Raw genomic sequence first — 112,039 nt, 5'->3', positions numbered from 1 at the left:
CCTGTCGGGGCCGATCAACGCCACCGCCCCGCACCCCGTGCGCAACGGCGAGTACACCCGCGCATTGGCGCGCGCACTGGACCGCCCAGCTCCCATTCCGGTACCCGCACTGGGGCCACGCCTGCTGTTCGGGAAGCGAGGCTCCCGTGAACTGGCGCGCACCGACCAACGCGTCCGGCCCGATCGTCTCCAGCGATCCGACCACCGCTTTCGCCATCCCGACCTGGAAGCAGCGCTGCGCCACGTTCTCGGCAAACCGCTCCGCGGCGAAGGCGGAGCTTGACTTCCTCCCCACGCCTGGCGGCGAGGCTCCAGCCCTCGCGGATTTCGCCATCCGCTGGATCGGTGGGTGCTCGCACGGGAGGTTTCCCGTCGTCTGAGGAGAGGACTGCTCCGCGGACCGTCACCGTCGGCCCGGCTTCGCGTACCGCTCGCCTCGAAGCACACGGGTTCGCATCACGAGCCGGATCGATCACCGGCGGCCTGCCGCCCGGCCGCACTGGTGATGTTGCGAGCCATCCCGCCGAACAGGAGTTGGTGAAACGGGAAAACGACCGCCCAGTACAGCTGCCCCGTCAATCCGCAGGGCTCGAACACCACCCGCTGCCGGTACACCGCCCCACCATCGGGCCCGGGTTCGGCACCGAGTTCCAGCCAGGCGCGACCGGGCAGCTGCATCTCCGCCCGCAACCGCAACAACCGGGGACGATCGAGGTGCTCGACCCGCCACCAGTCCAACGCTTCACCAACATGCAGGCGACGCGGATCACGACGACCTCGCCGCAACCCAGCTCCGCCGACCAGCTGATCGGCCCAGCCGCGCACCGACCACGCCAGTGGGAACGAGTACCAGCCGTGCTCACCGCCGATGGACTCGATCACGTCCCACAACATCTCCGGTGATGCGGTCGTGGACTGCTCCCGCACGTCCTGGTACACGCTGGCACCGGTCCACTCCGGGTCGCTGGGCAGCGGACCCGAAGGCGCGGCCGGCGCCGTGGCGTCCGACCAACGGGTGGGCATCTCGGCGCGGCGCAGACGTCCCAACGCCTGTTCCACCGCATGTTCGTAGTGGGTCCGCCCGCCATCGGGGTCGGGAATGTGGTCGGCCACCGCGTGATCGCGGCAGACCACCTCGTGGACCAGCGACTCGACCAGCGGAACGGCAATCGCCTTGGGCACCGGCGTGACCAGGTTGACCCACTGCGCCGACAGCCAGGGGGTCAGCACCGGAACCGGGACCAGCACCCGTCGCGGCAGACCCGCTACCACCGCGTACCTGCGCATCATGTCCAGGTAGGTCAGCACGTCCGGACCACCGATGTCGAACTCACCGCTGATCTCGGACGGCAGTTCGGCCGCGCGCACGAGGTAGTGCAGCACGTCGCGAACCGCGATCGGTTGAATGCGATTGTGCACCCAGCGGGGCATGACCATCGCCGGCAACCGCTCCGACAAGTGACGCAGCATCTCGAAGCTCGCCGATCCCGACCCGATGATTGCGGCCGCCCGAAGCACGATCGTAGGCACACCCGCGCCCGCGAGCACCTGTCCAACCTCGGTTCGCGACGCCAGATGCGGCGACAACTCCTTCTCCTCGGGGACGATGCCACCCAAGTAGACGATCCGCTGAACATCGGACGCCCGCACCGCATCCGCGACGTTGCGCGCCGCAGCACGGTCCACAACGACGAAATCCGACCTGGTCAGCGAATGGATCAGGTAGTAGACCACCTGCTGGTCCGACAGGGCGTGCGCGACGCTCACCGGATCGGTTACATCCCCCTCGACCACGTCGATCTGATCACGCCACGGCACCTCGTCGAGCTTCTCCGGGGACCGGGCCAGCACACGCACCTGGTGTCCAGCGTCCAGCAGTTCCGGCACCAACCGCCCGCCGATGTAGCCGGTCGCACCCAAGACCACACATCGCATGCCGGGATGATTCCCCGAAGCGAGGCGGCTCGCAGCGCCGAGACCCCGCCCCGTCGCGCGGCGGAGCGGACTCACGCGCCGATTCTTATCGGATCCACCCCTCGCGGGAACCTGGCGAACAACCAGGTGAACTGGCAGTGGAACACGCGGAACCGGTACCGGCACCCGTCCCTCAACCCGATCCGCCGAGCCCAACGCCACGACCCTCGCGGGGAGTGCGTGCGACGGTACGTGCCGGAGTTGCGCGACATACCGGGAGCAGCGGTGCGCGAACCAGGGAAGCTCCCCGATTCCGAGCGCCGCGCACTGCGCTATCCGGACCCGGTCGTGGACCTGATCGTCGGTCGCAACCGCCGCTTCCTGAACTCCCGGCCGGGTAGTCGGTAGCTCCCGAGGGCTTCTGAACCCGCCACGACGCCGGCTCAGCCCGACCGGACCGGGATTGCCGCATTGCTGGTGGTCTTCGCGATGCCCCACGCCGCTCGCACACCTACCGCAGTAGGACCAATTCCCCTGTCGCCGTCCGCTCCCCGACGCTCTCTTACCGACGCAGCGAGGGCGCCCGGGCCGAAACCCGCCTCGCGGCCATCGCCGACCGGTTGGCGACCGAGCAGACCGCTGCGCCGCGAGCGGCCGCGCAGCGGCCCGGTTCAGCGCTCCGCTCCCGGTGCGCCGCAGCAACCCCCGTCCTGCTCGGCCGCGGGCTCGTCGAACAACCCCGCGCCACCGCACACCCCGGTCTCCGGCAGGTGCAGCTCGACCCGCTCGGCCGCCTCGGCATCACCCGCGATCGCGGCGGTCACGCTGCGGACCTGCTCGTAACCGGTCATCGCGAGGAACGTCGGCGCCCGCCCGTAGCTCTTCATGCCCACCAGGAACACGCCGTCCTCCGGGTGAGCGAGCTCTGCGGCCCCGTGCGGGTAGACCGTGCCGCAGGAGTGCACGTTCGGGTCGATCAGCGGCGCCAGCCGCACCGGCGCCTGCAGCACCGGGTCGAGCTCCAACCGGATCTCCGACAACCAGGACAGCTCCGGGCGGAACCCGGTCAGCGCCACCACCTCGTCGACCGGAACGGACTTGGTGCCCTCGAAGGACTCCAGCACCAGCCGGTCGTCGGCATCGGCCTGCGCGGTCGCCGTGCGGAACCCGGCCAGGGTGCGGACGTGGCCGGCCTCGACGGCCCGCTCGGCCCGCAGGCCCAGCGCACCGCGCGCGGGGAGCTGGTCGGCCTCGCCGCCTCCGAAGACGTGGTCGCCGACTTCCCGGCGCAGCACCCACACCACCTCGGTGCCGGGCTCCTGCTCGGCGAGCTCGGCGAAGCCCACCAACGCCGTCAGCGCCGAGTGCCCGCTGCCCACGACCGCGATGCGCTTGCCCGCGTACCGCGACCGAGCTCGCGGATCGGAGAGGTCCGGAGCCTGGTAGCTGATGCGATCGCGCGCGGCGCGCTCGCCGTCGGCCGGCAGGCCGTCGCCGCCCAGCGGGTTCGGACTCGCCCAGGTGCCCGAGGCGTCGATGACGGCCCGCGCGGTGATGCGCTCCTGCCCGGTGGCGGTCTCGACGTGCGCGGTCAGCGGTTCTGCTTCCCGCCCCGCGTCGATGACCCGGTCCCTGCCACGCCGAGCGACGCCCACCACGCGGGCACCGAACCGGACGCGTTCGCCCAGTGCCGCGGCCAGCGGGCTCAGGTACTGCTCGGCCCAGTCAGCACCGGTGGGATAGGCATCCGGTTCCGGTTCTCGCCATCCTCGCTCGGCCAGCAACCGGGCCGCCGCGGGGTCGATCAGTTCGGCCCAGCGCGAGAACAGCCGAACGTGTCCCCATTCCCGCACCGAAGCGCCGGCCTCCGAACCGGCCTCGATCACCAGCGGGTCCAGACCCCGCTCGAGAGCATGAGCTGCGGCGGCGAGCCCCACCGGACCCGCGCCGACCACCACTACCGGATACCCGTCCACGGCCTTCCCCTTTGCATCGATGTCTGTCGATGCAAAGGACTTTATCGACGTCCGTCGATAAATACAACCATCGATGTGCGTCAATCGTTTCATCGGCGTTAATCGATTGACTTCGCAATCGCCGCGCCCCGATACTCGGGTCATGACGACGCAGGCCTCCCGGCCCGGGCTCTTGCCGGCCGAAGACGCGGCGACCTACGCCGAGTGGTTCGCGTGCCTGGCCGAACCCACGCGCGTACGGCTGCTGCACGCGGTGGCCGCCACCGGGACGATCAGCGTCGGCGAGCTGACCGAGCAGCTGAGCATCAGCCAGTCCACCTGCTCGCACCACGTGCGCAAGCTCGCCGAGGCGGGGTTCGTGCTGCTGCACAAGGAAGGCACCATCACCCGCGTCTCGGTCAACACCGCCTGCTGCACCGGCCTGCCGCACGCCGCGGACGCGGTCATGGGCGTCATCTCGCGCCCGTGCTGCCCGGACGACCTGCCCGGCGACGTCACCGTCCGCGACCTGCGCGACGCCGACTGGAGCGCCGTGCGCCGCATCTACGCCGAGGGGATCGCCACCGGCAACGCGACCTTCGAGACCGAGGTGCCCGCCCGCAAGACCCTGGAGGCCAAGTGGCTCACCGGGCACCGCTGGGTCGCCGAGATCGACGGCGACGTCGCGGGCTGGGCAGCGGCGACCCCGACGTCGAACCGCGAGTGCTACTCCGGCGTCGCCGAGACCTCGGTCTACGTCGACGAGCGCTTCCGCGGCCGAGGCGTGGGAAAATCCCTGCTGCACAAGCAGGTCACCACCGCGGACGCCGACGGCCTCTGGACGCTGCAGACCTCGATCTTCCCGGAGAACCGGGCCAGCATCGCGCTGCACGCCGCGGCGGGCTTCCGCACGGTCGGCATCCGCGAGCGCATCGCCCGGCACCACGGCGTCTGGCGCGACACGGTGTTCCTGGAACGCCGCCGCAGCTGCGAGGATTCGAGCTGACCAGCCCTCAGAACGCGCAGGGCAGTTGCTCGACCCCGTGCACGAAGCTGGAGCGTTGGCGGACGGGTTCGGCCGTGGCGTGGATGTCGGGCAGTCGGGTGAACAGTTCCCGCAGCAGGAGCGAGATCTCGCGACGGGCCAGGTGCGCGCCGAGGCAGAAGTGCGGTCCGCGCGAGCCGAAACCGAGGTGCGGGTTCGGATCACGCGTGATGTCGAAGCGGTACGGGTCGGCGAACACGCTCTCGTCCCGGTTGGCCGAGACGTAGTACATGATGAGGCGGTCGCCCGGCCGATAGGTGGTGCCGTGCAGCTCGACCTCCTGGGCGACGGTGCGCCGCATCCAGTTCACCGGAGTGGCGTAGCGCAGCACCTCCTCCACCGCCGTCGGCATCCTTCCGTCCACATCGGATAGCAGCAGCTCGCGCTGCTCAGGATGTTCGGTGAACAGGGCCAGCGCGTGCGACAAGGCGTTGCGGGTGGTCTCGTTGCCCGCGACGACCAGCAGCACGAAGAACTTGCCCAGATCGCTGTCGCTGAGCGCCTCGCCGTCGACATCGCCGTTGACCAGCTGGGTCACGATGTCGTCGGCCGGACGCTTGCGCCGCTGCTCGGCCAGCTCGCCCAGCAGCCGGTGCATGTGCGTGGCGCTCTCGACGAGCGTGCTCGTGCGGTCCTTGCCGTCGGGGGCCACGTAGTCCGGGTCCCCGACGGCCGACATGAGCGCGTTGGTCGCCTCCACGACACCGGGGCGCGCGGATTCCGGAACACCCATCATCGAGCACACGATCTCCAGCGGCATCGGCATCGCCACCTCGGTGACGAAGTCGCACGGCCCCTTCTCGATCAGCGAATCCACGATCTCGGTGGACAGCCGGGCGACGTCCTCGGCAATCCTGTCGATCATGCGGGGCGTGAAGCCCCTCGCGACGATGCGGCGCATCCGCGCGTGCCGCGGATCGTCCATGTTGATCATGGAGCCCAGCAGGTCGTCCACCTCGGGCGGCGGGTCGTCCAGGCCGACCGCTGCCGGTTCCGAGCTGAACACCCGCGGGTTGCGGCTGACCTCGGCGATCTCGTCGTAGCCGGTGAGCGCGTAGAAGCCGGGGCCGTCCTCGCGGGGGCAGAACAGCGGCTCGCCGGAGGCGCGGAGCTGCGCGAAGGCCTTGTCCAGCTCGGCGCGGGGTTGTGCCCAGAAATCGAGGTCCGTCAGATCCGGTGTCGTCATTGCGTTCCCCCAATCCGGAGGCCGGAGCGTACTGGCGCGGACTTGCACTGCGCTTTCTCCGCACCCTCCGGCATTCCGGCCGATCGCGGGAGCTGACAGTTTTGCCTATAACTGTCAGCTGCTGACACCCGAAATGTCCGCACAGTTATAGGCAAAACTGTCAGCGTGCCTCGCGGGTGACTATTGGCGGTTGAGGGCTATGAACATGGTGTTGTGCAGGGTTGCTACGTGCTTGTGAGCTGCTTCGGTGGCGCGCAGGGGATCTCGGGCGGCTAGGGCTTCGACCAGGGTGCGGTGGTCGGCGTTGGATTCCTGCAGGTGGTCGAGCGGATAGGGCAGGTAGAAGCGGTAGAGGTCGTGCAGTGCGCGCCGGTAGGGCTCGACGTCGACTCCGGCGAGGCGCGCCACCGCGAGGTGGAAGGCCTCGTCGTGGCCGTGGAACTCCGCCCAGCTCTCCGCCCGATCCATCTCGTCGACGAGCCGCCGCAGTTCATCCATCGTGGATTCGTCGGAGCGCTGCGCTGCCAGGTGGGCGAGTCCGCACTCCAGCACGAGCCGGTGGTCGATGAGCGCGCGGACCTCGTCGGCCGACGACTCGTAGGTCGCGGTCGCGCTCACGGCCGCGCGCACCGGGTCCTCGGCGACCCGCGTCCCGCCACCCCGGCCGCGAATCCGCTCCAGCACCCCGTCCTCGCACAGCGAGACGAGGGCGCGCCGCGCGGTGATCTCGCCGACGTCGAGCGCGGCAGCGATCTTGTCGCTGGCCGGCAACCACTCCCCCGGCGCCAGCAGACCCAGCTCCACGGCGAGCGCGATGCGCGCTCGCACCGTCTCCAGCGCCGTCAGCCGCCGGATCCCCGACAGCTGCGGCGCCGTCAGCGCCTTCTCCCGACCACCGGACATACCGCCCACCCTATTGGACCTGCCCGAGCGAACGGCTCATGTTGAGCACTCTTGTTTAATAGCTCATATTGAGCTATTTTTCTCCGCATGTCGCGTCCTCTGTCGTACGCGCTGGTCCAGGCGCCGCGGGTGCCGGTCGGCGAGCCGCTCACCACGTTCGCCGCTGACGTCGAACGCGTCGCAGCGGGACTGCCGCGCGGTGCGCTGCTGGCCTATCCCGAACTGCACCTGTGCGGGGCGACCGGAGCGGACGCGCACGAGCGCCTGCGCGCCGCCGCGGAACCGCTGACCGGGGCGCGCACCCGCGCGCTCGCGGAACTCGCGGGCGATCTCGGCGTGTGGCTGCTGCCCGGCACGGTCTGCGAGGCGGGTCCGGGCGGCGAGCTGTTCAACACCGCGCTCGCCTTCTCGCCGAACGGCGAGCTCGCCGCGAGCTACCGCAAGATCTTCCCGTGGCGGCCGTACGAACCGTACGACCGCGGCGGCGATTTCGTCGTGTTCGACGCTCCCGGCCTCGGCCGCATCGGCTTCGCCATCTGCTTCGACGCGTGGTTCCCGGAGACCGCGCGCCACCTCGCCTGGCTGGGTGCCGAGGTGATCGTCAACCCGACGCAGACGACCACGCCGGACCGTCCGCAGGAGGTCGTGCTCAACCGGGCCAATGCGATCGCCAACCAGGTGTTCGTGCTCAGCGTCAACGAAGCGGGCCCCGAAGGCCGCGGCCACAGCCTCGCCGTCGACCCCGAGGGGAACCTGCTCGCCGAAGCGCCCGGAGCGGAAACCGCGGTGCTCACCGGCGAGCTCGATCTCGGCAGCGTCGCGCGCGTGCGCGCCGCGGGCACCGCCGGGGTCGCGCGGGTGTGGGATCACTTCTCCGAGACCGACGCACCGCTGCAACTGCCGCTGTACCAGGGGCGGATCGATCCGCACCGCTGGAATCCGGCGTCCTGATCGCCCATTTCCGAAGGGAAGACGTCATGCCTGCTGACGGTTTGCGGCGCAGCCTGCGGCTGCGTTCCGTCGTGCTGTTCGGCCTCGCCTACATGGCACCGATGATCGTGCTGGGCACCTTCGGCGTCGTCTCCGACACCACCAGCGGGACGACGCCCTCGGCGTATCTGCTCGCGCTGGTCGCGATGCTGTTCACCGCCTGCAGCTACGGCATGATGGCGCGCGCCCACCCGGTCGCGGGCTCGGCCTACAACTACGTCCGCCGCACCATCGACTCGCGCGCGGGGTTCCTCGTCGGCTGGGTCGTGCTGCTGGACTACTTCTTCCTGCCGATGGTGATCTGGCTGATCGGGGCGACCTACCTGCAGGCGCGGTTCCCGGCGGTGCCGCTGTGGGTGTGGATCGTCGGGTTCATCGTCGTGACCTCGGCGCTCAACGTGCTGGGCATCAAGGTCGCGGACAAGACCAACTACCTGCTGATGGCCTTCCAGCTGCTGGTCGTGGGGCTGTTCGTGGCGTTCTCGCTGGCGCACCTGTTCGCGCAGGGCGGCACCGGCTCCTGGTTCTCGCTCGACCCGTTCGCGCACGAATCCACCACGTGGGGCGGGATTTCGGCCGGTGCCGCGCTCGCGGCGTACTCGTTCCTCGGCTTCGACGCGGTCACGACTTTGACCGAGGAGACCGTCGAACCGCGCAAGACCATGCCGCGCGCCATCCTGCTGATCGCGCTCATCGGCGGCGGGATCTTCGTGGCCGTCGCCTACACGACGCAGCTGGTGCACCCCGGTGCCTTCGCCGATCCGGATTCCGCGGCGTTCTCGGTGGCCGGGACCATCGCGGGCGACGCCTTCGCGTCGGTCTTCCTGGCCGGGCTCGTGGTCGCGCAGTTCGCCTCCGGGCTCGCCGCGCAAGCCAGCGTCTCCCGGCTGCTGTTCGCGATGGGACGCGACTCGGTGCTGCCGAAGCGGATTTTCGGCTTCGTGCACCGGCGTTTCGGCACCCCGGTGCCGGGAATCGTGCTCTGCGGCGCGGTCGGCCTGCTCGCGCTAGCGATGGACGTCTCCGCGTCCACCTCGTTCATCAACTTCGGCGCGTTCGTCGCCTTCACCGCGGTGAACATCAGCGTCATCGCGCGATACGCGCGCGAGCGCGCCGCGGGCCGCTCGCCCGCGGCGCTGCCGCACGTGCTCGTGCCGGCCATCGGCGCCGTGATCGACCTGTGGCTGCTGATCAACCTCGACAGCTCGGCCCTGGTGCTCGGCGTGATCTGGCTCAGCTGCGGGATCGCCTACCTCGCCTACCTGACCCGCCTGTTCCGCGTTCCCCCGCCGGAGATGGACATGACCGAGCGCGAGGATGCGCTCTCCGCGGCCTGACCCGGCTCGCTCAGACCGACCCCGGCGGGTAGCCGAAGCGCATCAGCACCTGCGGGATCAGCGGAGTCCCGAGCCGCTTGGCCAGCGCGACCCGCACGACCCCCAGATGCAGCGGCTGGGTCGTCACCGAGGCGGCCAGGCCGGCGCTGGTGGCCGCCAGCCAGGCGCGCTCGACGGCCTGGCCCGCGCGCACGTGGTCGTCCGGACGATCACCACGCGTTCCGATCAGCAGCACCGCTTCCTCGCGGATGCGTTCGGCCACCGCATCGTCGTCGGGCAAATCGGAGTCGGCCGCGGCCAGCCCGACGGCGGACAAGCCGTGCAGACCACCGGACACCCGCCGCAGCTCCTCGCCCACCGGGCTCCGCCACCCGGCGAGTTCCCTGCTGTAGTCGGCGTTGGCGCGGAAGACCCGCGCGGCGTAGCCCAGCATCCGGGCCGTGGACAGCGCCTCCGCGTCGGAGCCGATCCAGCGCGCACCAGTCCGCGCTCCTCGCGTCGCGTCCCGCACCACGCGGCGGAGTCGCTCCGGCAACGGCGTCGGGTCGAACCGCTGCCGGTAGCTGTGCCGCTGCGGCATCGCCCGCGCCCACCGCAGTTCCCGCGAGCTGGGTTCTGCTCGGGCGCCCGCGGTGACCGAGCCGCTCACCTCGCCACTGCCCGCGTGCAGGTCGACCTGAGCTCGCCAGCCGAGGCCGCGCACCGCCAGCTCCAGGTTCGTCAAGGCCGTTCCGCAGGAGATTCGCTGGTCCCGCCCTCCCGGGTCGTGCCGGAGCAGCTCCACCCGGTTCTCCCGCAACACGGCGGCACGTCCGTGCAGCGTCAGTTCCCACGGGCGGCTGTTGTGCACCGAGGGTGCTCTCGAGACGGCCTCCACCAGGTCCGCCATGTCGTCGGGTGACCACGCCATTTGCGTCGGGATGTCCGGCAAGGACACGTTCGCAACACCCAATCCGGTCGTCTCCGGCCCCAGTCGTCGGCGGTCCCGCGTGGGACGGCCGGGCGCACCGGGTGCGAACCGCACTCGCTCGCCTCCTCCGAGGATCCGAACGACGACGAACCCTCGCCTGGGTCCAAGGTCCCGAAGTGGCACCGTCCGTGCCCGCGGCGCCACGCAGCGCGTTCTCCGGCTCGCGACGAACGGTGCCTGCGCTGCGCTCGCTCCTCGGCCGGATGCGGAACCGATCCCGGCGCCGTGGGTGTTCGCGCTGGTCTATCCCGCGATGCTGGTGTGGGGCATCGCGCTGGCCGGGCAGACCTGGTGCTACCGCTCCGCCACCGCGCGAGCCGCGGAAACCCGCACCCAGAAGTAGATCCCACCGGCCCCACCTCGAGAGCACTGGACAGCCACACCGCACCTCCGCAGCAGTGACAGTTTTGCCTAAAACTGTGAGCTACCGGCGCCCGAAATGTCCGGACAGTTTTAGGCAAAACTGTCACTGCGCGCCCGGCGGACGCGCTCGGCCGCCCGAGCGGCTGAACACGTCAACGAGCGCCGGGTCATCTCGCAGCTGGCCGAAACTTTCGGGGTGTCGCTGGTCGAATCGGGTGCTGTGGGATTGACATTCGAGGTCGATCGGACAAACTTGCGGGGCAATCGGAGGCAATTTTCCGAAACTTTCTGACGCGTTGATCCGGAGACTTCGACGATGAAGAACTCAGGCCTGCCCAGACGTTCGTTCCTCACCTCCTCGGCCGCAGTGGCCGCGAGTGCCGCAGCCGCTTCGACCTGGGGCGCACCCGCTTTCGGCGCCCCGGGCTCCGGTGGCCGTTCCCGCGGCTACATCGACGACCGGCCGGGGCCGGGCCGGTTCGAACTGGTCAGCGGTGGAGAAGCGGCTCCGGTCGTGGTCAGCGGGCAGGACTTCCCGGGAGTTCAGCGGGTCGCCGGAGATCTCGGCGCCGACATCGAGCGGGTCACCGGCGTCGCCCCCGAGGTCATCACCGGCGAGGTGCCCGCCGGATCGACGCCGGTCATCGTGGGCACGATCGGCCGCAGCCCGCTGATCCGGGCCCTCGTGGATGCCGGCAAGCTCGACGTATCCGGGATCGAGGGAAAGTGGGAGACCTCGCTGGAGCAGGTCGTCGCCGAACCGCTGCCCGGCGTGCGCCGGGCGTTCGTGATCGCGGGCAGCGATCAGCGGGGCACGATCTTCGGCGCCTACGACGTCTCCCGGGAGATCGGCGTCTCGCCCTGGTACTGGTGGGCCGACGCAGCACCGCAGCGGCGCGACGAGCTGCACGTGCTGCCCGGCAGGCACAGCCAGGGCACACCCGCGGTGCGCTACCGCGGGTTCTTCATCAACGACGAGAACCCGGCACTCGGCAACTGGGCGCCCGAGCACTTCGGCCCCGGCAAGGATCCGGACCACCCCAACGGTTTCAACAGCGCCTTCTACGCGAAGGTCTTCGAGGTCATGCTGCGGCTCAAGGCGAACTACCTGTGGCCAGCGGTGTGGGGCAGGGCCTTCGCCGAGGACGATCCGGAGAACCACCGCGTGGCAACCGAATACGGCGTGATCATGGGTACCTCGCACGAAGCGCCGATGATGCGCGGGATCGAGGAGTGGAACCGGCACGCCACACCCGCCGAACGCGACGACGACGGCGAGATCGTCACTCCGGGCAGCGATCCCTACGGCGGAACGGGCGAATGGAGCTATCGCTACAACGCCCAGGCGGTCGAGGCGTACTGGGCCGACGGGATCCGGCGCATGGTCGAGCAGGGTTTCGAAGGCGTGGTGACGCTGGGCATGCGCGGCCCCGGTGACGTGGGACTGCCCGACGGCGACGGCATCGAGCTCATGCAGCGGATCCTCGACGCCCAGCGGCGAATCCTGCGCGAGGTCGCGGGTGGGGACATCACGCGGGTCCCGCAGGTGCAGACGCTGTACAAGGAGGTGCAGCGGTACTGGGACAAGGGATTGCGGCCCCCGGATGACGTCACGGTCGTGCTCTGCGACGACAACTGGGCGAACATGCGCAAGCTGCCGGACCTCGACCTGCCCGAGCGCAGCGGTGGCTACGGCGTCTACTACCACTTCGACTACGTCGGGGCCGGCCGCAACTACAAGTGGGTCGATACCGCGCTGCCGCCCAACGTCTGGGACCAGCTCAACCAGTGCTACAGCTACGGAGCCCGCGAGCTGTGGGTGGTCAACGCCGGTGACATGAAGGGAAACGAGCTGCCGCTGCAGTTCTTCCTGGACTACGCGTGGGACCCGGAAGGGCTTCCCGTCGAGCGCATCGGCGAATGGGAGCGCGACTTCGCCCGGCAGAACTTCGCCCCCGAGCAGGCGTCCGCGATCGGCGCGGTGCTGCACGAGTACGGCAACCTCCAATCGCGCCGCAAGCCGGAGCTGCTCAACCGGCGCATCACGCTCTCGCCCTCCGGGGAGGTCATCAACGACGACGAGATGACGCCGTTCTCGCTGGTCGACTACCGCGAGATCGATCGCGTCACCGAGGAGTGGACCGCGCTGGCCGCCGAGACCGATCGGATCGCGGCACTGCTTCCGGCCGAGCAGCAGGACGGCTACTACCAGCTCGTGAGCTACCGCGTGCAGGCCACGGCCAATCTCTACCAGCTGCGGCGCGCGGAGTTCCGCAACCTGCACTACGCGGCGCAGGGACGGGCGGCCACCAACGCGCTCGCCGATGACACCGATGGGTTCTTCGCCGCCGACCAGGCGATGTCGGCGCGATACGACGAACTCGGCGGCGGGAAGTGGAAGGGCTTCCAATCTCAGGCCAAGATCGGCTACGGCGATGTCGAGCGCTACGGCCCCGACGCCTCCTGGCAGCAGCCGGAGATCGACGGAGTCGCCCTGCCGGACGAGGTCTTTCCCGAGGTGCGGCGGATCGAAGTGCCCGCCGGGGCGGAGATGGGCGTGGCCATCGACGGTTCCGAGCAGTGGTGGTCCGCCGCGGACGGGGACGCCGTCCTCCCGGTGTTCAGCCCGTACCAGAGCCAGCCCGCGCAGTACATCGAGGTGTTCAATCGCGGCTCAGCGCCCTTCGGGTACCGAATCGAACCCGCAGAGCCGTGGGTGCTGGTGGACAACGCTGGGGGCACCGTCGAGCAGCAGATCCGCGCCGAGCTGCGGGTGGATTTCGACCGCGCACCGCACGGACGCACGACCGTGCCGGTCACCGTGTCGGGACCGGACGGGGCCTCGGTGCGGGTACTGGCCGTCGTGGACAAGCCGAAGGTGCGCAGCCGTGACCTGTCCGGGTTCGTCGAGGCCAACGGGTACATCTCGATGAACGCCGAGCACTACGACCGCAGGCGCGGCGGTGCGGGAGCTCGGTGGAAACGCATCCCCGGCCTGGGTCGCGACAGCGATGGCGTGGAGCCGTTCCCGGTCACCGCGCCGAGCGCGCGGCCCGGCAGGGGGCCGCTGCTGGAGTACCGGATGACCACCTTCACCGCGGGTGAGGTCACGGTCTGGGCCTACCTCTCCCCGCGCAACCCCGCGCTCGCCGCCGATGGCCTGCGCTACGCCGTGTCGATCGACGACGGCGAGCCGCAGATCGTGGACATCATCGCCGCCACCGGCTCCGACGACGCCGAGATGAACGACAACTGGGCCCGCAACACCTCCGACAACGTCAACCGCACGGCCACCACCCACACCCTCGACCGCCCAGGCGTCCACGTGCTCAAGATCCGGATGATCGACCCGACGGTGGTCGTGCAGAAGATCGTCATCGACACGGGCGGCCTACGCCCCAGCTACCTCGGCCCGCCCGAAAGCCACCGCACCTAGGAGCTGACAGTTTTGCCTAAAACTGTCGCGGCTACGCGCCCGAGATGTTCGCACAGTTTTAGGCAAAACTGTCGCGGGTGGCACAACGAACCCGGGCGCCGTGGTGACCGGGTTGACATTGCCAGGCATCGCGCGCCGTGCCAGCTTGGAATCGAGGCTGCCGACCCAGCCTCCCGGACGAGGGGTGCCGTACCCGGAGTGCGACAAGACGGCCCGTGGAGGCTGTGATGTCGTGGATCGTTCTGGTGCTGTCCGGTGCGCTCGAAGCCGTGTGGGCCACGGCGCTGGACAAGTCCGAGGGGCTGAGCCGACTGTGGCCGTCGGCGGTGTTCTTCGCCGCGCTGGCCGTCAGCATGGCCGGGCTGTCCTACGCCTTGCGCGACCTGCCCGTGGGCACCGCCTACGCGGTGTGGGTGGGAATCGGCGCGATCCTCACCGTGGTGTACGCGATGACCACGGGCGCGGAGGCGCTCTCGGTGCTCAAGGTGGTGTTCCTGGCGATGATCGTCGGTGGCGTCGTCGGCCTCAAGCTCGTCCACTGAACCGGTCAGCCGAAGTCGTAGGACAGCACCAGCTCGTAACCGTTGTCGCTGTGCCCCGCGACGAGCACGTCCGCCGCACCGCGCAGCTCGGCCAGCCCGCCGGTACCCATGCCGGGGACGACTTCGAGACGCTCGGAGACCGACCCCTGGTCCTGCTGACCGATGCGCTGGAACACGCAGGTCCCTTCCTGGCCACCGATCGAACCTTCGAAGCGCTCGAGACCGAGCACGGGGGCGGCGTCGCTCTTGTAGGCGATCAGGTACGTCAGCGCACCCGCGCCTTCGATCTCTCCGGTGTAGGTGTAGCCGACTTCGGCGCGGGTCAGGCCGCGATCCGGGTAGTAGGCCTGGCCCGCGGTCGTCCCCTGCCCGTCGATGTCGCTGACCAGGTGTTCGGACCAGGAGGAAACGGTGAATCGGCAAGTCGCCTTGTGCGTGTAGGTCATGCGCTCGACGCTAAGCCCCTCGCGAGCGCCCGTATTGAACAAACGCGACGACTCGGCCGCGCGATCGCGGGTGGGCGTGCCCCTGGCGCGGCGGGCAGAAGCGCGGGAATCTGGACCCATGCCCGCACGGCGAGGACGACCGGAGGCGATCGTGCGCCCCAAAGCGGGCGCGGGCGCGTTCGAGGTCGACCGCGTCGCGCCGGATCCGGCACTGGCCGAGTTCGTCGACTACTACTGGCTGGTGCGCTGGCGGGTCACCGAGCACCGGCAGCAGGTGGTCCCCCAGCCGCGGGTCCACCTCGCCGGGGAGCGCGGGCGGCTGCTCGTCCACGGGGTCACCAGGGAGCCGTTCTTCCGCACGCTGACCGGCACCGGACACGTGCTGGGAGCGGCTTTCCACCCCGGCGGCTTCCGGGCGGTGCTGCGCGGCAGCGTCGCGGCGATTTCCGGAACGGTCCGGCCGGGCCTGGATCTGCTCGGCCGGGACGATCGCCCTGCCGCCGGGACCGTCGCCGCGACGGACTCGACCTCCGAGATGGTCCGCGCCGTGGAGGATTACCTGCTCGGATGCTCGCCCGAACCGGATCCGGCCGGCCGCGAGGTCACGGAACTGGTCGCCGAGACCCAGCGTTGCACCGAGATCGTGCGGGCCGAGCAGTTGGCCCGGCGTGCCGGGCTGACCCTGCGCAGTCTCCAGCGCCTGTTCTCCGAGTACGTCGGCATCGGGCCGAAGTGGGTCGTCCAGCGCTCCCGCATCCTCGACGCCACGGCCGCCGCGCACTCCGGCGAACCGGTGGACTGGGCGGCGCTGGCCGAACGCCTCGGCTTCAGCGACCAGGCCCACCTCACGCGCGTGTTCGCCCAGGTCGTCGGCACTCCGCCGGCGGCCTACCAGCGCGACCCGGGCACGAGCTGAGGCACCGGTCGGCGCCGCGTTACAGGCGGGACCGGATTACACGCCTTCGGGTAATCACTCGCCGAACAAGGATCCGCACGGAAAGTGATCGCGTCTCCTCTCCCGCGCAGCTCGCGCAGCACGAGAGGAGATTCGCCATTCCGGAGAACCGCGTGATCCCGCTGGCCCGCCGCAGGCCGCGCACGAACGTCGAGGACCTGCTGGTGGAGACCGCGGTCAACACCGCGCTCGACAGCGGCGACCCGGCCGAGGCCGAAGCGATCCTGGAGCTGGCCGAGGGCCTGCTCACCGCCTGCACCGCATCGGAGGCCACCCGAGAAGCGCAGCCCAACCGGGCCACCGCCTGATCGTCGGCGCGTCCGCACGACGTGATCCATTCGTCAGCTCTGTTGCACATTCTTTGCTATAGCCTGATCGTGGCTGATGTCGTGTCGTGCTGGCGTGGAGGTGCTCGGTGTCCGGGGAGCGGTTTGGCGAGGTGGAGGGCTACGAACTGCGGCTCGCGCAGCCCGCGGACGTCGAAGGTGCCCGCAAGCTCATGTTCGACACGTTCTACCTGGTCATGGGGTACGGCTACGTACCGCAGTGGCACGCCGACGTGATCGGCATCCGGGAGACCTACCTGCAGCGGCCCGGCCACGCGCTGTTCGTGGCCGTGGACGGGCAGCGGGTCGTGGGCACGGCAGGCGTGCGGGCAGGCGGGCCGAAGAGCCCGCCGTGCGCGACGTGGCTGGCCGAGCGCTACGCCGACGCGGCGCAGCTGGCCCGCGTCTACGTCGACCCGGCGCACCGCCGCCGCGGGCTGGCGCGGGCACTGGTGGAGCGCGCCTGCGCGCACATCGCCGACAGCCGGGCCTACGACTCGATCTACCTGCACACCGACCCCGCGATCGAGGGCGCCGAACCGTTCTGGCGCGAGCTCGCCAAGGAGGTGCACGACGAGCGGGGCGAGCCCGGCGGCAACGGGATCATCCACTTCGAGATCCCGATGCCCGCCGTGTGATCGCCCCGTCGAAGGAGTCGCCGTGACCGCCAACGGCACCCGCGCGAAGCCGTTCGCGCGCCGCTGGTCGCTACTGATCCGCTTCCGCGGGTTACCGGGGCTCGCCCGGTTGCTGCTGCTCACCCAGCTCGCCTTCAACATCGGTTTCTACCTGGTCGTCCCGTTCCTGGCCACGCACCTGGCCGAGGACCTCGCGATGGCGGGGTGGGCGATCGGGATCGTGCTGGGCGTGCGCACCTTCAGCCAGCAGGGCATGTTCGCGCTCGGTGGCGCGCTCGCCGACCGCTTCGGAATCCGGCCGACGGTGCTGGCCGGATGCGCGCTGCGCGTGCTGGGCTTCGCGGTGCTGGCATCGGCCGGGGACTTCCCGACCGTGCTGGGCGGGACCGTCCTCATCGGATTCGCCGCCGCCCTGTTCTCCCCCGCCGTCGAGTCCGCGCTGGCCGCGCAGGGAACCGAGCTGGAACGCCGCGGCATCATCACGCGCACCGAGCTGTTCGGACTTTTCGCGGTGTGCGGGGAAATCGGTGCGGTGACGGGGCCGCTGCTCGGGGCCGCGCTGCTGGGTGTCGACTTCGGACTGACGTGTTCGGTCGCGGCCGCGGTGTTCGTGCTCATCCTGCTGGCCCACGCCCGGATGCTGCCGCACGGCACCCGCGAAGAGCGGCGGCCGCTGCTCGCAGGTTGGGCGCGCATCGCGCGCAATCGCACGTTCCTGGTCTTCGCCGCCGCCTACAGCGCCTACCTGCTCAGCTACAACCAGCTCTACCTGGCGCTACCGGTCGAACTGGGCCGCGTGGACGCCGCGCACGCGCTGGGCTGGATGTTCGCCCTGGCCTCGGTGCTGGTGGTGTTCGGCCAGCTGCCGCTGGCCGCGTGGGCGCGTTCGCGGCTGGGCGCCGCGCGGGCGCTACCGCTCGGATTCGGCCTGCTGAGCCTGGCGTTCGCCGCGGTGGCGTGCTGGGCGCCGTGGCCACCGCTACCGGGACTCTTCGCGCTGCTGCCCGCTGCGCTGTTCGTGTCGCTGCTCAGCCTCGGGCAGATGCTGGCCGTCCCGGTCGCCCAGGACCTGGTGCCGCGGTTGGCCGACGGGCAGGATCTGGGCTCGCACTTCGGGTTCCTGTCCTCTGCGGGCGGTGTCGCCGTGCTGATCGGAAGCGGTGCAGCGGGCGGTCTGCTCGACCTCGCCGCACACCCCGGCCCGCTCGCCGCGCTGCCGTGGCTGGCGCTGGCCGCGCTGCCCGCGCTGAGCGGACTCACCCTGCTGGCCCTCGCCCGCCGGTTGCCCGCACGTCCCCGCTAGCCCGACCGAAACTCCGTTCGGCCACGAGCGGAAACGACCCGAGTTCCACGACGACGTTCAGGAGGTCTGCCCCGCATGCGCTCGAAGATCGCGCGATTATCCGCGGTGCTGTCCGGTTTGCTGCTGCTGTCCGGCTGCTTCGCCGGCACGACGGGCACCGGCGCGCCCGACCGGATCGGTGTGGCGCTGTCCTTCCCGCCCACCGCCGCGATGTCGGTCTACAGCGACGACGCACTGCTGCTGAGCAAGCTCGGGGCCACCGAGACGCTGACCGTGCTGGGCCAGGACGGAACGGCCGAACCGGGCCTGGCCGAGAGCTGGACGCGACCGCACCCGGACACGCTGCGGATGACGTTGCGTCCCGGGATGACCTTCCACGACGGGACCCCGCTGACCGCCGAGCACGCCGCGAACGCGTTGCGGCACGCCGCGCAGGCCACGACCCCGCCGCGCTCCCTGGACGACGTGCAGCTGCGCGCGGTGGCCACCGGCGAGCGGACGCTCGAGGTCTCCACCGGTGTGCCGGATCCCGTCCTGGCGCAGCGGCTGACCTCGCCGAACATGGCGATCCTCTCCCCCGCCGCTTACCGGGAGAACCCGAAGGCCCCGGACCCGATCCGCACCGGTACCGGGCCGTACGTGCTGGAAGACGTGCAGGGCACGGCCGGCGCCACGCTGCGGGCCAACGACCGGTACTGGGGCGGAGCACCGAAGGCCGCGGGCGTCGACGCCCGCTTCATCTCCGACGGGACGGCACGGGCCAACGCACTGCGCGCCGGTGAACTGGACGTCATCGACACCGTCCCGGTGTCGCAGCTGCCCACCATCTCCGAGCAGGAGGTCGTGGAACTGCCGCTGCCGCGCGTGGTCAGCGCTCACCTCAACACCAGCAGCGGCACGTTCGCCGACCCGGCGATGCGCGCGGCAGCGCGGGAGGCGATCGATCCCGCGCAACTCGCCTCGGGCGTCTACTCCGGACACGCCGACGCGGCCCGCGGACTGTTCGGCCCGGCCAGCCCGTGGGCGAACGCCGCTCGCGCACCTCGGCACGAGACGCCACCGGCGGCACCGAACGGCCGCCCGGTGCGCATCGCCACCTACGACGAACGCCCCGAACTGCCCGAAATCGCCTCGGTGCTCGCCGAGAACCTGCGCAGCGCCGGGTTCGACGTGCGCGAAGTGCGGGTGCAGGAGTACTCCACGCTCGAATCCGAGCTGCTGCGCGGCGCTTTCGACCTGGTCGTCGGCGCGCGCTCGTACGCGCAGGACACCGGCGACCCGGTCAGCTACCTCCGGGCCGACTGGACCTGCGCGGGCTCCTACAACCTCTCGCAGCTGTGCGATCCGGCCATCGACGCCGCCGTCGAGCGAGCCCGGCGGGCCGAGGTGCGGCAGCGCCAGCAGGCCGCGGTGCGGATCTCCGGGCGGTTGCTGGAAACCGACGCGGTGGTGCCGCTGGTACACGAGCGCGCGCGCATCGGGCTCGCCCCCGGCGTGACCGGTATCGCCGAGGACAGCTACGAGCGCGAGCTGATCACCGCGACGACCACGCCGGGCACATGACGGCTCCGCTGCCGAACGCGCTCGCGGCGACCCGCGGGCTCGTGATCGCGCTCGGTTCGGTGACCGGACTGGCGCTGCTCGTCGGGTCGCTGCCGTGGCTCGGCGGGGACGATCCCGCGCAGACCGTGCTGCGCGCCCGCTCCGCCGAGCGCGAGCTCGACCCGGCGGTGCTGGCCGCGGTCCGGCGCGACGCGGGCATCCCGGACGACCCGGTCAGCGGTGCGCTCGGGTGGCTGGCGGATGCCGCGCACGGTGACCTCGGGCGATCGTGGGTCACCGGGTCTCCGGTCGCCCAGTCGATCGCGCAACCGCTGGGCATCTCGGTGACCCTGGCGGTGTCCGCTGCCGCCGTGTGCCTGATCTGCGCCCTGCTGCTGCTCGCGCCGAGCTTGCGCCGGGCCGCCGATTCCGGTGCCGGGGTCGGCGGCGGCGCGCTCGCCGCGGGTGCGCTGCTGGCGGCGCTGCCCGAGTTCCTCGTGGCGACGGCGCTGCTGACCGTCGTGGCCGTGCACCTGGGAATCGCGCCGACGTCCGGCTGGTCCGGTCCGGCGAACGTGCCGCTGCCCGCGCTCGCCTTGGGGCTGCCCGCCGCCGGGGTGCTCAGCCGCGTGCTCTCCGGTGCCATCGACGCGACGCTGACCGAACCGTGGGTGCGGACCTGGCGAGCGGCCGGGTTCCGCCGCTCGGCCACGGCGGCGGCGGTGCTGCGGCGCGCGGTGGCGGTGGCCCTGCCGCAGCTGGTGCTGTTGTTCGTGGGGCTGCTCGGCTCCGGCATCGTGGTGGAGGCGCTGTTCGCCATCCCCGGCCTCGGCGGCACCGCGCTGCAAGCGGTGCTGGCCCAGGACTTACCGGTGGTGCAGGCCTGCGTGGCCCTGCTCGCGCTGATCGGGCTGGGCCTGGGCGCGGCCGGGATGCTCGCGCACCGCAGATTGCTGGGACCGGCGATGCGCGACGGTGCCCTGACCCCGAGCGCTACCGGCGGCAGCGATCACCCGCGCTGGGCGCTGGCCGTGGCAGCGCTGCTGACCGCGCTGGTCGTGGCGGGCCTGCTGCGGGATCCGAGCGCGATCGCGCTGGGCGAGCGCCTGCAACCGCCGTCGAGCGCCTCCCCGCTCGGCACCGACGCGCTGGGCCGCGATCTGCTGGCCAGGTTCGGGCACGGCGCGCTGCTCAGCGTCGGGGCGTCGCTGGCCATCAGCGCGATCGCCCTCGCGCTGGGACTGCTCGTGGGCGCGTCCCGCACGCGCGGGCTGGCGGGAGCGGCCGAAGTGCTCAACGCGGTGCCACCCGTGCTGGCGGGCATCATCGCCGCCGCCGTTGCCGGGCCCGGCCTGCTGGGCGCGGCCACGGCGGTGTGCGCGGTGGCCTGGATCCCGCTGGCCGTGCACGCCCGCACGCTCGCGGCCGAGGTCCGCGCCGCCGGGTTCGTGCGCGCGGCGCGGGCGCTCGGGGCCGGGCGCGGACGGATCCTGCTGCGCCACGTGCTGCCCGCGATCCTGCCGCCGCTGCTGCGGCACGCGCTGGTCCGCGTACCGCACAACGCGCTCGCGCTGGCCGGGCTGGGCTTCCTCGGCCTGGCCGCACCGCACGACTCCGCGGAGTGGGGTGCGATGCTCGCCGGCGCGCTGCCCTACGCCGAGTCCGCGCCCTGGGCGGTCGCGGTGCCCGCACTGGGGCTGTCGCTGCTGGGCCTGGTGTCGGGGCTGAGCCGCGCGACTCGCTGATTCCCGCCGATCGGGGCGGGAATCAGCCGCCCTCGGTCTTCCGGTTCTCGTTGGCGGCGGCTTCGTCCTCCTTGAGGCCGCGGGCCTCGGCCTTGAGGACGCGGGCGGACTGCCCGAGGGAGCGGGCCATCTGCGGCAACTTGGCCGAGCCGAACAACAGCAAGACCGCCACGAGGACGATCAGCCAGTGCCACGCGCTGAGTGCTCCCATGGGTGCTTCCTCCCCGGTTTATGCTTCGGCGCCCTGCCGTTAGCCGCCACAACGAGTTTACCCGTGCCTCCGGCGGCTGCGGGCTGGCCTCGCTCTCGGCATCCCCGCGCGGGCGACGCCTCATCCTCGCCGGGGTGGGGACTCGATGAACGCCCGGAGATCGGCGTCGGGCAACGGCCGGGAGAACAGGAACCCCTGGTAGGCGTCCACCTCGAGCTCCTGGAGCATGCGGAACTGCACCTCGGTCTCCACGCCTTCGACCACGCAGCGGCGGCTGGTGGCGTGCGCCATGTCGACCGTGGAGCGAATGATCGCGCGGTCGACCTCGTGGTCCTCGATGCCCGCCACGAACTGGCGGTCGAGTTTGATCGTCGCCGCCGGGAGGTCCTTCAGGCGCGCCAACGACGAGTAACCGGCGCCGAAGTCGTCGATGGCGATGGTGATCCCGAGGTCGATCAGGTGCCGCATCGCGCGCAGCGTCGCGGCGGACAGCTCGACCAAAGAGATCTCGGTGACCTCGAGTATCAGGCGCGGGGCCGGGAACTCCAGCTCGGCGACGACCTCGGCGACCGAGTTGAGGAACTCCGGGTCGCCCGCCGCCCAAGGACTGAGGTTGATCGACACCCGGATCGGTCCTGCGGCGGTCGCGGGCCAGCGGGCCGCCTGCCGCAGACCGGTGTAGAGCACCCAGCGATCGAGCTCCTCCACCAGCCCCAGCTGCTCGACGAGCGGCATGATCACCGCCGGGGACAGCAGTCCCTGCCCCGGATGCGGCCAGCGAACCAGGGCCTCGGCCGTGACCGTGGTACCCGAAGCGTCGACGATCGGCTGGTAGTAGAGCTCCAGCCCGTCGGTGCGCAGCGCCACGGCGAGGTCGCCCTCCAGCCGCAGCCTGGCGTTGATCTCCCCCGCGGAGGCGTCGGTCGCCAGCACCACCTGCTGGCGGCCGTGCTCCTTGGCCCGGTACATCGCCGCCTCCGCGTAGCGCAGCAGATCATCACCGATGATGCCCTCGGCGGGCGGCATCGCCGCGCCGATCGAGGCGGTGATCTGAACCGGTATTCCGCGCACCGTGGCGATCAGGTGCAGCACCCGCGAGGCCTCGTCGGCGAGCTTGGCCAGTCCACCAGCTTCGGCTGCCTTCGGGCACACGATCAGGAACTCGTCCCCGGGCAGGCGCGCGACCGTGCACCCAGGCAGGTCCGCCTCGGCGAGGTTGCGCGCGACCTGCGCCATCACCTCGTCTCCCCCGCCGCGGCCGAACGCGTCGTTGATCCGCTTGAAGTCGTCCAGGTCGCACAGCAGCACCGCGGTCTCGGCGGTCGCCTCCAGCAGCAGCGGCTCGATGCCCCGCAGGTTCAGCAGCCCGCTCTGCGGATCGTGCGTGGCCTGGTACTGCAGCATCTCGGTCTCGCGGACCCGCGAGGTGACGTCCTGGAAGACCAGCAACCGGAACCGCCGACCGTCGTCCTGCACCGAGGTGACCTCGGAGACCTCGCAGTGCACAGCGCTGCCATCGCGACGCATCAGGGTGTGCGGGGTGGCGCGTCCGCTGTTGCGAGCGGCGAAGTCGCCGTGATCGTCGTCCGGGTGCAGCAGGTCCACGACGGGGGTGCCGAGCAGATCGGCGCGGGTCGTGCCGATCAGCTCGCCGAGGGCCTTGTTGACCTCGTGGATCCTGCCGCCCTCGTCGATCAGGCCGACGCCGACCGGGGCGAGATCGAGCAGATCGGAGAACCGCTTGGCCGAGCGCTCCTGGCGCAGGTGCACCGCGGTGTCGTCGCGCACGACCTTGATGAAGCCGATGACCTCGCCGCGCTCATCGCGCTGGGCGGCGATGACGATGTAGGCCCAGAAGCGGCTCCCGTCGCGGTGGACCCGCCAGCCCTCTTCGACGTGCACGCCCGCTTCGGCTGCGCTGGCCAGCTCCATATCGGGGTACTCGGGCGCGTAGTCCGGCGGGTAGAACATCGAGAAGTGCCTGCCCAGCACCTCGTCGGCCGAATAGCCCTTGAGCTGCTCCGCGTCCGGGTTCCAGCTGTTCACCCGCCCCTCGCGGTCGAGGGTGAACACGGCCACGTCCGCGGCGCCCGAGCGCTGCGCCAGCGCCCGCTGCAACCGGGAACCAGCGGCAGCCCCGATCGAGTCATCGGAATAACCCATGAGGTCCCACCCGCTCCGCCGGTGCTCTGACCAATCCAGAGTGCGACCAACCCGCCGGTCCGGCAACACACTACGGGCACGCCCGGGTGAACACCGGCGGCGGACGCGCCCGGGTGAGGCGCGCTCAGCGGCACCGCCGAAGTCGATCGACCAAAACCGGCCGCCGAACGCACCGCACCCGAGGTAGCGCCCTCGTGCGTGGTGGGTTCGGCGGCCGGAAGTGGAACTCGCCGCCGCGCGGGGTGGAAGTCGGGGGCGGCTCCACCACCGCGCAGCGGCGAGAGAATGCGGGCTTCAACCAGCGATCAGTGGGAGTAGCCCTTCGGCTGGATCAGGCTCGCGGCCTGGTCCAGGCTCAGCCAGTAGGTCTGCTGGCCGCCGAAGCCCGCCGGGTCGGCGACCTGGACCGTCTTGTTCTGAGCGTCGTAACCCACGATCGACACGTAGTGGTAGATCGTCTGGGTCGACGGGTAGTTCGGCGGCTGGTTGCCGGGCGCGGCCACGATGTTGGCGACCAGGGCCTTGCCCTTGTCGACGTCCTTGACCGTGTCCTGCCACAACTGCTGCTTCATGCCGTCGGTGAGCGGCTTGCCTCCCCAGTCGACCGTCTTGTACTCAGCGCCCTTGTCGGCCAGGGCGTGGTTCATGAAGTCGGTGATCTGGCGGATGTGGTCGGTGCCGTTGGTGGTGGTGCCCAGCGCACTGGCCAGGTCGGCCTGGCCGGGCAGGGCGTCGGTCACGCTGGACAGCGCGATGCGCGCGGCGGCCGGGCCGCACCAGTAGCTGGTGACCTGCTCCTGGAAGTCGACCGGCAGGGTCTTGACCGTCTGCTGCGGCTCGAACTTCTTCGGCTCGGGCTTCTTGACGACCGGGACCTCGTCGACCTGCGCGGGGGCGATGGCCGGGGCGGTCTGCGGAGCCTGTTGCTGAACCGGGGCCGGCGCAGGAGCGGGGGCGAGGGCCTTCGGGGCGGCCGGGGCGGGGTCCGGGGCCGATGCCGGGGCGGAGGCCGCGACCGGCTGAGGCGAGGCTGCGCTGGCGCCGTCTTCGGGGGACTCGGCGTTCGCCAGCGCGACAACGCTCAGAGTTGCGGCTGCCAGGCCAAGCGGGAGAACCGCAGGCTTGAGGCGTCGCATAAAGATGACCTCCAATTCGAGATCAATTCGGGGGATCTCGAGATCAGATCGGGGGGATCACAACTCGGTCTCAATTTCGCAATCGACAATCCAGGCGGCGCCGGGAAAAGAAAAGCGATTGAGACCCGCGACACTATTCTCACTAAACGAGCAGAGATCGACACGCACCGTTGTCGACGACGTGGCGTAACTGGTCGAACACGCGGCGACGTGGGCGTGAACCTGCACGTCACAGCGTCGACACGCTCGCTAACGCGGTGTCACGAACCAGTGGAAAAACCCGAATTGGTTCGCTCTTCCCGCTATATTACAACCACCGGCGGCACATCCGCTTTTCGGAGTAATTGAACCAACCCGAGCGAGGATTCGCGCAATTCTTCGCAGCATTCTGGATCAAGACTGCGCGCAGCGACCCGCCGCATCATCGGGAGTCATCCCTGGTCGACGCCGTCCACTGTGCCGAGTCCCGGTCAGGCGATCACTGGATCGATACACAAAACGCGAATGTGGATTGGTTCAACTGAAGCGAAAAACCGTGACGCTTCAAGCAACGAGCCGGGCCGTGTAGATGGTGTTCGCCGACTCCGGACCGCCGTAGGGGTTGGCGAAGAACACCGAGTGGTCCCGCACGTCACCGAAGACCTCGCCGAGGGCCGTCTTGAACTCCTCGTCCGGCGGGTCGTCGGACCACAGGGCGAACACACCACCGGGCTTGAGGTGAGCGGCCAGGCGGCGCAGCCCGTCGGGCGTGTAGAACTCGGCGTGCCCGGAGTCGAGCGTGTGCCTCGGCGAGTGGTCGATGTCGACCAGGATCGCGTCGACGCGCCGCCCGGGCTTCTCCGCGTCGAAGCCGCGCTCCCCCAGCGCCATGGCGAAGAAGTCACCGTGCACGAAGCTGTTGCGCGGATCCGCGGTGAGCTCCTCGCCGAGCGGTAGCAGCCCTCGGCGATGCCACTCGATGACCTCGCCGAGGCCCTCGACCACGGTCAGCGACCGCACCCTGGACTCCGCGAGCACGGCCTGCGCCGTGTAACCCAGGCCGAGACCGCCGACCACGACGTCGAGATCGGCATCGGGCACCTGCGCGAGACCCAAGCGGGCGAGTTCGATCTCGGCGACCGTGAACAGGCTCGACATCAGGTACTCGTCGTCGAGCTTGACCTCGTGCACCTGCACGCCGAGCGTCGGATCGAGCCGCCGCCGCAGGCTGATCACCCCGATCGGGGTCTCGCGCCAGTCGAGTTCCTCGAAACGTGCAGGCAATTCCGGTGTCCGATCGCAGGCCTGGTCAACTTCGGTCCACGATCCCACGCACCGGGTCGAACTACCGGCGGCGGGGGCTGCGGCGCCCGCCCGGGCGCGGCCCGCCGCGCCCGCCACCCGGTGCCTTGCCGCCCGGCTTCTTCGCACCCTGGGTCTTGCCGCCCTGAGACCTGCCGCCCTGGGGATTCGCCTGCTTGCGCTGCTTCTTGGCGGGCTGCTCCCGCTGCTTGCCGCGGGTGCTGTTGGGGGTGCGGCCGCGGACGACGCCGATGAACTGCTCCATCAGCTCGGGCGTCTCGTCCCGGACGAGCCAGGCCAGCGCCACCTCCGACTCGGGCAGCTCCTCGATCGGCCGATGGATGAGGTCCTTGCGGTGATGCAGCCGGGCCACCGACTGCGGCACGATCAGCACGCCCACGCCCGCGGCCACCAGCTGGATCGCGTCCCCGGTGGTGGCCGGGCGCTCGATGGCGGGCAGCCCAGGCGGGCCCTCCCGGTCCACCGCGCCCCAGTCGAGCGGGTCGTCGAGGGGGTGCTGGACGATCTCCTCGTCCAGGTCGGCGGGCGTGAGCTCGTCGGCCGCGGCGATCAGGTGCTCCTTGGGCGCCACGACGACGGTCTTCTCGGTGTAGAGCGGGATGGCGTGCACACCGGTCCGGTCGATCGGCAGTCGCAGCAGCGCAGCGTCGGCCGTGCCGTCGCGGACCAGTCCCTCGGCCTCGTCGTTGGCGCTGTTGACCAGGTCGAGCGGCACGTGCGGCTCGCGTTCGTTCCACCTGCGGACCCATTTGTCCGGGGTCACGCCAGGGACGTAGGCGAGAGCGAAGGTGCGGGCGGCTTCCGACTCGGTCACCTGCCCAGACTACCGGGCGGAGTCGGCCGTTACGCTGGGACGCATGACGTCGCGAAAGTCCATCCAGACGATGAAGCCCGCCACTGCGGCCAAGAAGCTGGGTGTCTACCTCGAAGCCACACCCGCCGAGTTCCAGGAGGGTGTCGTCTCGCGCGACGAGCTCAACGCGTTGCAGACCGATCCGCCGGAGTGGCTGCGCGAGCTGCGGCGCAACGGCCCGCACCCGCGTCCGGTGGTCGCTCAGAAGCTCGGGATCTCCACCAGCGGCCTGGCTCGCAACGACCTCACCGAGCCGCTGACCACCGAGCAGATCAACGCGATCAAGGACGAGAACCCGGAGTGGCTCCAGCACGAGCGCGCCACCCGGGTCAACGCCCTGCGCGAGGAGCAGCGCGTCAAGGAGCGCAAGGCGGCCAAGGAAGCCGAGAAGCAGCACTGACGCCCGAAGGCCCCGCGCACCGGGGCCGCTCGGGTCGTCCGCGTAACAGTTTTGCCTAAAACTGTCGCATGATCATGTCCGTTGCGCCCGGGCAGTTTTAGGCAAAACTGTCACGCGGCCTGGGTCAGGAGCCTTCGGCCACCGGTAACGGGGCTTCCGGGTCGATCTCCAGGCCGTGACTGCGGAGGGTCTGGTCCAGGAGGGTCCAGGTCCAGTCCGTGAGCCATTCGGACAGCTGCTCGGCGGTGACCTCGCCCGGGGCGTCGAGCCAGTTGTTGGTGCTGGACTCGACCATGCCGACGATCCCGTGGGCGAGCGGGTTCAGCACGGGCACGGGTTCCGCGCCGAAGGTGCGCAGGTAGAACTCGAAGACCTCCACCAGCTGACGGGCGATGACCGTCTTCACGTCGCTGATCGCGTGCTGCCCGCTGGAGAGCGCGTGCATCGTCAGGTAGCGGTAGAGATCGCCGTGCTCGGTAAGCCAGCTGATGTGCGCGCCGATGGCGCTGCGGGTCAGCTCGAGCGGAGTGGCCTTGACGCTGAACACGGCGGCCATCTCCGTAGTGATCATCTCCGCCGCGCGGTCGGCGATCGCACCTCCGAGGTCCGCGGCGTCGTTGAAGTACTTGTACAGCCGGGTGCGCGCGACCCCGGCTTCCTCGCCCATCTGCTCGACCGAGACCTCGGGCCCGTGCTTGGCGATCGCCCGCACGGCCGCGTCGATCAGCTCACCTCTGCGGCGTTCGCGGTGCCCCGCCCAACGCGCGCTCCTGCCATCTACCTGAGGTGTCGCCGATGCAGTCACCCACTGATTCTATCGGCCGCGAAAAACACCCTGCCGAACCCGCTCGACTATGGGGTACAGTCTGTTACCGTTACTCCGAGTACGACGAAGTGCGGAGGTGCGCAATGACTGCCGTCAGTGCAGAGCAGGACCTCGGGCCGGATTTCTCCCGCCGCCTGCTGGAATCGTCCGAGACGCTGTCCTACGACCCCATGAAGGAGATCGACTGGGACGCGCCGTTGCCTGCTGACCACTACGGGCTCAACCCGGAGTGGAGCACGCTGTACGGCACGCCGCTGTGGGATGAACTCACCGAACAGCAGCGGATCACGTTGACCAGGCACGAAGTCTGCTCGATCATGAGCACCGGCATCTGGTTCGAGATGATCCTGCAGCAGATGATCCTGCGGGATCAGTACGTGAAGGACCCGGCTCAGTCGGAGTTCCAGTTCGCGCTCACCGAGATCGCCGACGAGTGCAGGCACTCGATCATGTTCGCGCGCATCTGCCAGCGGCTGGAGGTGCCCGCCTACTTCCCGCCGAGGACCGTCGTGGAGCTGGCTCGGGCGTTCAAGAGCACCGCGACCGGGGAGGTCGCCTACGGTGCCGGCCTGGTGGCCGAGGAAGTCCTCGACGTCATGCAGCGCGACTGGATGCGCGGGGAGAACGTCCTCGACATCGTGCGCACCAGCTCCAAGATCCACGTGGTCGAGGAGTCGCGGCACATGAAGTTCGCGCGCGAGGAAGTCCGCGAGCACATGCAGTCGGTCGGCAAGATCAAGCGCCAGACCAGTGCCTTCCTGATCGCGGCCGTCGCCTACGTCATCGTCTCCAGCCTGGTCAGCCCGAAGGTCTACAAGTCGGTCGGCCTGGACCCGAAGTGCGCCGTCGCCGCGGTGGCCGCCAGCGAGCACCGCAAGTCGATGATGCGCAACGCATCGGCCGGCCTGATGGAGTTCCTGTCCGAAGCGGGTCTGCTCACCCGTCCCGCCATCGCGCTGTACCGGCGCGTGCACATGATCTGAAGCGGGCGAAATGACGTACGCGATCACGCAATCCTGTTGCGCGGACGCCACATGCGTGTCGGTGTGTCCGGTCAACTGCATCCACCCCACCCCGGATGAACCGGATTTCGGCACCACCGACCGGCTCTACATCGACCCGCGCGCCTGCATCGGCTGCGGGGCGTGCGCGGACGCGTGCCCGGTGGAAGCGATCTTCCCGATCGATCACCTCACCGGCTCGCAGGCCGTGCACATCGAGTTGAACGCGCAGCACTTCTCCGAGGTGGACCAGGACCACTCCTGGGGACATCCGCGCTTCCCGCGGTCGCTGCCGGCTCAGGCCGCGGCGCCGCGGGTCGCGGTGGTCGGCACCGGCCCGGCGGCGGGGTACGCGATCCAGTCGCTGCTGCGCTCCACCGATGCCGAGATCACCGTGCTCGACCGGATGACCGAACCGGGCGGGCTGGTGAAGTTCGGCGTCGCACCGGATCACCCGAGCACGAAGCGGATCGGCAACACCTTCGCCACCAACTACGAGCACCCGCGGGTGCGGCTGCGGCTCGGCGTCGAGGTGGGGCGCGAGGTCAGCCACGCCGATTTGAAGGAGCACTTCAACGCGGTGGTCTACGCGGTCGGCGCACCCGGTCACCGCAAGCCGGGGATCCCGGGTGAGGATCTGCCCGGCACGCTGGCGGCCCGGGAGTTCGTCAGCTGGTGCAACGGCCACCCGGACATCCCCGCCGATGCGATCGACCTCTCCGCCGAGCGCGTGGTCATCGTCGGCAACGGCAACGTGGCGCTGGACGCCGCGCGCCTGCTGCTGACCGACCCGAAAGAGCTGACCGGTACCGAGATCTCCGAGCACGCGCTCGCGGCGCTGCGCGAGAGCAAGGTCCGCGAGGTCGTGCTGCTCGCCCGCCGCGGGCCGGACCGGGCGGCCTACACCCGCTCGGAGCTGCTGGGACTGCGGCAGACGCTGGGCGATCGGATGGTCGTCGACGCCCACGGCGACGCGGCGACGACGATCGCCGCCGCCGAGGACGGCTCGACCGCCGCGCTGCTGCGCGACCTGCCGATCTCCGAGATCTCCTGGGACGCGGTGCCCGAGGAACGCCGCCTGGTGCTGCGGTTCGCGTCGCCCCCGGCCGAGGTATCCGGCGACGCGCAGGTCCGCGGGATCCGCATCGCCGACGGCGACGATCACGTCGAGGTGGAGTCAGGACTGGTCATGTGGTCGGTGGGCAGCCGAGGGGTAGCGATCCCGCAGCTTCCCTTCGACGAGACCACCGGCACCATCACCAACACCGGCGGTCGCGTGGAACCCGGCACGTACGTGGTGGGCTGGGCCAAGCGCGGCGCGTCCGGCGGTATCGGCGCGAACCGGACTTGCGCGAGCGAGACGGTCGACGCCTTGATGGACGATGCCGCGGCCGGCGCGCTGCACTCCCCCGCCAAGGACGCCAAGTCCTTCACCAAGCTCCTGCGCTCGCGCAAATAGGGGGAGCGGAGAACGCCTCCACCGGAAATCACTCCGGTGGAGGCGTTCTCGTCTTTCACGCGAGCGCCGCCCGCCGGGGGTCGGCACTCGCCCGCTTCTTCGAACCGGGCTGCGCGGTTACCGTGGGGTCTTGGCATCCGGCGCGAAGGGAGCGAAGGTCATGAGCGATCCGCTCGTGTTCCGCGACGGCCGCACCGTCCGCTTCCTCGCCGAGGGGACCGACGAGCGCGGCCCGTACCTGCGCATCGAGCACCACCTCCCGGTCGCCGCGCGGCAGGCCGGTCCGCATTGGCACCCGGTGATCACCGAACGCTGGACGGTCCGGCGGGGCCGGCTGCGCTTCCGCATCGACGGCCGGGAGATCGCCGCGGGCCCCGGCGAATCCGCGTTCGCCGGGGCCCGGCAAGTCCACGAGTTCGGCTCCGAGACTCCGGACGTCGTCATCGACCACGAGATCCGGCCACCGCTGAATCACCGCAGAATGTTCGAACTCTGGCACGCGCTGGACGTCTCGGGCCGCACCACGACCGCCGGAATCCCGCGCAACCCGCTGGTACTGGGCTTGCTCTGGCGCAGCCAGGACGGCTATCTCGCGGGAATCCCCACCTGGTTGCAGCACGCGGTGTTCGGCGGCCTCGCGCGGCTCGCCGATCTCCTCGGCTACGAACGGCGGTTGCCGACGAGCCGATAGCTCGGCTCCTGCGTTCGCCGAAGCTCAGTGCTCGAAGCGGCCGTTCTTGATCGCACCGACGAACGCGCCCCACTGCTCGCCGTCGACAGCGATGAACCCGGCGGCACGGTCCTTGGTGTCGCGCACGGCCGCGCCTTCGGCGCTCCGGCCGACCTCCACGCAGTTCTCCGCCCCCTGGCTGAAGCTCGACTTGCGCCAACCCGAGACGGGCGAGGTCGGGGCCATGATCACCACTCCACTAGGCCAGCTCCTTGATCCTGCGGTCGAGCATCTGCACGGTCACCCGGTCGGATGCTGCGACCATGCGCAGCCTATCGAAAGCGGTGAGGTATCGGTCGGTGTGGGCGGGCTTGTCCAGGTAGTCCCCGCTCGTCAGACCTTCCAGGTAGACGTAGGTCGCTTCGGGTTCCGCGAGCCGCAGCAGCCGGAACGAAGAGCCGAGCGCGACGTGCTCGCCCACCTCGAACGGCAGGATCTGCAAGGTGACGTTCGGCCGCGCCGCCGCCTTGCGCAAGTGCTGCAGCTGATCGCGCAACACGGATGCACCACCGACGCGGCGATGGAGCACCGCCTCGCCGACCACGCACCACACCTCGGGGCCGCCTTCGGCGAGCACGCGCTCGGCACGCGCCATGCGCTCCCCCACCGCGGGCTCGACGTCTTGGGTGTCGTCGAGCGGGTTGGACAGTATTGCCCGCGCGTAATACTCAGTCTGCAAGATCGTCGGGACGACCTCGGGGTCATAATGCTTGACCTCCGCAGCCGCGCCTTCCAGTGCTACGTAGGTCGCTGCCCAGTCGGGCACCCGCGCGGGCTGGTCGCGCCTGCGGGCCTCCTTGGCGAGCGAGCGGAGCCGTTCGGCTTCGGCCGCGTCATCGACCTCGAAGAGCCGCACCAGCTCGTTGACCTCGGCGGCCGAAACCGTGAGGTCGCCGCGCTCGACCTTCTGGAGCTTGCCGACGTACCAGTCCAGGCGGTCGTTGATCTCCTTCTGCTTCACACCGGAGCGCTCGCGCAACGCGCGCAGGATCAAGCCGACCTGGACTCGTCGCACAGCAGGCCACGTGTTGGACATGGCTCGAGATCATGCCGTGGACGAGGTCACCCGATCAAGCAAGTGACCCATTTGGGTAATGGCTAGGTGCAATTGCAGTTCGCTACCTTGCATCACAACAGCGGGCCCAGCAGGGAAGGGAACTCTCGAGATGACGATCGCACGCGCGGCGCGCCACTTCTGGCTTCCGGTGACCAACGAGAACGAGCGCGGCGGCGTGCGGCACGCCTTCCGCGGACCCCGCTGGGACGGGCGGCCGGCCGATTCAGCGGTGTGCGGCGAGCAGGTCGCGCTCGCCCGGCCGAGCGAACTCGACTGGATCCACTTTCCCAGCTGCGGCGACTGCTACGAGATCCTCAAGAGCGAGCAATGACCCGCCGGTGCTCGGCGCGGATACGACGACGCCCCCGCCGAGCCCGGCGGGGGCGTCGTTCTCGTCACGCGATCAGTGGACGGCCGGGGCCTCGGCCGTCGCACCGCTGGACTTGCGGACGAACAGCGAGGTCGCGAAGGCGGCCAGACCGATGAAGCCCGCGACGATGAAGGACGTCTGCAGACCCGACGAGTCCGGCACGCCGGGCGGGCCGTTGCTGAACAGCGCGGCGACGGTGACGAACACCGCCGTGCCGAAGGCGCCCGCGACCTGCTGCAGCGTCGCCAGGATGGCGCTGCCGTGCGAGTACAGGTGATCCGGCAGGATGCTCAGCGACTCGGTCATCAGCGGCGTCATCATCAGGCCCAGCCCGACCATCAGCAGCATGTGGAAGCCGACCACGGTGTAGACCGAGGAGTCCGGGCCCAGCGTGGTGAACAGCCACAGCGAAACGGCCATCGCCGCCGATCCCGGGATCACCAGCGGCCGCGCGCCGAACTTGTCGAACAGGCGCCCGACCGGGCGACCCATCAGACCCATCAGCAGACCACCCGGAAGCACCGCCAGGCCGCTGACGAAGGTGCTGACCTTGATCACCGTCTGCAGGTACAGCGGCAGCAGGACCGCCGCGGCGCCCAGCAGGCACATGAACAGCAGCACCGCCAGCACCAGCGCGATCACGAACGGCCGGTGGGTGAACGGACGCAGGTCCAGCAGCGCCCGGTCGTCCCGCTGCAGGCGCAGCTGCCTGGTCACGAACACGACCAGCGAGATCGCACCGACCACGATCGGCGCCCACGGCGGAACCAGCCCGCCGCCACCGGACTCACCGATGGACGACAAGCCGTAGAGCAGACCGCCGAAGCCGATCGCCGACAGCAGCACGGACAGCAGATCCAGCGGGACCGAACGGGTTTCGCTGTCCAGCTTCATGTAGGCGAACCCGATGCCCCAGGCGATGACCGCCAGCGGCAGCACGATGAAGAACATCCAGCGCCAGCTGAGCCAGTTGAGCACCGCCCCGCCGATCGTCGGGCCGAGCGCGGGGGCGACCGCGATGACGATGGTGATGGTGCCCATCGTCGCCCCGCGGCGCTCCGGCGGGATCAAGCGCATGACCGAGGTCATCAGCAGCGGGATCATCACCGCCGTGCCGCCCGCCTGCACCACGCGCCCGACCAGCAGCATCGCGAAGCCCGGCGCCAACCCGCTGATCAGGGTGCCGATGGTGAACAGGCTCATCGCGGTGAGGAACACCTGGCGCGGGGTGAAGCGCTCGAGCAGGAAGCCGGTCATCGGGATGACCACGGCCATGGTCAGCAGGAAGCCGCTGGTCAGCCACTGCACCGTCGTGGTGCTGACGTTCAGATCGACCGAGAGGTGGCGCAGCGCCACGCTCAGGATCGTCTCGTTGAGGATCATCACGAACGCCGACGTGACCAGGACACCGAGCAGCAGGTTCGCCTTCGGTGGTGTGGTCGCGCGGTCGGGTTCGGCGATCGCGGCCGTATCGGACATGAGTGCCTCTCGCATCGTGGCCGTGGTGGCCGGTTTCTGGTGCTCGAGCGCCGTTCGAGCACCGTTGATCGGCGCCGAACGGCGAAGTTCTGGATTTCGGGGCCGATCGCCCCGTCACATGGTTTGACTGCCGAGAACGCCGTGCGTGGCCGCGCGGATCGCCTCGAAGAGCCTGCTCGGGCCGTCGTCGATCGCGCCGCCCTCGGTGCAGTCGGTGACCGCGAGATCTTCGAGAGTGATCCGCAGGGCGGTGTTGAGCGTGGCCGCCTGCACCCGGACCGCGAGGTCCTCGACGCTGCGGTCGAGGCGCTGCGCGATGAGCTCGGCCAGGATTCCCTCCGCGCGTTCGTGCGTGACCAGCCAGATCGCCCGCAGTGCGGGCTCGTCGCGAGACATCCGCACCACCGCCAGCGCCGCCTCGGCGTCGGCGGTCACGTGTTCCGGCGGTTCGCCCGCGACCAGGTACTCCTCCAGCGACTGCCCCTCGGGCCAATCCTTCAGCGTGTCGACCAACCGGTCGACCGCCTGGCTCAGCAGCGGTTCAACGCAGCTCTCCTTGTTGCGGAAGTAGCGCCACAGAGTGCGCACCGACAGGCCCACCGCGGCGGCGATCTGCTCGCCACTAGTCTCGGCGACGCCCTGCTCCCGGAACAGCCGCACCGCCGCTCGGGAGATCTCCAGCCGCTGCAGGGCGCGGCGCTTCTCGCTCATCGTGCGCCTGCCCTGCCGGTCGGGGGATTGCGCACGCGTCGACTCGTGCGTGCTCGTCACGGCGATCCCCCCTCGACAGATGCGCGACCTTCCGGTTCGGCCGTACCACTATAACGTCTCACCGCGACTAAATGTCGCGGCGCGACAAGTGGAACGTGCCCGTACGGAACCTGGCGCGCGACCACCGACCGGACAACGTCTTCGCAGCTCATGGCATTCCCGGCGGAATCGGAACGGGAGGTTCCGGCTGTGCGCCGAAGGAGGCTCGGATGACGAACGTCACTGATCGGAGCGGCCCGCTCGGCCCGGCTCGCCCGGCGGGCTCCCTCGGGTGATCATCCGCCGGTTCTCGCAGGTAACAGCGGTCACAACGATCGGCACCGGACATGTCCCGCCCACGGCCACAGGTACGGTCGGAGCGCCAGCTGTGTTCTTGCGATAACGAGGTGCGTGACGAGTGTCGAGTTGCTGCTCCCCGTCGCGGTCCGGCGCTCCCGCCAAGGCCGTCGACCAGCAAATCCCCCCGGGTACCGGCGAGTTGGACGGCATGCTCGTGCTGCCGGGCGGGAAGTTCCGGATGGGCACCGAGGATGCCGACGGGTTCCCGGGTGACGCCGAGGGGCCGATCCGCGAGGTCGAGGTCGCCCCGTTCGCCATCGACCCGTACGCCGTGACCAACGCGCGGTTCGCGGAGTTCGTCGACGCGACCGGCTACCGCACCGACGCCGAGCAGTACGGCTGGAGCTACGTGTTCGCCAAGTTCCTGCCCGGCAACCTGCGCAAGGAATCCCCGCGCCCGGAATCCACCCCGTGGTGGTGCGGTGTCAGCGGCGCCTACTGGCGCTACCCGGAAGGCCCCGGCAGCGACATCGAGGGCCGGTGGGAGCACCCGGCTGTGCACATATCGTACAACGACGCGCTCGCCTACTGCACGTGGGCCGGCAAGCGGCTGCCCACCGAGACCGAGTGGGAGTACGCCGCTCGCGGCGGGCTCGACCAAGCCCGCTACCCCTGGGGCGACGAGCTCGAGCCCGGCGGCGAGCACCGGTGCAACGTCTGGCAGGGCCAGTTCCCGGTCCGCAACACCGAAGCCGACGGCTACGCGGGCACCGCACCGGTGGACGCCTTCCAGCCCAACGGTTTCGGGCTCTACAACGTCTCCGGCAACGTCTGGGAGTGGTGCGCCGACCGGTTCGCCGAGGACGTGGAAGCCCGCGCCATGCGCGGCGGCTCGTACCTGTGCCACGACTCCTACTGCAACCGCTACCGGGTCGCCGCCCGCAGCGCCAACACTCCGGACAGCTCCAGCGGCAACCTCGGATTCCGCTGCGCCGCCGACGTTCGAGACGAGGCCGCGAACTGATGCCCGCCGTGCCGTGTAACGCACTGCTCTTCGACAACGACGGCGTGCTGGTCGATTCCGACGCCGGGGCGCTGGACGCCTGGGCGCGGTGGGCGCGCGGACGCGGGCTCGACCCGGACGACGTGCTGCCGATCGTGCACGGGCGGCGCGCCGCCGACACCGTGGCGCGGCTGGTCCCGGCCGACGAGCGCGCGGCGGCGCTGGCCGAGATCGACCGCTTGGAGCTGGTCACCGCGCACACCACCGTCGCCATGCCCGGTGCGCGCGAGCTGCTGACCTCGCTGCCCGCAGGCCGGTGGGCGGTGGTCACCTCCGGCAACGAGGCGCTGGCCACGGCCAGGCTGGAGGCGGCCGGACTGCCGCTGCCTGATCTGCTGGTCACCGCCGACGACGTGACCGAGGGCAAGCCCGCGCCGGACGGCTACCTGCTCGCGGCCGGGCGACTCGGCTTCGATCCGGGCGAGGTCGTCGTGTTCGAGGACAGCTCGGCGGGCGTGCGCGCGGGACTGGCCGCGGGCGCGGAGGTCGTCGGCGTGGGCGAGCACGCCAGGACGACCGAGGCCGGCGCGGTCGTCCGGAACCTGAGCGGCATCACCTGGGCCGACGGCACCCTCGCACTCCCGTAGCCCCAGAACCCCCGCCTCGCACGGCACCCACCGGCCCCGACACACCCAAACCCCTCACCCATTCGGTCAGACCCGAGGAAAACCCTCGAGAACCCGACCCCGAATTCCAGGGAATTCCGCACCCCGAATTCCCTGGAAATCGGGGGTTCGTGCGGGGTGAGTCAGCCGCCGAGGGTTTCTGCGTTGGTGACGACCTCCGAGGGGACCGGGGTGTCGTTCTGGAGGGCCTCGAAGAGGGTCCCGGCCTTGTCCGAGTCCCACTTGACCACCGAGGCGCCGCCGCTGGTCTCGCCGAAGCCCGAGAACGGCACCGTCGTGGTGAGACCGTCACCTGCCGCGATCCCCTTCATCGCCCAGGCCAGCCCGGCGAGGTGCCAGACGTGGTCGTCCTCGTCGACGAGGAACGCGCCCGAGGTGTTGAGGATCAGCGGGAACAGGCGGAACGGGTTGAGGAAGACCTCCGGCGATGCCGCCTTCTCGGTCAGCGCGCCGAGGAACTCGCGCTGCCGCTGCACGCGATCCAGGTCACCCATCGCCGTTGCGCGGGTGCGCACGTAACCCAGCGCCTGCGGACCGTCCAGGGTCTGGCAGCCCGGCTGCAGGTCGAGACCGGCCTTGGGGTCCTGCATCCGCTCCTTGACGCACATGTCCACGCCGCCCATCGCATCGGTCATGTCGGCGAACCCGCCGAGGCCGATCTCCGCGTAGTGGTCGATCCGGACGCCGGTCGCGCCCTCAACGGTCTGCAGCAGCAGCTGCGGTCCGCCGTAGGAGAAGGCGGCGTTGAGCTTGTCCTTGCCCTGCCCGGGAATCGTCACGTAGGAATCCCGCGGCAGGCTGACCATGGTCGGCTTACCGCCACCGGCGGGGACGTGCACCAGCATCACCGTGTCGGTGCGCCGGCCATTGGCATCGCCGGCCCCCAGTTCGGACTGCTGCTCCGAGTCGAGCTCGGCCCGGCTGTCCGAGCCGACCAGCAGCCAGTTGGATCCGGGGCCGTCTGCCGGACGATCCCCACCGGTGGGCATCGCCTGCTCGCGCTTGAGCGAGTAGTCCACGTAGAACAGGAATCCGGCCAGCGCCAGCACCAGGACCACGAGCACTGCCAGGAACTTGCGGCCGGTCCTGCGTTTGCGCACCGGCCGTTGTGGCCGCCCGTACATCCCTCGTTGCTGTGGGTGATTCATCAATCCATCCGAAAACTCGTTGTCCGGCAACGTCGTTCGCGCTCCCCGACTTGCCGCGCGACGCGCGAGCATGCCAGACCACCCATACGGGTGAAAGCATTGAGAGCGCGTTCATCAGCAACGATGCGGAAACGAGCTCGAATTCGTGCAAAACGACGGGAATTTTCGTGCGAATCGACCGATTTCGAACGCGGATCTACTGCGCGGGAGCCGCCCGGCCGAACGCCGAATCCGACGAGACGGAGAGCCGTTCGGCCGTGTCCCCGAGCCCCAGGAGCAACGAGTTCCCCAGCGGCACGAACACCCGGGCGAGCGGGTCCTCGCAGTGCGCGGGTCCGAAGTGACCGGCCAGCTCCAGGGTCACGAAGCCGTGCAGCATGCTCCACAGCTGAGCGGCCACGTTCGCCGGCTCGGCCGGATTCAGCCGACCGGTGCGAATCGCCCGCTCGGCGACGGCGACCAAGCAGCCGTAAGCGGCGGCCTGCCAGCTCTCCGGATCATCGGACACGGCGCCCTGCGGCTCCGGCCGGTGCCCGCCGGGCTGGGCGAGCCCGAACATGAGGTCGTAGAGGTTCGGGTTGTCGTGCGCGAACTCCCGGTAGGCCAGCGCCGTGACCATCAGGTCGGCGACCGGGTCCTCGGTCGCGGCCACTTCCTCGACGCGCCGCGTCAACCGCCGGAACCCGTCATCGGAGACCGCGCGCAGCAGCTGCGGCATCCCGCCGAAGTAGTGGTACACGGCCATGGTGGAGGTCCCGATCTCCCGGGCGAGCCGTCGCGCCTGCAGCGCCGACGGCCCCTCATCGGCGAGCAGCCGCACCGCGGCCTCGACCAACCGCCCCCTGACCTGCTCGCCCTTGCCGCTCATAACCAAGTTCTAACACGCGGGTGCGCGCGCGGCCGTGACAGTTTTGCCTAAAACTGTGAGCCTCGGACGCCCGAGATGTCCGTACGGTTTTAGGCAAAACTGTCACGGGCCCCGGAGCCGACGGGTGGCTCCGGGGCCCGTGCGTGCCGCGGCCGCGCTCAGGTGGTGCGGTAGGCGAAGCGGGTCTTGCCCACCCAGATCTCGTCGTTCTCCGAGAGTTCGGTGGAGTCCACCGGCACGCGGTTGAGGTAGGTGCCGTTGAGCGAACCACCGTCGGCCAGGACGTGCCGGTCGCCCCGGAGCCGGATCTCGGCGTGCCTGCTGGAGACCGTGGCGTCCTCCAGCACGATGTCATTGGTGGACGCACGACCGATGGTGACGACGTCCTTGTCCAGGACGTAGCCGTTGCCCACCTCCGGCCCCCTGATCAGCACCAGGCGCGGGTGGCCCCGGTGGACGTCCCGCACCTCGGGCTCCCGGGGTTCCGGCACCGGCTGCGCGCTGGGCGCGGGAACGGGCATGGACCGGGTGGACTCCCGCGCACCCTCGACCGGTTGCTGGGCCACGCCGAACCTGGTCTGTTCCATGATCGTCTCCTACCTGACAGGCAATCAACTCCGTTGTACATCGCGCCGGGTAACCGGTTCGCTACACCCAGCATGCCTAACGGGCAGGCTCGCCCGCCAGGCCCTATGTCCCGCAACCACCGATTTCAGGCGTGACGTGGCCAACAAACCGGTTACGCCTCGTGCGGGTGTACGCAGTCAACGCATCCGGTAGCGCAGCGAGCCGACACCGAGTCCCCTGCCCGGCGGGTGCTCGACCGGCCGGGCAGCCACCGGGACGGCCGCACGACGACCGGTGCCGCCGGAACCCGTGGGCTCCGGCGGCACCGGTCGTCGTTGGTGAGAACCGCCTACTTCACCGCGCCCATCGACAGACCGCGCACCAGGTGGTTCTGCGCGACCCAGCCGATGATCATCACCGGCAGCGAGGCCAGCAGCGCCGCCGCGGACAGCTGCGCCCAGTACAGGCCCTCGCTGGTGATGAAGCCGACGAGGAACACCGGCACGGTGCCCGCCTGCGCAGCGGTCAGGTTCACCGCGTAGAAGAACTCCGTCCAGGAGAAGATCACGCAGATCAGCGCGGTCGCCGCGATCCCGGGGGCCACCACCGGCAGCACCACCCGGTAGAGCAGCGTCGGCAGCGGCGCACCGTCGATGCGGCCCGCCTCGATCATCTCGCGCGGCACCTCGAGGAAGAACGAGCGCAGCATCCACACCGCCAGCGGCAGGTTCATCCCGGTGTAGAGGACGATCAGCGCCCAGACGTTGTCCAGCAGCCCGATGTTCTGCGAGATCACGTACAGCGGAATGATCGCCGCCACGATCGGCAGCATCTTGGTGGACAGGAAGAACCCGAGCACGTCGCGCGTCGCGGGGACCGCGGCGATGGACAGCGCGTAAGCCGCGGGCACGGCGAGAACCAGCACCAGCAGCGTGGAAACGACCGTGACGAACGCCGAATTGCCGAGGTACGGCAGGAAACCGCGTTCCAGGATTCCCGCGAACTGCTCCAGCGTCGGGGTGAACAGCAATCGCGGCGGGTCGGTGTAGGCGTCCGACTCCTGCTTGAAGGCCGTCAGCACCATCCACAGCAGCGGGAACACGAACAGGATGGCGATCAGCCAGGTGAACGCGGTCAGCGCCCACCTGCCCAGCGGATTGGCGGTACGCATCACTTCACCTCGCTGAGGCCGAAGGTCCGGAACATCAGGCGCAGCGCGAAGGTCGCGACCAGCAGGGTCAGGACCACCACGATCACACCCATCGCCGAGGACTGTCCGATGTCGAATCCTTCGAACGCGCGCTGGTAGATGTAGTACGGCAGGTTGGTGCTCGCGGTTCCCGGACCGCCCTGGGTCATCAGGAAGATCGCGTCGAAGCTGTTGACGATGTAGATCGCCCCCAGCAGCACCGCGAGCTGCAGGTAGCGGGTCAGCTGCGGCAGCGTGATCGACCAGAAGGTGCGGAACCGACCGGCGCCGTCGACCGACGCGGCCTCCAGCACCTCCCTGGACTGGCCCTGCAACCCGGCGAGGATCAGCAGCATCATGAACGGCGTCCACTGCCACACGATCTGCGTCATCACCGCGCCCAGCGGGTACTGCGCCAGCCAGTCGGTGTTGGTGCCGAGCGCGAAGTTCAGCAGCCCGTAGGTCGGGTCGAACATCGTGGTCTTCCACAGCAGCGCACCGGCCGCGGGCAGGATCAGGAACGGCGTGATCAGCAACGTGCGCACCACACCGCGCCCGATGAACTTGCGGTCCAGCAGCAGCGCCAGGAACAGACCCAGCACCATGGACACCAGCACGCAGACCACGGTCAGCACCACGGTGTTGAGCATCGCGCCGCGGAACTGGCTGTCGGCGAAGACGTCCACGTAGTTGCGCAGCCCCACGAAGTGCCGCGAGCCGGGCCGCACCAGGTTCCAGGACTGGAACGAGTAGATGACCGTCACCAGGAACGGGATCTGGGTGACCAGGATCGTGAACAGCAGCGCGGGCAGCAGCGGCGCGCGGCGCAGCCACGCCTTGCTCCTGGCGCTCTGCTGCTTGGGCGCCGGTGCCACGGCCGGAGTTTCGGCGTCGAGTACGGATTGGCTCATCGCGTCTCCTTGTACGCCTCGCCGACGGATTCGGCGTACTCCTGGGACTGCTCCAGCGCCTCGTCGACGGAAATCTGCCCGGCGATGGCCGCCGAGAGCTGCTGGCTGACCCGGGTGCCCAGGTCCTGGAACTCCGGAATGCCGACGAACTGGATCCCCGGATACGGCACCGGTTTGGCCATCACGTTCTCCTGCTTGGCCGAATCGATGGCCTTCTGGGTCTGCTCGGCGTAGGCCTCGGCAGCAGCTCGGTACTCCGGGATCTCATAGGTCGACTTGCGCACGCCCGGGGGCACCGCGTTCCAGCCGAACTTCGCGCCCACGTTCTGCACGAACTTCTTGTTGGTCATCCAGCGCATGAACTTCCAGGCGTCGTCCTTGTGCTCGGTGACCTTCGGCATCGCCAGCGACCAGGTGTAGAGCCAACCGCTCTGCTCGGTCTTGTTGACCGGCGCCGCGGTGTAGGCGGACTTGCCGACTACCTTGCTCTCCTCCGGGTTCTCGTTGGTCCCGGCCATGACCGTGGCGTCGTACCACATGGCCGCCTGGCCCTGGCCGTACTTGGTGCCGCACTCGGAGAATCCGGAACTGGAGGCACCGACCTGGCCGTGCTCGCGCACCAGGTTGACGTAGAACTTCGTCGCGGCGCGGAACTCCGGAGAGGTCAGCTGGGCGTTCCAGTTCTCGTCGAACCAGCGCCCGCCGAAGGTGTTGACCACGGTGTTGAACGGCGCCAGGCTCTCGCCCCAGCCCGGCTTGCCGCGCAGGCAGATCCCCGCCATGCCGCTCTTCTCGTCGTCGAGCTTGGCGGCGAAGTCGGCGATCTGCTGCCAGGTCGGGTGCTCGGGCATCTTCAACCCGGCCTGGGCGAACAGGTCCTTGCGGTAGGCCAGGAACGAGGACTCGCCGTAGAACGGCACCGCGTACATCGAGTCCTGATAGGACAACGAGTCGCGGATGCTGGGGATGAAGTCGGCCTGGTCGTAGCCCTTCGACTCGTCGATGTAGGGCTGCAGGTTCTCCAGCCAGCCGTTCTTGGCCCACTGCGCGGTCTCGTAGTTGCTGATCATCACGACGTCGAACTCGCCGCCCTCGGTGGCCACCGACGAGGTGATCTTCGCGCGCGCCTGGTTCTCCGGCAGCTGCACGAACTTCAGCTTGATACCGGGGTTCTGCTTCTCGAACTCGTGGGACAGCGCTACCGCGTCCTCCATCTGCGGGTTGGACACGATGGCGACGACCAGCGTGCGGTCGCTGGTGCCGATCGTGCCCGCCCCGGCGCAGCTGGTCAGCAGCAAGCAGACCAGCCCGAGCAGGGCCAGCCGCATCCGGTTACGCATGACCACCTCCCGGCAGCACCTGGACCTTGAGCCCCGCGCCGCTGCGCATCAGCTCGAGCGCCTTGCCGAACTCGTCCAGCGGCAGCGTGTCGGTGAGCAGCTCATCGCTGTTGATCGCGCCGGAGGCCATCAGGTCGAGCGCGGGGCCGAAGCTGTGCAGCACCGCCATCGAGCCGACGATCTTGATCTCGTCGTTGTAGATCCGGAAGGGCGACAACGAGATCCGGGCTTCGGCCGGAGCCACCCCGAACACCAGCAGCCGCCCGCCCCGGCGCAGCTTGTCGAAGGCGATCTCGATCGCCGGAGCGGCACCGGTGCAGTCCACCGCCGCGTCGAAGCCCTCCTCGAGCCCGCCGGCGTCCTCGGTCACGTGCACGGCGCCGAGCCGGCTGGCGCGCGGCAACCGGTCGGGATTGCGGTCGGCGACGGTGACCTGCGCACCGGCCTGCTGGAGCAGCTGCTGCATCAGCAGGCCCATCGTTCCGGCGCCGATGACCAGGAACCTCTCCCCCGCCTCGACACCGATCTGGCGCACACCGTGCACCGCGCACGAGACCGGCTCCACCAGGGCGCCCTGCTCCCAGGTCATCCCCTCGGGCATCCGGTAGCAGTTGGCCGCCGGGACCGCGACGTACTCGGCGAACGCGCCGTCGACGGTGTCCCCGGTGGCTCCCCAGTTCGCGCACAGGTTGCCGTGCCCGTTGCGGCACGGGGTGCAGTAGCCGCAGAACAGCGAGGGGTCGACCGCGACCCGGTCGCCGGTCTTCCAACCGCCCGGCACGTCCGAGCCGACCGCGACGACTTCACCGGCGAACTCGTGGCCGGGAACGATCGGATAGGGAGTGGGCGGGAAGTGCCCGTCGGCGATGTGCACATCGGTGCCGCAAATACCGGTGGCGCCGACTTCGACCACCAGTTGCCGCTCGCCGGGTACCGGATCCGGTACCTCGCCAACCCGGATCGAGCCGGGCTGGTCAATGATCGCGGCGCGCATGAATCCTCCGTCTATGCAGAGCGCTCAATTGAGCGTACTGCGTTGTACTCTTCCCTGAACGTCGTGAGCATTGAAGAGGTTTCCTGGTGATGGCGTCAACCTTTCAACTGAATTTCGCGTTATAGTGCTCATATGAGCACACCTGGCAAGGGCAGCGGCCTGATCGATTCCATGACAACCGCGGCCATCGCGCACCGCTTCTTCGTCGCGGGCGCCTCCAAGCTGGAGATCGCCGAGGAGTTCGGGATCTCGCGCTTCAAGGTCGCCCGGCTCATCAGCGCAGCGCAGGAGTCCGGCCTGGTGCGCATCGAGTTCGATATGCCGTTCCCGGTCGACGTGGAGCTGTCCGAACGGGTGCGCGCGGCCTACGGCACTCGGCGGGTGCTGGTGCTCAACAGAGCGCAATCCGAGGGCGAACGACCGGAGCTGCGGCGGCGAGTCGGAACGCTCGCCGCGGACCTGCTCGGCGAGATCGCCGTTCCCGGCGACGTCATCGGGTTGTCCTGGGCGAGGTCGGTCAACGCCATGGCCGAGGCGGTCACCACCCTGCCCCGCTGTCCGATCGTGCAGCTGTGCGGCGTGCAGGCGGGCATGGACATGCGGGACCGCTCGGTGGAGACGGTCGGGCGGGTGGCCGCGGTCGGCGGCGGCGACGCCTATCCGATCTACGGCCCGCTGGTGCTGCCGGACCGGCGCACCACCGAGATCCTGCGCAACCAGCCGGGCATCGCCGAGACGTTCGAGCAGTTCGGGCAGCTGACCAAGGCGGTGGTCAGCATCGGAGCCTGGCAGGAGAACGAGTCGACGGTCTACGACGCGCTGCCCCCGGCCGAGCGCGAGTCGATCCGCGAGCGCGGCGCGACCGCCGAGATCGCCGCGCGGCTGTTCGACGCCGACGGCAACTCGCTGTCCACCGGCCTCGCCCACCACGTGCTGGCCATCCCGCACGAGCAGCTGCGCGCGGTCCCGGAGGTGATCGCCGTCGGCTACACGACTCCCAAGGCGCACGCGATCGACGCGGTGCTGCGCTCCGGGCTCGTCAGCACGCTGATCACCGACGCCGAGGTCGCCGACATCCTGCTCGACCTGGTCGACGAACGCCCCGCCCGCTGATCACGCCGGTGGACCCGAGCCTCGCGGTCGGGACCCTCGAACGCAGGATCAAGGGGTCCTTGCAGTACGCGGCGGAACTGCATGTGGTGTGGGACTCAGCCGGCACTGCCGCGGGTTCTCAGACGTCGCCGGTCGCGGACAGCCGCAGTGCCGCGCAGGTGACTACTCGAGTCGCGGATCCCGGCGGCGTCCGAGGTTCCGCTACCTGCACCGCCACGCAAACCCCGAATTGGAAATCCCCTGAGCCCTGGTCGGAGCGGCTATTCTCGGGGTGAGGCCGGGAGCCCCGCGCTGGCACGTGGGGCCTTCTAAGGCCCGGCCGACGGGGCCTCCGGCCCGCGCGGCCGGGGGCTCTCCCGCGAACGCAGCCGGGCGGGGCCGATGTGCTCGGCCCCGCCCGGCTTTCACGCGTCAGCCGCCGAGCAGGTCGCCGATCTCCTGGTGGACGGTCAGCACCGCCAGGATGCCGAAGAGCAGGATCGACCAGACCAGGGCGCCGAGCCGGATGCCGCGGATGCGGATCTGCGCGGGCAGCATCTTGCGGTTGATGGCGATCAGCAGGCCGGAGTAGATGAACATCATCGTGCCGCCGGTGCAGGCCGCGATGGTGGCGAGCACGAGCGGCTCGTCCATGCCCACGAGGATGACCAGCGCACCGATGAGCACCAGGCCCCAGACCAGGGCCGCGTAGACCTTGCTCTCCGAGCGGTCCGGCAGGTACGTCGTCTTGATGACGTCGGCCGCGAGCCTGCTGGTGTAGTCGACGATGCCCAGGGCGGCGGCGAACATGGAGAACGCGCCGACGATCCAGAAGAAGTAGCCGAACCAGCCACCAGTCGCGGCGCTCATCACCTCGCCCTCGATGCGCAGGAACGACACGTCGTTCTGCGCTCCGGGGTGGCCGAACACGGTGCCGTAGGCCAGCAGCGACATGAACATGATGGACAGGAACGTGATGGCCACGAAGGTCACCAGCTGTTCCTTGTTGGCGAAGCGCCACCAGCCGCGCCACCTGTCCAGGTTCTCGTCGGTGGCCGGGAAGATGAAGCCGGCCTGGCCGCGCGACTGGGTCTCACCGGTCAGCGGGGAGACGATCTTGGGCACGTAGCTGCCCATCCCGAAACCCTTGTCCCGGATCCAGTTGCTCTGCACCAGGTTCTGGCCGCCGCCCGCGCCCGCGAAGGCGAGCGCGCCCATCAGCACCGCGAAGCCGAGCTCGGCGACCGGGAACTTCGGTTCGGTCACCACGGTCGGCAGCGCCTTCCAGGTGTCGATGCTGATCACGAACAGCGCGCCGATCGCGATCAGCAGGACCACCGCCGCGACCTTGAGCATCTCGGCGCGTTCCAGCGCGGTGTAGACCGCGGGCGCCAGGGTCAGGATCGCGCCGATGACCAGCAGGATCGCCACCGACACGAGCGCCTTGTCCCCGCCGAAGGCGTAGGTGAACAGCGTCGCCGAACTCGTCGCCCACGCGGGCCACAGGTTGGCGAAGTAGGCCATGATCGCGAACACCAGCCCCCAGTGCTTCCACAGCCGGGAGAAGCCGGTGACCGCGGTTTCGCCCGTGGCCAGGGTGTAGCGCTCGATCTCCATGTTCAGGAAGAACTGCGTGAGCAGCCCCAGCAGCGCGGCCCACACGAAGGTGAGCCCGACCTGGGAAGTGATGTAGGGGAAGAGGATGAACTCCCCGCTGGCCAGGCCCACGCCCGCCGCGACGATGCCCGGCCCTATCAGCCGCCATTGCCGGGTGGGGGCTTCCGGCAAGTCGCGGACTTGCGGCAGCGGAATGTACTTGTCGGGAAACGCCGCTGCCGGGTTCGACAGATTCGCTTCTTTGCGGTCGACCATCTGGCACCCTTGCTCTGGTTTTTCCGGGCGGTGCAAAACTGCTCCGCCGATCACGCCCGAGCGCCCGGCGATGGCGGCGATGCCGCCGAATTCGACCTTCTCGAACTGCTCGCAGCAGGCTTCGACACAGGTCAGAACGGCCTCGGCGCCCGGCTCGATGACCGGCTCCGCCAACGTAGGTCACCGAACGAGAAGCGCCGAAGAACGTAATCATTTCGTCGCATTCCCAGCGGCCATATCCGCTCGAATGGCGCTTTTCAACCCCGCCCGAAAATCGGGGCCGAAGCCTTACATCGCCGAATAACCACCGTCAACCGGAAGCACCGCTCCGGTAATGAATCCGGCCTCGGGAGAGGCGAGAAGAAGTGCCCCGCCGGCCACTTCGCCCGAATTCCCCCACCGACCCAGCGGCGTGCGCGCGAGAATGCGGGCGTCGGCTCGCGGATCCGCTCGCAGCGGGCCGGTCATCGAGGTGGCGATCCATCCGGGCGCGATGGCGTTGACCCGGATTCCCTCGTCGGCGTAGGCCACGGCCAGGGATTTGGTCAGCTGCACCACCCCGCCCTTGCTGGCCGCGTAGCCGGGTGCCTTCGGGCCGCCGAAGTAGCTCAGCATGGAGGCGGTGTTGATGATGCAGCCGCCGGATTCGGCGAGCCGCCCGCGCGCGGCGGTGCAAGCGCGCATGGTGCCGGAGAGGTTCACCGACACGACCCGCTCGAACTCCTCCGGGCGGAACTCCTCGTCGCGGCTGATGATCCCGGCGCAGTTGACCAGGACGTCCAGCCGCTCGAATCGGTCCACGACGGACTCCAGCGCTCCCGGCTCGGTCACATCGCAGCGGTGCACCTCGATTCCCGCCGCCAGCTCGTCGCTCGCGTTCCGCCCGCAGGCCGCGACGTGAGCGCCGTGCTCGTGGAACGCGTTGGCCACCGCCGCACCGATGCCTCTGGTGCCACCGGTGACGAACACGGTGCGATCGGCGAAGGCGTCCTCGCGCAGGCTCGACATGATCAGCTCCCGGGTGCTCGTCGACAGCGGGTCGGGCGTTGCGGCCCTGAAGCTAGGTGCCCGGACACGCGATCGGAACCCGTTCGGGCGCGCCGCCGTTGCGCATCGCCGAGGTGCGGCCCCGGGACCGCCTCACTCCGGAGGACGCTCGCGGTCCAGCTCGCGGGCGGCGGTGTCGCGGGCGCGCACGGCTCGCTGGTGCTTGTGCCGGGCCGCGCGGAGGTTTTCACCGGCGGTGCGGAGACGTTCCTGCGCGTCGGCGAGCTCCTCGCGCAGTCGCTGGGCGCATTGCTCCGCCTCGTGCTGCTCCTCCTCAGCCCCGCGGACTTCCCGTTCCGCCTCGGAAACGTGGTCTTCCTTCTCCCGCAACCGATTCCGCAACCGGACGAGCTCGCCGCCGGGCTCGTCGCCGCTGCCCTTCGTCGGTCTGGCGGAGCGCCCCTCCTTCGGTCCCGCCGACCGTCGGCGGATGGAGGCCGCCGCGAGTTCGTCCAGGCCGAAGCCGCTGTACTCGAGCGGAGCCGCCAAGGTCGCCGCGCGGACGGCCGCTGCGGCGTCCGGATCGGACAGGGCGGCCGTGAAGGTCTGCTCGATCTGGTTCCGGGCCGCTTCGCCGAGGACGTGACCGCCCTCGGCGGCGAGCTCGACTGCCCGGTCGGTGACCGCGCGCAGCAGCCGGGCGCGTTCGGCCGCGAGATCGCGGAGCTCGTCCCCGCGGAGCTCGCGCTGCGCGGCGCGGAGGCGTTCGCCGAGGTCGAGCAGCTCGTCGAACCGGGCCGGCTCGCTCGCGACCAGCCGGTTGACCGCCCAGGCCGCCAGCGTGGGCTTGCGCAGCTTCTTGATCCGCCGCGCCAGGTCGTCATCCGCCTCGCGGGCGGCCCGGTCGCGAGCGGCGACGAATCCCGCCGGGTCGGCGGTGTAGAGCTCACGAGCGATCTCGGCCAGGTCCACCCGACCAAACTGCCAGTTCGCGCGCCCGTGCGCAGCGATGTGGCGTGATCAACGAATAGCGGGCAGGCTGGGGTCATGAGCACACTGCAACGCCCCCGCAGCGGAAAGATGATCGCCGGCGTCTGCGCCGGCCTCGCTCACCGGTTCGGTCTGCCGGTGTTCCTGGTGCGCCTGCTCTTCGTGCTCTCGTGCCTGCTGCCCGGCCCGCAGGTGGTCCTCTACATCGTGCTGTGGATCCTGCTGCCCAAGGCCGGTTAGAGCTCACACCGCGCGACCGGAATGCCGCGCAGCAGGTGACGTTGCACCCGATGTGAGCCCACGCCTTTCCGTGCTGGACCGCTCGCACGTCTGGGCGGGCGGCCACCCCCGCGAGTCCCTGCGCGAGACGGTCCGATTCGCCCAGCAGATCGAGGAGCTCGGCTACCACCGGTTCTGGGTGGCCGAGCACCACGGCGTTCCCGGCGTGGCCGGGGCGGCACCGACCGTGCTGGCCTCGGCCGTGGCGAGCGCGACCGAGCGGATCCGGGTGGGCACGGGTGGCGTGATGCTGCCCAACCACCGACCGCTTGTGGTCGCCGAGCAGTTCGGAGTCCTGGGCGCGCTGTTCGGCGACCGCATCGACGTGGGGCTGGGCCGCTCGCTGGGCTTCACCGGCGCCGTCCGCCGGGCGCTGGGCGCCGAGGACGCGGACCGGTTCTGGGCGCAGGTCAGCGAGCTGCTGGACTACCTCGACGGCACGGCCGACGTCCCCGCCGTCCCGGCCGATGGGCTCGACCTCCCGGTCTTCGTGCTGGCCACCCGCACCGCGAGCACCGCAGCCGAGCTCGGACTCCCGCTGGTGATCGCCGCCCCGCTCGGCGAGGAGCGGATGCGGCGCGCCATCGAGGAGTACCGCGCGGGGTTCCGCCCGTCGTCGCGCGCGCAACACCCGCACGTGGTGATCGCGCGTTCGATCGCGGTCGCCGAGACGACGGAGCGAGCTCGCAGGCTGCTGGTGCCGGAGGCTTGGGCCAACGCCTGGTCGCGCACCCGCGGCGAGTTCCCCGCGCTGCAGCCCCCGGAGAAGATCCTGGCCCGGGAGATGACCGACCGCGAGCGGACGCACTTCACCCGGGCCATGTCCGGGCACATCCACGGCACGCCCGACGAGGTCGCCGCGGCCATCGCGGATCTCGAGGCTCGGACCGGCGCGGACGAGCTCCTGGTCACCACCAACGCCTACGACCCGGCCGACCGCCTCGAGTCCTACCGCCTGCTGGCCGAGACAGTCGTTCCCGCCTGAACGGTTCCCGCGAGACGCCGAAGGCTACTTGCGTTCCAGCACCGCCTTGAGGAAGCGCCGGGTGCGTTCGTGCTCGGGGTTCTGGAAGATCTGGCCGGGTGGCCCGGACTCGACGACGGAGCCCGAGTCGAACATCAGGACCCGGTCGGAGATCTCCTCCGCGAAGCGCATCTCGTGGGTGACCAGCAGCATCGTCATCGCGGTGGTGCGCGCGAGGTCGCGGATGACCGACAGGACCTCACCGATGAGCTCCGGGTCCAGGGCGGAGGTCACCTCGTCGAAGAGCATCACCTTCGGGCGCATGGCCAGGGCGCGGGCGATGGCGACGCGCTGCTGCTGCCCTCCGGAGAGCTGTCCCGGCTTGTGCCGGAGGTGCTTTTCCAGGCCCACCAGCTGCAGCAGCTCCACCGCGCGCTGCTCGGCCTCCTCGCGGCCCATGCCCAGCACTCGCACCGGCGACAGGGTCACGTTGTCCAGCACGGTCATGTGCGGGAACAGGTTGAAGTGCTGGAAGACCATGCCGATCTTGCGCCGCACCTCGCTCTGCCTCTTCGCGTCGACCCCGGAGCCGTCGGCGCGGCGGTCCCACAACGGGGAGCCGTCGACCCGCACCATCCCGCTGTCCGGGCTCTCCAGCGTCATCAGCAGCCGCAAGATCGTGGTCTTGCCGGAACCGCTGGGGCCGATGATGGAGACCTTCTCCCCCTCGTCCACGCTCAGGTCCAGCTCGCGCAGCACGTGGTTGTCGCCGAAGGACTTCCCCACACCGGCGAACGAGATCATCGGTTCATCTGGGGTGGGCAAGGCGAAGCTCCAATCGTTTGATCAGCCGCGCGGCGGGCAGGCTCACGGCCAGGAAGAGGACGCCCGCGATGGTCAGCGGCTCCAGGTAGCGATAGCTCTCGGAGCCGACCGTGGTCGCGTGGTTGAGCAGTTCGAAGACCGTGATCGCCGAGAGGATCGCGGAATCCTTGAACATCTGCACCCAGTAGTTGCCCAGCACCGGCACCACGTCGCGGATGGCCTGCGGCAGCACCACGAACCGCCAGCGATGCCAGGTCGACAGGCTCAGCGCGGTGCCGGCCTCCCACTGCCCCTTCGGCACGCCCTGGATCCCGGCTCGGTAGACCTCGGCGGTGTAGGCGCTGTAGTTGATGCCGATAACCACGATGCCGGTGACCAGCGCGCTGAACTTGATCCCGAAACCGGGCAGCACGTAGAAGGCGAAGTACGCCTGCACCAGCAGCGGCGTGCCGCGGATGAACAGCACGTAGAAGTCGAACACCCTGCTCAGCACCGGGATCGCCGAATAGCGCAGCACGGCGACGAAGAGCCCGAGCACCAGCGCGATGGCCATGCCGATCATGGTGATCTCGACGGTCACCCACAGGCCCCGCAGCAGGAACGGGACGATCGACCACGCGAAGGCCCAATCCCAGATCACGAGCTCACCCGCCCATCACCGTGCGAGACCCGCTTGGACGGCCGGGCCGGGTCCATCCACCGCTCCAGCCGGTTGGTGCCGAACGAGAACGCGTAGGCCACCACGAAGTACAGCACCAGGATGGTGCCGAACACCGCCGCGGTGGCGCCGGTGGTGTTGCGCACCATCTGCGCGGTGAACGCCAGGTCGGCCACGGTCACCAGCGACACCAGCGAGGTGTTCTTGAGCAGGTCGACCAGCACGTTGCCGAACGAGGGGATCATCGACGGGATGGCCTGCGGCAGGATCACGTGGCGCATCCGCTGGTACGGGCTCAAGCTCAGCGCGATCGCGCCTTCCCGCTGGCCGCGCGGCAGCGCCTTGATCGAGCCGCGCACGATCTCGGCGCCGTAGGCTCCCTCGTTGAGCCCCAGCGCCAGGATCGCCGCGGCGAACGGGACCAGCTTGACGCCGAAGAACGGCAGCGCGAAGAACAGCCAGAACAGCTGCACCAGCATCGACGTTCCCCGGAACGTCTCCACGAAAACCGCTGCGGGCCAGCGCAGCCAGCGCCGGTCGGACAGCCGTGCCAGACCGGCGGCGAAGGCGACCGCGATGGCCAGCACCATTCCCGCGATGGTCAGCAGGACGGTGACCAACAGTCCCTTGAGCAGCAGCGGAGCGAAGGGCAGGAGTTGCGACATCCCCGGCCGCGTCAGCCTTCCACGCTGCAGAGCTCTTCGCGGGTCACACCGCGCGCGGCGTCTCCGGAAAAGCCCCACTCGTCCAGGATCCGGTCGAACTCGGGGGTGCCCTTGAGCGCCTCGAGCTCCGCGTCGTAGGCGGTCACCAGGTCCCGGTCCTGCTGCCGGAAGCCGGCTCCGGACCCGGTCTGCTGCACGTCCTGGATCGGCGGGGTGATGTCGATGCCCTCGGCCTCGAGCGAGTTCAGCGACAGGGTCGGCAGAAAGAAGGCGTCCGCGCGTCCGGCCTTGACCGCCTCGATGCCGCTGCGCCCGTCGGGCACGTTGACCGTCTGAGCCGGTGGCACGCCGGCGTTCTTGAGCGCACCGTCCTCGAAACCGCCCGGGAGCACGGCCACGCGCACCGCGGGATCGCTCTTGACCGAGGCGATGTCGGTGAGGCTCTTGGGGTTGCCCGCCGGTACCGCGAAGGATTCGGTCGAGACCAGCTGCGGCTGCGAATAGGCCACCTGCGAGCAGCGGGACTGCTTCATGAACAGCCCGGCGGCGATGATGTCCCACCGGTTGGCGTTGAGCCCCGGGATCATCGATTCGTACGGCGTGACGACGCCTTCGATCTCCGGCACGCCCATTCGCTCCAGCACGGCGGCGACCACGTCGGGTTCGGCACCGGTGACCGTGCCGTCCGGCTTGATCTGCGTGTAGGGCGGTTCGTTGGCGATGGCGATGCGCGCGTAGCCCTGCTGCTTCAGCCGGTCCAACGTGGCCCCGGTCGGTTTCCCCGTTCCGGGATCGGTGAAGCTGCATCCCGTCAGGAATCCTGCGGCGGGAATCGCCAACGCGGCCACGCCGGAAGTGCGGAACAGTTGTCTTCGAGACACTCCGGTTCTGCGCATTCGCCCGACCCTCCCCTCAAATGCATCGCCCATTAGGGTGATGCGGTTGAGCAGTGACGGTAGGACGACCGATTTGCCCTGTCAATCCGGAAAATTCCGGACGGCAGCCTCGTCGCCCAGGGCACGCGACCTCGACGCGCCTCCCCGAGACCGAACCCGCAGTTCAGCAGCACTTCGGAAAATTCGCCCGGACAGGCTCGCCCATTTCCCGCCACCCCTCGCCAAAACCGCCATCCGGGTGAAGAAGAACGCGCCGCAATTCCCGCAACGCACCACGAACCGAAACATTTCTTCAGCAGTGCGAAACACGCGGCACGAGCCGGAAGCAGTTCGCGGTTCGCCGGGCGACGCCCGGCCCGCGCACGAGAAAGCCCCGGACCCGACGGGTCCGGGGCCGCGTCGTCGATGCGCCCTACAACCGCTCGACGGTCTGATTCGCCGCCGAGCGCTGCGCCGCAGCGATGATCTCGAGGCCGTTGACGGCATCGGCCGGGTCGACCGGAGGTGCGGCCCCCTTGGTCACGGACTTGACGACGCCGTCGTAGAAGGCGAGGTAGTTGCCCGGTTCGGTGGGAACCGTCTCGACGTCATCGGCCGTGGACAGGTCGCCCCACTCCAGTTCGATCTCGCGGCCCCAGGTGTCGTCGACCGGGCGCTTGCCGGCGCGCAGGTCGTCCTCCTGGGGGTCGATCCCGTACTTGGTGAACACCGCCTTGTTCCCGAGCACGCGGAAGCGGGGCCCGGGACGGGCGGCCAGCTTGCTCATCCAGAGGTGGGAGCGGACGCCGCTGGTGTGGGTCAGCGAGACGAAGGTGTCGTCATCGGCCCGCACCCCCTCGCGGAGCGCGTCGACCTCCGCGTAGACCGAGGCGACCGGGCCGAAGAGCACCAGGGCCTGGTCGATCAGGTGGCTTCCGAGGTCGTAGAGCAGACCGGCGGCGTCCTCGGCACCGCCCGAGTCGCGCCAGGTCGGCTTCGCCTCCGGCGACCAGCGCTCCATCCGCGATTCGAAGCGGTGCACCTCGCCCAGGTCGCCGGTTTCCAGGACCGCCCGCACGGTGCGCATGTCGCTGTCCCAGCGGCGGTTGTGGAACACCGTCAGCAGCAGGCCCTTGTTCGCGGCGTGGTCGATGAGCGCGCGGCCCTGCTCCGCGGTCGGCGTGAAGGGCTTGTCCACCACCACGTGACACCCCGCGTCGAGCGCGGCCGCGGCCACCTCGGCGTGCGCGCGGTTGGGCGTGGCCACCACGACCAGGTCCGGCTTGCGGGCCAGCAGCGCATCCAGGTCATCGACCGTCGCGGTATCCGGGTGATCGGCTTGCACCTGCTGACGGCGCTCCGGGTTGGCGGTCACCACCGCGTCCAGCCGCATCCCGCGATGCGTCGCGATCAGCGGGGCGTGGAAGACCGATCCACCCAGTCCGTACCCAACAATTCCGACACGAAGCTCGTCGCCCATGTCCCCATTAGACAACCCGGGAGCAAGCACCCCCACCCGGGCCCGGGTCGTGTCGCGGCCGGAGCGGTCCCCGGTCAGGCCGATACCGGTCGGTGCGGCAGCGCGTTGTCCTGTCCCGGGGAGACCAGGCCGGTTTCGTAGGCGAGGATGACCAGCTGGGTCCGCGAGGAGATCTGCAGCTTCTGCATCACGTGGTAGAGGTGGGACTTGACCGTGAGCTCGGCCAGGCCGAGGTTCCGGGCGATATCGGCGTTGGAACCGCCCCTGGCGACCTCCAGCAGCACGTCGAGCTCGCGCTCGGTGAGCGCGCCGAGCTCGCTGCGCGCATCGCGCACGCCCAGGGCTGCGAAGCGGTGCAGCAGCCGCTTGGTCACCCTCGGCGCCAGCAGGGCCTCCCCCGCCGCGACCGTGTGGACGGCCTTGACCAGTTCTTCCGGGCTGGCGTCCTTGAGCAGGAAGCCGCTGGCTCCCGCGCGCAGCGCGCCGTAGACGTACTCGTCCAGGTCGTGCACGGTCAGCATGATCACCGAGGTGCGTCCCTCGGTCTCGGCGATGATCTCCTGCGCGGCCGCGATGCCGTCCTTGCCCGGCATCCGCACGTCCAGCAGCACCACGTCCGGACGGCGCCGCCGCACCGAGGCCACCGCCGAGTCACCGTCGGCAGACTCGGCGAGGACCCGCAGCCCCGGCTCGTTGGACAGCAGTGCGACCAAGCCCGCGCGGATCATCGCTTGGTCATCGGCAACCAGGACAGTCGTCTCCGCAGTCTCCACCGACGCCTCCTAGGTCCCGGCCACCGGCATACCGGATCAGTCCAGGTCCGAATTTTCCGGGCACGGTAACACGGCTTCAAAGCGAAATCCGTTCATGACCGGATGCGCGGTCAAGGTTCCGCCCAGCAGCGCAACGCGTTCCCGCAGTCCGATCAACCCGTGTCCCGACTGCTGGGGTGCGGGTGGCTGCACCACGTCATCGAGCGCACCGAGCTCGTTGGTCACCTCGATGCGCAGCTGGTCGGCTCCGTAGTCCAGCAGCACTCGCGCGCGTCCGCCCCCGGCGTGCTTGAGCACGTTGGTCATCGCCTCCTGCACGATCCGGTAGGCCGTCATCTCCACGGTCGCGCCGAGGTCGCGAACCTGCCCGCGACGGGCCAGCTTCCACGTGACATGACCGCCGCGCACCGAATCGACCAGGGCGTCCAGGGCGTCCAGCGTCGGAGCGGGTTGCCAGTCGATGGTCTCGCTGCCCGAGGCGTCGCGGACGCGCAGCGCGTTGAGCACATCGCGCATCTCGCCCAGCGCGCCGCGAGAACTGGACTCCAGCTCCTGCAGCGTCTCGCGGGCGTGATCGGGATCCCGATCGATCACCGCGCGCGCGACGCCCGCGCGCAGCGCCACCACCGACAGGTTGTGCGAGACGATGTCGTGGAATTCCCGCGCGATGCGGGCGCGTTCGATCGAAGCGGCATCGGCGGCCAGCTGGTCCCGGGCATCGTCGAGCAGAGCCATGGTGCGCTCCAGCTGCTCGGCGCGCAGCCTGCCGATCTTGACCGCGTAGGCCAGACCCACCACGATCACCAGGTTCACGACCGCACCGGTGACGCGCAGCGTCCCCAGCAGCGGGGGCATCTGGTAGGCCAGGGCATCGGCGACGGGGTAGCACATCGCCATCCCCGCCGCGGCCGCCATCACCGGCGGCGTGCTGCGCACGCACACCGAGTACAGCGCGACCTGGATGATCAGGTTCAGCCCGCCGATGCTCAGGTGCAGGCAGGTCAACCCGATGGCGACCGCCACCAGCACGCTCAGCACCGTCCACGGTGCCCGGCGGCGCAGCGGCAGCAGGAAGCTCGCCGGCACCCCGACCAGCATCGGCGCCCACCAGGGGATCCAAGCCGGATGCTCGGCGATGGTCAGGTCGAAGACGTAGAGCACCGAGATGACCGAGACGAACGCCAGATCACCCAGTCCGACCCGGTGCGCGACGGCCCACTTCCACCACCCCGACTTCGACCGCGCGAACACCACGCCGCCCGCGACTTGCTCGACCATCGCACCTGCCCGTTCGCAACTCAGACCGCGCCGGGACTCGCGGATGGCCGGCGCGCGAAACCGATCGCGCGTGCGCTGCCGACATCGGAGCCGGGGGTGTCCGATGCCCGGCAGCACACCGCACCCGCACGCCGGTTCACCGCACGTCCGGCGGGGAAAGTCTGCCGTCCGTCCGGTGAGCCATCATCCGTCGAAAGACGGAGTGTACGACTCTCCGCCTAGGTGCTTGGGGCTTTGCAGATGTTTCGGTGCTGCGGTTCGCGTGACTGCAACGCCCCCAGGGGACCTCGCAGAATGCGGCGGTAGCCGCATGCGGTGCGGGACTCAGCCGGCACCGCGCCGGGCTCTCCGACGTCGCCGGGCGAGGCAGCCGCAGCGCCGCGCAGGCCGCTGGTCAAGTCACGGATCGCACGGCCCGGCGGCGTCCGAGGTTCCGCCCGGCACCGCCACGCGAGTCCCGAACCGAAATGTCCCCCTGTTCAGTAGCCGCGAGCCACCCAATCGTCGAACTGCGGGACAACTTCACCGATGGTCGTCGACTCGCCGTGCCCGGGCTTGACCGCGGTCTCCGGCGGCAGCGGGAGCAGCCGGTCGCGGATCGACCTGGTGATCACGTCGAAGTCCGAATAGGACCTGCCGGTGGCTCCGGGACCACCGGCGAACAACGTGTCACCGGTGAAGACCACGCCCAGTTCGGGCGAGTAGAAGCACACACCTCCTGGCGCGTGCCCCGGGGTGTGCAGCACCTCCAGCGTGCCGCCGCCGACCTCCACCGCCTGGCCGTCGACGAACAGCCGATCCGGCTCGCGATCCGGGTGGGTGAGGTACCACAGCACCAGGTCGTCGGGGTGCAGGTAGATCGGCGCGCCCACGGCGTCGGCCAGCTCGGGCGCCTTGCGGACGTGGTCGTCGTGGCCGTGCGTGCACAGCACCGCCAGCACCTTGCGGTCGCCGATCAGCTCGCGGATGGCCGCCACGTCGTGCGGGGCGTCGAGGACCACGCACTCGGCGTCATCACCGACGACCCAGGCGTTGTTGTCCACCTCGAACGTCTGGCCGTCCAGGGAGAACGTCCCCGAAGTGGTCGTGTGGTCGATGCGCAACGTCATCCGAAGGTCACCACCGAACGCAGCACCTCGCCGTGGTGCATCTTCTCGAAGGCCTGTTCCACCTGGTCCAGCGCGATCCGCTCGGTGACGAACTTCTCCAACGGCAGCCTTCCCTGCCTGCTGAGCTCGACGAGCATCGGGAAGTCGCGCTCGGGCAGGCAGTCCCCGTACCAGGAGGACTTGATCGCGCCACCGCGTCCGAAGAGGTCCAGCAGCGGGAGCTCGAGGGTCATGTCCGGCGTCGGCACGCCGACCAGCACCACGGTGCCCGCGAGATCGCGCGCGTAGAAGGCCTGCTTGAAGGTCTCCACCCGGCCGACCGCGTCGATGACGATGTCGGCGCCGAAACCGCCGGTGAGGTCGCGAACGGCCTCGATGGTGTCGCTCTCGGCCGCGTTGACGGTGTGCGTCGCGCCGAACTCGCGAGCCCACTCCAGCTTCTTGGGATCGGTGTCGACGGCGATGACCCGACGTGCGCCTGCCATGTTCGCCCCTGCGATGGCGCCGTCGCCGACCCCGCCGCAGCCGATCACCGCGACCGTGTCGCCCGGTTTCGCACCGCCGGTGTTGACCGCCGAACCGATGCCCGCCATCACGCCGCAGCCCAGCAGCCCGGCCACCGCGGGCTCGGCCTCCGGGTCCACCTTGGTGCACTGCCCGCTGTGGACCAAGGTCTTCTCCGCGAACGCACCGATGCCCAACGCCGGCTCGAGCGGGGTGCCGTCGCCGAGGGTCATCGGCTGCGCGGCGTTGTGGGTGTCGAAGCAGTACTGCGGTTCCCCGCGCTTGCAGGCGCGGCAGACACCGCAGACCGCGCGCCAGTTGAGCACCACGAAATCGCCCGGTGCCACGTCGGAGACGCCCTCGCCCACCTGCTCCACGATCCCGGCGGCCTCGTGGCCGAGCAGGAACGGGTAGTCGTCGCTGATGCCGCCCTCGCGATAGTGCAGGTCGGTATGGCAGACCCCGCAGGCCTGGATTCGCACAACGGCTTCGCCGGGGCCCGGGTCGGGGACCTTGATGGTCACCACCTCGACCGGTCGACCCTTTCCGGTCGACACCACCGCTTGGACGTCGGACAAGACTGCCTCCTGAGAAATGACTACGTTGTCGGGTGGGACGTCGCGCACCGCGCACCTCGTCGGCACATCGTCGTATGCACGTGCGGGCATCACAAGGACCCGGCGATCACGCCGCCCGATCGGTGTCAGACACCCGCAGTAGTCAATCGGTTACTGTACGATTTCGAGGGCGCACGGGGAGGATCGAGCATGATGGAAACGCGAGACGCGGCGCTGCGGGAGATGGACCTGAGCCGCCCGGCCGCGGCACGCATCTACGACTCGTTCCTCGGTGGTTGCCACAACTTCGGCGTCGACCGCGAACTCGCGGAACGCCTCGAAACCGACCTTCCCGGCATCGCGGACAGCTACCAGGAGAACCGGGCCTTCCTGCGGCGCGCGGTGGAGTTCATGCTGGCGCACGACATCCGGCAGTTCCTCGACCTGGGCTCGGGCATCCCCACGATCGGGCAGGTGCACGAGGTGGCGCGGCGGAGAACCCGGGACTTCCGGGTCGTCTACGTGGACAACGAGCCGCTCACCGTGGCGCACAGCCGCCCGCTGCTCACCCGCGAACCCAACGCGGCGATCATCCACGCCGACATCCGCGATCCCGCCTCGGTGCTGCGCGCATCGCAAGTTCGGCAGCTGCTCGACCTGAGCGAACCGGTCGGCTTGCTGATGTCGGCGGTGCTGCACTTCGTACCGGACTCCGATCGCCCGGCCGAGCTCGTGGAGGCGTACCGGGACGCGGTGGTGCCGGGCAGCCACCTGCTGATCGCCCACCTCACCGACAGCTACGACCCGGCGGCGATGCGGACCCTGGCCGATTTCTACGCGGAGAGCGCCGACCCGCTGCACGCGCGCAGCACCAGCGCCATCGAGAAGTTCCTCGGCGACTTCGAGCCGATCCCGCCCGGGCCCGGGCTGGTCGCCACCTGGCGCCCGGAACCGGGGCCGCGACCGGCCCCGCGCTACGAGATCAACTACGGCGCGATGACGCGGAAGCGCTGACGCCTCGCCGGGAGCGCTGGACCGGAAGCAACAGCAGGCCCGCAGTAACCGCGCAGACGCCCGCCGCCAGCCAGGCGCTCGCCAGGCCCATGTGCTGCGCGAGGAGCCCGAAGAGCAACGGCCCGAGGCTGCCACCCAGGTAGATCCCGGTCTGCGTGAACGAGGTCGCGCTGGCCACCCGGCCCGGGTTGAGCTTGGCCACCGCGAAGTTGAGGAGACCCGGCCAGGCCCAGCCGGCACCGAACCCGATCGCCACGCCCACGAGGAAGACCGGCTGGGAGTGCGCCGCCATCAAGCCGTAGCCCGCAGCGCCGATCAGCAGCATCACCGTGATCGCGCGAAGCAGGTTGGGGTCGCCGCGATCGGCCAGCACGCCCGCGCCCAACCGGACGATCAGCCCGGCCGCCGAGCCCAGGGACAGCACCAGACCCGCCGCCGAGGGGCTGAAGCCGACACCGACCGCGGTGGTGGTCACGAAAGCACCGAGGGCGTTGGCCGCGGCCGAGCCGAGCCCGCCGGAGATGGCGATCAGCAGCAACGCGCCCCGCGGCGAACCGCCGCCCCGCTCGACGCGATCGGGCGAGGCGGAGCGCTCGGCCCCGGGCAGCTTGGGCACCACCAGAGCGGCGACGAGCCCGACACCGCCCGCGATGACGAACACCCAGCGCCAGCCGATGGTCAGCGCGATCGCGGGCACCGCCACCCCGGCCAGCAGCGTCGCGGTGGGGATCGAGGACTGCTTGACGCCGAAGCCCATCCCCCGGCGCGCTGCCGGAATCCCTTGCGCGATCAGCAAGTTCGACGCCGGCTGCGCCAGCGAGTTGGGCAGTCCGGCCAGCCAGAGCAGCGCCAGCAGCCAGATCACGTTCGGCGCGGCGGCCAGGCCGAACAGGCACAGCGCGCTGCCCAGCGCGCCGAGACGCATCCCCAGCCGGGCGCCGACGCGCTCGGTCACCCAGCCCATGCTGCGGGAGAACACCGAGGCCACCCCGAAGAACCCGGCCGCGCCGACGCCCAGCAGCGCGGCTCCGAAGCCCAGGTCCTGCTGCAGCTGCACACCCAGTCCGCCGATGAGGAAGACCGGGAAGACCCCGCAGGTCACCACCGCGGCGACCGAGGCCAGCACCCGGGGCACCCCGACGGTGCGCTGCGTCCCGGCCTCGGTCGTCGCCGACATGGTTCCTCCCGCTGGGGTGTCTGCAAGGTCTCGTCAGCGTCTTACCCCGAACGGTGTTTAGCAACGCTAACGTGACGCGCGCCGCTCGCTACCCCCGGAAAGCCGGAATCCCGGTCATCGCCTGACCGATGGTCAGCGCGTGCATCTCGCTGGTGCCCTCGTAGGTCAGCACCGACTCGAGGTTGGTCATGTGCCGGATCACCGGGTACTCCAGCGAGATCCCGTTGGCGCCGAGCACGGTCCGAGCGGTGCGGGCGACCTCCAGGGCGCCCCGGACGTTGTCCAGCTTGCCGAAGCTGACCTGCTGCGGGATCAGCTCGCCCGCGTCCTTGCGCTTGCCCAGGTGCAGTGCGAGCAGCCTGCCGTTCTGCACCCGCACCGCCATGTCGGCGAGCTTGGACTGGGTGAGCTGGAAGCCGCCGATCGGCTTGCCGAACTGCTCGCGCGTGTTGGCGTAGTCCAGCGCGGCCTCCAAGCAGCTGCGACCGGCCCCGACCGCGCCCCACACGATGCCGTAGCGGGCCTCGTTGAGGCAGGACAGCGGACCGCGCAAGCCGGTGACCTCGGGCAGCACCGCATCCGCGGGCAGCCGGACGTCGTCGAGCACGAGTTCGGCCGTCACCGAGGCGCGCAGCGAGAGCTTGTGCTTGATCTCCGGGGCGTCGAAGCCCGGGGTGTCGGTCGGCACCACGAAACCGCGCACGCCCTCGTCGGTCTGCGCCCACACCACGGCCACCGAGGCGATGCTGCCGTTGGTGATCCACATCTTGCGGCCGTTGAGCACCCAGTCCGAGCCGTCGCGACGCGCGGAAGTGCGCATCGCGGCCGGGTCCGACCCGTGGTCGGGCTCGGTCAGACCGAAGCAGCCGAGCGCCTCACCGGCGGCCATCCGGGGCAGCCACTGCTGCTTGTGCTCCTCCGAGCCCCAGCGCCAGATCGCGTACATGGCCAGCGAGCCCTGCACCGAAACCAGCGAGCGCAGGCCGGAGTCGCAGGACTCCAGCTCCTCGCAGGCGATGCCGTAGTCCACCGCGGACATCCCGGCGCAGCCGTAGCCCTCCAGGTGCATGCCCAGCACGCCGAGCTTGCCGAGTTCGCGAGCGAGCTCGCGCGCCTGCGGGAACTCCCCGCGCTCGTACCACTCGGCCACGTGCGGCTGGACGTGATCGCGGCACAGCGCGCGGACGCTGTCGCGGATGGCCAGTTGTTCGGTGCTGAACTCGGCGTCGATGCCCAGCGGGTCGTGCGGGTCGAAGGCGGGACGTTTTCCACCGGCACTCATGTCGAGCTCCTCCTTGAGCTGATCGGGGGAAGCGGCTGCTCGGAATCCTCGAGCCAGCCGAGGACCTCCTTGGTGTGCTCGCCGAGCTGCGGCGGAGCGACGACTTCGGCGCTGTCGTGCCCGGAGAAACCGATCGGGTTGCGGACCTGCACCGCGGATCCCCCGCCCGGGTCGACGATCGGATCCAGGCCGAGGGATTCGGCGAGATGCACCGCCCCGGACAGGTCGTTGACCTGTCCGCACGCGATGCCCGCGGCGGTCAGCCGCTGCTGCCAGTCGGCGGCGGTGCGCGCGCCGAGCACGTTCTCCAGCTGGCGCACCAGCTCTTCGCGATTGGCGACTCGCTGGGCGTTGGAGCTGAACCGCTCGTCGTCGGCCATCGCGAGCAGTCCGAGCGCCTCGCAGAGCGCGCGGAACTGCGCGTCGTTGCCCACCGCCACCGCGAGGAAGGCGTCCTCGCAGCGCAGCGTCTCGTACGGCGCGATGCTGGGGTGCCGGTTGCCCATTCGCTGCGGGGAAATGCCGGTGGTGAGCAGGCTGGAGGTCTGGTTCGCCAGCGACCCGAGCAGGCTGGACAGCAGGTTGACCTCGATGTGCTGGCCGCGGCCGGTGCGATCCCGGTGCCGCAGCGCGGTCAGCACGCCCATCGCGGCGTCCTTGCCGGTGAGCACGTCGACGACCGCGACGCCGACCTTCATCGGCTGGCGGCCCGGTTCACCGGTGATGCTCATCAGGCCGCCGAGCGCCTGCACCACGAAGTCGTACCCGGGGAGGTCGGCGCCCTCCTTGCTGCCGAAGCCCGAGATCGAGGTGTAGATCAGGCCGGGGTTGAGCTCCCGGGCGCTCGCGTAGTCCAGGCCGTGCTTGGCCAGCGCGCCGGACTTGAAGTTCTCCACCAGCACGTCGGCGCGGGCCACGAGCTCGCGGGCGGCCTTGCGATCCTGCTCGTCGGTGAGGTCGAGGGCGATGCTGCGCTTGTTGCGGTTGACCGATTCGAAGTAGGCCGAGCCGGTCTCGGTCCACGGCGGGCCCCACGAGCGCGTGTCGTCGCCCGAACCCGCGCGCTCGACCTTGATCACGGTCGCGCCGAGATCGGCGAGCAGCATGGTCGCGTACGGACCGGCCAGCACCCGGCTGAAGTCGGCGACGACCACGCCCTCCAGCGGCAGCGTTTCCACGACGTCCACCTTTCCGCTAGCGCGCGGGGCCGAACGAGCCACGCCGCACCACGACCTCCCGGAGCGCTACCAGCTGACTTGCGGGCCGTTTCGGCATGCGGCGGTAGCCGCACGCGGTGCAGGACTCGGCCCGCACCACCGCGGTTCTCGGACATCGTCCGGCGCGGACGGTCGCGCCGCCACGCACACCGCGAACCGAAACATCTCCCTGCTTGCGCTTGCGCGAATTTGGATCCAATATACAAGTGTTCGGGCCGGGGTCAACCCGCTCGCCGGTCAGTCGGCGAATTCCGGCCGAAAGGACGAGAAGTAACCGAAAGTCCAGGGCAGCGCGGGAAAGGCAACGATGCGACGACCGCCCACCACCCAGGAGTACGTGCTCGACGAGCTCCGCAAGTCGATCTCCGCGGGCGAGCTGGCACCGGGTGCGCCGATCCGGCAGGACGGCATCGCCCAGCGCCTGGGCGTGAGCCGGGTGCCGCTGCGAGAGGCGCTGAAGACCCTGGAGGCCGAGGGTCAGGTGATCTACCAGCCGCATCGCGGCTATTCGGTCGCCGAGCTGTCGCTGAGCGACCTGCTCGAGGTCTACCGGATGCGGGAGCTGCTGGAGTCGGAGGCGGCGCGGGTGGCCGCCGGCCGGTTCACCGACGCCGACCTGACGCGCGTCACCGACGCCCAGCAGGACGTGGAGAAGGCGGCCGAGCAGGGCGATCTCGTCGCGATGATCGCGGCCAACCGCCGCTTCCACTTCGCCCTGCTCGAGCCGGCGGGCATGCCCAGGCTGCTGCGCATCGTGCGCACCCTGTGGGACACCACCGACGCGTACCGCGCGGTCTACTACAACGCCGAACCCAACCGCGCGCGGGTGCGCGCCGAACACGCCGAGATCCTCGCCGCCGCGCGGGACGGCGATCCGGACGCCCTGGTCCGGCTGCTCGCCCAGCACCGCGACCACGCGGTGCAGGACCTCCGCACCACGATCGCGGATTGAAAGCGGCGCCCGCGACCACCGATCGATCGCGGGCGCCGCCTCGTCCGAGGGTCACTCGTAGTCGTAGAAGCCCTTGCCCGACTTCTTGCCCTTCAGGCCCGCATCGACCATCCGCTGCAGCAGCGGCGGAGCGGCGTAGGTCGGCTCGGCGTACTCGGCGTACATCGAGTCGGCGATGGCCTTGAGAGTGTCCAGGCCGACCATGTCGGCGAGCTTGAGCGGACCCATCGGGTGGGCGCAGCCCAGCACCATGCCGTTGTCGATGTCCTCGGCCGAGGCGAAACCGCCCTCGTACATCCGCACGGCCGACAGCAGGTACGGGACCAGCAGCGCGTTGACGATGAACCCGGAGCGGTCCTGAGCCCGGATGGTCTCCTTGCCCAGCTGCTCGTTCGCCAGCGCGTCCGCGCGGGCGACGGTGTCCTCGCTGGTCAGCAGCGAGGGAACCAGCTCGACGAGCTTGAGCACCGGGACCGGGTTGAAGAAGTGCACGCCCAGCACCTTGTCCGGGCGGCTGGTCGCGTTGGCGACCTTCGCGATCGGGATGGAGGAGGTGTTCGTCGCCAGGATCGCGTCCGGGTCGGAGACGACCTTGTCCAGCTCGGCGAACAGCTTGAGCTTGAGCCCTTCGTCCTCGGCGATCGCCTCGATCACCATCTGCCGGTCGTCGAGGTCCGCGACGGTGGTGGTGAAGTGCAGGCGGGCCTGGGTCTCGTCGCGCTCGGCCTCGGTGATCTTGTTCTTCTGCACGGCGCGGTTCAACGACTTCCACAGCCCGCTGCGAGCGGCCCGGGCGGCTTCATCGCTGACCTCGCAGACGATCACGTCCAGGCCGGCTCGCGCCCCCACCTCGGCGATGCCGCCACCCATCTGGCCGCCGCCGACGACTCCCAGGCGTTCGATCTTGCTCACCACACCGATCCTTTCGCTTCCGGCTGCGCTGCCGCTTGGCGACCTTGATTGGCCAGATCATGCCAAAACCCGCCGGTAAGCACCGATCAACGTGTGTGACGACACGCCGCGCACGGGGAGCCGGGCCCCACACCCCCAGGACCCGGCTCCACCGGTCGAACCCCCCGATCCGACCCTGACCCCCGGTACTCCCCCACGATACAACACCGTCCGTACATGAGCGCGTGCGCTCCGGACACGCAAGATCAACTATGATCTCGATCGGGTGACAATGTCTCACCGCATCGGGCCGGTCCGCACGTGAACCTCGGCGGTCCGGGAATTCCTCGCATCGGTGCGATGATTCGCCGTCACGAGCAACGGCGTGCCGACGCCGCGCCGCAGGATGAGCGGGCGAGCCGCACCGCTCGGCCACGCCGCTGGAGCTGCTGTTCGGCCCGTGCTTCGCCGCTGCGGGGCAGGCGGCCGTGCAGTTGCACCACGGGCTGGCCGAGGGGCACTCCGGCACCGTGCGCGCGAGCTGCCTGATGGTCTTCTTCGCCATCTGGTGGGCGTGGATGAGCTTCACCTGGTTCGCCTCGGCCCACGAACGGGCGACGCGCCGTACCGGCTGCTCACGCTGCTGCGGATGGCTGGCGTGCTGGTGCTGCTACCGGCCGCGCTCGGGTCCACCGAGGACGAGCGCGGCCGGTTCGCCGGGACTCGGTTACTTCGGCGCCTTCTCGCAGCTGGGGTGCAGCAGGTTCTGAACCTCGGGACTGTCCACGTTGTCCTCGGTGATCAACGTGGATCCGGTGTCGGTGTCCGCCTGCGGTTCCTCGTTGCCGCGGATCTTGGCGATCGCGGCGTCGACCGCGTCGTGGCCCATCTTGAACGGGTTCTGCGCGATCAGGCCGGTGATGACGCCCTCGCGCAGCGCCTTGATCTCACCTTCCGAGGTGTCCCACCCGACGATCTTCACCTGTCCCGCCTTGCCCGCCTGGCGCACCGCCTCGGCCGCGCCCAGCACGCTGGGCTCGTTGGCCGCGTAGATCCCGTCGAGGTCCGGGTTGGCGGTCAGGATGTCCTGGGTGACCTGCAGCGCTTGGTTGTAGTCGCTATCGCTGGACTGCCGCGCCACCAGGTTCAGCCCGGGGTGGTTGGCCAGCCCGCGCTCGAAGCCCTCGCGACGGGTGTCGTTGGTGCTGGTGCCCGGCTGGAACTCGATGTGCGCGATCTTGCCCCGCCCGCCGAGCTGCTCGGCAAGCTCGTTGGTGGCCCGCTCGGCCGCGGCGACGTTGTTGGTGGCGTAGACCGGCACGTCCTCCGGCTGCGGCTGCGTCCCGGAGTCCATGTTGACCACCGTGGTGCCCTGCGCCCGCGCCGATTCGGTGACCTCCGAGAGGGCCTTGGCATCGGTGGCGGCGTAGACCAGGCCCTTGATGTCGCCCTGCGCGAGCAGATCCTGCAGCAGGCTCTGCTGCCCGCTGACATCGGTCTCGGCGCTCACGCCGTCCCAGTGCACGTCGACGTCGTCGTGCCGGGAAGCCGCGCACTGGGCGCCGATGCGCACGTTCTCCCAGAAGTCGAAGCCGATGGCCTTGGGGACCACCGCGATCTTGATCGGACCTTCGGCCTGGGTGCCACCACCGGACTGCTGGTGGACCCCGACGCTGCACCCGGTGGCGACCAGCGAGATCGCCACGCACGTAGCGGAGAGAACCTTCTTCAACGCCGAGCTCCTTTGCTCTTCGCGAGTTTCGCCAAGGGGTCCTTTCAAGATGCGGCGGTGGCCGCACGCGGTGCGGAACTCAGCTCGCACCGCCGCTGGTTCTCAGACGTCGCCGGACCAGGACAGCCGCAGCGCCGCAGGTCGCCGCTCAAGTCGCGGATTCCGCAGCCCGGCGGCGTCCGAGGTTCCGCCACGCCGACCGCGAACCGGAACACCTCCTAACCGCCGGCTTCGCTGCCGAGCTTGCGCCGCTGGTAGTAGTCCCACCACACGGCCAGCCAGATGATCACGCCGATCAGCACGTTCTGGTAGAAGGTGCCGATGTCGAGCTGCACCGCGCCGTTGCGGATGACCGCGACCAGGAAGGCTCCGATGAGCGAGCCGAGCACGGTACCGCGCCCGCCGAAGAGGCTGGCGCCACCGATGACCACCGCGGCGATCACGTCCAGCTCCAGGCCCTCCCCGAAGTTCGGCTGGCCCGAGTTGATCCGCGACGCCGCGATCATGCCGCCGAGACCTGCCAGCGCACCGGCGAGCACGTACACCGAGGTGGTGTAGCGCTTGACCGGAACACCGGACAACCGGGCGGCTTCCAGATTGGAACCCATCACGTAGGCGTAGCGGCCGAGCCTGGTGCGGGTGAGCACCAGGTGTCCCAGCAGGGCCACCACCACGATCAGCAACACCGGGATCGGCAGGACGCCGACCACTCCCTGCCCGAGCAGGCGGAAGGAGTCCGGCGCCCCGAACACGGCCACCGCGCCGGTGACGATGAGCACCAGTCCCCGGGCGACGCTGAGCATCCCGAGCGTGGCGATGAACGGGGGCAGCCCGATCACCGACACCAGCAGCCCGTTGACCAGTCCGGCCGCCGCGCCGACCGCGAGACCGCCGAGGATGCCCAGCAACGGGTTGAAGCCGAAGTCGGCCATCAGCATCACGCCGACGACCCCGGACAGCGCGGCCACCGAGCCGACCGACAGGTCGATGCCGCCGGTGATGATCACCAGCGTGACGCCGACCGCCATCACCGCGTTGACCGAGGTCTGCGACCCGAGGTTGAACAGGTTGTCGGCGCTCAGGAACGACGGCGCGACGATGGACAGGATCACGAAGACCACGATCAGCGCACCCGCCGCGGCCACCTGGGAGATCGCACCGGAGAACCGGTCGCGCAGACCGCCGAGCAGTCCGCGCTCCGCCGTGGACGGTGCCTTCGGCTCAGTCATGGTTGCTCCTCGCTCCGGTCGCGAGCGCGACCACGCGTTCTTCGGAGAACTCCTCGCGCGGCACCTCACCCGCGATCCGACCGCCGCGCATGACCAGGATCCGGTCGCACATGTTCAGCAGCTCCGGCAGATAGCTGGAGATCAGCACCACCGCCTTGCCCCGCTCGGCGAGCAGATCCATCTGCTGGAACATCTCCGACTTGGCGCCGACGTCCATGCCCCGGCCGGGCTCGTCGAACAGCAGCACCTCCGCGCCGGTCTCCAGCCAGCGGGCCAGCACCACCTTCTGCTGGTTGCCACCGGAGAGCGTGTTCGCCGGGCGTCCCACGGAGGGGACCCGGATGCGCAGGGTCTCGCGCTGGCGTTCGGCGATGCGGCGTTCGCCGGAGAGGTCGATCAATCCGGGTCGCAGCATCGGCAGCTTGGCCATGGTGATGTTCTTGTCCACGCCCAGCTGGAGTGCGAGCCCGTCGGTCTTGCGGCTCTCGGTGAGGTAGCCGATGCCCGCCGCGATCGCGTCCGCCGGTCCGCGGATGCGGAGCTCGCGCCCGTCCAGCCGGACCACGCCGCGATCAGGCGGTTCGGCGCCGAAGATCGCGCGCGCCAACTCGGTTCGCCCGGCACCGACGAGCCCGGCGAGACCGACGATCTCGCCCGCGCGGACCTCGAAGGAGGCATCTCGGACGGCGTCGCCCCGGCCGAGACCCTCGACGCGCAATCGCACCTCCCCGGGAGGTTGGTGGTTGCGCGGGTAGAGGTTGGCGACATCGCGCCCGACCATGAGCTGCACCAGCCGCGCCTCGTCGAGTTCGCCCACCGGGCTGGTGTCCACGACGGCTCCGTCACGCATGACCGTGACGCGGTCGCCGATCTCGAAGATCTCGTCGAGCCGGTGCGAGATGTAGGCGACGGCGATGCCCTGCGCGGTGAGCTCCCGGACGATGCCGAACAGCTCCTCGGTCTCGCGTTCGGTCAGCGTCGCGGTGGGTTCATCCAGAATGAGCACTTTGGCCTGCACGGCCAGCGCCTTCGCCAGTTCGACGCGCTGCTGCTCCGCTGTGGACAGCAGCGCCACCCGCTTGCCCGGATCGACGTCCAGGCCCACTCGGTCCAGCAGCCCCCGCGCCGCGCGGCGTTCGGCGGCGCGGGAGATCCAGCCGCCCCGTCCGGGCTCATCGCCGATGAAGAGGTTCTCGGCCACCGACAGGTCCGGGGCCAGGGCGAACTCCTGGTGCACCATGGCGATCCCGAGGCGGCGCGCCGAGCCGGGTCCGCGGAAGGCGACCCGCTGCCCGTCCAGCTCGACGTGGCCGCTGCTCGGCTCGTCGACCTGCGCGATCACCTTCATCAGCGTTGATTTCCCAGCACCGTTCTCACCTGCGAAGACGTGCACTTCGCCGGGAAGGATCTCCAGGTTCACGTCGTCGACGGCCACCACGCCGGGGAACCGCTTGCCGATACCGCGCAACGCGACGGCGGGAGGTACCTGCTCATCGGTTGCCACGACGCGCCTCCCTCGATCCTCGTCGATCGCCTTCCGGCCACGGGGTGCGCTGGATCATACCCACGGGATCGGAAGAGACGAAAGACTTGCCACAAAGCCAAGTAACCGATTACTGACATCGCGGCGAGCGGGCTCTTGCGTCGGGCGCCGGACACACCCGGACGGCGGAACGTACGCTCGGTGCGAAAGCGACATCGTTGGACCGGGGGGCGAATCACCGTGCAGTCGTTGCTGGGCAGCGACCCAGCCAGAGTTGACGACTACCGGCTGCTGGCACGACTCGGCAGCGGCGCGATGGGCGGGGTCTACCTCGGCCGCTCGCGGGGCGGCCGGGTCGTCGCCGTCAAGCTCATCCGCGCCGACCTCGCCGAGGACCCGGAGTTCCGGGAGCGCTTCCGGCGGGAGGCCGAGGCGGCCCGGTCGGTGGGCGGCTTCTGGACCGCCGCGGTGGTCAACGCCGATCCGGACGCCGAGCAGCCCTGGCTGGCCACCGAGTACGTCCCCGGCCCGACGCTGCACAAGGCCGTCTCCGACCACGGCCCGCTGCCGGAGGCCGCGGTGCGCAGCCTCGGCGCGGGCCTGGCCGAGGCGCTCGTGGCCATCCACCGCGCAGACCTGGTGCACCGCGACCTCAAGCCCGCCAACGTGCTGCTCGGACCGGACGGGCCGCGCGTGATCGACTTCGGCATCGCACGGGCGATGACCGGGCATTCGCTGACCGCGACCGGCATCTTCCTGGGCACGCCCGGGTTCTTCTCCCCCGAGCAGACGCTGGGCGGGGAGATCGGCCCGTCCAGCGACGTGTTCTCGCTCGGGGCGGTGCTGGCCTTTGCCGCGACCGGGATCGGGCCGTTCGGAGAGGAGAGCACGGCGGCCCTGCTGTACCGGGTGGCGCACGGCGAGCCGGACCTGTCGAAGGTCCCCGACGGGCTGCGCAACCTGCTGGCCGAGTGCCTGGCGAAGGATCCGGACGCGCGCCCTACCCCGGAGCAGCTGCTGGACCGCATCGGCGAGAGCACGCCGCAGGGCAGCGGGTGGCTCCCGGCCTCGATCACCGCGGTGATCACGCAGCACGCGACCGAGCTGCAGCGCACCGCGCGAGCTCCCGGCGCTCCCCCGCCGCCGGCACCCGCCGGTCCGATGGCACCCGCCGGTCCGCCGCGGCAACCGACCCGCCAGGAATCGCCCGCGCCGGCTCCGGCTCCGGCCTCCCCACCGGCTCCGCAGCCGCAGGCCCAACGGCCGATGCGCGAGCCGATCAGGCCCCGGCAACCGCAGCAGACCCGGCACGGGGCACCCAGGGTGCGCCGGGACGGCCCCGGTCCGGAGTTCCGCACCGGCGGGCGCGCCGGATCCGTGGTGTGGGCGCTGGTGTTCGGGCTGCTGCTGTTCGGCGCCTTCCTCTTCGAGCGCCGGTTCGGCAACGACCTGATCGGGATGGTTCCCGGTGGTCACACCGGGCTGCGGCTGGCCGCCGGGGTCGGGGTGCTGCTGCTGGTGATCGGCCTGGTCTGGTCGCTCTGGCAGGCGCTGACCCCGAAACTGCGCATCAAGATCAATTCCGAGGGCGTCGTGGTGTCCCGGTTGCGGATGACGCGGGAGATCCCGTGGTCGCAGATCTCCCGAGTCGGTGTCGCTGGCAAGGGCAAGACCGCCGAGCTGGCGCTGTGGCTGAGCGACGGCACGGTGCCGCACTCCAAGCTGTGGCACCGGGTCGGCAGGTACCACGGTGGCGCCACGATCTTCCCGATCGGCGCTACGGGCGGGATCTTCACCCGCAGGCAGCAGACCAAGCGGATGCGGGAAGCTCTCGGGCAGTACGCCCAGGGCCGCTACGACGCCAGGCTGCTCTGAACCGGTAGCAGGCACACCGGGCTCGGCACCGCGACCGGTTCGCCGAGCGGGGTGAGGTCGTCCACGGCGAAGGCTTGGACGTCGTTGCTGCGCTGGCCGGCGACCAGCAGCACCGAGCCGTCCGGGGACAGCGCGATGTGCCGGGGCTCGGTCACGCCCGCCGGGCGGATGTCGACCAGGCGTAGCTCGCCGTCGGCGCTGTCGGCGTCGAAGACCGCGATGCTGTCGTGGCCCCGGTTGGAGGCGAACACGTAGCGGCCGCGCAGGTCCACCACGACCTCGGCGGCCAGGTTGGCCCGGGCGTAGTCCGGCGGCAGGGTGGACAGCGCGTGCAGCGGCCGCAGCACGCCGGTCGAGGAGTCGTAGTCGAACTCGGTGATCGACGAGGCCAGCTCGTTGAGCAGGTAGCCCCGCTCGCCGTCCGGGTGGAAGGCCAGGTGGCGCGGTCCCGATCCGGCCCGCAGCCCGACCGTGCGGTCGTTGACGAGGTGGCCGGTGTCGGTGTCGAAGTCGTGCACGTGCACCGCGTCCGAGCCCAGGTCGACCACCAGCACCCGCCCGGCCGGATCGGTGAGCACCTGGTGGAGGTGCGGCCCCTCCTGGCGGTGCGGGTTCGGCCCGGTGCCGCGGTGCTGGAGCACGTGGGTCGCCGAGCGCAACGCCCCGCCCTCGCCGATCGGGTGCACCACGACGTTGCCGGAGCCGTAGTTGGCGGTCAGCAGGTAGCGACCGGACGGGTGCACGCTCAGGTGGCACGGCGACGCGCCCTCGGCGGGCTGCGAGTTCACCTCGCGCAGCGTGCCGTCGGGCCGCACGGACAGCGCGACCACCCGCCCCTCGGACCGCTCGGAGACCGCGTAGAGGGTGCCGCCGTCGGGGGCCAGGGCCAGGAACGACGGATCGGCGACCTCGGCGACGTGCCCGGTGACGTGCAACGAGCCAGCCGGACTCGCCTCGGCCAGGCCGATCCCCGCAGCACCGCCCTCGGCCGTGTAGGCACCCAGGTACACCCGATACGCACCGTTGTCCGGCATCAGCACCTCGCTCTCGTCTGCTGCGTCCATGGTGCCGTGGCGACGCCACCCACCGACGAGCGAGCGCGTTAGCACAACGAAACGACGTGATCACGCTCGTCGACGCAACGAACCGTCAAAACAAGCAATGGCTCGCGGCTGAAATCTCCGCTCCGGTGGACATAACCTGAACCACATGACCAGCGTCCCGGCACACCTCGACACCACATCCCGCGCCGACGAGCTCATCGCGCTCGACGAGCGCTACGGCGCGCACAACTACCACCCGCTCCCGGTCGTGATCGCCGAGGCCTCCGGCGCCTGGGTGACCGATGTGGACGGACGTGGTTACCTGGACTTCCTGGCGGGCTACTCGGCGCTGAACTTCGGTCACCAGAACCCGGAACTGGTCGCCGCGGCCACCGAGCAGCTCGGCCGGGTGACGTTGACCAGCCGCGCGTTCCACCACGACCAGCTGGGCCCGTTCTGCCGCGAACTCGCCGAGCTGACCGGCACCGATCGGGTCCTGCCGATGAACTCCGGCGCCGAGGCGGTCGAGTCGGCGATCAAACTCGCCCGCAAGTGGGCCTACCGGATCAAGGGCGTGCCCGAGAACCAGGCCGAGATCATCGTGGCGGGCTCGAACTTCCACGGTCGCACCACGACCATCGTCTCGTTCTCCACCGACGAGGACGCCCGCGCCGAATTCGGCCCCTACACAACGGGTTTCACCGTCACCCCGTACGGCGACGCGGATGCGGTCGAGGCCGCCATCAGCGAGCGGACCGCGGCGGTGCTGGTGGAGCCGATCCAGGGCGAGGCCGGGGTGGTCGTGCCGCCCGCGGACTACCTGCCGCGGCTGCGGCGGCTGTGCGACGCGCACGGCGCCCTGCTGATCGCCGACGAGATCCAGTCCGGCCTGGCGCGCACCGGCGAGACCCTGGCCAGCGCGCACGACGGCGTCCGCGCCGATCTCTACACCCTGGGCAAGGCCCTCGGAGGCGGGATCCTGCCGGTCTCGGCGGTGGTCGGGCGCGATGACGTGATCGGCGTGCTCCAGCCCGGCCAGCACGGGTCCACCTTCGGCGGCAACCCGCTGGCCTGCGCGGTCGGGCGGGCCGTGATCCGGTTGCTGTCCACCGGCGAGTACCAGCAGCGCTCGCGCGAGCTGGGGGCGCACCTGCACGCGCGCCTCGGCGAGCTCATCGGGCGCGGGGTGACCGAGGTCCGGGGCCGGGGGCTCTGGGCGGGCGTGGAGATCGCCGAGGGCGGCCCCGCCGGCCGCCAGGCCAGCGAGGCGCTGGCCGAGCGAGGCGTGCTGTGCAAGGAGACGCAGGCGAACACCCTGCGGATCGCCCCACCGCTGACGATCTGCCGGGACGACCTCGACAAGGGCATCGACACCATCGCCGAGGTGCTCGCGAGGTGAGCGGTCCGCGGTCCTCGCCCGCGATCAGGACTTGGTGAGGTCCCTGGAGAGCGCTGTGAGGCGGCTGATCGCCCGGAGGTACTTCTTGCGGTAGCCGCCTTGCAGCATCTCCTCGGTGAACAGGCTGCTCAGCGGTTCCCCGCTGACCCGCACCGGGATCGCCCGGTCGTAGAGCCGGTCGGCCAGCGCGACCAGACGCAGGGCCACGTCCTGATCCGGGGCCGCGTGCACCCCGGCGAGGTGGACCGCGGAGATGCCGTCGACCAGGCGGCCGTACTTGGAGGGGTGCAGACCGGCCAAGTAGGCGCAGAGCTCGTCGAAGCTGTCGTAGGTGGAGCCGTCGGTGGCCTCGGCGAGGCTGGCGAGCTCGTCCTCGTTCATCGGAGGCGGGGCGTCCGGCAGCCCGCGGTGGCGGTAGTCGGGGCCGTCGACCCGCACCACCGCGAAGCGCTCGGACATCGCGTGGATCTCGCGCAGGAAGTCCGCGGCGGCGAAGCGTCCCTCACCGAGCTTGCCCGGCAGCGTGTTGGAGGTCGCCGCCACGTGCACGCCCGCATCGGTGAGCTTGGCGATCAACTGGGTGACCAGCATCGTGTCACCCGGGTCGTCCAGTTCGAACTCGTCGATGGCCAGCAGCCGGTGCTCGGACAGGCGTCGCACCGTCTCGGCGAAGCCCAGCACACCGACCAGGTTGGTGATCTCCACGAACGTGCCGTAGGACTTCGGGCCCTCGGTGGCGTGCCACAGCGAGGCCAGCAGGTGCGTCTTGCCGACGCCGAACCCGCCGTCGAGGTACAACCCGCGCTTGTCGCCCGCGGGCTTCTTCCTGCCGCCGAAGAGCCCGCGCAACCACGACCCGCCACCACCGGCGGCGGCGTTGATGCGCTCGGCGAACGCGGAGCAGTCGCGCACCGCCTGCGCCTGGCTCGGCTCGTCGGGGTTCGGGATGTAGGTCTCGAAGCGCGCCGATTCGAACCGGGGTGGCGGGGTCATCGCCTGGACCAGCTCGTCCGGGGTGAGTTCGGGACGGCGGTCGACCAGACGGGCGAAAATCATGCGCCCGACTCTATAGCCGGCACCCCCGCTGCACGGACCACCCGCGGCGTGCTCCTGCTCACCCCGTGCCCCCGATCGAGGGGCTCGACCGACTCGGAAGGGCGAGCGGGCGCGCGGCGCCTCGCTCCCGGGACGCGAGGACGCCGCGACCTCGGACAACGAACGGGTGAACTTGCCGCCGCGCGTATCGAAGGGCGAGCCGCGGCCCGCGTCCCGCCGACGGCGGAAACGGGGAGCAGCGCGCGCTCGGGACCGGCTCCACGCGGGCCTCGCCGACGACCGGATTCCGACTTTCCCCAGCCCTGACCAGCGGCGACGCCGGACGGATCGGCTTCGGCCCGCGCGCCCGGCGACCGAGCCCGGGGTGGCTGCCGGCACGACCGCACGCCGATTCGATGCGGCCACCGCGTTGCGGAAGAATGATCACATGACGGTCGGGCCACGGGCTGACGCGTGCGGCGCTGATCGCAACTCGGATGGTGATGCGTGCACTCCTGAGACACCCTCGAACCAGGTGCGCGCGATCCCGTGGCGTACACGCCGGAGTACCGCTTCGGCAGAACCGGGAAGGAGCTCGATTTCCATGGCCAGCAACAGCAGCACAACCTCCGGCCAGTCGACCAGCACCGAGCAGCGCATTCCAGAGACCCGCTCCGGTGATGCTCCGTCGCGGCTGGCCGACGAGACCTCGCAGGGCAAGACGACCATCGCCGCGGGCGTGGTGCAGAAGATCGCCGCCATCGCGGCTCGCGAGGTCAACGGAGTGCACGACATGGGCGGTGGCGTCTCGCGCGCCTTCGGCGCCCTCAAGGACCGGATTCCCGGCAGCGGAACCTCTTCCACCTCCGGCGTGCAGGTCGAGGTCGGCGAGAAGCAGGCGGCCGTGGACCTCGACATCGTGGTCGAGTACGGCGCATCGATCGTGGACCTGTCGCGCTCGGTGCGGCGCAACGTGATCACCGCCGTGGAGCGGATGTGCGGCCTGGAGGTCACCGAGGTCAACATCGCGGTCAACGACATCCACTTCCCGGACGAGGAAGAGGAAGAGCATTCCGCGCAGTCCCGAGTGGAGTGATTCCGAATCGCCCAGGCGCGCCAACCCCTTTGGAGGACTCTCACCCGATGACCGAGCAGCCGAGCCCCCACGAGGTCGCCGAGCAGGTGCTGGCGCACCCGTCGGTGGCACGGCTGCACGGCGGCCGGTTCGGGGAGATCGCTTCCTACCTGCCCGGCGACAAGGTCGTCGGGGTGCGGTTGCGCGAGGACGCACCGGCCGAGATCGGTGTCACGCTGCGGATGGACCGTCCGCTGCGCGAAACGACCGACGAGCTGCGCGAGAAACTGATCGAGCGGCTCGGCGGTCCGGTGGACATCGTGGTCTCCGAGGTCGTGACCGACGAGGAGTTCGCCGAGACCGATCACGCCGAATGAGCGGTTCGGCCCGCTGGGGAGGCGCATCATGGTGAACGTGCACCACGACCGCGCGAAACGCTCCGAGATCCGCGCCTTCGTCCGGGACAACCACCCGGACGTCGGTGGCGATCCGGAGGCCTTCGCCGCCGGGCTCGCCCGGCTGCGCGCCGAACCGGCCGCGCACGACCCGCGCTTCGAGGCGCCGATCGTCGTCCGGCCCGGCGGCGCCCGCGGCCTGCTCATCCGCGTCCGCGCCTGGTGGCGACGACGCCGCCGCCCGTCCCGCGTCCGGTGACCACCGGGCGCACCCCCTGTTCTGGAGGCCACAGACCATGAACGCGACGCAGACCGGCTTGCTGGCCGGCCTCATCCTCGGCACCGCCGCAGCGATCGGCGGTTTCTCCAGCTTCCTGATCGCCCTGCTGGTCGGCGTGGTCGGACTGGTGATCGGTCGAGTGCTGGACGGGGAACTGGAGATCGGCGACCTGTTCGGCCGTCAGGGCAAGGATCGGCGTTGACCAGCACGGCCGAGGCTCCCGCGCGAGCGGCGGGGCTCGCCGAACCGGACGAGCGCGGCCGCCTGCACATCAACCGCGTCGTGCTGCGCAAGATCGCCGAGCACGCCGCCGACGTCGACGCGAGCAGCGCTCGCGAGGGCAAGAAGCACACCGCGGGCGCCGAGATCAGCGGCCCGGACGACGGTTTGCGGGTGCGGCTGAGCGTCGCGCTGCGCTACCCCGCTTCGGTGCGCGAAGCGGTGTCGTCGATCCGGACCCGGGTCAACCAGGACCTCGCCGGTTTCGGCTGCAAAGTGCGCAGCATCGACGTGACCGTGACCGCCCTGATCCCCGCGGCGGGACCGCCGCGGGTGGAGTGAGCCATGCGCCTTCTCATCCGGCTTCTCACCGCCCTGCTCGGCCTGATCATCGCCGTCGGCGGGGCCTGGCTGGCCGTCGAGTGCGCCTGGGCGATGATCCGCCCGGCGAGCGGTGGGCTGATCATCGCGCCGGGCGCGGTGGTCACCGCGCTGAACGACATCACCTGGCAGGCCACGCCGGTGCGGCTGACGGCGGGCGGCCTGGTCCTGCTCGGGCTCGTGCTGCTGGCGCTCGTAGCACGTTCGGGCGACAAGGACGTGCGGCTGCACGACCCGGCCCCGGAGGTCACCGTGACCACCGATTCGCGCTCGCTGGCGCGGCTGGTCAGTCACCAGGTCCGGGACCAGGACGGGGTCGCCGGGGCGGCGGTGACCGCAGGCGGCAAGCGGGTCAAGGTCAAGGCCACGCCGCGCTACGCCGATTCCGGGGACCTGCGCGGCCGGTTGACCGAGACCGCCGAGCGCGCGGTGCAGGACCTGCCGCTGCGCCGCACGCCGAAGGTGCTGGTATCGGTCGGCAACGCGAAGGAGCGGTGATGGCCGAGGTGAAGCCGAGCAGCACCCCTACCGCGCGCGGCGCGGCCTTCGAGCGCGGCGTCGTCGTGTTCCTGGCACTGCTGGCCCTGGTGCTCGGGGCCGGCGGCCTTCTCGTGGGATCCGGACTGCTGGGGGCCTTCCGCGCGCGACGTCCGGTGGCCGATCCGCTCGCGGTGCAGTGGCTGCGCGACAACGCGGGCCTCGCGCTGTGGATCGGGCTGGTCGTCGGGGTCGTGCTGCTGGCCCTGGGCGCGTGGGCGCTGGTGCACGCGCTGCGTCCGGAGCAACGGCCGGACCTGCGGCTGGAGCACGCCGACGCCGGTGACCTGACGGTCGGATCCGGTGCGCTGACCAGCGCGGTGCGCACCGACGCCGAACAGGTGACCGGGGTGCAGCGGGCCCGGGTGCGGATGGCGGGCAGCGACCGCCATCCCTCGCTGCGGCTGACGCTGTCCCTCAAGGAGGGCACCAACGTTCGTCACGTGTGGGAGGAGCTCGACCACAAGGTGCTCGCCCGCGCTCGCGAGGCGCTGGGCATCGAAACGCTGCCGACCGCGATCCGGCTGAAGCTCGACCGCGGCCCCAAGCAACGGGTGCGCTGACGTGCTCCCGGTGCAGCCTCCGATCAAACCCATGCTGGCCGGGCCGGTTCCCGGCATCCCCCGGGAACCGGGCCTGCTCTTCGAGCCGAAGTGGGACGGGTTCCGCTGCCTGGTTTTCGCCGAACCCGGCCACGTGCGGTTGCAGTCGCGGACCGGGCGCCCCCTGGAGCGCTACTTCCCCGAGGTGGTGGAAAGCGTGGGCGCGCACCTGGATCGGCCCGCGGTCCTGGACGGCGAGCTGGTGGTGATCGGCCGCGACGCCGCGGGCGAGCGGCTCGACTGGGACCTGCTGAGCGAGCGGATCCACCCGGCGGCCAGCCGCATCCGGTCCCTCGCCGAACGGACGCCCGCGACCTTCATCGCGTTCGACCTGCTGGCGCTCGACGATCGCGACCTCACCGGCGCAGCGCTGTCCGAGCGCCGCGAACTGCTGACCGGCCTCGGCCTGGACCACAACCGCCTGCGCACCACGCCGGTCACCGCTGACCCGGACACCGCCGAGAAGTGGTTCCGGGTGTTCGAGGGCGCTGGACTGGACGGGATCATCGCCAAGCGTTCGAACGAGCCCTACGCGCCCGGCAAGCGGGTCCAGCTCAAGATCAAGCACTCCCGCACGGTCGACTGCGTGCTGGCCGGTCTGCGCTGGCACGCCAAGTCCGAGCCGGGCACCGCGGTGGGTTCCCTGCTGCTGGGACTGCACGACGAGCACGGGGTGCTGCACCACGTCGGCGTCGTCGGGGCGTTCTCCGCGGCGCGGCGGCGCGAACTGGCCTCCGAGCTCGCCGGGCTGATCACCGAGGACGACCACCCTTGGCTGGGCGAGCCGGACGGGCGCCGGTTGCCCGGCTCGGTCAACCGGTGGAGCAGCGGCGAGCAGCCGTGGGTGCCGCTGCGGCCGGAGCGGGTGGTGGAGGTCGCCTACGACCACACCGAGGGCGGGCATCCCGCGCGGTTCCGGCACACCACCCAGTTCGTCCGGTGGCGGCCCGACCGCGACCCGGAATCCTGCCGCTACGAACAGCTCTCCGAACCGGCGCGCTACGACCTCGACTCCGTTCTGTCCGGCGCGGCCGACCGCAGGGATCGTTCGGACGGGTAACCTCCGCGGCGTGGCTGGACAACGCATTGCGGTGATCGGTTCGGGTGGCATCGGCGGCGCGCTCGCGGAGGCGGCGCACGACGCCGGACATCGGGTGACGATGTGCGTGCGCACCCCGTTCGAGAGGTTGACCCTGCAGACCCCGGAGGGAACCAGGGAAGTCCCGGTGGAGGTGGCGACCGAACCCGGTGGCCTCGGCGAGGTCGACTGGGCCGTGCTGACCACCAAGGTGCACGACGTCCCGGGGGCCGCGGGTTGGCTGCACAAGCTCGGCGACGGGCGCACGCCCCTGGTCGTGGTGCAGAACGGCGTGGAGCACCGCGAGTCGGTCGCCGACGTGCGAACTCCCGTGCTGCCCGCGCTGATCTACGTCGGAGCGGAACGGCTCTCCCCCGGTGAGGTGGTTCGCCGCTCCCCCGTCACCATGCAACTGCCCGCCGACGAGCTCGGCGAGCGGTTCACCGAGCTGCTGGCCGACAGCGCGGTGCGGATCAAGCAGACCTCGGACTTCCGAACCGCGGCCTGGCGCAAGATGCTCACCAACCTCGCGCCGAACCCCATCACGGCGCTGACCCTGCGCCGGCTCGACGTCCTGGCCGATCCGGACGTCGAGGAGCTGAGCGCGGGCATCCTCCGCGAGGCCATCGAGGTCGCCCGAGCCGAAGGCGCCGACCTCGGCGAGCAGGACGCCGAGCAGGTGCTGCGCGACTACGTCGAGCTGATGCCGCCGACCAACGGCACGTCGATGCTCTACGACCGCATCGCCGGGCTGCCCACCGAGCACGAGCACATCACCGGCACCCTCGTCCGGGCGGCGCGGACGCACGGCATCGACGTGCCGCTCAACCGCACGCTGCTAACCCTCCTGCGAGCCTGCAAACCGATGCAGCTCCCCACGCCCTGACGACCGGAGCGGGTGTGGTGACAGTTTTGCCTAAAACTGTGGTGCCTCCGGAACCCGAAATGTCCGGACAGTTCCAGGGGTCCTTGCGGTATGCGGCGGAGCCGCTGTTTCAGGTGTGGGACTCAGCCCGCACCGCCGCGGGTTCTGACGCGTCGTGTGGCGAGGACAGCCGCGACGTCGCGCAGGTGGCCTAATCAAGGAGCGGATCCCGCAGCCACACGACGCGTCAGGTTCCGCCACCCGCACCGCCACGCAAGCCCCAAACTGAAACGCAAAACTGTCACCTGCGGCTAGTTGGACGGTGGGTCTGCGGATTCCTCGGGCTTCTCGGTGCTGGCGACCGAGCCCACCGAGGCGATGACCACGCAGCAGATCGCCAGCCACTGCCAGCCCGTGAGGAGCTCGTGCAGCACGAGCAGGCCCGCCAGCGCCGCCACGGCGGGCTCGGTGCTCATCAGGATGCCGAACACGCGCGGCGGCATCCGGCGCAACGCCTCGAGCTCGAGGCTGTAGGGGATGACCGAGGACATCAGGGCGACCACGAAGCCCGCGACCAGCACCCAAGGGCTGAACAGCGCCGCGCCCGCCTCGGCGACGCCGATCGGGGTGGCCAGCAGGGCGCCGAAGGCCATCGCCAGCGCGAGACCGGACCCGCCGGTGGTACGGCTGCCGAGCTTGGCGCCGAAGATGATGTAGCCGGCCCAGCAGGCACCCGCCGCGAGGGCGAAGAGCACCCCGACCCAGTCCAGGCCGCCCTCCACGCGGGACAGCAGGAACACCCCGAGACCGGCCAGCACGGCCCACAGCACGTCGAGCTTGCGCCGCGAGCCGATCAGCGCCACCACCAGCGGTCCGAGGAACTCGATCGTCACCGCGGCACCGAGCGGGATGCGCTCGAACGACTGGTAGATGCAGGCGTTCATCCCCGCCAGCACCGCGCCGTAGCCGGCGATCACCCGCAGCGTCCGCCAATCGGCGCGCAGCGCGGGGCGGTAGACCACGAGCAGGATCACCGCGGCGAAGAACAGCCGCATCGCCACCACACCGGACGCACCGGCCTCGGCGAACAGCTGCTTGGCGAAGGCAGCGCCGACCTGCACGCTGACCACGCCGACCATCACCATCAGCGGCGGCGGCACCGCACCCAGCGGCGCGGCCGACAGCCGTCGAACACCTCGTCCACGACCGCCCGAACTCCCCGAGCCAACCTGCGCGACCTGCACGTTTCCCCTTCACGCTCGTCGCGGCCGAACCGCGGCCGCCATCCCTCGGCACCTGCGCTGGAACTACCCGCGCGGGAACAGGTCGCAACCGGCACCGCCTGCGGGACGGGTTCCCGACCAAGCCCTTAGCAACGCTATCGGTTCGGACGGAACCGTCCCAGGGGCCTCACCGCGGTCTCACCTGGATCATGCGATGCTGGCCGTGACCACCGGCGTTGTCGACGAGGAGAAACCGTGCCGCGCAACACGAAACGGGTCGCGGCCCTGCTGCCGTTTCTGCTGCTGGTGGTCACCGGGTGCACGGCCGGACCGTCCGATCGCCCGGCGGTGGCCTATCACGACGACGAGTCGGCGGCGCAAGCGCCGCAACCCCCGGAGCCCGCTCCCGTCCCGGGCCTGGGCGGGCCGACCGCGGACACCCTGCACTGGCAGGACTGCACCCCTCAGACGACCGCCGAGCTGGGCTCCGCGCCACCGGGCATGATGTTCTCCTGCGCCCAAATGCTGTCCATCCTCGACGCGCCGGAAGCCCCGGAACGCGGAACCCAGCGCAACGCCCTGATCCGCATCGGCGACGGCACGCACGTCCCGCTGGTGGTCGTCGGTGACATCAACGGCGAGCCGGGCACCACCTTCGCCGCCAGGCTGGCCGCTCAACTGCCGCCCGAGGTGCACAACACCTTCGACATCATCGGCGTGGACCGCCGCGGCACCGGCGAGTCGGACCCCGCCGACTGCATGCAGCCCGCCGAGCGCGAGAGCATCGTCGGCTTCGACCCGCGCGCCACCGAACGCCCCCAGCTCGACCGGCTGCTGGACTCGGTCGTGTCGGCCAGCCAGGAATGCCTGCTCACCCTCGACGAGCGACTGCAGGCCTACGACTCCTGGCGAACCGCCTCCGACCTGGAGGAGCTCCGCCTGGAGCTGGGCGTTCCGAAGCTGCACCTGCTCGGCCGCGGGGAGGCCTCCCGGCTGCTGACCACCTACGCCGAGCGCTATCCGCAGTCGGTCGGCCGGATGGTGCTCGACGGCGCACCGGACCCCACCCGCGACGCCATCGGTCGTGCCGAGTCGCAAGCACGGGCCGCCGAGAACGCCTTCGACGAATTCGCCGAGCGGTGCGTCGCGCGCGGCTGCCCGCTCGGCGAGGACCCGCGGCGGGCGGTCGGCGACCTCGTCGAACGCACCCGCAGCACACCGCTGCCCGCCAACGGCTCGGTGGTACCCGCCGGGCGGGTGGTGCGAGCGCTGCAGCTCGGCCTGCGCGATCAGAGCAGCTGGCCCGCGCTCGCCGACGCGCTGGCCGCGGGCGTGCGCGGGGACGGAACCCGGCTCGCCGAGATCAGCGCGCCGCTGCTCCAGTCGCAGGGCACGGCTGCGCCCTGGCTGGACGGTCACCTGATCACCAAGTGCAACGACACCACCTTGCGGGTGCCGCCGCAGCGCAGCAGCCAGCTGGCTGCGGACTGGGTGAACCGGTTCCCGCTGTTCGGCGGCCTCGCCGCCCAGCGCATCGTGTGGTGCGGTTCCTGGCCGGTCCCGCAGCGGCCGCTACCGACGCCGCGCCGCGGGGATCTGCCGCCGATCCCGGTGATCACCACCGAGCACGACCCGCAGACGCTGGCGCTGGGCACCGATCACATGGCTCAGCAGCTGCCGACCGGGGTTCAGCTGCGCTGGCAGGGCGCCGGGCACGGAGCGCTGGGGCGCTCCACGTGCATCACCGACGCCGTCGCCCGCTACCTCGTGCACGGCGCGGTCCCCACCGAGGGAATGGTCTGCCCGGCGTGATCCCGCAGCACGCCGGGCAGACCACCGCCGCTCAGCCGCAGCTGGAGCAGCAGCCACAGGAAGGACCGGTGCAGCTGCCGCAGCAGTTGCACCCGCCCTTCGCCTGAGGGGCCTGCTCTTCGGTGCGGACCATCCTGGCCTCCCAATCGTCGTGGATACCAGCGGTCCCGATGGTCCTCGCCGATCATCCGGCGCGGACACCGCTGGCCGAGCGAAAGCGCGTCGCTCGACCAGCCCATCGGGATCTCCGCGCCGATTCCGGTCCGTGATCGCGCGCGGGCGATCAGGCGTAGGTGCACTCGTAGGCGTACCCGTCGGAGTGCGGGGCGCAAGCCGGTTGCTGCGTGGCCGATACCGCTCCGCTGCTCGCCAGGCCCAGGACACCGAGCACGATGAACACGATCAGCAGCACCCTGCCGCCGGACGAGAGCACCAGCGGGCGAGTGCCGTAGGAGACCTGCGGCGGGTTCGGCTCGGCGCGCTCGTCGCCGAAGAGCTTCTTCGGATAGGCACCGGTGAGCATGGAGAAGTACGAGTTGGCGCGAAAGTTGTAGCGCAGCGCCGCGGCCGAGGCGTCGAAGATCGGGCGCGGGGTGCGGCCCAGCACCAGGACGATCAGCCAGAGGAAGAACGCCAGCGCCGTCCAGCCGGCCATCACCACGCTCGAGATGATCGCCGCCGGGATGAACAGGATGATCCGGAACAGCACGGCCGCCCGGTTCAGCCTCCCGGGGTGGAACTCGGTGCGCAGGGCTTCCCCGGGGCCGGAGAGCACGAACGTCGGGTACGTGTCGATGAGCAGCATGGCCGAGGCACTCACCCGGGTGGAGTAGTCGATGTAGAGCATCAGGTAGCCGGAGATCCATTCCGGCAACCGCCCCAGGAACAGCGCGGCCCACCAGCCGAGGAAGACCACCACGTTCGCCGCGATGCCCAGCGCCCACACCACGATGAAATGCGGGATCAGCAGCAGCGCGCGCAGCAGGACTGTCCAGCGGCGCTGACGCTCGGGCACCGCGATCATCATCTCCGGCAGGAAGCGCCCGGACTCGTCCGGCTCCGTCATGACCCCTCCACTGACCGCTGGCGAAATCCGCCCGATCATAGACTGACCTGCTGGTTCAGGCATGGCGTGACCACATCGGAGTGAAGGGGTCGGCCTCGGCGCGCGGGAGCGCTACGGTGGTGCCATGCAGCGCGGTGAACCGGACGAGTCCGCTCGCTTCGGCGACCTCGACGACCTCGACCACGACGACCCGGAGGTGCGGGCCTTCGCCGCGCACCGGGCCCGGATGGACCGCACCGGTTCCAAGGCCACCGTCGAGGGCATGCTGCGCGGGGTCGACGACTTCGCGCAGAGCGCCAACCGCACCGGCGGCCACCGCAGGCTGCTCGCCGTCACCGTGGTGCTGCTGATCCTGTTCGGCGTGCTGTTCACCGTCTGGAACGCGGTCGCATTCATGCTCGACACGTTCTTCGCCTAGGCGAGGGGTTCAGCTCGCGACTTGCGCGGCGGTAGCCGTTGTATCGGTGTGCGGCTCAGCTCGCACCGCCGCGGGTTCCCAGACGTCGCCGGGGGGCGGACAGCCGCAGCGCCGCGCAGGTCGCCGCTCGAGTCGCGGATCCCGGAGCCCGGTGGCGTCCCAAGTTCCGCTCCCCGCGCCACCACGCGAACCCCAGCTGAAACATCCGAGTGGCCTGCGACTCGATGCAGGCTCCAGGCTTCGCACTCGATCTTCGCTCGGATTAGCGTGGAGGCATGGATCCGGTCGCTGACACGCCGAAGGTCACCAAGAGCGAGCAGGAGTGGAAGGAGCAGCTCACCGACGAGGAGTACGCGGTGCTGCGCCAGTCCGCCACCGAACGGCCGTGGACCGGCGAGTACGTCGATACCAAGGCCACGGGGGTCTACGAGTGCCGCGGCTGCGGAGCCGAGCTGTTCCGCAGCGAGACGAAGTTCGAGTCGCACTGCGGGTGGCCGTCGTTCTACGACCCGGCCGACAGCGACGCGGTGATCCTCCGCAAGGACCGCTCGATGGGCATGGTCCGCACGGAGGTGCTCTGCGCCGCCTGCCACGGCCACCTGGGTCACGTCTTCGAGGGCGAGGGCTACGCCACGCCCACCGACCAGCGCTACTGCATCAACTCCATCGCGGTTCGCCTGATCGAGAGCTGACTCCCCGCTCAAATCGAAACCGGCCCGGCAGAACGAGCGTCTGCCGGGCCGGTTTCGGTTTGAGGTGTGCGTGGCACTGGTTGAGTCCCACACCGGCGGCTCCGCCCAAGGGGTCCTCGCGGTATGCGGCGGCAGCCGCTGTTCCAGGTGTGGGACTCACCCGGCGCCGCCGCGGGTTCTGACGCGTCGGGTGGCGAGAACAGGCGCGACGCCGCGTGTCGCTACTCAAGGAGCGGATCCCGCAGCCACGCGGCGCGTCAGGTTCTCCCACCCGCACCGCCACGCAAACCGACCACTGAAATACCGCCTCGAGAGGCCTCAGGGAAGCCGGGTGATCAGCTCGGCGACCTCGACCCGGTGACCGGTGTAGAAGGGGGTCTCCTCGCGCACGTGCAGGCGCGCCTCCGTGCCGCGCATGCGCCACATCAGGTCGACGATGCGGTGCAGCTCATCGGCCTCGAAGGCCAGCAGCCACTCGTAGTCGCCCAGTCCGAAGGACGCGACGGTGTTGGCGCGCACGTCCGGGAAGTCGCGCGCCGCCTTGCCGTGGTCGGCGAGCATCTGGCGGCGCTCCTCGTCGGGCAGCAGGTACCACTCGTAGGAGCGCACGAACGGGTACACGCAGATGTACTTCTTCGGCTCCTCGCCCGCCAGGAAGGCCGGGACGTGCGACTTGTTGAACTCGGCCGGGCGGTGCAGCGCGGTGTTGCTCCACACCGGCTCCGAGCACTGGCCCAGCGGGGTCTCCCTGCGGAATCCGGTGTAGGCGGACTGCAGGGACTCGATCTCCTCGGCGTGCCACCAGATCATGAAATCCGCGTCGGCGCGCAGCGCCGAGACGTCGTAGACACCGCGAACGGCCACGCCGCTGTCGGCGAGCGAGTCCAGGTATTCCTGCGTCACCTGCGCGGCCTTGTCCCGGTCCTCGGGCAGGGTGCCCTGCTCGAACCGGAAGACCGACCACATGGTGTAGCGGATGGTGTTGTTGAGCTCGTCGTAGTTCAGCCGCGCCATGAGCTCATCTTCCCACCTCAAGGCGCCCGGTCTGCAGCAGGTCCCGGGTGACGTCGGTCGCCGCCGACTCCCCGGTCGCCACGCACGCGGGCACGCCGACGCCGTGCAGCGCCGCACCGGCGATCGCCAGTCCGTGCACCTCGGCAACGGCCCGCTCGATGTCGGCGACCAGATCGAGATGCCCCACGCCGTACTGCGGCAGCCCGCCGCCCCAGCGCAGCACCACCGACTCCACCGGTTCGGCGGTGATGCCGGTCAGGTCGGCCAGATCCGCCCGCACCCGGTGCAGCAGCTCATCGTCGTCGCGCTGCAGCTCGGCGGTCTCGCCGAAGCGGCCGACCGACCCGCGCACCAGCACCTCGCCATCGGCACCGCGCAGGTGCTGCCACTTGTTGCTGGAGTAGGTGAAGGCCTTCGCGGTGAACGGAGTCCCGTCCGCGCGCCGCTCCCCTCGGGCGATCAGCGTGCCCGAGGCCGCGGCACCGTCGTGCTCGGGCAACGGCGTGTCGGGTGGCAGGGCGAGGCCGACCACGGCCATCGAGGCCAGCTCGACCGCGCCGAGGCGCTCCGAGGCGGCCGGAACCGGATCGGCCAGCAGGCGCCGCGCGGCGGGCGCCGGAATCGCCAGCACCACGGCGTCGGCTTCCAGGTGCTCCGGTGCGGGAGCCGCACCGATCTCCAAGCGCCAGCCCGCGCCGGTGCGAGCGAGCCCGCGCACCGGCAGGCCCAGCCGGACGTCCGCGTCGGCGGCCAGCAGCAACCGGTCGATAAGTTCGCGATAGCCGCCCCGGAACGCGCCGAAGACCGGCTTCGGCGTGGTGTTCCGAGCGGGCGGCGCGGGCAGCGCCGAGCGGACCGCTTCGGCGATCGAACCCGCTCCCGCGTCCAGCGCCGCGGCCAGCGCCGGGATGGTCGCGCGCAACCCGAGGCGGTTGGCATCGCCCGCGTAGACGCCGCCGAGCAGCGGCTCCACCAGGCGGTCGACGACCTCGTCGCCGACCCGCTCGCGCAGCAGACCACCGACCGAGGCGTCGGCACCGCCGAGCTCGATCGGCGGCAGCCCGGCCTCCGCGCGGACCGCGTCCGCCCCCGCTTCGGAGAGCACGCCCGCCACCGAATCGGCCTCGGCGGGCACGCCCATCACGGTGCCGCCGGGCAGGTGCTGGATCCGCCCGCCCGCGCGCACGGTCGCCCGCGCCCCGGCGGGATGCACGATCTCGCTCTCCGCGCCCAGCTCCTCGGCCAGCCGCAGCACCTCCGGGCGGCGCGCCAGGAACGCCTCGGCGCCGAGGTCGTAGGCCGTACCCGCGAGCTCCACCGAGCGCAGCTTGCCGCCGAGGCAGGTGGTCTGCTCCAGGAGCACGATCTCGGCGTCCGGGCCGAGCTCGGTGCGCAGCCGGTGAGCCGCGGACAGCCCCGCGATGCCCCCACCGACGACGGCTACGCGCGGCGGCATCAGCGCTGCGCGGTCGTGGTGTGCACCAGCTCCACGATCCGGGTCAGCACCTCCGGGTCGGTGGTGGGCAGCACGCCGTGACCGAGGTTGAAGATGTGGCCGCCGTCGACCCGGCCGCCCTCGTCGAGGATGCGGCGCACCTCGCGCTCGACGGCGTCCCAGCCCGCGAACAGCACGGCGGGATCCAGGTTGCCCTGCACGACCGGGGCACCCGCGGCGGGCTCGGCCGCGCGCAACCGCGTCGCCGCCTCGTCCAGGCCGACGCGCCAGTCCACGCCGACGACATCGGGACCGGCGTTGCGCATCGCACCGAGCAGCTCCCCGGTCCCGACGCCGAAGTGGATCTTCGGGACGTCGGAGACCTCAGCGATGCCCTCGAAGATGCGACGGCTGTGCGGCAGCACGAACTCGCGGTAGTCGCGCAGCGAGAGCGCCCCGGCCCAGGAGTCGAACAGCTGGACCGCGTCGACACCGGCCCGCAGCTGCACCCGCAGGAACTCGAGCGTGGTCTCGGCCAGCTTCTCCAGCAGCGCGTGCCAGGTCTTCGGGTCGGAGTGCATCAGCGCCTTGGTGCGCTCGTGATTGCGGCTCGGGCCGCCCTCGACCAGGTAGGAGGCCAGGGTGAACGGCGCGCCCGCGAAACCGATCAGCGGCGTCTCGCCCAGCTCGCGGATCAGCAGCCCGATCGTGTCCGCCACCGGCGTGACCTGCCCGGCATCCAGCTCGGGCAGTGCCGCGACGTCGGCGGCGTCGCCGACCGGGTTGGTCACCACCGGCCCGGTGCCGGGCACGATGTCCAGGCCGATCCCAGCGGCGTACAGCGGCAGCACGATGTCGCTGAACAGGATCGCCGCGTCCACGCCGTGACGTCGCACCGGCTGCAGGGTGATCTCGCTGGCCAAGTCCGGCGTCATGCAGGCCTCGAGCATGGGAATGCCCTCGCGCAGCGAGCGGTACTCGGGCAACGACCGCCCGGCCTGCCGCATGAACCAGACCGGGGTGTGCCTGGGTCGACCGCCGCGAGCGGCGACGAGCAGAGGAGAGTCGGCTAGGTCCCGTCGAGCCGAGACCGGAGCGGAGTTCGTCATCGAAGGTCGGTGTCCGTACGTCTGTGTCGGATCCCGGCGATTCCCCGCACGAGGCCGGTGCTGACTTGCCGTGGCGGTCGGCCGGGCTGGCAACGGCAATCTTCGCACGCCTCCCCCGGCCCCACTCGCGGCGCCCGGACGTCCGCACGGCGTGCCTCCGCCACCCCATCGGGGTGAACGAATAGAGTCGGCTCCCGTGACGGAGATGTCGGCGGCGCCCGAAGTTTTCCGGCAGGCGGTTGCCACGTTGACGTCGCCTCAACCGCGAGCCGAGATCGAGCTCAGCGAGGTCGGCGCGCCCAAGCGCCTGGCCCCCTGGGCGCACGCGCTGGCCGCGGAGGTGGACGGACCGGCCGGGGAGCCAGCCAGCGCGCGTCTCGTGCTGCTGCATGACCCGGATGGCCAGGATTCCTGGGGTGGCGTGCTTCGCCTGGTGGTGTACCTGCGGGCCGAGCTGGATCCGGAAGTGGCCGGCGACCCGCTGCTGCCCGCGGTGGGCTGGTCCTGGCTGACTGACGCGCTGGAGGGCCACGACGCGGCGTTCACGGCGCTCGGCGGCACGGTCACGCAGACGTCCTCGGCGCGGTTCGGCGACATCTCCGGACCGCCCCGGAGCCATGACCTCGAGCTGCGCGGCTCCCTGACACCGACGGACACCGATCTGACGCCGCACGCCAAGGCCTTCCACGAGCTGCTGGCCAGCGCGGTGGGACTGCCCCCGGAGGGCGTTGCGCTGCTCGGCAAACGCCCGAACGGCTCAGCTCGACAGGACTGATTCGGGGTCGCCCATTCACCGGCTGCGCCCCCGCAGCACCGCCGGTAGCGTCTGACGCGCCGCTTCGCGGTCCTCGATCGCTCGCCGCGCCCCACCGCGCGCGACACGCCGAAGCGCCAAATCGTGCGACACGCCGATGTCCGATTTTCATTCGCGAACGTTGCACGAGCGGGAAATTTGGTTGATCGCGCAACTTATTCACGATGCGCATTCAGCGTATGTCGCCTGGCCACGCTCCGACGTTACAATGATTGCGGAGAGTCACCTGAAAGAGTGACGAAAACCCACTCTCGTCACAACTCGATCGGGATAGATACCCAAATGATCGTCCCGCTCGCCCGCTTGGACGGTTAGGCTGCCACCGACGACACCACTTTCGGTCGATCAGTGGCGCGGCTGATTGGTCGAGAGTCCCGGTGCCGGTCGGGGGGCACGACCGACTCCAGGGAGGTAGTGACGTGGCTGCCGTCGGCTTAGGTCAGGCCGCTCGAACCACGCCTGCCGGCGCGTTGCCGGCCAACATGGTCCCGCACCCGCGGGAAGAGCTGTTCACGGTGCTCGTGGTGGATGACCATCCGCTGCTCCGGGAGGCCATTTCCTCCCGGCTGCTGCAGATGGGCGCCGGCACGGTGCACGAGGCCGCATCGATGGCCGAAGCCAGGGCTCGTGCCCTGGCGACCGGTCCGTGCGACCTCGCGATCCTTGATCTCGGACTCCCAGATGGAACCGGGATCGAACTGGTAACCGAACTCCGGAGCCAGGGCTGGCCGCGGATCGTGGTGCTCGCTTCGTCCGATGACCCCTATGCGGTTCGGGCCGCCTTCCAGGCAGGCGCTCAGGCGTACCTGCTGAAGTCGGCCTCTCCCATGGTGGTCACCGACGGCGTGCGCCGCGTGCTCGACGGTGGGGTGTACGCCGATCCCAGTGTGGCGCCGGTGCTTGCCGCCGGTACCCGCGTGCCGGGAACCGACAACACCCCTCGCGAGCTGTCCGGGCGAGAGGTCGAAGTTCTCCAGTTGGTGGCCGATGGCCGTTCCAACAAGGAGATCGGCGAAGCCCTGAACCTGTCCGCGCTCACGGTGAAATCTCACCTGTCGCGGATCGGGCGAAAACTGGGCACGGGCGATCGCGCGCAGATGGTTGCGCTGGCCATGCGGGCCGGCGTGATCCGCTGACCGATCGCTGAAGCACCTGCACCGGTGCGGCCGGATCGACGAAGCCCGGGCGGATGGCCCCACGGCGAGGGCAAAGCACGTAAGGTCTGTTAGCCGTGGAAGCCGCAAGCCCCGAGACAGTCGGATCCGGCCGCCCGGAGCCGGTGTTGCTGACCGAACCCGCAGACGGCGTACCGCCGGTGGTGAACTCACCGGATGCGCTCGCCGCGGCCGCCGATGCGCTGGCCGCGGGAACCGGGCCGGTCGCCGTGGACACCGAGCGCGCCTCGGGCTACCGGTACTCGCAGCGCGCGTACCTGGTGCAGTTGCGCCGCGAAGGCGCGGGCACCGTGCTGGTGGACCCGATCGCCCTGGACGGCGAGCTGGGCCCGCTGGTGGCGGCGTTGGCCGACACCGAGTGGGTGCTGCACGCCGCGTCCCAGGACCTGCCTTGCCTCGCCGAGCTCGACCTGCGACCGGCACGGCTGTTCGACACCGAGCTGGCGGGACGCCTCGCGGGCTTCGAACGCGTCTCGCTGGGCGCGCTGGTCGAACGCATGCTCGGCTACCAGCTGGAGAAGGGCCACAGCGCCGCCGACTGGTCGCGCCGCCCGCTGCCGGAGGACTGGCTGGTCTACGCCGCGCTGGACGTCGAGCTGTTGATCCACCTGCGCGACGCGATGCACGACGAGCTGCAACAGCAGGGCAAGCTGGACTGGGCCCACGAGGAGTTCGAGGCCGCCCGCACCGCCGAGCCCGCTCCCCCGCGCGCCGAACCGTGGCGCCGGACCTCCGGAATCCACAAGGTGCGCAGCACCCGGCAGCTGGCCGCCGTGCGCGCGTTGTGGCAGACCCGGGACGAATTCGCCCGCGAGCGCGATCTCGCGCCGGGCCGGGTGCTGCCCGATTCCTCGATCATCGCCGCCGCGCAGGCCAACCCGCGCAACGAGGCGGACCTGGTCGCCATGCCGGTCTTCGGCGGACGCCACCAGCGCCGCCGCGCGTCGATGTGGCTGCAGGCGCTGCGCTCGGCACGACGCCTGGACAACTCCGAGCTCCCGGCGGCGTCCTCGACCAACGAGGGGCCACCGCCGACCAACCGGTGGTCGGACCGCGATCCCGCGGCCGCGGCCCGGTTGCAGGCCGCGCGGTCGGGGCTGACCGCCATCGCCGAGGAGAACGGGCTCCCGCTGGAGAACCTGCTGCTGCCGGACCTGGTGCGGCGGACCTGCTGGCTGCCGCCGGAGGACCGCAGCGTCGCGGGCGTGGCCGAACTGCTGCGGGACAAGGGAGCCCGCGAGTGGCAGATCGGCCTCACCGCGCAGGCCCTCAGCGAGGCGTTGCACGCCACACCGGAGGAGGCCTGAGCCTTCGCGGGCGCGCGCCTTTCGCACGGCCGCGCACCATCGCGGAGCTCGCGGTGCCGCGGCGGACGAGTTCGGGAAAGATCCCAGGCGGCCGAGCCGCGATCAGCATGTGAGACAGGTGACACGGGCGGGTGCGTGGTTACCGGCTGGTAATAAGCGCTAGAGTGCGGTTACCGGTCGGTAAGCAAGCCGCCAGTCGCGGGATCCGGCCGAGCATCATCCACCAAGTCCAGTGAGGAGCACGCCGTGGCCGCACCTGCGTCGGCACCTGCCGACAGCCGCAGCCGCAAAGCGGTTCGGGACGTGGTCTTCGTCGACGGCGTACGCACGCCGTTCGGCAAGGCCGGTTCCAAGGGCCAGTACGCCCAGACCCGCGCCGACGACATGGTCGTCAAGGTCATCCGCGAGCTGCTGCGACGCAACCCGGACCTGCCCGCGGAGCGCATCGACGAGGTCGCGGTGGCCGCGACCACGCAGATCGGCGACCAGGGCCTGACCATCGGCCGCAGCGCGGCGCTGCTGGCCGGCCTGCCCAAGTCGGTCCCCGGCTTCGCCATCGACCGGATGTGCGCGGGCGCCATGACCGCCGTGACCACCGTGTCCAGCGGCATCGCCGTGGGCGCCTACGACGTGGTCATCGCCGGTGGCGTCGAGCACATGGGCAACCACCCGATGGGCGAGGGCGTCGACCCGAACCCGCGGTTCGTCTCGGACAAGCTCGTCGACCCGTCCGCCCTGGTCATGGGTTCGACGGCCGAGAACCTGCACGACCGGTTCCCGGAGATCACCAAGGAGCGCACCGACGCCTACTCGGTGCTGAGCCAGCAGCGCTACGACGCGGCGGTGCAGGCGGGCAAGATCTCCCCGGACCTGGTCCCGGTCTCCACCCGCTCCGAAGAGGGCTGGGGCCTGGCCACCACCGACGAGCCGCCGCGCCCGGGCACCACCACCGAGGACCTGGCCGGCCTGAAGACGCCGTTCCGCCCGCACGGCCGGGTCACCCCGGGCAACGCGGCCGGCCTCAACGACGGCGCCACCGGCGCGCTGCTCGCCGATGCCGAGACGGCCGAGGAGCTGGGCCTGCCCGTCGGCATGAAGCTGGTCGGCTACGCCTTCGCGGGCGTGGACCCGGAGGTCATGGGCGTCGGTCCGGTGCCGGCCACCGAGAAGGCGCTGGAGCGCGCCGGGCTGAGCATCGACGACATCGGCCTGTTCGAGATCAACGAGGCCTTCGCCGTGCAGGTGCTGGCCTTCCTGGACCACTTCGGCATCGCCGAGGACGACGAGCGCGTCAACCCGTGGGGCGGCGCGATCGCCTGCGGTCACCCGCTCGCCTCCTCCGGCGTGCGGCTGATGTCCCAGCTCTCGCGGCACTTCGCCGAGCACCCCGAGGTCCGCTACGGCATCACGACCATGTGCATCGGCTTCGGCATGGGCGGCACGGTCATCTGGGAGAACCCGAACTACAACGCAGGAGGCGAGCAGTGACTGACTTCGCGGCGCTGTTCCCCGACGAGGTCGTGACCAAGGCGTACACCCGCCTCGTCGACGTCCCCGGTCTGACCGGCAAGCTGGCGCTCATCACGATCGACAACGGGCACGACCACACCCGCCCGTCCACCTTCGGCCCGGCGGGCCTGACCAGCCTGAACTCCGCGCTGGACGAGGCCTTCGCGGCCGAGCCCGCCGCGATCGCGGTCACCGGCAAGCCGTTCGTGTTCGCCGTCGGCGCCGACCTCTCCGGCGTCGGCCAGGTCGGCGAGCGCGAGCACGCCGAGGCCATCGCGCAGACCGGCCACGACGTGTTCCGCAGGCTCACCGAGACGACGATCCCGACCTTCGCGTTCGTCAACGGCGCGGCCCTGGGCGGTGGCCTGGAGCTGGCGCTGTCCTGCCACTACCGCACGGTGGCGAGCAACGCGGGCTCGATCGCCTTCCCGGAGTGCTACCTCGGCCTGTTCCCGGGCTGGGGCGGCACCCAGCTGCTGCCGAACCTGATCGGCCCGGACGCCGCGGTGTCGGTGATCATCGAGAACTCGCTGGCCCAGAACCGCATGCTCAACCCGAAGAAGGGCCTGCAGCTGGGCATCTTCGACGAGCTGCTGGAAGGCGCGGACTTCCTCGAGGAGTCGGTGCGCTGGATGGTTCGCGTGGTCAACGGCGAGCAGGCGGTCCAGCGCCCGGAGATCGACCGGGGCAAGGGCTGGGACGACGCGGTCGCCCGCGCCGCGGAGATCGTGGAGTCCAAGACCCACGGCGCCTCCCCCGCGGTGACCAAGACCGTCGAGCTCATCGACATGGCCCGCAACAACGATCTCGACGCGGGCTACGCGGCCGAGACCCAGGCGCTGGCCGACGCGCTGATGTCCGATGAGCTGCGCGCGGGCCTCTACTCGTTCGACCTGACGCAGAAGCGGGCCAAAAAGCCCGCCGGTGCGCCGGACAAGTCGCTGGCCCGCCCGGTGTCCAAGGTCGGCGTCATCGGCGCCGGTCTGATGGCCGGTCAGCTCGCGCTGCTGTTCGTGCGCCGCCTGGAGGTGCCGGTGGTCATCACCGACATCGACCAGGAGCGCATCGACAAGGGCGTCGGCTACATCCACGGCGAGATCGACAAGCTGGCCGACAAGGGCAGGCTGTCCCCGGACGGGGTCAACAAGCTCAAGGCCCTGGTGACCGGCGAGCTGGACAAGAAGGCGTTCGCCGACGCCGACTTCGTCATCGAAGCGGTCTTCGAGAAGATGTCGCTCAAGCAGCAGATCTTCGCCGAGGTCGAGGAGCACGTGTCGCCGGAGGCGATCCTGGCGACCAACACCTCGTCGCTGTCGATCACCGAGATGGCCTCGGAGCTGAAGAACCCGGAGCGGGTCGTCGGCTTCCACTTCTTCAACCCGGTCGCGGTGCTGCCGCTGCTGGAGATCGTGCGCGGCGCGAAGACCGACGACGCCGCGCTGGCCACCGCCTTCCAGGTGGGCAAGCAGCTGAAGAAGTCCTGCGTGCTCGTCAAGGACGCCCCGGCGTTCGTGGTCAACCGGCTGCTGACCCGCTTCATGGGCGAGGTCATCGCCAGCGTCGACGAGGGCACCCCGTTCGAGGTGGCCGACAACGCGCTGCAGCCGCTGGGCCTGCCGATGAGCCCGATGGTGCTGCTGCAGCTGGTCGGTCCGGCCGTGGCCCAGCACGTCAACGGCACCATGCACGAGGCCTACCCGGACCGGTTCGGCCTGAGCGAGAACCTGCAGAAGTTCGTCGATGCGGGCAAGACCGCCGTGTGGACCTTCGACGAGTCCGGCAACCAGATCGTGGACCCCGAGGTCGCGGAGATGTGGAAGCAGGGCGACGAGCCCTCCACCACCGAGGAGGTCCGCGAGCGGGCGCTCAACGCGCTGGCCGAGGAGATCCGGATCATGCTCGACGAGGGCGTGGTCGCCGAGGCGCAGGACATCGACCTGTGCATGCTGCTCGGCGCGGGCTGGCCGTTCTGGCTGGGCGGCATCACCCCGTACCTGGACCGCGCGGGCGTGTCCGAGAAGGTCACGGGCAAGCGCTTCCTGGACAAGGGCGTGGCCTCGCTGCCCGCCTGACCGGCGCTTGAGCAGAAGTCCCCCGCGGGTGCCTCACCCGCGGGGGACTTCTCGTGCGCGGAGGCGGCGCGGCCAGGTATCCGCCGGGATCGCCGTGGCGCATCACCCCACGCCCGGCTGCGCCACCGGCAGACCGATTTCCTCCGCCGCCTCGTGCAGACGGCTGTCGTAGGTCACGAACGCCACGAGGTGACTGCCGAAGATGGCATGGGCGGTGGCCAGATGGATGGCATCCAGCGAGCGCAACATGGCGTCCTGGTACGCGGCAGCTGTCGCGCGCACGACTTCATCGATGTCGTACACACCGACCCGCTTCATGATCGCCGGAACAGATCCCATCAGTTCCGGTGCACAACGGCGGAGCGGCCGAGGTAGCTCGACCTCTACCAGCGAGGACGCGACCAAGGGAACATCGGGCCGCTGCTCCAACCAGTCGGCGAGAGCCTCCGTTTCGGCTTCCGGGCGAACGAGTTTGATCAGCGCAGCAGTGTCGAGATAGATCACTAGTGGCGTTCCTCGTCTCGGAGATCGCGCATCAGCTCACCAGCGTCCGAGCCCTCTCGCACGTGCCCCAGAGGACGCGGAATCGGCCCTTCCAGCGTCGCCGGACGGAACTTGCCCGAAGCAATTAGATCGCTCAGAACGTGCGGCTGCGCAGGCACGATCCGGGCGACCACACCGCCGCGTTCGGTGATCTCGATTTCTTCGCCCCGCTTGACCCGGTCCAAAACCTTCGATGTTTCCTGGTTCAGCAGGCGGACAGGAACCTCGCTCATGCCCTCGCATGTACTACGAATATGTTCTACGCACCAGCGCACGCGCTGCGGAGCGGTTCTACGCCGCCGGAAGTTGCACCGCGATCGTCAGGCCACCGGTGGGGATCGGGGTGGCCCGGAGGTGGCCGTGGTGCGCCTTGGTGGCCGCTTGGACGATGGACAGGCCCAGGCCGGTGCCGTTGCGGGCGGTGCGCTCCAGGCCGGAGCGGCGGAACGGCTCGAACAGGGCCTCGACTTCGGCCTCGTGGATCGGATGTCCCGAAGAGCTCACCCGCAGGCAGGTCCAGCCCTGGTCCGCACCGGTGGTGACCTCGATCCAGCCGCCGTCGACGTTGTGCCGCACCGCGTTCTCCAGCAGGTTTCCCGCGACGCGCTCCAGCAGCGCCGGATCGCCGACGGCGAAGGCCGGCTCGGCGCAGGTCTGCACCCGCATCCCGCGCCGACGCGCCTCGTCCTCGACGCTGCGCAGGGCGCGCGAGACCACCTCGGTGAGGTCGACCGGTTCGCGCACCGCCAGCTCGACGCCCTCGGTGCGGGCCAGCAGCAGCAGCGCCTCGACCAGGCGTTCCGCGCGGGCGGTGGCTTCGCGCACCACGTCGGCCATCCGGCGCAGCTCCGCCTCGTCGGCGTGCGGGTCGGACAGCGTGACGTCCAGTTCGGTGCGGATCACCGACAGCGGAGTGCGGAGCTCGTGACTGGCGTTGGCGACGAAGCGTCGCTGCGAGTCGAAGGCGGCCTGCAGCCGGTCGAGCATGGCGTCGAAGGTGTCGGCCAGCCGCGCGACCTCGTCGCGCGGGCCATTGAGCTCGATGCGCTCGTCCATCGACTCGGCCGAGAGCCTGCGGGCGGTCTCGGTGACCTCGTGCAGCGGCCGCAGCATCCGTCCGGTCACCAGCCACGCCAGCAACGCTCCCGCGGCCACCACGGCCACGAACGCGAACCCGCCGATGGCGAGGACCTGCCTGCGGGCGGAGTCGCGCAGCGCCGCGCCCAGCATCTCGGCGGGGACGTCGACGCCGTCGACCCGGACGCTGGTGCCGTCCGGCAATCGCGGGACGGCCGCGACGACGTTGCCGACGAGCACCCAGCCCAGCCACAGCAGGATCCCGGCGACCAGCGCGACCAGCAGGGTCGCCAGCAGGGTCAGCCGGATGCGCAAGCCGGGACCGCGACGGGTGAGCGAGCCCATCGCGCCTAGTCCCGGACGCGTTCGGCGGCCGCCGAGGGAACCCGGTAACCGGCGCCGACCACCGTCTCGATGATGCCGGGCTCGCCCAGCTTCTTGCGCAGCGACATCATGGTCACCCGCACGGTCGTGGTGAACGGATCGGCGTTCTCGTCCCAGACCCGCTCGAGCAGCTCCTCGGAGCTGATCACCGCTCCCCCGGCCGCGAGCAGCACCTCCAGGACACCGAGCTCCTTGCGGGTCAGCTCGACCTCGCCACCGGACCTGCGCACGATCCTCTTGGCCGGGTCCAGCTCGAGGTCCTGCGCGGTCAGCAGCGGTGGCTGCGCGGGAGTGGCGCGCCGGCCCAGCGCACGCACGCGCGCGATGAGCTCGGGGAAGGCGAAGGGCTTGACGAGGTAGTCGTCGGCCCCGAGGGACAGGCCCTCGACGCGGTCCTCGACCGCATCGGACGCCGTGAGCATGATCACCCGGGTCAGCTCGCCCGAGGTCATCAGTTCCCGGCACAGCTCATCGCCGGACATGGCGGGCAGATCCCGATCGAGCACGACGACGTCGTAGCGGGTGATCGAGGTCTTCTCCTGCCCGCTCTCCCCGTCGTAGGCCACGTCCACGGCCATCCCGTCCCGTCGCAGGCCACGAGCCACCGCATCGGCCAGCGGCTTCTCGTCCTCCACGACCAGCACTCGCACACGCCCAGCCTGCCACACCCGGCGAGCGAGACGAGGCGAGATCAACCCGGCGAGGCGCCCGAAACACGCGCGGGCCACACGCCCGGTGGACGTGCGGCCCGCGCGGTCCTGCGTCAGCTGTTGGCGGCCTCGGCCTCCGGAGCGATCCGGAGGCGGGAGCCCCTGCGGCCCGCCAGCCAGCCGTTGACCTTCTCCGCGATGCCGGTCTCGGTGAGGCCGAGGTCGGCGAGCACCTCCTCGCGCGCCGAGTGCTCGAGGAACTCGTTGGGCACCGCGAGGTCGCGCAGCGGGACGTCGAGGTCGGCGTCGCGCAGCCGGGCGGCCAGCGAGGATCCGAAACCGCCGTGGCGGCCGCCGTCCTCCAGCGTCACCACGAGCTCGTAGTCACCCGCCAGCTCGACGGCCCGGTCCGGCACCGGCACGACCCAGCGCGGGTCGACGACGGTGACGCCGACGCCCTGCGCGGCCAGCCGCTCGGCGGCGGCCACGGCGAGCTTGCCGAAGGCGCCGACCGCCAGCAGCAGCACGTCCCCGCGATCATCGGCGCGCAGCACGTCGACACCGCCGGTGCGCTCGACGGACGGGACCTCCTCGATCACCGAGCCCTTGGAGAAGCGCAGCACGGTCGGGCCGTCGTCGACGGCGACGGCTTCGCGCAGCTCCTCGCGCAGGCTCACCGCGTCCCGCGGGGCGGCCACCCGGATGCCGGGGATCAGGCCCAGGATCGACAGGTCCCACATCCCGTTGTGGCTGGCGCCGTCGTCACCGGTGACCCCGGAGCGGTCCAGCGTCACCGTGACCGGCTGCTTGTGCAGGGCCACGTCCATCAGCAGCTGGTCGAAGGCCCGGTTGAGGAAGGTCGAGTACACCGCGAAAACCGGGTGCATCCCGCCCATCGCCAGGCCGGCCGCCGAGGTCATGCCGTGCTGCTCGGCGATGCCCACGTCGAAGCAGCGCTCCGGGTAGGCGTCGGCGAACTTCTGCAGGCCGGTGGGCCCGAGCATCGCGGCGGTGATGCCCACGACGTCCGGGCGCTCGGCGCCGATGGCGACCAGCTCGTCGGAGTAGACGTCGGTCCAGCTCTTCGGGGCGGGCTTCTTGGGCAGACCGGTCTCCGGGTCGATGACCTTGACCTGGTGCATCTGCTCGGCCTCGTCGTTCTCGGCGGGCGCGAAGCCGTTGCCCTTGCGGGTGACCGCGTGCACGATCACCGGGCCGCCGAAGGACTTGGCCATCTGCAGAGCCTGCTCGACGGCCTTCATGTCGTGCCCGTCGACCGGCCCCAGGTACTTGATGCCGAGGTCGGAGAACATCACCTGCGGGCTGATCGCGTCCTTGATGCCGCTCTTGGCCGCGTGCAGGCCGGTGTAGAGCGAGCGGCCGACGACCGGCAGGTTGCGCAACGTGCGCTTGCCGCTCTCCAGCGCCTTCTCGTAGCTCGGGTTGAGCCGCAGCGCCGCCAGGTGCTCGGCGAGCCCGCCGATGGTGGGCGCGTACGAGCGGCCGTTGTCGTTGACGACGATGACGACCGGACGCTCCGGGTCGGCGGCGATGTTGTTCAACGCCTCCCAGCACATTCCGCCGGTCAGCGCACCGTCGCCGACCACCGCCACAGCGTGCCGCTGCTCGCCGCTCAGCTGGAACGAACGGGCCAGCCCGTCGGCGTAGGACAGCGACGTCGAGGCGTGGCTGTTCTCGACGACGTCGTGCTCGCTCTCGGCGCGCGACGGGTAGCCGGACAGACCGTCGCGCTTGCGCAGCTGGTCGAAGCCGTCCTGCCTACCCGTGATGATCTTGTGCACGTAGGACTGGTGCCCCGTGTCGAACACCAGCGCGTCGTTCGGCGAGTCGAACACCCGGTGCAGGGCGAGCGTGAGTTCCACCGCACCGAGGTTCGGCCCCAGATGGCCACCGGTGCGCGAGACCTTCTGGATCAGGAAGTGCCTGATCTCCTCGGCAAGTCCCGTCAGCTCAGCGTGCGTCAGGCGCTTGACATCGCCCGGACTACGCACGGACCCCAGCAGCGTCACCGTTCCACCTCGCTTGTCGTGCCGGTCGGGCTCGTCGCAATGCCGGGGCCTGGCCGGCAACCTGGCTCCGCCACCGTTTGCATAGTGCGCTCCAGTCTACGGAGCGGCCACGCGGCGATCAGGCGCGGCTGGACACCTGCGGCGATGTCGGAACGCGTGCGGTGAGGGCTCATCACCACCGCGATCGGATCGCCATTCCCAGGACCACTCGACCAGCGGTGTTGTACGTTTTTTCTGATCGAAGCCAGGAGGAGCGATGACAGACCCGGATCCGAGCAAGGACGAACTCGAGGCGCGCAACGCGGGGATGCGCGAGCAGATGAACTCGATGTTGGAAGGGCTGCAACGGCAGACCGCCCAGCTCAAGGAGGCGCAGGCCGAGGCGATGGCCGCCACTGGCACGGCGAGCTCGAGCGACGGACTGGTCACCGTCGAGGTCAACGCCGCCGGTGTCGTCACCGGCACCCGGCTCTCGCAATCCGCGCTTCGCAACACCACGCCGGACAAGCTCGCCAGCAGCTTCACCGAGGCGTCCCAGGCCGCCGCGCGCGATGCGCGCACCAAGGCCGACGCGGCGCTCGCCCCGGTGCAGCAGGACGTGCCGGACCTGCCGGACGTGTTCCCGCAGGCCCCGTCGCTGAAGGGCCTGATCCCGGACGCTCCGGAAATCCCGGAACCGAACAGGATCTCCGCGGCGTCCAACGCCTCGGATGACGACGACTGGGACGACTTCGAACCCCGGTCCCGGTTCCGAAAGGATCAGTGGTGAGCGGACTCGACGTACACCCCGAGAAGCTGCGCGGCGCCTCGCCGAAGTTCGACAACGCCTCGGACAGCCTGCAGACCGCGCTGGACAAGCTCAACGGCGTGCTGCAGGCCGAGGGCGATTGCTGGGGCGGCGATGAGGCCGGCCAGGCCTTCGCCAAGGATTACGTGCCCGCCTCCGAGCAGGGCACCAAGGCCCTGCAGGACCTGAAGAAGGCGCTGCACCAGGTTCGCGGCGAGCTCGATGCCACCGCCCGCACCTGGGACGAAGTCGACAAGAGCAACTCGGACGGGATCAGCAGCGCCGGAGGCCGGGCATGAGCATCGAGATTCCCGGCGAGGTCAGCTGGCTGTTCCCGATCGTGGTCGGCGCCAACTGGCCGGAGGGCGACGAGGACGCGCTGCGGCGCGTGGCCGAGGCGTGGAACCAGTGCGGTGTCGACGTCGGCGAGGTGCTGTCCGAGACCGAGGGCGCCGTGCAGGCCGCCCTGGGCACCATGGAGGGCCAGACCCACGACGCCTTCGAGCAGTTCATGAAGGACTTCACCGACGGTGAAGGACACCTCCCCGCGCTGCAGAAGCTGTGCGAAGCGCTCGGCGAGGGCGCCGACAAGGCCGCTCTCGAGGTCGAGTACACCAAGCTGAGCATCATCGCCGCGCTGGTGATCCTGGCCGCGCAGATCGCCGCCATGATCGCCTCCGCCGCGGCGACCTTCGGCGCCAGCACCTCCGGGATTCCCATCGCGCAGGCCGCCACGCAGCTGACCGTGCGGACCTTCTTCCAGCAGCTGCTGACCAAGATCGCCGAGGGCGTGCTGGTCAACACCTTCCTCAACGTGGGCGTGGACCTCGCGATCCAGGGCACGCAGGCATTGGCCGGCGATCGCGAGGAGTGGGACGCGGGCAAGACCGGGACCGCCGCGGCCAACGGGGCCATCTCCGGGGTCGCCTCGGGCGTGGCGGGCGGTGTGGTCGACGGAGCCGCCGGGAAGCTCGGGCAGACTCTCGGCAAGGACCTGCTGGGCAACGCGACCTCGAACTTCACCGAAGCGGCGGCCTACGGCGCCGCGCGGGGCGCGCTGACCGGCTCGCTCGGCACCGTGCTGAACAAGACCGCGCACGGCGACTTCGACTACTCCGACCCGACCGCGGTCACCCCCGGAGCGATCTCCGGGGGGATCGGCGGCGCGACCTCCGGGATGCAGTCCCGGCACGAGGGGCTGGACACGACCTGGGAGCACAACGGTCGCGGCCCGACCTCCAGCGGCGACGGCGAGTGGGTCTCCGGGTCGAACACCCAGGGCTGGCGGTTCCAGACCGAGGAGGGCGCGGTCGCGGGCGCGAACGTGGACAGCCCTTACACCAGCGGTGTCAACTCCTCCAACGTCGGCACCGAGGCCGAGATCAAGGGCGGCCCCAACAGCGTGATCAGCGACTCCTACGGCGATGTCGACGACGAGCAGCAGCGCAGCCCGGACCGGCTCGACCTCCCCGAAGCGGAGCGCTGACGCCCGGCCGGGAACCGCGGCGAGCGGTTCCCGGCCGCAGGTCAGGCCCACGGCCTCCAGGACGGGATCGGCGCGACCTCGGCGCGCGGGTCGCCCCACGACGGGCTGCGCGGCGGCAGCTGGTTGAGCTCGGCGAACTCCAACCTCCGCCGCAGGCGCAACCAGCTGACCACCAGCGCCGTACCGGCGAGCACCGCGCCGACCGCGGCGGGCCACATGCCCGCGCCAGGACTGCCCGCTGCGAGCGAGGTCAGCATCATCAGTCCGAGCACGCCGAGGACGAACCCGGTCGCGCCGCGGAACCAGGTGCGGGACTGCGCGCGCCTGCCGTACCGGTGAGCGGTGTTGCGCTCGGCCGCCCAGTCGCGCAGCGCGTGCCAGGCGTTCAGGTCCTGCGGACCGGTGCGCTGCGGCCAGGCCGCGGTCTGCCGCCTGCGCAGAATCGCCGCCACCAGCCGGGGCTCGGCGACCGGCACGATCCACTGCTGCCTGCCCGCGACCACCCGCACCGCGGGCCCCGGGGGCAGCCGCAGCCCGTCGGCGCCCGGCAGCGGCCAGACGTCCTCGGCGGTGATCTCGCCCGGCTGCGCCAGCGAGACCTCGGCCAGCGCGATCGCCTGATCCACGTGCCCGCCGCCGTGCTTGCGCGCCAGCGCCAGCACCGCGCGATCGCGGCCGATGCGCAGCTCGGCGGGCCGCCGCTCGTAGAGCCGGAAGCCGACCTCGACATCTGCTTCGGCCAAGTCGAACCCGGGCGTCGAGCAACGCCGGTAGGCCGAGCTCGCCAGCCACCAGCACACCACCGGCGCCAGCAGCGCCAGCAATCCCGCAGGGGCCAGGCCGAAGTTGGCGAAGACCGCGACGAACGCCGCGAGCAGCGACCAGCCGACCCAGCGACGCGGGGTGCGCGCGTCGGCCAGCCAGCCCGCCGCGGCGACGGCGATCCCGATCCCACCGGCGATCACGACACCAGCGGGCATCGCGCGCAGCGACCAGAGCAGGAAGGCCGCCGGGACGACCACCACCGCGAGAGCTCCCAGCCCGAAGGCCTGGAGACGCCTGCCCGGAACCGCGTCCGGTGCCTCGCCGCGCCGCCCGGCGATCGGGGCCACCTCGTTCCCGGTCACCGGTGGAGCGGGCTGGACTTCCGGAACGTGCTCGCCGGTCGGCATGGATCCCTCGGTGCTCAACGGTCGTCGAACTCGATTCCGGCGGGTTCGCGGCCGTGCAGCGCGACCCGCGCGCGCAGGACCTCGGCGAACTCCGCGTCCGCGGGAAGCAGCTGCTCGTCGTCGCGGGTGCGGACGACCACGACCTCACCGGGCGGCGGCGAAGCACCCCGGCCGTCCGGCAGCCACGCCCACGCGGAGTCCTCCGGCGTGCTCCGGCGAACGCCGATCCCGGTGATGGCACGCAGGTCGATGTCCTTGGTCGCCGCCCCGCCGGGCCGGCCGCCCGCGGCGTTGACGGCGGACAACCGGAGCCGGTCGGTGGTCAGCTTGACCGAGTCGCCGCCCTTGCCGTTCCGCGAGCGCAGGTCGAGCAGCAGCACGATCTCGCTGCCGCCCACCTCGCGCAGCGGACGCGCGAGCATCGCGCGGCGCGCGGCGTAGCCCGCGGCCAGCGGGATCGCCGCGGCGGCCACGCCCACCGGCAGCCAGGACCACGCGGGAAGGCCGTCCCCGGTCAACGAGTTGAGCGCGTAGAGCAGCGGCGGTGCCTCGCAGATGCCGACGAACAGCCCGTAGTAGAGCCACTCGTCCGGCTTCAAGCGCCAGTCGACGCCGTCCACGTGGCGCTTGGCCACGCGCGCGGCGATGACCAGCGGCACGATCGCCACCGCCAGGATGAGCAGCTGGCCGAACAGGGAGCTGTCGTCAGCGCTGCCTCCCCACTGCCACAGCGGGGAGGGATCCCACTCCCACAGCACCACGCCCAGCCGGAGCCACTGCCACAGCACTGCCAGCACGGCCAGCGCAGCGGCGCCGTGGCACCACAGCACCATCAGCCGCACCCATCGCGACGCGCGGTTCCAACGGCCCCGCACCGTCTCGGCCGCGCGCGAGTCCACGCGCCCGGGTAGTTCGCCAGGCCACACAACGACTCCTTCCGCCCGAAAAACCCCGGACACCCTAGCCGCTGCGCAGTCCGGTCCACCCACCCTTCCGGCGGATCGGCGTGCACGCGGCGCGCGCGAGGTCTCCACCGCGCACCGCGCGCCGGGAATGCCCGGTCCCGCACGACCGGGTGTTCGCGTCAGCGCCGCCGCAGCAGCGCGATCGCCTCGACGTGATGCGTCATCGGGAAGGCGTCGAAGGCCTCCAGCTCGGCGAGCTCGTAACCCTGCTCGGCGAACAGCGAGACGTCGCGCGCCAGCGCCGCCGGATCGCAGGCCACGTGCACGACCCGGGACGGCTCGCGAGCGGCGATGCCCTCGACGACCTTGCGGCCGGCGCCCTTGCGCGGCGGATCGAGCACCACCACGTCCGGCGCGACCAGTTCGTCGTCGGCCAGCACCGCCTCGACCGTGCCCGCGCGGAACTCCACCTGCGGCTGGTCGCGGAGGTTGGCCAGCGCGTCCTCGACGGCGCGCTTGGAGGACTCCACCATCAGCACCGAACCACCGGGCCCGACCTGCTCGGCCAGCTCGGCGGCGAACAGCCCGACGCCGCCGTAGAGATCCCAGGCGACCGCGCCGGGCTCGGCGGCCGCGAAGCGGGTGACCACCTCGGTGAAGACCTCCGGGGCCGAGCGGTGCACCTGCCAGAAGCCCTGCGCGGCCACGTCGAACCGGCGGCCCCGGACCTCCTCGTGCGCCACGCCGCTGCCGGTAACCTGGCGAGCGACCGGCCGCTGGTTCCGCTTCTGCGGCTTGCGGTCCAGCGCGGTGACGTGCAGTTCCTGCGCGCCGTCCACGGCCACGGTCAGCTCGGCGCCGGGACGCCACCGCCGGTCGGCGACCTCGGAGATCGCGCCCTCGACGGTGATCGGGCAGTCCTCGACCGGGATGACCCGGTGACTGCGGTGCGGGCGGAACCCGGCGTTGCCCTTCTGATCCACCGCCAGCCGCGCGCGGGTGCGCCAGCGCAGCGCCCCGCCCGGCAGTTCGCGCACCGTGACCGGCCAGTCCAGGCCCGCGAGGTGCCGCAGCTGCTCGGTGAGCACCGCGGCCTTGAGCTCGCGCTGGGTCGCCGGGTCGGCGTGCTGGAAGTCGCAGCCGCCGCAGCGGTCCTTGCCCAGCGCGATGTCGGCCAGCGCGCACGGCGGTTCTACCCGCCCCGGCGCCGCCGTGCGGATCTCCACCGCGTCCGCGCGGCAGAACCCGCCACCGGGATCGTCGGTGACCTCGGCGAGCACCACCTCGCCCGGCAACGTGTGCCGGACGAAGATCACCCGCCCCTCGTAGCGCGCCACGCAGTGGCCGCCGTGTGCGACCTGGCCGACCTCGACCTCCAAGCGTCTTCCGGTCCAGTCCGGCTTCTCGGTCACCGTTCTCCTTCTCCGTTGCTGTCGGAGCCGCTCTCGCCCAGACCACGACGCGTGGCACCGGGCACCGACTCGATTCGCTGCTTGCGCTTGACCCGCGTGGAGGACGCCAGCTGCCACGGCACGCTGGTGACCATCACACCCGGCTGGAACAACAGCCTGCTCTTGAGCCGCAGCGCGCTCTGGTTGTGCAGCAGCTGCTCCCACCAGTGCCCCACCACGTACTCCGGGATGAACACCGTGACCACATCTCGGGGCGAGTCCCGCCGGATCCGCTTGACGTACTGCAGCACCGGACGGGTGATCTCCCGGTACGGCGACTCCAGCACCTTCAGCCGAATCGGCAGGTTCAAAGCATCCCATTCCGCGGTCAGCCCGCGGGTGGCGGCGTCGTCGACGTTGACCGTGACGCCTTCGAGCACGTCCGGCCGGGTGGCGCGCGCGTAGGCGATGGCTCGCATGGTCGGCCGGTGCAGCTGCGAGACGAGCACCAGCGCGTGGTTGCGGGAGGGGAGCACGGTGTCCTCCTCGCCCTCGGCCAGTTCCTCGGCGACGCGCACGTAGTGCTTCCGGATCGCGGTCATCAGCACGTAGATCGCGGCCATCGCGGCGATCGCGATCCACGCGCCGTGGGTGAACTTGGTGATCAGCACGACCACCAGCACGCTGGCCGTCATGAACAGGCCGAAGGAGTTGATCGTCTGCGCCCGGCGCATCCGGCGCCGCGCCTGCGGGTCCTCCTCGGTGCGCAGCAGCCGGTTCCAGTGCCGGATCATGCCGCTCTGGCTGAGCACGAACGAGACGAACACGCCCACGATGTAGAGCTGGATCAGCCGGGTCACCTCGGCGTCGAACGCGAAGACCAGCACGATCGCGCCGAAGGCCAGGAAGAGGATGCCGTTGGAGAAGGCCAGCCGGTCACCGCGGGTGTGCAGCTGGCGCGGCAGGAACCGGTCCTGAGCCAGGATCGAGCCCAGCACCGGGAAGCCGTTGAAGGCGGTGTTGGCGGCCAGCACGAGGATCAGGCCGGTGAAGAACACCAGGTACCACACGCCCGGCGGGAATCCGGCGAACACCGCTCCGGCCAACTGCGCGACCAGCGTCTTCTGCTCGTAGCCCTCCGGGGCGCCGATCAGCTGGTGCGCCGGGTCCTCGGCGATCACCGCCCCGGTGATGCGGGCCAGCATCAGCAGGCCCAGGAACATGGTGATCGCCAGGACACCCATCATCGCGAGCGTGTTCGCCGCGTTGCGGGACTTGGGCTTGCGGAACGCGGGCACGCCGTTGGCGATTGCCTCGACACCGGTCAGCGCCGCGCTACCGGACGAGAACGCGCGCAAGACCAGGAAGGCGAACGCAGCCCCGGCCATCTGCTGGTTCTCCTGGGTCAGCTCGAAGCCCGCGCTCTCGGCGCGCAGCTCGTGCCCGAGCACGAAGGTGCGGAAGAAGCCCCAGCCGATCATGCTCAGCACGCCGATGACGAAGGCGTAGGTGGGGATGGCGAAGGTCGTCCCGGATTCGCGGATGCCGCGCAGGTTCATCGCCGTGAGCAGCAGGATGGCCCCGACCGCGAAGAGCACCTTGTGGGTGGCCACGAACGGGATCACCGAACCGATGTTGGCCGCCGCCGAGGAGATCGACACCGCAACCGTCAGGATGTAGTCGACCAGCAGCGCGCTCGCCACCACCAGTCCCCAGCGCGGCCCGTGGTTGACCGTCGCGACCTCGTAGTCCCCGCCACCGGACGGGTAGGCGCGCACGTTCTGCCGGTAGGAGGCGACCACCGCGATCATCACCAGCGCCACCACCAGCCCGATCCACGGGCTGATCGCGAACGCCGAGACCCCGGCCACGGACAGCACCAGGAGGATCTCCTCCGGCGCGTAGGCCACGCTGGACATCGGGTCGGAGGCGAACACCGGCAGCGCGATGCGCTTCGGGAGCAGGGTGTGCGAGAGACGATCGCTGCGGAACGGCTTTCCGACGATCAGTCGTTTGGCCGCGGTTGCGAGCTTGGACACGGCACAGAGCGTAAGTGCTCCGCCGACCCGGGCAGGCAACACGGGCTCGCGAATTGCTCTCAGGTCACATCGGGCGCGGCGGCATCCCCCTGAGAGGTGGTCACCCGGTACGGTTCACCAGCCCGCGAATCACGGGCTTCGAGCGACCCGAAACATCGCCTGTCCAGGTAAGGTTTCCTGCGTCCGGCGAGGTCGCGAGGCAGAGCACAAACCCCGCAGCGAGGAGACGACGTCGTGCACGTGGTGATCATGGGCTGCGGCCGGGTCGGGGCATCCCTGGCCACGGCACTGCAGCGGCTCGATCACACCGTGGCCGTGGTGGACAAGGACCCGCAGGCGTTCCACCGCCTGGACCGGGACTTCCACGGTCAGCAGGTCACTGGCAATGGTTTCGACCAGGAGATCCTGGTTCAGGCCGGCATCGAGCGGGCGAGCGCGTTCGCCGCCGTGTCCAACGGGGACAACTCCAACATCGTCTCCGCGCGGGTCGCGCGCGAGACCTTCGGCGTCGAGCACGTGGTCGCCCGGATCTACGACCCCAAGCGCGCCGAGGTCTACCAGCGGCTCGGGATCCCCACGGTCGCGACCGTGCCGTGGACCACCGACCGTTTCCTGCGCATGCTCCTGCCGGAGGGCATGGCGACCGCTTGGCGCGAGCCCTCGGGCACCGTCGCGGTGCTGCAGCTGCCGCTGCACGAGGGCTGGGTCGGCCGCAAGGTCTCCGAGATCGAATCCGCGACCGGTGCGCGGGTGGCGTTCATCATGCGGTTCGGCAGCGGCGTGCTGCCCACCCACAAGACCGTCGTCCAGGCCGACGACACGGTGTACGTGGCCGCCCTGTCGGGCACCGTCACGGACGTGACCGCCGCGGCCCGTCGCGAACCGGAGGAGACCGAGTAATGCGCATCGCGATCGCGGGTGCCGGCGCGGTCGGGCAATCCATCGCGCGAGAACTGCTCGAGGGCGAGCACGAGGTGCTCCTCGTCGAGCGCAGCGTGGACAACTACCAGCCCAAGACGATCCCCGGCGCGGAGTGGATGCTCGCCGACGCGTGCGAGCTGGCCTCGCTGGAGGAAGCTGGACTGGAGTCCTGCGACGTGGTCATCGCCGCCACCGGCGACGACAAGGTCAACCTCGTGGTCTCGCTGCTGTCCAAGACCGAGTTCGCCGTCCGGCGCGTGGTCGCCCGGGTCAACGACCCGCTCAACGAGTGGCTGTTCACCGAGGCGTGGGGCGTCGACGTGGCGGTGTCCACGCCGCGAATGCTGGCCGCCATGGTCGAGGAGGCGGTCAACGTGGGCGACCTGGTCCGCCTGATGACCCTGCGGCAGGGCCAGGCCAACCTGGTCGAGGTCACCCTCCCGCCGAGCACTCCCCTGGCGGGTCGCCGCGTCCGCGACCTCAAGCTCCCGGCCGACGCGGCCCTGGTGTCCATCCTGCGCGGCGGACGGGTCATCGTCCCGCAGGCCGACGACCCGCTGGAGGCCGGTGACGAGATGCTCTTCGTGGCCACCAGCAACGTCGAGGACGAGATCAGCGCCATCGTCCACGGCCAGACCTGACGCCGAGACCGGCGAGGCTCCCGACGAGAACCGCCCCGAGATCACCTGGTGGTCTCGGGGCGGTCTGCGCTGGGGAAGTCGACCGTCAGGCCGGGGTGGCCTCGGCTTCGGCGGCCTCGGCGACCTTCCGGGCACGGCGGATCGCCCAGACCGTGACCAGCAGCGCCAGCGCGGTCAGCGGATAACCCATGACGATGCGCGCGGCGGCCAGCCAGCCGGTCTCGTCGTGCAGGTAGAAGTACTGCTGGACGACGTACTTCGCGGCGAACACCGCGGTCCAGGCCAGCGTCGCGATGTCGTAACCGGCCATCGCGCGGCGCTGCTTGCGCCAGGACATGCCCAGGCCGTTCAGCGCCGACCACGCCACGCCGACCAACGGCCAGCGGGCCACCACCGAGACCAGGAACACGCCGCCGTAGATCAGGCTGGTCCAGATGCCCAGCAGGAAGAATCCCTTGGTCTCACCGGACCGGTAGGCGATGAACGAGCACACCGCCACACCGATCACGCCGGAGATCGCGGGCTGCAGCGGTTCCTTGCGGATCATCCGGAACACCGCGATCGCCACGGCGACACCGATCGCCGCCCAGATGGCGGGCATCAACGAGGTGAAGGAACTGATCACCACGAAGACGACGATGGGCACGGCCGAGTAGGCCAGGCCGCTGATACCGCCCATCTGTTCCAGCATGGTCTGCTCGGACATCGCCGGCTTGGCAGACCGGTCGGCGGCATCGTCGCGGGCATTGAGCCCGGAGGCCGCGGCATCTTTTTCGCTCATGCGACGTTTTGCAGCTCGTAGTAGGGGTTGTAGAGCACCTTGCGCCCATCTCGATCGGCAATTCGGCCACGTGCCTTGAGGACGCGGCCGGGTTCGATCCCCGCGATGCGGCGTCGTCCGAACCACACCAGCGTCACGCCGTCGGTGCCGTCGTAGAGCTCGGCCTCGAGGGTCGGCGCCGAGTTCTTCGGGCAGAAGCCGACGCTGCGCACCCTGCCCAGCACCACGGCCTCCTGCCCGCACCTGCACTCGCTGGCGCGCTGGGCGCCACCCGCCTGCGACCGCTCGGAGAGATCGTCGGCATCCAGCTCGGCAACATCGCTGGTCAGGCTTCGCACGAGGCGACGCCAGTAACCGCCTCCGGTCTTGCTCATCTAGCGCTCCCGTGCGCTTCGGGGCTGGCCTCGGCAGCCCGTGCACTTCCCAGCGTAACCGCCCGCCGCGCCTTGAGTCCCGGGCCCGACGGGATTGCGCGACACTCCGCATTTCCGGCGTGGGCCGTGCTCGGGGACCGCTGCACCCGGCGGTGCGGGCAGCAGAACCCGAGCAGCTCCGCCCCGCGTTCCCGAGCAGCTCTG

110 protein-coding genes and 1 riboswitch (1 of these 111 only partly in view) are annotated in these 112,039 nt (G+C 70.4%); of the genes, 50 read left to right on the top strand and 60 right to left on the bottom strand.

Features of this window, described 5'->3' with window-relative positions:
• Positions 1 to 283: the final stretch of a TIGR01777 family oxidoreductase gene (locus ABD289_RS08885; protein ID WP_344128666.1), read on the top strand. It extends 1,076 nt beyond the left edge of the window; the window shows 283 of its 1,359 coding nt (coding positions 1,077-1,359); its start codon lies beyond the left edge, outside the window; the stop codon is at positions 281 to 283.
• 173 nt (positions 284 to 456) lie between these two features.
• Here the strand turns inward: ABD289_RS08885 and ABD289_RS08880 are convergent, their stop codons facing one another.
• Positions 457 to 1,935: an SDR family oxidoreductase gene (locus tag ABD289_RS08880; protein WP_344128664.1), complete on the bottom strand. Its 1,479-nt coding sequence runs from the start codon at positions 1,933 to 1,935 to the stop codon at positions 457 to 459.
• 6 nt (positions 1,936 to 1,941) lie between these two features.
• On the opposite strand from ABD289_RS08880, the gene ABD289_RS08875 reads away from it, so the two are divergent.
• Positions 1,942 to 2,322, top strand: coding sequence for an FAD-binding domain-containing protein (locus tag ABD289_RS08875; protein ID WP_344128662.1), 381 nt, complete (start codon positions 1,942 to 1,944; stop codon positions 2,320 to 2,322).
• A gap of 263 nt (positions 2,323 to 2,585) precedes the next feature.
• On the opposite strand, the gene ABD289_RS08870 is transcribed toward ABD289_RS08875, so the two are convergent.
• Positions 2,586 to 3,890 (bottom strand): FAD-dependent oxidoreductase, encoded by a 1,305-nt coding sequence (locus tag ABD289_RS08870; protein ID WP_344128660.1) that lies wholly within the window; start codon positions 3,888 to 3,890, stop codon positions 2,586 to 2,588.
• A 142-nt stretch (positions 3,891 to 4,032) separates the two neighbouring features.
• On the opposite strand from ABD289_RS08870, the gene ABD289_RS08865 reads away from it, so the two are divergent.
• Positions 4,033 to 4,875, top strand: a complete 843-nt coding sequence (locus ABD289_RS08865) for a helix-turn-helix domain-containing GNAT family N-acetyltransferase (RefSeq protein WP_344128657.1) — start codon at positions 4,033 to 4,035, stop codon at positions 4,873 to 4,875.
• Between the two features lie 7 nt (positions 4,876 to 4,882).
• On the opposite strand, the gene ABD289_RS08860 is transcribed toward ABD289_RS08865, so the two are convergent.
• Positions 4,883 to 6,100, bottom strand: a complete 1,218-nt coding sequence (locus ABD289_RS08860) for a cytochrome P450 (protein ID WP_344128655.1) — start codon at positions 6,098 to 6,100, stop codon at positions 4,883 to 4,885.
• Between the two features lie 180 nt (positions 6,101 to 6,280).
• Entirely contained in the window at positions 6,281 to 7,003 is a 723-nt protein-coding gene (locus ABD289_RS08855; protein ID WP_344128653.1) for a FadR/GntR family transcriptional regulator, read from the bottom strand.
• A gap of 87 nt (positions 7,004 to 7,090) precedes the next feature.
• Here ABD289_RS08855 and ABD289_RS08850 point away from each other — a divergent pair, with 87 nt between their 5' ends.
• Positions 7,091 to 7,954: a carbon-nitrogen hydrolase family protein gene (locus tag ABD289_RS08850; RefSeq protein WP_344128651.1), complete on the top strand. Its 864-nt coding sequence runs from the start codon at positions 7,091 to 7,093 to the stop codon at positions 7,952 to 7,954.
• Between the two features lie 26 nt (positions 7,955 to 7,980).
• Positions 7,981 to 9,330 carry an APC family permease gene (locus ABD289_RS08845; RefSeq protein ID WP_344128649.1) on the top strand — a complete coding sequence of 450 codons (1,350 nt, stop codon included), beginning with the start codon at positions 7,981 to 7,983 and terminating at the stop codon, positions 9,328 to 9,330.
• A gap of 10 nt (positions 9,331 to 9,340) precedes the next feature.
• Here the strand turns inward: ABD289_RS08845 and ABD289_RS08840 are convergent, their stop codons facing one another.
• Entirely contained in the window at positions 9,341 to 10,240 is a 900-nt protein-coding gene (locus ABD289_RS08840) for a nitroreductase family protein (protein WP_344128647.1), read from the bottom strand.
• 739 nt (positions 10,241 to 10,979) lie between these two features.
• On the opposite strand from ABD289_RS08840, the gene ABD289_RS08835 reads away from it, so the two are divergent.
• On the top strand, positions 10,980 to 14,099 hold the full coding sequence (locus tag ABD289_RS08835) for a glycosyl hydrolase 115 family protein (protein WP_344128645.1): 3,120 nt from the start codon (positions 10,980 to 10,982) through the stop codon (positions 14,097 to 14,099).
• Positions 14,100 to 14,249: 150 nt separating this feature from the next.
• A riboswitch (guanidine-III (ykkC-III) riboswitch) is annotated at positions 14,250 to 14,317 on the top strand.
• Positions 14,318 to 14,326: 9 nt separating this feature from the next.
• Positions 14,327 to 14,641, top strand: coding sequence for a DMT family transporter (locus ABD289_RS08830; protein WP_344128643.1), 315 nt, complete (start codon positions 14,327 to 14,329; stop codon positions 14,639 to 14,641).
• A 5-nt stretch (positions 14,642 to 14,646) separates the two neighbouring features.
• On the opposite strand, the gene ABD289_RS08825 is transcribed toward ABD289_RS08830, so the two are convergent.
• Entirely contained in the window at positions 14,647 to 15,087 is a 441-nt protein-coding gene (locus tag ABD289_RS08825) for a DUF3224 domain-containing protein (RefSeq protein ID WP_344128641.1), read from the bottom strand.
• A 118-nt stretch (positions 15,088 to 15,205) separates the two neighbouring features.
• Here ABD289_RS08825 and ABD289_RS08820 point away from each other — a divergent pair, with 118 nt between their 5' ends.
• The 6 genes from ABD289_RS08820 (at position 15,206) to ABD289_RS08795 (ending at position 21,596) form a co-directional block, all read left to right on the top strand.
• On the top strand, positions 15,206 to 16,003 hold the full coding sequence (locus ABD289_RS08820; RefSeq protein ID WP_344128639.1) for a DUF6597 domain-containing transcriptional factor: 798 nt from the start codon (positions 15,206 to 15,208) through the stop codon (positions 16,001 to 16,003).
• Between the two features lie 152 nt (positions 16,004 to 16,155).
• Positions 16,156 to 16,350 (top strand): hypothetical protein, encoded by a 195-nt coding sequence (locus ABD289_RS08815; protein ID WP_344128637.1) that lies wholly within the window; start codon positions 16,156 to 16,158, stop codon positions 16,348 to 16,350.
• A gap of 107 nt (positions 16,351 to 16,457) precedes the next feature.
• Complete coding sequence (locus ABD289_RS08810; protein WP_344128635.1) at positions 16,458 to 17,006, top strand: GNAT family N-acetyltransferase; 549 nt, start codon at positions 16,458 to 16,460, stop codon at positions 17,004 to 17,006.
• A gap of 22 nt (positions 17,007 to 17,028) precedes the next feature.
• Positions 17,029 to 18,309 carry an MFS transporter gene (locus ABD289_RS08805; RefSeq protein WP_344128633.1) on the top strand — a complete coding sequence of 427 codons (1,281 nt, stop codon included), beginning with the start codon at positions 17,029 to 17,031 and terminating at the stop codon, positions 18,307 to 18,309.
• Positions 18,310 to 18,384: 75 nt separating this feature from the next.
• A complete protein-coding gene (locus ABD289_RS08800; RefSeq protein WP_344128631.1) occupies positions 18,385 to 19,872 on the top strand; it encodes an ABC transporter substrate-binding protein in 1,488 nt (495 codons plus the stop codon).
• Positions 19,869 to 21,596, top strand: a complete 1,728-nt coding sequence (locus ABD289_RS08795) for an ABC transporter permease subunit (protein WP_344128629.1) — start codon at positions 19,869 to 19,871, stop codon at positions 21,594 to 21,596. Before ABD289_RS08800 ends, ABD289_RS08795 begins: the two co-directional genes overlap by 4 nt.
• 22 nt (positions 21,597 to 21,618) lie before the next feature.
• Here the strand turns inward: ABD289_RS08795 and tatA are convergent, their stop codons facing one another.
• The 5 genes from tatA to ABD289_RS08770 all read right to left on the bottom strand — a co-directional run bounded on the left by tatA (position 21,619) and on the right by ABD289_RS08770 (position 27,222).
• On the bottom strand, positions 21,619 to 21,807 hold the full coding sequence (gene tatA, locus ABD289_RS08790) for a Sec-independent protein translocase subunit TatA (RefSeq protein WP_344128627.1): 189 nt from the start codon (positions 21,805 to 21,807) through the stop codon (positions 21,619 to 21,621).
• 120 nt (positions 21,808 to 21,927) lie between these two features.
• Positions 21,928 to 23,970, bottom strand: coding sequence for a putative bifunctional diguanylate cyclase/phosphodiesterase (locus ABD289_RS08785; protein WP_344128625.1), 2,043 nt, complete (start codon positions 23,968 to 23,970; stop codon positions 21,928 to 21,930).
• A gap of 305 nt (positions 23,971 to 24,275) precedes the next feature.
• Positions 24,276 to 25,106, bottom strand: a complete 831-nt coding sequence (locus ABD289_RS08780) for a C39 family peptidase (RefSeq protein WP_344128623.1) — start codon at positions 25,104 to 25,106, stop codon at positions 24,276 to 24,278.
• A 543-nt stretch (positions 25,107 to 25,649) separates the two neighbouring features.
• Positions 25,650 to 26,369, bottom strand: coding sequence for a polyamine aminopropyltransferase (locus ABD289_RS08775; RefSeq protein WP_344128621.1), 720 nt, complete (start codon positions 26,367 to 26,369; stop codon positions 25,650 to 25,652).
• Positions 26,370 to 26,430: 61 nt separating this feature from the next.
• Positions 26,431 to 27,222 carry a substrate-binding domain-containing protein gene (locus tag ABD289_RS08770; protein WP_344128619.1) on the bottom strand — a complete coding sequence of 264 codons (792 nt, stop codon included), beginning with the start codon at positions 27,220 to 27,222 and terminating at the stop codon, positions 26,431 to 26,433.
• A 43-nt stretch (positions 27,223 to 27,265) separates the two neighbouring features.
• Here ABD289_RS08770 and ABD289_RS08765 point away from each other — a divergent pair, with 43 nt between their 5' ends.
• A complete protein-coding gene (locus ABD289_RS08765; RefSeq protein WP_344128616.1) occupies positions 27,266 to 27,661 on the top strand; it encodes a DUF5997 family protein in 396 nt (131 codons plus the stop codon).
• 124 nt (positions 27,662 to 27,785) lie between these two features.
• On the opposite strand, the gene ABD289_RS08760 is transcribed toward ABD289_RS08765, so the two are convergent.
• Positions 27,786 to 28,466 (bottom strand): TetR/AcrR family transcriptional regulator, encoded by a 681-nt coding sequence (locus tag ABD289_RS08760; RefSeq protein WP_344128614.1) that lies wholly within the window; start codon positions 28,464 to 28,466, stop codon positions 27,786 to 27,788.
• Positions 28,467 to 28,570: 104 nt separating this feature from the next.
• Between ABD289_RS08760 and ABD289_RS08755 the strand changes: the two genes are divergently transcribed.
• The 3 genes from ABD289_RS08755 (at position 28,571) to ABD289_RS08745 (ending at position 31,638) form a co-directional block, all read left to right on the top strand.
• Complete coding sequence (locus ABD289_RS08755) at positions 28,571 to 29,470, top strand: AurF N-oxygenase family protein (RefSeq protein ID WP_344128612.1); 900 nt, start codon at positions 28,571 to 28,573, stop codon at positions 29,468 to 29,470.
• A 55-nt stretch (positions 29,471 to 29,525) separates the two neighbouring features.
• Positions 29,526 to 30,947 carry a 4Fe-4S binding protein gene (locus tag ABD289_RS08750; protein ID WP_344128610.1) on the top strand — a complete coding sequence of 474 codons (1,422 nt, stop codon included), beginning with the start codon at positions 29,526 to 29,528 and terminating at the stop codon, positions 30,945 to 30,947.
• A gap of 160 nt (positions 30,948 to 31,107) precedes the next feature.
• Positions 31,108 to 31,638, top strand: a complete 531-nt coding sequence (locus ABD289_RS08745) for a cupin domain-containing protein (protein WP_344128608.1) — start codon at positions 31,108 to 31,110, stop codon at positions 31,636 to 31,638.
• Positions 31,639 to 31,662: 24 nt separating this feature from the next.
• Here the strand turns inward: ABD289_RS08745 and ABD289_RS08740 are convergent, their stop codons facing one another.
• Positions 31,663 to 31,863 (bottom strand): DUF397 domain-containing protein, encoded by a 201-nt coding sequence (locus ABD289_RS08740; RefSeq protein WP_344128605.1) that lies wholly within the window; start codon positions 31,861 to 31,863, stop codon positions 31,663 to 31,665.
• Between the two features lie 13 nt (positions 31,864 to 31,876).
• Positions 31,877 to 32,713 carry a helix-turn-helix domain-containing protein gene (locus ABD289_RS08735; RefSeq protein ID WP_344128603.1) on the bottom strand — a complete coding sequence of 279 codons (837 nt, stop codon included), beginning with the start codon at positions 32,711 to 32,713 and terminating at the stop codon, positions 31,877 to 31,879.
• 130 nt (positions 32,714 to 32,843) lie between these two features.
• On the opposite strand from ABD289_RS08735, the gene ABD289_RS08730 reads away from it, so the two are divergent.
• Positions 32,844 to 33,065, top strand: coding sequence for a hypothetical protein (locus ABD289_RS08730; RefSeq protein ID WP_344128601.1), 222 nt, complete (start codon positions 32,844 to 32,846; stop codon positions 33,063 to 33,065).
• A gap of 72 nt (positions 33,066 to 33,137) precedes the next feature.
• Here the strand turns inward: ABD289_RS08730 and ABD289_RS08725 are convergent, their stop codons facing one another.
• Together ABD289_RS08725 and ABD289_RS08720 are read right to left on the bottom strand one after the other, a co-directional pair.
• Positions 33,138 to 34,583, bottom strand: coding sequence for an MDR family MFS transporter (locus ABD289_RS08725; RefSeq protein ID WP_344129187.1), 1,446 nt, complete (start codon positions 34,581 to 34,583; stop codon positions 33,138 to 33,140).
• Positions 34,584 to 34,697: 114 nt separating this feature from the next.
• Entirely contained in the window at positions 34,698 to 35,354 is a 657-nt protein-coding gene (locus ABD289_RS08720; RefSeq protein ID WP_344128599.1) for a TetR/AcrR family transcriptional regulator, read from the bottom strand.
• Between the two features lie 397 nt (positions 35,355 to 35,751).
• Between ABD289_RS08720 and ABD289_RS08715 the strand changes: the two genes are divergently transcribed.
• Both ABD289_RS08715 and ABD289_RS08710 read left to right on the top strand, forming a co-directional pair.
• The gene (locus tag ABD289_RS08715) at positions 35,752 to 36,657 is read left to right on the top strand and encodes a formylglycine-generating enzyme family protein (RefSeq protein WP_425564622.1); all 906 of its coding nucleotides are present in this window, start codon (positions 35,752 to 35,754) and stop codon (positions 36,655 to 36,657) included.
• Complete coding sequence (locus tag ABD289_RS08710; RefSeq protein WP_344128597.1) at positions 36,657 to 37,283, top strand: HAD-IA family hydrolase; 627 nt, start codon at positions 36,657 to 36,659, stop codon at positions 37,281 to 37,283. Before ABD289_RS08715 ends, ABD289_RS08710 begins: the two co-directional genes overlap by 1 nt.
• 161 nt (positions 37,284 to 37,444) lie before the next feature.
• Here the strand turns inward: ABD289_RS08710 and ABD289_RS08705 are convergent, their stop codons facing one another.
• From ABD289_RS08705 to ABD289_RS08675, 7 genes are all read right to left on the bottom strand, one after another.
• Positions 37,445 to 38,422 carry an LCP family protein gene (locus ABD289_RS08705; protein WP_344128595.1) on the bottom strand — a complete coding sequence of 326 codons (978 nt, stop codon included), beginning with the start codon at positions 38,420 to 38,422 and terminating at the stop codon, positions 37,445 to 37,447.
• A gap of 244 nt (positions 38,423 to 38,666) precedes the next feature.
• Complete coding sequence (locus ABD289_RS08700; RefSeq protein ID WP_344128592.1) at positions 38,667 to 39,338, bottom strand: TetR/AcrR family transcriptional regulator; 672 nt, start codon at positions 39,336 to 39,338, stop codon at positions 38,667 to 38,669.
• A 158-nt stretch (positions 39,339 to 39,496) separates the two neighbouring features.
• Positions 39,497 to 39,925, bottom strand: a complete 429-nt coding sequence (locus tag ABD289_RS08695; protein WP_344128590.1) for an FHA domain-containing protein — start codon at positions 39,923 to 39,925, stop codon at positions 39,497 to 39,499.
• Positions 39,926 to 40,254: 329 nt separating this feature from the next.
• Positions 40,255 to 41,076: a carbohydrate ABC transporter permease gene (locus ABD289_RS08690; protein WP_344128587.1), complete on the bottom strand. Its 822-nt coding sequence runs from the start codon at positions 41,074 to 41,076 to the stop codon at positions 40,255 to 40,257.
• Positions 41,076 to 42,005, bottom strand: a complete 930-nt coding sequence (locus tag ABD289_RS08685; protein WP_344128585.1) for a carbohydrate ABC transporter permease — start codon at positions 42,003 to 42,005, stop codon at positions 41,076 to 41,078. The genes ABD289_RS08690 and ABD289_RS08685 overlap by 1 nt, the downstream gene beginning before the upstream one ends.
• Positions 42,002 to 43,345 carry an ABC transporter substrate-binding protein gene (locus tag ABD289_RS08680; protein WP_344128582.1) on the bottom strand — a complete coding sequence of 448 codons (1,344 nt, stop codon included), beginning with the start codon at positions 43,343 to 43,345 and terminating at the stop codon, positions 42,002 to 42,004. Before ABD289_RS08680 ends, ABD289_RS08685 begins: the two co-directional genes overlap by 4 nt.
• Complete coding sequence (locus ABD289_RS08675) at positions 43,338 to 44,339, bottom strand: zinc-dependent alcohol dehydrogenase family protein (protein ID WP_344128580.1); 1,002 nt, start codon at positions 44,337 to 44,339, stop codon at positions 43,338 to 43,340. The genes ABD289_RS08680 and ABD289_RS08675 overlap by 8 nt, the downstream gene beginning before the upstream one ends.
• A gap of 132 nt (positions 44,340 to 44,471) precedes the next feature.
• On the opposite strand from ABD289_RS08675, the gene ABD289_RS08670 reads away from it, so the two are divergent.
• Positions 44,472 to 45,452: a sugar-binding transcriptional regulator gene (locus ABD289_RS08670; protein ID WP_344128578.1), complete on the top strand. Its 981-nt coding sequence runs from the start codon at positions 44,472 to 44,474 to the stop codon at positions 45,450 to 45,452.
• A 411-nt stretch (positions 45,453 to 45,863) separates the two neighbouring features.
• On the opposite strand, the gene ABD289_RS08665 is transcribed toward ABD289_RS08670, so the two are convergent.
• The 3 genes from ABD289_RS08665 to ABD289_RS08655 form a co-directional block, all read right to left on the bottom strand.
• Positions 45,864 to 47,477, bottom strand: coding sequence for an Nramp family divalent metal transporter (locus ABD289_RS08665; protein ID WP_344128576.1), 1,614 nt, complete (start codon positions 47,475 to 47,477; stop codon positions 45,864 to 45,866).
• Positions 47,478 to 47,591: 114 nt separating this feature from the next.
• Positions 47,592 to 48,311, bottom strand: coding sequence for an SDR family NAD(P)-dependent oxidoreductase (locus tag ABD289_RS08660; protein WP_344128574.1), 720 nt, complete (start codon positions 48,309 to 48,311; stop codon positions 47,592 to 47,594).
• A 132-nt stretch (positions 48,312 to 48,443) separates the two neighbouring features.
• Entirely contained in the window at positions 48,444 to 49,262 is an 819-nt protein-coding gene (locus tag ABD289_RS08655) for a hypothetical protein (protein WP_344128572.1), read from the bottom strand.
• Positions 49,263 to 49,337: 75 nt separating this feature from the next.
• Here ABD289_RS08655 and ABD289_RS08650 point away from each other — a divergent pair, with 75 nt between their 5' ends.
• Together ABD289_RS08650 and ABD289_RS08645 are read left to right on the top strand one after the other, a co-directional pair.
• On the top strand, positions 49,338 to 49,520 hold the full coding sequence (locus tag ABD289_RS08650; RefSeq protein ID WP_344128569.1) for a PspC domain-containing protein: 183 nt from the start codon (positions 49,338 to 49,340) through the stop codon (positions 49,518 to 49,520).
• A gap of 52 nt (positions 49,521 to 49,572) precedes the next feature.
• A complete protein-coding gene (locus ABD289_RS08645) occupies positions 49,573 to 50,544 on the top strand; it encodes an LLM class flavin-dependent oxidoreductase (protein WP_344128566.1) in 972 nt (323 codons plus the stop codon).
• 24 nt (positions 50,545 to 50,568) lie between these two features.
• Here the strand turns inward: ABD289_RS08645 and ehuA are convergent, their stop codons facing one another.
• The 9 genes from ehuA to ABD289_RS08600 form a co-directional block, all read right to left on the bottom strand.
• Positions 50,569 to 51,327: an ectoine/hydroxyectoine ABC transporter ATP-binding protein EhuA gene (gene ehuA, locus ABD289_RS08640; protein WP_344129183.1), complete on the bottom strand. Its 759-nt coding sequence runs from the start codon at positions 51,325 to 51,327 to the stop codon at positions 50,569 to 50,571.
• Positions 51,328 to 51,331: 4 nt separating this feature from the next.
• Positions 51,332 to 51,988 carry an ectoine/hydroxyectoine ABC transporter permease subunit EhuD gene (gene ehuD / locus ABD289_RS08635; protein ID WP_344128564.1) on the bottom strand — a complete coding sequence of 219 codons (657 nt, stop codon included), beginning with the start codon at positions 51,986 to 51,988 and terminating at the stop codon, positions 51,332 to 51,334.
• Positions 51,985 to 52,671 (bottom strand): ectoine/hydroxyectoine ABC transporter permease subunit EhuC, encoded by a 687-nt coding sequence (ehuC, locus tag ABD289_RS08630; protein WP_344128562.1) that lies wholly within the window; start codon positions 52,669 to 52,671, stop codon positions 51,985 to 51,987. Before ehuC ends, ehuD begins: the two co-directional genes overlap by 4 nt.
• Positions 52,672 to 52,682: 11 nt before the next feature.
• Positions 52,683 to 53,552 carry an ectoine/hydroxyectoine ABC transporter substrate-binding protein EhuB gene (ehuB, locus tag ABD289_RS08625; RefSeq protein ID WP_344128560.1) on the bottom strand — a complete coding sequence of 290 codons (870 nt, stop codon included), beginning with the start codon at positions 53,550 to 53,552 and terminating at the stop codon, positions 52,683 to 52,685.
• Positions 53,553 to 53,979: 427 nt separating this feature from the next.
• Positions 53,980 to 55,026, bottom strand: a complete 1,047-nt coding sequence (locus ABD289_RS08620) for a Gfo/Idh/MocA family oxidoreductase (RefSeq protein WP_344128557.1) — start codon at positions 55,024 to 55,026, stop codon at positions 53,980 to 53,982.
• 74 nt (positions 55,027 to 55,100) lie between these two features.
• On the bottom strand, positions 55,101 to 55,799 hold the full coding sequence (locus ABD289_RS08615) for a response regulator (RefSeq protein WP_344128555.1): 699 nt from the start codon (positions 55,797 to 55,799) through the stop codon (positions 55,101 to 55,103).
• Positions 55,800 to 55,835: 36 nt separating this feature from the next.
• Positions 55,836 to 57,077, bottom strand: coding sequence for a sensor histidine kinase (locus ABD289_RS08610; RefSeq protein ID WP_344128553.1), 1,242 nt, complete (start codon positions 57,075 to 57,077; stop codon positions 55,836 to 55,838).
• A gap of 479 nt (positions 57,078 to 57,556) precedes the next feature.
• Positions 57,557 to 58,186, bottom strand: a complete 630-nt coding sequence (locus ABD289_RS08605) for an MBL fold metallo-hydrolase (protein WP_344128551.1) — start codon at positions 58,184 to 58,186, stop codon at positions 57,557 to 57,559.
• Positions 58,183 to 59,268, bottom strand: coding sequence for an S-(hydroxymethyl)mycothiol dehydrogenase (locus tag ABD289_RS08600; protein ID WP_344128549.1), 1,086 nt, complete (start codon positions 59,266 to 59,268; stop codon positions 58,183 to 58,185). Before ABD289_RS08600 ends, ABD289_RS08605 begins: the two co-directional genes overlap by 4 nt.
• Before the next feature lie 189 nt (positions 59,269 to 59,457).
• On the opposite strand from ABD289_RS08600, the gene ABD289_RS08595 reads away from it, so the two are divergent.
• On the top strand, positions 59,458 to 60,261 hold the full coding sequence (locus ABD289_RS08595; RefSeq protein ID WP_344128547.1) for an SAM-dependent methyltransferase: 804 nt from the start codon (positions 59,458 to 59,460) through the stop codon (positions 60,259 to 60,261).
• Here the strand turns inward: ABD289_RS08595 and ABD289_RS08590 are convergent.
• The 3 genes from ABD289_RS08590 to ABD289_RS08580 form a co-directional block, all read right to left on the bottom strand.
• Positions 60,230 to 61,438 (bottom strand): MFS transporter, encoded by a 1,209-nt coding sequence (locus ABD289_RS08590; protein WP_344128545.1) that lies wholly within the window; start codon positions 61,436 to 61,438, stop codon positions 60,230 to 60,232. The genes ABD289_RS08595 and ABD289_RS08590 overlap by 32 nt on opposite strands.
• An 88-nt stretch (positions 61,439 to 61,526) precedes the next feature.
• Positions 61,527 to 62,720, bottom strand: a complete 1,194-nt coding sequence (locus tag ABD289_RS08585; RefSeq protein ID WP_344128543.1) for an acyl-CoA dehydrogenase family protein — start codon at positions 62,718 to 62,720, stop codon at positions 61,527 to 61,529.
• Positions 62,717 to 63,898, bottom strand: coding sequence for a CaiB/BaiF CoA transferase family protein (locus ABD289_RS08580; RefSeq protein WP_344128541.1), 1,182 nt, complete (start codon positions 63,896 to 63,898; stop codon positions 62,717 to 62,719). The genes ABD289_RS08585 and ABD289_RS08580 overlap by 4 nt, the downstream gene beginning before the upstream one ends.
• A 346-nt stretch (positions 63,899 to 64,244) precedes the next feature.
• On the opposite strand from ABD289_RS08580, the gene ABD289_RS08575 reads away from it, so the two are divergent.
• The gene (locus tag ABD289_RS08575) at positions 64,245 to 64,889 is read left to right on the top strand and encodes a GntR family transcriptional regulator (RefSeq protein WP_344128539.1); all 645 of its coding nucleotides are present in this window, start codon (positions 64,245 to 64,247) and stop codon (positions 64,887 to 64,889) included.
• Between the two features lie 51 nt (positions 64,890 to 64,940).
• Here ABD289_RS08575 and ABD289_RS08570 read toward each other — a convergent pair whose 3' ends face one another.
• On the bottom strand, positions 64,941 to 65,801 hold the full coding sequence (locus ABD289_RS08570) for a 3-hydroxybutyryl-CoA dehydrogenase (RefSeq protein ID WP_344128537.1): 861 nt from the start codon (positions 65,799 to 65,801) through the stop codon (positions 64,941 to 64,943).
• A gap of 467 nt (positions 65,802 to 66,268) precedes the next feature.
• Here ABD289_RS08570 and ABD289_RS08565 point away from each other — a divergent pair, with 467 nt between their 5' ends.
• The gene (locus tag ABD289_RS08565; RefSeq protein WP_344128534.1) at positions 66,269 to 66,550 is read left to right on the top strand and encodes a low temperature requirement protein A; all 282 of its coding nucleotides are present in this window, start codon (positions 66,269 to 66,271) and stop codon (positions 66,548 to 66,550) included.
• Here the strand turns inward: ABD289_RS08565 and ABD289_RS08560 are convergent.
• The 3 genes from ABD289_RS08560 to ABD289_RS08550 all read right to left on the bottom strand — a co-directional run bounded on the left by ABD289_RS08560 (position 66,508) and on the right by ABD289_RS08550 (position 70,245).
• Positions 66,508 to 67,512: a sugar ABC transporter substrate-binding protein gene (locus ABD289_RS08560; protein WP_344128532.1), complete on the bottom strand. Its 1,005-nt coding sequence runs from the start codon at positions 67,510 to 67,512 to the stop codon at positions 66,508 to 66,510. The two genes, ABD289_RS08565 and ABD289_RS08560, sit on opposite strands and share 43 nt — an antisense overlap.
• Before the next feature lie 218 nt (positions 67,513 to 67,730).
• Positions 67,731 to 68,741 (bottom strand): ABC transporter permease, encoded by a 1,011-nt coding sequence (locus ABD289_RS08555; RefSeq protein WP_344128530.1) that lies wholly within the window; start codon positions 68,739 to 68,741, stop codon positions 67,731 to 67,733.
• Complete coding sequence (locus ABD289_RS08550; RefSeq protein WP_344128528.1) at positions 68,734 to 70,245, bottom strand: sugar ABC transporter ATP-binding protein; 1,512 nt, start codon at positions 70,243 to 70,245, stop codon at positions 68,734 to 68,736. Before ABD289_RS08550 ends, ABD289_RS08555 begins: the two co-directional genes overlap by 8 nt.
• Before the next feature lie 219 nt (positions 70,246 to 70,464).
• Here ABD289_RS08550 and ABD289_RS08545 point away from each other — a divergent pair, with 219 nt between their 5' ends.
• Complete coding sequence (locus ABD289_RS08545) at positions 70,465 to 72,099, top strand: protein kinase domain-containing protein (RefSeq protein ID WP_344128526.1); 1,635 nt, start codon at positions 70,465 to 70,467, stop codon at positions 72,097 to 72,099.
• On the opposite strand, the gene ABD289_RS08540 is transcribed toward ABD289_RS08545, so the two are convergent.
• The gene (locus tag ABD289_RS08540; protein WP_344128524.1) at positions 72,078 to 73,163 is read right to left on the bottom strand and encodes a lactonase family protein; all 1,086 of its coding nucleotides are present in this window, start codon (positions 73,161 to 73,163) and stop codon (positions 72,078 to 72,080) included. The two genes, ABD289_RS08545 and ABD289_RS08540, sit on opposite strands and share 22 nt — an antisense overlap.
• Before the next feature lie 145 nt (positions 73,164 to 73,308).
• Between ABD289_RS08540 and rocD the strand changes: the two genes are divergently transcribed.
• Positions 73,309 to 74,541, top strand: a complete 1,233-nt coding sequence (gene rocD, locus ABD289_RS08535; RefSeq protein WP_344128521.1) for an ornithine--oxo-acid transaminase — start codon at positions 73,309 to 73,311, stop codon at positions 74,539 to 74,541.
• 24 nt (positions 74,542 to 74,565) lie between these two features.
• On the opposite strand, the gene zapE is transcribed toward rocD, so the two are convergent.
• On the bottom strand, positions 74,566 to 75,594 hold the full coding sequence (gene zapE / locus ABD289_RS08530) for a cell division protein ZapE (RefSeq protein WP_425564634.1): 1,029 nt from the start codon (positions 75,592 to 75,594) through the stop codon (positions 74,566 to 74,568).
• Positions 75,595 to 76,180: 586 nt separating this feature from the next.
• Between zapE and ABD289_RS08525 the strand changes: the two genes are divergently transcribed.
• From ABD289_RS08525 to ABD289_RS08485, 9 genes are read left to right on the top strand one after another with little or no spacing between them, the layout of a single operon-like run.
• On the top strand, positions 76,181 to 76,672 hold the full coding sequence (locus ABD289_RS08525) for an Asp23/Gls24 family envelope stress response protein (protein ID WP_344128517.1): 492 nt from the start codon (positions 76,181 to 76,183) through the stop codon (positions 76,670 to 76,672).
• A 47-nt stretch (positions 76,673 to 76,719) separates the two neighbouring features.
• Positions 76,720 to 77,028 (top strand): hypothetical protein, encoded by a 309-nt coding sequence (locus ABD289_RS08520; protein WP_344128515.1) that lies wholly within the window; start codon positions 76,720 to 76,722, stop codon positions 77,026 to 77,028.
• 28 nt (positions 77,029 to 77,056) lie between these two features.
• Positions 77,057 to 77,305: a hypothetical protein gene (locus ABD289_RS08515; protein ID WP_344128513.1), complete on the top strand. Its 249-nt coding sequence runs from the start codon at positions 77,057 to 77,059 to the stop codon at positions 77,303 to 77,305.
• Between the two features lie 37 nt (positions 77,306 to 77,342).
• Positions 77,343 to 77,528: a hypothetical protein gene (locus ABD289_RS08510; RefSeq protein ID WP_344128511.1), complete on the top strand. Its 186-nt coding sequence runs from the start codon at positions 77,343 to 77,345 to the stop codon at positions 77,526 to 77,528.
• Positions 77,525 to 77,887, top strand: a complete 363-nt coding sequence (locus tag ABD289_RS08505) for an Asp23/Gls24 family envelope stress response protein (protein ID WP_344128509.1) — start codon at positions 77,525 to 77,527, stop codon at positions 77,885 to 77,887. The genes ABD289_RS08510 and ABD289_RS08505 overlap by 4 nt, the downstream gene beginning before the upstream one ends.
• A 3-nt stretch (positions 77,888 to 77,890) precedes the next feature.
• Complete coding sequence (locus tag ABD289_RS08500; RefSeq protein ID WP_344128507.1) at positions 77,891 to 78,424, top strand: DUF6286 domain-containing protein; 534 nt, start codon at positions 77,891 to 77,893, stop codon at positions 78,422 to 78,424.
• Positions 78,424 to 79,026, top strand: a complete 603-nt coding sequence (gene amaP, locus ABD289_RS08495; RefSeq protein ID WP_344128505.1) for an alkaline shock response membrane anchor protein AmaP — start codon at positions 78,424 to 78,426, stop codon at positions 79,024 to 79,026. The genes ABD289_RS08500 and amaP overlap by 1 nt, the downstream gene beginning before the upstream one ends.
• A gap of 1 nt (position 79,027) precedes the next feature.
• Positions 79,028 to 80,125 carry an ATP-dependent DNA ligase gene (locus tag ABD289_RS08490; protein WP_344128502.1) on the top strand — a complete coding sequence of 366 codons (1,098 nt, stop codon included), beginning with the start codon at positions 79,028 to 79,030 and terminating at the stop codon, positions 80,123 to 80,125.
• 10 nt (positions 80,126 to 80,135) lie between these two features.
• Positions 80,136 to 81,029 (top strand): 2-dehydropantoate 2-reductase, encoded by an 894-nt coding sequence (locus tag ABD289_RS08485; RefSeq protein ID WP_344128500.1) that lies wholly within the window; start codon positions 80,136 to 80,138, stop codon positions 81,027 to 81,029.
• A gap of 290 nt (positions 81,030 to 81,319) precedes the next feature.
• On the opposite strand, the gene ABD289_RS08480 is transcribed toward ABD289_RS08485, so the two are convergent.
• On the bottom strand, positions 81,320 to 82,252 hold the full coding sequence (locus ABD289_RS08480) for an EamA family transporter (RefSeq protein WP_344128498.1): 933 nt from the start codon (positions 82,250 to 82,252) through the stop codon (positions 81,320 to 81,322).
• A 234-nt stretch (positions 82,253 to 82,486) separates the two neighbouring features.
• On the opposite strand from ABD289_RS08480, the gene ABD289_RS08475 reads away from it, so the two are divergent.
• Positions 82,487 to 84,043 (top strand): alpha/beta hydrolase, encoded by a 1,557-nt coding sequence (locus ABD289_RS08475; RefSeq protein ID WP_344128496.1) that lies wholly within the window; start codon positions 82,487 to 82,489, stop codon positions 84,041 to 84,043.
• Between the two features lie 283 nt (positions 84,044 to 84,326).
• On the opposite strand, the gene ABD289_RS08470 is transcribed toward ABD289_RS08475, so the two are convergent.
• Positions 84,327 to 85,109 carry a DUF4389 domain-containing protein gene (locus ABD289_RS08470; RefSeq protein WP_344128494.1) on the bottom strand — a complete coding sequence of 261 codons (783 nt, stop codon included), beginning with the start codon at positions 85,107 to 85,109 and terminating at the stop codon, positions 84,327 to 84,329.
• 124 nt (positions 85,110 to 85,233) lie between these two features.
• Between ABD289_RS08470 and ABD289_RS08465 the strand changes: the two genes are divergently transcribed.
• The gene (locus ABD289_RS08465; protein WP_344128492.1) at positions 85,234 to 85,527 is read left to right on the top strand and encodes a hypothetical protein; all 294 of its coding nucleotides are present in this window, start codon (positions 85,234 to 85,236) and stop codon (positions 85,525 to 85,527) included.
• Between the two features lie 275 nt (positions 85,528 to 85,802).
• Positions 85,803 to 86,219, top strand: a complete 417-nt coding sequence (msrB, locus tag ABD289_RS08460) for a peptide-methionine (R)-S-oxide reductase MsrB (protein WP_344128489.1) — start codon at positions 85,803 to 85,805, stop codon at positions 86,217 to 86,219.
• A gap of 318 nt (positions 86,220 to 86,537) precedes the next feature.
• On the opposite strand, the gene hemQ is transcribed toward msrB, so the two are convergent.
• The 3 genes from hemQ to hemE are packed head-to-tail and all read right to left on the bottom strand — an operon-like array spanning position 86,538 to position 89,777.
• Complete coding sequence (gene hemQ, locus ABD289_RS08455) at positions 86,538 to 87,233, bottom strand: hydrogen peroxide-dependent heme synthase (protein ID WP_344128487.1); 696 nt, start codon at positions 87,231 to 87,233, stop codon at positions 86,538 to 86,540.
• Positions 87,234 to 87,237: 4 nt separating this feature from the next.
• The gene (gene hemG / locus ABD289_RS08450) at positions 87,238 to 88,689 is read right to left on the bottom strand and encodes a protoporphyrinogen oxidase (RefSeq protein ID WP_344128485.1); all 1,452 of its coding nucleotides are present in this window, start codon (positions 88,687 to 88,689) and stop codon (positions 87,238 to 87,240) included.
• Positions 88,689 to 89,777 carry a uroporphyrinogen decarboxylase gene (gene hemE, locus ABD289_RS08445; RefSeq protein ID WP_344128483.1) on the bottom strand — a complete coding sequence of 363 codons (1,089 nt, stop codon included), beginning with the start codon at positions 89,775 to 89,777 and terminating at the stop codon, positions 88,689 to 88,691. The genes hemG and hemE overlap by 1 nt, the downstream gene beginning before the upstream one ends.
• A gap of 205 nt (positions 89,778 to 89,982) precedes the next feature.
• Here hemE and ABD289_RS08440 point away from each other — a divergent pair, with 205 nt between their 5' ends.
• From ABD289_RS08440 to ABD289_RS08420, 5 genes are all read left to right on the top strand, one after another.
• Positions 89,983 to 90,552, top strand: coding sequence for a DUF3000 domain-containing protein (locus ABD289_RS08440; protein ID WP_344129181.1), 570 nt, complete (start codon positions 89,983 to 89,985; stop codon positions 90,550 to 90,552).
• A gap of 458 nt (positions 90,553 to 91,010) precedes the next feature.
• The gene (locus tag ABD289_RS08435) at positions 91,011 to 91,727 is read left to right on the top strand and encodes a response regulator (RefSeq protein WP_344128481.1); all 717 of its coding nucleotides are present in this window, start codon (positions 91,011 to 91,013) and stop codon (positions 91,725 to 91,727) included.
• A 95-nt stretch (positions 91,728 to 91,822) separates the two neighbouring features.
• Positions 91,823 to 93,073, top strand: a complete 1,251-nt coding sequence (locus ABD289_RS08430; RefSeq protein WP_425564618.1) for an HRDC domain-containing protein — start codon at positions 91,823 to 91,825, stop codon at positions 93,071 to 93,073.
• Positions 93,074 to 93,319: 246 nt separating this feature from the next.
• A complete protein-coding gene (locus ABD289_RS08425; RefSeq protein WP_344128477.1) occupies positions 93,320 to 94,561 on the top strand; it encodes a thiolase family protein in 1,242 nt (413 codons plus the stop codon).
• A complete protein-coding gene (locus tag ABD289_RS08420) occupies positions 94,558 to 96,654 on the top strand; it encodes a 3-hydroxyacyl-CoA dehydrogenase NAD-binding domain-containing protein (protein ID WP_344128475.1) in 2,097 nt (698 codons plus the stop codon). Before ABD289_RS08425 ends, ABD289_RS08420 begins: the two co-directional genes overlap by 4 nt.
• 102 nt (positions 96,655 to 96,756) lie before the next feature.
• On the opposite strand, the gene ABD289_RS08415 is transcribed toward ABD289_RS08420, so the two are convergent.
• The 5 genes from ABD289_RS08415 to dxs all read right to left on the bottom strand — a co-directional run bounded on the left by ABD289_RS08415 (position 96,757) and on the right by dxs (position 101,338).
• Positions 96,757 to 97,158 (bottom strand): type II toxin-antitoxin system VapC family toxin, encoded by a 402-nt coding sequence (locus ABD289_RS08415; RefSeq protein WP_344128473.1) that lies wholly within the window; start codon positions 97,156 to 97,158, stop codon positions 96,757 to 96,759.
• The gene (locus ABD289_RS08410) at positions 97,158 to 97,430 is read right to left on the bottom strand and encodes a type II toxin-antitoxin system Phd/YefM family antitoxin (protein ID WP_344128471.1); all 273 of its coding nucleotides are present in this window, start codon (positions 97,428 to 97,430) and stop codon (positions 97,158 to 97,160) included. The genes ABD289_RS08415 and ABD289_RS08410 overlap by 1 nt, the downstream gene beginning before the upstream one ends.
• A 58-nt stretch (positions 97,431 to 97,488) precedes the next feature.
• On the bottom strand, positions 97,489 to 98,619 hold the full coding sequence (locus ABD289_RS08405; RefSeq protein WP_344128468.1) for a sensor histidine kinase: 1,131 nt from the start codon (positions 98,617 to 98,619) through the stop codon (positions 97,489 to 97,491).
• 5 nt (positions 98,620 to 98,624) lie between these two features.
• Positions 98,625 to 99,308 (bottom strand): response regulator transcription factor, encoded by a 684-nt coding sequence (locus ABD289_RS08400; RefSeq protein WP_344128466.1) that lies wholly within the window; start codon positions 99,306 to 99,308, stop codon positions 98,625 to 98,627.
• A gap of 113 nt (positions 99,309 to 99,421) precedes the next feature.
• Entirely contained in the window at positions 99,422 to 101,338 is a 1,917-nt protein-coding gene (gene dxs / locus ABD289_RS08395) for a 1-deoxy-D-xylulose-5-phosphate synthase (protein WP_344128464.1), read from the bottom strand.
• Between the two features lie 256 nt (positions 101,339 to 101,594).
• Between dxs and ABD289_RS08390 the strand changes: the two genes are divergently transcribed.
• The 3 genes from ABD289_RS08390 to ABD289_RS08380 are packed head-to-tail and all read left to right on the top strand — an operon-like array spanning position 101,595 to position 103,611.
• Positions 101,595 to 102,107: a YbaB/EbfC family nucleoid-associated protein gene (locus ABD289_RS08390; RefSeq protein WP_344128462.1), complete on the top strand. Its 513-nt coding sequence runs from the start codon at positions 101,595 to 101,597 to the stop codon at positions 102,105 to 102,107.
• Positions 102,104 to 102,424 carry a WXG100 family type VII secretion target gene (locus ABD289_RS08385; RefSeq protein ID WP_344128460.1) on the top strand — a complete coding sequence of 107 codons (321 nt, stop codon included), beginning with the start codon at positions 102,104 to 102,106 and terminating at the stop codon, positions 102,422 to 102,424. Before ABD289_RS08390 ends, ABD289_RS08385 begins: the two co-directional genes overlap by 4 nt.
• Positions 102,421 to 103,611, top strand: coding sequence for a WXG100-like domain-containing protein (locus ABD289_RS08380; protein WP_344128458.1), 1,191 nt, complete (start codon positions 102,421 to 102,423; stop codon positions 103,609 to 103,611). The genes ABD289_RS08385 and ABD289_RS08380 overlap by 4 nt, the downstream gene beginning before the upstream one ends.
• Positions 103,612 to 103,652: 41 nt before the next feature.
• Here ABD289_RS08380 and ABD289_RS08375 read toward each other — a convergent pair whose 3' ends face one another.
• From ABD289_RS08375 to ABD289_RS08360, 4 genes are all read right to left on the bottom strand, one after another.
• Positions 103,653 to 104,801: a hypothetical protein gene (locus tag ABD289_RS08375; RefSeq protein WP_344128456.1), complete on the bottom strand. Its 1,149-nt coding sequence runs from the start codon at positions 104,799 to 104,801 to the stop codon at positions 103,653 to 103,655.
• A complete protein-coding gene (locus ABD289_RS08370) occupies positions 104,798 to 105,616 on the bottom strand; it encodes a hypothetical protein (RefSeq protein WP_344128454.1) in 819 nt (272 codons plus the stop codon). Before ABD289_RS08370 ends, ABD289_RS08375 begins: the two co-directional genes overlap by 4 nt.
• Positions 105,617 to 105,867: 251 nt before the next feature.
• Positions 105,868 to 107,100, bottom strand: a complete 1,233-nt coding sequence (locus tag ABD289_RS08365) for a class I SAM-dependent RNA methyltransferase (RefSeq protein WP_344128452.1) — start codon at positions 107,098 to 107,100, stop codon at positions 105,868 to 105,870.
• A complete protein-coding gene (locus tag ABD289_RS08360; protein ID WP_344128450.1) occupies positions 107,097 to 109,118 on the bottom strand; it encodes an APC family permease in 2,022 nt (673 codons plus the stop codon). Before ABD289_RS08360 ends, ABD289_RS08365 begins: the two co-directional genes overlap by 4 nt.
• 234 nt (positions 109,119 to 109,352) lie before the next feature.
• On the opposite strand from ABD289_RS08360, the gene ABD289_RS08355 reads away from it, so the two are divergent.
• Together ABD289_RS08355 and ABD289_RS08350 are read left to right on the top strand one after the other, a co-directional pair.
• A complete protein-coding gene (locus ABD289_RS08355; protein ID WP_344128448.1) occupies positions 109,353 to 110,018 on the top strand; it encodes a potassium channel family protein in 666 nt (221 codons plus the stop codon).
• The gene (locus ABD289_RS08350; protein WP_344128446.1) at positions 110,018 to 110,680 is read left to right on the top strand and encodes a potassium channel family protein; all 663 of its coding nucleotides are present in this window, start codon (positions 110,018 to 110,020) and stop codon (positions 110,678 to 110,680) included. Before ABD289_RS08355 ends, ABD289_RS08350 begins: the two co-directional genes overlap by 1 nt.
• Positions 110,681 to 110,765: 85 nt before the next feature.
• Here ABD289_RS08350 and ABD289_RS08345 read toward each other — a convergent pair whose 3' ends face one another.
• Both ABD289_RS08345 and ABD289_RS08340 read right to left on the bottom strand, forming a co-directional pair.
• The gene (locus ABD289_RS08345) at positions 110,766 to 111,461 is read right to left on the bottom strand and encodes a DUF3159 domain-containing protein (protein ID WP_344128444.1); all 696 of its coding nucleotides are present in this window, start codon (positions 111,459 to 111,461) and stop codon (positions 110,766 to 110,768) included.
• Entirely contained in the window at positions 111,458 to 111,835 is a 378-nt protein-coding gene (locus ABD289_RS08340) for an OB-fold nucleic acid binding domain-containing protein (protein ID WP_344128442.1), read from the bottom strand. The genes ABD289_RS08345 and ABD289_RS08340 overlap by 4 nt, the downstream gene beginning before the upstream one ends.
• Positions 111,836 to 112,039 lie beyond the last annotated feature (204 nt).

Source organism: Saccharopolyspora halophila (assembly GCF_039531955.1).
GTDB classification, from domain to species: domain Bacteria; phylum Actinomycetota; class Actinomycetes; order Mycobacteriales; family Pseudonocardiaceae; genus Saccharopolyspora; species Saccharopolyspora halophila.
The sequence above is the reverse complement of the archived record's forward strand: the minus strand, read 5'-3'. Positions and strand labels throughout refer to the sequence as shown.

Excerpts from the sequence above, each read along its gene's own strand:
- ABD289_RS08350 (WP_344128446.1), top strand. The coding sequence starts at position 110,018 with ATGCGCATCGCGATCGCGGGTGCCGGCGCGGTCGGGCAATCCATCGCG.
- ABD289_RS08515 (WP_344128513.1), top strand. The coding sequence starts at position 77,057 with ATGGTGAACGTGCACCACGACCGCGCGAAACGCTCCGAGATCCGCGCC.
- ABD289_RS08390 (WP_344128462.1), top strand. The coding sequence starts at position 101,595 with ATGACAGACCCGGATCCGAGCAAGGACGAACTCGAGGCGCGCAACGCG.
- ABD289_RS08555 (WP_344128530.1), bottom strand. The coding sequence starts at position 68,741 with ATGACTGAGCCGAAGGCACCGTCCACGGCGGAGCGCGGACTGCTCGGC.
- ABD289_RS08585 (WP_344128543.1), bottom strand. The coding sequence starts at position 62,720 with ATGAGTGCCGGTGGAAAACGTCCCGCCTTCGACCCGCACGACCCGCTG.
- ABD289_RS08875 (WP_344128662.1), top strand. The coding sequence starts at position 1,942 with ATGATTCCCCGAAGCGAGGCGGCTCGCAGCGCCGAGACCCCGCCCCGT.
- ABD289_RS08685 (WP_344128585.1), bottom strand. The coding sequence starts at position 42,005 with ATGAGCCAATCCGTACTCGACGCCGAAACTCCGGCCGTGGCACCGGCG.
- ABD289_RS08380 (WP_344128458.1), top strand. The coding sequence starts at position 102,421 with ATGAGCATCGAGATTCCCGGCGAGGTCAGCTGGCTGTTCCCGATCGTG.
- ABD289_RS08525 (WP_344128517.1), top strand. The coding sequence starts at position 76,181 with ATGGCCAGCAACAGCAGCACAACCTCCGGCCAGTCGACCAGCACCGAG.
- ABD289_RS08820 (WP_344128639.1), top strand. The coding sequence starts at position 15,206 with ATGCCCGCACGGCGAGGACGACCGGAGGCGATCGTGCGCCCCAAAGCG.
- ABD289_RS08840 (WP_344128647.1), bottom strand. The coding sequence starts at position 10,240 with ATGGCGTGGTCACCCGACGACATGGCGGACCTGGTGGAGGCCGTCTCG.
- ABD289_RS08540 (WP_344128524.1), bottom strand. The coding sequence starts at position 73,163 with ATGGACGCAGCAGACGAGAGCGAGGTGCTGATGCCGGACAACGGTGCG.
- amaP (WP_344128505.1), top strand. The coding sequence starts at position 78,424 with ATGGCCGAGGTGAAGCCGAGCAGCACCCCTACCGCGCGCGGCGCGGCC.
- ABD289_RS08620 (WP_344128557.1), bottom strand. The coding sequence starts at position 55,026 with ATGGGCGACGAGCTTCGTGTCGGAATTGTTGGGTACGGACTGGGTGGA.
- hemG (WP_344128485.1), bottom strand. The coding sequence starts at position 88,689 with ATGCCGCCGCGCGTAGCCGTCGTCGGTGGGGGCATCGCGGGGCTGTCC.
- ABD289_RS08440 (WP_344129181.1), top strand. The coding sequence starts at position 89,983 with ATGTCGGCGGCGCCCGAAGTTTTCCGGCAGGCGGTTGCCACGTTGACG.
- tatA (WP_344128627.1), bottom strand. The coding sequence starts at position 21,807 with ATGGGAGCACTCAGCGCGTGGCACTGGCTGATCGTCCTCGTGGCGGTC.
- ABD289_RS08500 (WP_344128507.1), top strand. The coding sequence starts at position 77,891 with ATGCGCCTTCTCATCCGGCTTCTCACCGCCCTGCTCGGCCTGATCATC.
- ABD289_RS08845 (WP_344128649.1), top strand. The coding sequence starts at position 7,981 with ATGCCTGCTGACGGTTTGCGGCGCAGCCTGCGGCTGCGTTCCGTCGTG.
- ABD289_RS08345 (WP_344128444.1), bottom strand. The coding sequence starts at position 111,461 with ATGAGCGAAAAAGATGCCGCGGCCTCCGGGCTCAATGCCCGCGACGAT.
- ABD289_RS08745 (WP_344128608.1), top strand. The coding sequence starts at position 31,108 with ATGAGCGATCCGCTCGTGTTCCGCGACGGCCGCACCGTCCGCTTCCTC.
- hemQ (WP_344128487.1), bottom strand. The coding sequence starts at position 87,233 with ATGGCGCGGCTGAACTACGACGAGCTCAACAACACCATCCGCTACACC.
- ABD289_RS08800 (WP_344128631.1), top strand. The coding sequence starts at position 18,385 with ATGCGCTCGAAGATCGCGCGATTATCCGCGGTGCTGTCCGGTTTGCTG.
- ehuC (WP_344128562.1), bottom strand. The coding sequence starts at position 52,671 with ATGTCGCAACTCCTGCCCTTCGCTCCGCTGCTGCTCAAGGGACTGTTG.
- ABD289_RS08520 (WP_344128515.1), top strand. The coding sequence starts at position 76,720 with ATGACCGAGCAGCCGAGCCCCCACGAGGTCGCCGAGCAGGTGCTGGCG.
- ABD289_RS08850 (WP_344128651.1), top strand. The coding sequence starts at position 7,091 with ATGTCGCGTCCTCTGTCGTACGCGCTGGTCCAGGCGCCGCGGGTGCCG.
- ABD289_RS08405 (WP_344128468.1), bottom strand. The coding sequence starts at position 98,619 with ATGGGCTCGCTCACCCGTCGCGGTCCCGGCTTGCGCATCCGGCTGACC.
- ABD289_RS08370 (WP_344128454.1), bottom strand. The coding sequence starts at position 105,616 with ATGGTGCTGTGGTGCCACGGCGCCGCTGCGCTGGCCGTGCTGGCAGTG.
- ABD289_RS08855 (WP_344128653.1), bottom strand. The coding sequence starts at position 7,003 with ATGTCCGGTGGTCGGGAGAAGGCGCTGACGGCGCCGCAGCTGTCGGGG.
- ABD289_RS08465 (WP_344128492.1), top strand. The coding sequence starts at position 85,234 with ATGCAGCGCGGTGAACCGGACGAGTCCGCTCGCTTCGGCGACCTCGAC.
- ehuA (WP_344129183.1), bottom strand. The coding sequence starts at position 51,327 with ATGATCTCGTTCGCCGGTGTGGGGAAGTCCTTCGGCGACAACCACGTG.
- ABD289_RS08510 (WP_344128511.1), top strand. The coding sequence starts at position 77,343 with ATGAACGCGACGCAGACCGGCTTGCTGGCCGGCCTCATCCTCGGCACC.
- ABD289_RS08690 (WP_344128587.1), bottom strand. The coding sequence starts at position 41,076 with ATGCGTACCGCCAATCCGCTGGGCAGGTGGGCGCTGACCGCGTTCACC.
- ABD289_RS08860 (WP_344128655.1), bottom strand. The coding sequence starts at position 6,100 with ATGACGACACCGGATCTGACGGACCTCGATTTCTGGGCACAACCCCGC.
- ABD289_RS08755 (WP_344128612.1), top strand. The coding sequence starts at position 28,571 with ATGACTGCCGTCAGTGCAGAGCAGGACCTCGGGCCGGATTTCTCCCGC.
- ABD289_RS08795 (WP_344128629.1), top strand. The coding sequence starts at position 19,869 with ATGACGGCTCCGCTGCCGAACGCGCTCGCGGCGACCCGCGGGCTCGTG.
- ABD289_RS08590 (WP_344128545.1), bottom strand. The coding sequence starts at position 61,438 with ATGTCGGCGACGACCGAGGCCGGGACGCAGCGCACCGTCGGGGTGCCC.
- hemE (WP_344128483.1), bottom strand. The coding sequence starts at position 89,777 with ATGACGAACTCCGCTCCGGTCTCGGCTCGACGGGACCTAGCCGACTCT.
- ABD289_RS08575 (WP_344128539.1), top strand. The coding sequence starts at position 64,245 with ATGCGACGACCGCCCACCACCCAGGAGTACGTGCTCGACGAGCTCCGC.
- ABD289_RS08605 (WP_344128551.1), bottom strand. The coding sequence starts at position 58,186 with ATGACGTTGCGCATCGACCACACGACCACTTCGGGGACGTTCTCCCTG.
- ABD289_RS08735 (WP_344128603.1), bottom strand. The coding sequence starts at position 32,713 with ATGTCCAACACGTGGCCTGCTGTGCGACGAGTCCAGGTCGGCTTGATC.
- ABD289_RS08725 (WP_344129187.1), bottom strand. The coding sequence starts at position 34,583 with ATGTCCGATACGGCCGCGATCGCCGAACCCGACCGCGCGACCACACCA.
- ABD289_RS08695 (WP_344128590.1), bottom strand. The coding sequence starts at position 39,925 with ATGGAACAGACCAGGTTCGGCGTGGCCCAGCAACCGGTCGAGGGTGCG.
- ABD289_RS08710 (WP_344128597.1), top strand. The coding sequence starts at position 36,657 with ATGCCCGCCGTGCCGTGTAACGCACTGCTCTTCGACAACGACGGCGTG.
- ABD289_RS08660 (WP_344128574.1), bottom strand. The coding sequence starts at position 48,311 with ATGTCGAGCCTGCGCGAGGACGCCTTCGCCGATCGCACCGTGTTCGTC.
- ABD289_RS08835 (WP_344128645.1), top strand. The coding sequence starts at position 10,980 with ATGAAGAACTCAGGCCTGCCCAGACGTTCGTTCCTCACCTCCTCGGCC.
- ABD289_RS08670 (WP_344128578.1), top strand. The coding sequence starts at position 44,472 with ATGAGCACACCTGGCAAGGGCAGCGGCCTGATCGATTCCATGACAACC.
- ABD289_RS08865 (WP_344128657.1), top strand. The coding sequence starts at position 4,033 with ATGACGACGCAGGCCTCCCGGCCCGGGCTCTTGCCGGCCGAAGACGCG.
- ABD289_RS08595 (WP_344128547.1), top strand. The coding sequence starts at position 59,458 with ATGATGGAAACGCGAGACGCGGCGCTGCGGGAGATGGACCTGAGCCGC.
- ABD289_RS08830 (WP_344128643.1), top strand. The coding sequence starts at position 14,327 with ATGTCGTGGATCGTTCTGGTGCTGTCCGGTGCGCTCGAAGCCGTGTGG.
- ABD289_RS08410 (WP_344128471.1), bottom strand. The coding sequence starts at position 97,430 with ATGAGCGAGGTTCCTGTCCGCCTGCTGAACCAGGAAACATCGAAGGTT.
- ABD289_RS08340 (WP_344128442.1), bottom strand. The coding sequence starts at position 111,835 with ATGAGCAAGACCGGAGGCGGTTACTGGCGTCGCCTCGTGCGAAGCCTG.
- ABD289_RS08785 (WP_344128625.1), bottom strand. The coding sequence starts at position 23,970 with ATGGGTTATTCCGATGACTCGATCGGGGCTGCCGCTGGTTCCCGGTTG.
- ABD289_RS08700 (WP_344128592.1), bottom strand. The coding sequence starts at position 39,338 with ATGAGCGGCAAGGGCGAGCAGGTCAGGGGGCGGTTGGTCGAGGCCGCG.
- ABD289_RS08780 (WP_344128623.1), bottom strand. The coding sequence starts at position 25,106 with ATGCGACGCCTCAAGCCTGCGGTTCTCCCGCTTGGCCTGGCAGCCGCA.
- ABD289_RS08470 (WP_344128494.1), bottom strand. The coding sequence starts at position 85,109 with ATGACGGAGCCGGACGAGTCCGGGCGCTTCCTGCCGGAGATGATGATC.
- ABD289_RS08825 (WP_344128641.1), bottom strand. The coding sequence starts at position 15,087 with ATGACCTACACGCACAAGGCGACTTGCCGATTCACCGTTTCCTCCTGG.
- ABD289_RS08610 (WP_344128553.1), bottom strand. The coding sequence starts at position 57,077 with ATGGTCGAGCAAGTCGCGGGCGGCGTGGTGTTCGCGCGGTCGAAGTCG.
- ABD289_RS08680 (WP_344128582.1), bottom strand. The coding sequence starts at position 43,345 with ATGCGTAACCGGATGCGGCTGGCCCTGCTCGGGCTGGTCTGCTTGCTG.
- ABD289_RS08675 (WP_344128580.1), bottom strand. The coding sequence starts at position 44,339 with ATGCGCGCCGCGATCATTGACCAGCCCGGCTCGATCCGGGTTGGCGAG.
- ABD289_RS08765 (WP_344128616.1), top strand. The coding sequence starts at position 27,266 with ATGACGTCGCGAAAGTCCATCCAGACGATGAAGCCCGCCACTGCGGCC.
- ABD289_RS08740 (WP_344128605.1), bottom strand. The coding sequence starts at position 31,863 with ATGGCCCCGACCTCGCCCGTCTCGGGTTGGCGCAAGTCGAGCTTCAGC.
- rocD (WP_344128521.1), top strand. The coding sequence starts at position 73,309 with ATGACCAGCGTCCCGGCACACCTCGACACCACATCCCGCGCCGACGAG.
- msrB (WP_344128489.1), top strand. The coding sequence starts at position 85,803 with ATGGATCCGGTCGCTGACACGCCGAAGGTCACCAAGAGCGAGCAGGAG.
- ABD289_RS08730 (WP_344128601.1), top strand. The coding sequence starts at position 32,844 with ATGACGATCGCACGCGCGGCGCGCCACTTCTGGCTTCCGGTGACCAAC.
- ABD289_RS08650 (WP_344128569.1), top strand. The coding sequence starts at position 49,338 with ATGAGCACACTGCAACGCCCCCGCAGCGGAAAGATGATCGCCGGCGTC.
- ABD289_RS08880 (WP_344128664.1), bottom strand. The coding sequence starts at position 1,935 with ATGCGATGTGTGGTCTTGGGTGCGACCGGCTACATCGGCGGGCGGTTG.